The sequence below is a fragment of the Cellulosimicrobium cellulans genome (genome assembly GCF_007679345.1).
Taxonomy (GTDB): domain Bacteria; phylum Actinomycetota; class Actinomycetes; order Actinomycetales; family Cellulomonadaceae; genus Cellulomonas; species Cellulomonas cellulans_A.
This window is the reverse complement of sequence record NZ_VEGH01000004.1, coordinates 172654-286397: the sequence shown is the minus strand read 5'-3', so window position 1 is coordinate 286397 and position 113744 is coordinate 172654. Positions and strand designations below refer to the sequence as shown.

108 protein-coding genes and 1 other RNA gene (2 of these 109 only partly in view) are annotated in these 113744 nt (G+C 75.6%); 44 read left to right on the top strand and 65 right to left on the bottom strand.

The genetic code is table 11. From position 1 onward, the window contains the following. The 3 genes from FS882_RS07720 to FS882_RS07710 all read right to left on the bottom strand — a co-directional run. Positions 1–1053: the 5' portion of an ABC transporter substrate-binding protein gene (locus FS882_RS07720; RefSeq protein WP_154729590.1), read on the bottom strand. It extends 261 nt beyond the left edge of the window; only the first 1053 of its 1314 coding nucleotides appear in the window; it begins with the start codon at positions 1051–1053; its stop codon lies beyond the left edge, outside the window. A 77-nt stretch (positions 1054–1130) separates the two neighbouring features. Continuing rightward, positions 1131–2069: a carbohydrate ABC transporter permease gene (locus tag FS882_RS07715; protein WP_158372471.1), complete on the bottom strand. Its 939-nt coding sequence runs from the start codon at positions 2067–2069 to the stop codon at positions 1131–1133. A 5-nt stretch (positions 2070–2074) separates the two neighbouring features. Next, positions 2075–3004, bottom strand: a complete 930-nt coding sequence (locus tag FS882_RS07710; RefSeq protein WP_230323042.1) for a carbohydrate ABC transporter permease — start codon at positions 3002–3004, stop codon at positions 2075–2077. Positions 3005–3265: 261 nt separating this feature from the next. On the opposite strand from FS882_RS07710, the gene FS882_RS07705 reads away from it, so the two are divergent. Further along, positions 3266–4300 (top strand): LacI family DNA-binding transcriptional regulator, encoded by a 1035-nt coding sequence (locus FS882_RS07705; protein WP_158372470.1) that lies wholly within the window; start codon positions 3266–3268, stop codon positions 4298–4300. A gap of 27 nt (positions 4301–4327) precedes the next feature. Here the strand turns inward: FS882_RS07705 and FS882_RS07700 are convergent, their stop codons facing one another. The 3 genes from FS882_RS07700 to FS882_RS07690 form a co-directional block, all read right to left on the bottom strand. After that, positions 4328–5257 (bottom strand): universal stress protein, encoded by a 930-nt coding sequence (locus FS882_RS07700; protein ID WP_187365199.1) that lies wholly within the window; start codon positions 5255–5257, stop codon positions 4328–4330. Between the two features lie 115 nt (positions 5258–5372). Further along, positions 5373–6179 carry a M15 family metallopeptidase gene (locus tag FS882_RS07695; RefSeq protein ID WP_262348137.1) on the bottom strand — a complete coding sequence of 269 codons (807 nt, stop codon included), beginning with the start codon at positions 6177–6179 and terminating at the stop codon, positions 5373–5375. Further along, the gene (locus FS882_RS07690; protein ID WP_262348147.1) at positions 6176–6973 is read right to left on the bottom strand and encodes an endonuclease/exonuclease/phosphatase family protein; all 798 of its coding nucleotides are present in this window, start codon (positions 6971–6973) and stop codon (positions 6176–6178) included. Before FS882_RS07690 ends, FS882_RS07695 begins: the two co-directional genes overlap by 4 nt. Before the next feature lie 124 nt (positions 6974–7097). Between FS882_RS07690 and FS882_RS07685 the strand changes: the two genes are divergently transcribed. Further along, on the top strand, positions 7098–8720 hold the full coding sequence (locus FS882_RS07685) for an endo-1,4-beta-xylanase (protein WP_187365197.1): 1623 nt from the start codon (positions 7098–7100) through the stop codon (positions 8718–8720). A gap of 28 nt (positions 8721–8748) precedes the next feature. Here FS882_RS07685 and FS882_RS07680 read toward each other — a convergent pair whose 3' ends face one another. From FS882_RS07680 to FS882_RS07670, 3 genes are all read right to left on the bottom strand, one after another. Beyond that, positions 8749–10386, bottom strand: a complete 1638-nt coding sequence (locus FS882_RS07680) for a PP2C family protein-serine/threonine phosphatase (RefSeq protein ID WP_158372466.1) — start codon at positions 10384–10386, stop codon at positions 8749–8751. A 57-nt stretch (positions 10387–10443) separates the two neighbouring features. After that, positions 10444–10824, bottom strand: coding sequence for a VOC family protein (locus FS882_RS07675; RefSeq protein WP_158372465.1), 381 nt, complete (start codon positions 10822–10824; stop codon positions 10444–10446). 68 nt (positions 10825–10892) lie between these two features. Continuing rightward, the gene (locus FS882_RS07670) at positions 10893–11789 is read right to left on the bottom strand and encodes an LLM class F420-dependent oxidoreductase (RefSeq protein ID WP_158372464.1); all 897 of its coding nucleotides are present in this window, start codon (positions 11787–11789) and stop codon (positions 10893–10895) included. A 203-nt stretch (positions 11790–11992) separates the two neighbouring features. Here FS882_RS07670 and FS882_RS07665 point away from each other — a divergent pair, with 203 nt between their 5' ends. After that, positions 11993–12424, top strand: coding sequence for a helix-turn-helix domain-containing protein (locus FS882_RS07665; protein ID WP_158372463.1), 432 nt, complete (start codon positions 11993–11995; stop codon positions 12422–12424). An 86-nt stretch (positions 12425–12510) separates the two neighbouring features. Here the strand turns inward: FS882_RS07665 and FS882_RS07660 are convergent, their stop codons facing one another. The 13 genes from FS882_RS07660 to FS882_RS07600 form a co-directional block, all read right to left on the bottom strand. Then, positions 12511–13128 (bottom strand): ClpP family protease, encoded by a 618-nt coding sequence (locus FS882_RS07660; RefSeq protein WP_158372462.1) that lies wholly within the window; start codon positions 13126–13128, stop codon positions 12511–12513. Continuing rightward, on the bottom strand, positions 13128–13760 hold the full coding sequence (locus FS882_RS07655; protein WP_158372461.1) for a ClpP family protease: 633 nt from the start codon (positions 13758–13760) through the stop codon (positions 13128–13130). The genes FS882_RS07660 and FS882_RS07655 overlap by 1 nt, the downstream gene beginning before the upstream one ends. A gap of 110 nt (positions 13761–13870) precedes the next feature. Next, positions 13871–15874: a P-loop NTPase fold protein gene (locus FS882_RS07650; RefSeq protein WP_187365196.1), complete on the bottom strand. Its 2004-nt coding sequence runs from the start codon at positions 15872–15874 to the stop codon at positions 13871–13873. 196 nt (positions 15875–16070) lie between these two features. After that, entirely contained in the window at positions 16071–16880 is an 810-nt protein-coding gene (locus tag FS882_RS07645; protein WP_187365195.1) for a PP2C family protein-serine/threonine phosphatase, read from the bottom strand. A 126-nt stretch (positions 16881–17006) separates the two neighbouring features. Then, positions 17007–18200 (bottom strand): NAD(P)/FAD-dependent oxidoreductase, encoded by a 1194-nt coding sequence (locus FS882_RS07640; RefSeq protein ID WP_262348136.1) that lies wholly within the window; start codon positions 18198–18200, stop codon positions 17007–17009. 88 nt (positions 18201–18288) lie between these two features. Next, entirely contained in the window at positions 18289–19071 is a 783-nt protein-coding gene (locus FS882_RS07635; protein ID WP_158372458.1) for a hypothetical protein, read from the bottom strand. A 21-nt stretch (positions 19072–19092) separates the two neighbouring features. Continuing rightward, positions 19093–20301 carry an amidohydrolase family protein gene (locus FS882_RS07630; protein WP_158372457.1) on the bottom strand — a complete coding sequence of 403 codons (1209 nt, stop codon included), beginning with the start codon at positions 20299–20301 and terminating at the stop codon, positions 19093–19095. 74 nt (positions 20302–20375) lie between these two features. Then, a complete protein-coding gene (locus FS882_RS07625; RefSeq protein ID WP_158372456.1) occupies positions 20376–21587 on the bottom strand; it encodes an alanine racemase in 1212 nt (403 codons plus the stop codon). Then, entirely contained in the window at positions 21584–23212 is a 1629-nt protein-coding gene (locus FS882_RS07620) for an N-acyl-D-amino-acid deacylase family protein (RefSeq protein ID WP_222848162.1), read from the bottom strand. The genes FS882_RS07625 and FS882_RS07620 overlap by 4 nt, the downstream gene beginning before the upstream one ends. Continuing rightward, positions 23209–24000: an ABC transporter permease gene (locus tag FS882_RS07615; RefSeq protein WP_158372455.1), complete on the bottom strand. Its 792-nt coding sequence runs from the start codon at positions 23998–24000 to the stop codon at positions 23209–23211. Before FS882_RS07615 ends, FS882_RS07620 begins: the two co-directional genes overlap by 4 nt. Beyond that, on the bottom strand, positions 23997–24782 hold the full coding sequence (locus FS882_RS07610; protein ID WP_262348135.1) for an ABC transporter permease: 786 nt from the start codon (positions 24780–24782) through the stop codon (positions 23997–23999). The genes FS882_RS07615 and FS882_RS07610 overlap by 4 nt, the downstream gene beginning before the upstream one ends. Then, positions 24779–25573 (bottom strand): ABC transporter ATP-binding protein, encoded by a 795-nt coding sequence (locus FS882_RS07605; protein WP_158372454.1) that lies wholly within the window; start codon positions 25571–25573, stop codon positions 24779–24781. Before FS882_RS07605 ends, FS882_RS07610 begins: the two co-directional genes overlap by 4 nt. Further along, entirely contained in the window at positions 25570–26640 is a 1071-nt protein-coding gene (locus FS882_RS07600) for an ABC transporter substrate-binding protein (RefSeq protein WP_158372453.1), read from the bottom strand. Before FS882_RS07600 ends, FS882_RS07605 begins: the two co-directional genes overlap by 4 nt. A gap of 373 nt (positions 26641–27013) precedes the next feature. Between FS882_RS07600 and add the strand changes: the two genes are divergently transcribed. Beyond that, on the top strand, positions 27014–28033 hold the full coding sequence (gene add / locus FS882_RS07595; RefSeq protein WP_158372525.1) for an adenosine deaminase: 1020 nt from the start codon (positions 27014–27016) through the stop codon (positions 28031–28033). 2 nt (positions 28034–28035) lie between these two features. Then, positions 28036–28494, top strand: a complete 459-nt coding sequence (locus FS882_RS20905; protein WP_187365194.1) for a PPC domain-containing DNA-binding protein — start codon at positions 28036–28038, stop codon at positions 28492–28494. 1 nt (position 28495) lies between these two features. Here the strand turns inward: FS882_RS20905 and FS882_RS07585 are convergent, their stop codons facing one another. Further along, a complete protein-coding gene (locus tag FS882_RS07585; protein ID WP_158372451.1) occupies positions 28496–30049 on the bottom strand; it encodes a PucR family transcriptional regulator in 1554 nt (517 codons plus the stop codon). Positions 30050–30129: 80 nt separating this feature from the next. On the opposite strand from FS882_RS07585, the gene FS882_RS07580 reads away from it, so the two are divergent. Then, positions 30130–31512, top strand: a complete 1383-nt coding sequence (locus FS882_RS07580; RefSeq protein WP_158372450.1) for an NYN domain-containing protein — start codon at positions 30130–30132, stop codon at positions 31510–31512. A gap of 59 nt (positions 31513–31571) precedes the next feature. Here the strand turns inward: FS882_RS07580 and FS882_RS07575 are convergent, their stop codons facing one another. From FS882_RS07575 to FS882_RS07555, 5 genes are all read right to left on the bottom strand, one after another. Then, on the bottom strand, positions 31572–31841 hold the full coding sequence (locus FS882_RS07575) for a hypothetical protein (RefSeq protein ID WP_158372449.1): 270 nt from the start codon (positions 31839–31841) through the stop codon (positions 31572–31574). Continuing rightward, positions 31838–32140 carry a BrnT family toxin gene (locus tag FS882_RS07570; RefSeq protein WP_158372448.1) on the bottom strand — a complete coding sequence of 101 codons (303 nt, stop codon included), beginning with the start codon at positions 32138–32140 and terminating at the stop codon, positions 31838–31840. The genes FS882_RS07575 and FS882_RS07570 overlap by 4 nt, the downstream gene beginning before the upstream one ends. Before the next feature lie 164 nt (positions 32141–32304). Next, positions 32305–34068 (bottom strand): BTAD domain-containing putative transcriptional regulator, encoded by a 1764-nt coding sequence (locus FS882_RS07565; protein WP_222848161.1) that lies wholly within the window; start codon positions 34066–34068, stop codon positions 32305–32307. Positions 34069–34130: 62 nt separating this feature from the next. Continuing rightward, complete coding sequence (locus FS882_RS07560) at positions 34131–34553, bottom strand: VOC family protein (RefSeq protein WP_158372446.1); 423 nt, start codon at positions 34551–34553, stop codon at positions 34131–34133. Between the two features lie 68 nt (positions 34554–34621). Beyond that, a complete protein-coding gene (locus FS882_RS07555; RefSeq protein WP_316043626.1) occupies positions 34622–35494 on the bottom strand; it encodes a class I SAM-dependent methyltransferase in 873 nt (290 codons plus the stop codon). A gap of 172 nt (positions 35495–35666) precedes the next feature. Between FS882_RS07555 and FS882_RS07550 the strand changes: the two genes are divergently transcribed. Then, positions 35667–36032, top strand: a complete 366-nt coding sequence (locus tag FS882_RS07550) for a hypothetical protein (protein ID WP_158372444.1) — start codon at positions 35667–35669, stop codon at positions 36030–36032. 9 nt (positions 36033–36041) lie between these two features. On the opposite strand, the gene FS882_RS07545 is transcribed toward FS882_RS07550, so the two are convergent. Both FS882_RS07545 and FS882_RS07540 read right to left on the bottom strand, forming a co-directional pair. Further along, positions 36042–37289, bottom strand: coding sequence for an FAD-dependent oxidoreductase (locus FS882_RS07545; RefSeq protein WP_158372443.1), 1248 nt, complete (start codon positions 37287–37289; stop codon positions 36042–36044). A gap of 63 nt (positions 37290–37352) precedes the next feature. Beyond that, complete coding sequence (locus FS882_RS07540; RefSeq protein ID WP_158372442.1) at positions 37353–38255, bottom strand: LysR family transcriptional regulator; 903 nt, start codon at positions 38253–38255, stop codon at positions 37353–37355. Between the two features lie 154 nt (positions 38256–38409). Here FS882_RS07540 and FS882_RS07535 point away from each other — a divergent pair, with 154 nt between their 5' ends. Beyond that, the gene (locus tag FS882_RS07535) at positions 38410–38757 is read left to right on the top strand and encodes a CBU_0592 family membrane protein (protein ID WP_187365193.1); all 348 of its coding nucleotides are present in this window, start codon (positions 38410–38412) and stop codon (positions 38755–38757) included. Between the two features lie 24 nt (positions 38758–38781). On the opposite strand, the gene FS882_RS07530 is transcribed toward FS882_RS07535, so the two are convergent. The 5 genes from FS882_RS07530 to FS882_RS07510 all read right to left on the bottom strand — a co-directional run bounded on the left by FS882_RS07530 (position 38782) and on the right by FS882_RS07510 (position 41452). Next, entirely contained in the window at positions 38782–39084 is a 303-nt protein-coding gene (locus FS882_RS07530) for a DUF1905 domain-containing protein (RefSeq protein ID WP_158372441.1), read from the bottom strand. Positions 39085–39146: 62 nt separating this feature from the next. Further along, the gene (locus tag FS882_RS07525) at positions 39147–40082 is read right to left on the bottom strand and encodes an aldo/keto reductase family oxidoreductase (protein WP_158372440.1); all 936 of its coding nucleotides are present in this window, start codon (positions 40080–40082) and stop codon (positions 39147–39149) included. Between the two features lie 63 nt (positions 40083–40145). Next, positions 40146–40679, bottom strand: coding sequence for an HNH endonuclease signature motif containing protein (locus tag FS882_RS07520; RefSeq protein ID WP_158372439.1), 534 nt, complete (start codon positions 40677–40679; stop codon positions 40146–40148). 186 nt (positions 40680–40865) lie between these two features. Further along, a complete protein-coding gene (locus FS882_RS07515) occupies positions 40866–41141 on the bottom strand; it encodes a hypothetical protein (protein ID WP_158372438.1) in 276 nt (91 codons plus the stop codon). 20 nt (positions 41142–41161) lie between these two features. After that, on the bottom strand, positions 41162–41452 hold the full coding sequence (locus FS882_RS07510) for a DUF1905 domain-containing protein (RefSeq protein ID WP_158372437.1): 291 nt from the start codon (positions 41450–41452) through the stop codon (positions 41162–41164). Between the two features lie 144 nt (positions 41453–41596). On the opposite strand from FS882_RS07510, the gene FS882_RS07505 reads away from it, so the two are divergent. Further along, positions 41597–42970, top strand: a complete 1374-nt coding sequence (locus FS882_RS07505; protein WP_158372436.1) for an FAD-binding oxidoreductase — start codon at positions 41597–41599, stop codon at positions 42968–42970. Further along, positions 42967–44049 carry a winged helix DNA-binding domain-containing protein gene (locus tag FS882_RS07500; protein WP_158372435.1) on the top strand — a complete coding sequence of 361 codons (1083 nt, stop codon included), beginning with the start codon at positions 42967–42969 and terminating at the stop codon, positions 44047–44049. Before FS882_RS07505 ends, FS882_RS07500 begins: the two co-directional genes overlap by 4 nt. On the opposite strand, the gene FS882_RS07495 is transcribed toward FS882_RS07500, so the two are convergent. Beyond that, a complete protein-coding gene (locus tag FS882_RS07495) occupies positions 44039–44797 on the bottom strand; it encodes a DUF429 domain-containing protein (RefSeq protein WP_187365192.1) in 759 nt (252 codons plus the stop codon). The genes FS882_RS07500 and FS882_RS07495 overlap by 11 nt on opposite strands. Before the next feature lie 114 nt (positions 44798–44911). Between FS882_RS07495 and FS882_RS07490 the strand changes: the two genes are divergently transcribed. From FS882_RS07490 to FS882_RS07475, 4 genes are read left to right on the top strand one after another with little or no spacing between them, the layout of a single operon-like run. Then, complete coding sequence (locus tag FS882_RS07490; RefSeq protein ID WP_158372433.1) at positions 44912–45916, top strand: siderophore ABC transporter substrate-binding protein; 1005 nt, start codon at positions 44912–44914, stop codon at positions 45914–45916. After that, positions 45913–46905 (top strand): iron chelate uptake ABC transporter family permease subunit, encoded by a 993-nt coding sequence (locus FS882_RS07485; RefSeq protein ID WP_187365191.1) that lies wholly within the window; start codon positions 45913–45915, stop codon positions 46903–46905. The genes FS882_RS07490 and FS882_RS07485 overlap by 4 nt, the downstream gene beginning before the upstream one ends. After that, on the top strand, positions 46898–47974 hold the full coding sequence (locus tag FS882_RS07480) for an iron chelate uptake ABC transporter family permease subunit (protein WP_262348134.1): 1077 nt from the start codon (positions 46898–46900) through the stop codon (positions 47972–47974). The genes FS882_RS07485 and FS882_RS07480 overlap by 8 nt, the downstream gene beginning before the upstream one ends. Further along, positions 47971–48732: an ABC transporter ATP-binding protein gene (locus FS882_RS07475; protein ID WP_158372432.1), complete on the top strand. Its 762-nt coding sequence runs from the start codon at positions 47971–47973 to the stop codon at positions 48730–48732. The genes FS882_RS07480 and FS882_RS07475 overlap by 4 nt, the downstream gene beginning before the upstream one ends. Before the next feature lie 32 nt (positions 48733–48764). Here the strand turns inward: FS882_RS07475 and FS882_RS07470 are convergent, their stop codons facing one another. After that, a complete protein-coding gene (locus tag FS882_RS07470; protein WP_187365190.1) occupies positions 48765–51446 on the bottom strand; it encodes a right-handed parallel beta-helix repeat-containing protein in 2682 nt (893 codons plus the stop codon). A 170-nt stretch (positions 51447–51616) separates the two neighbouring features. On the opposite strand from FS882_RS07470, the gene FS882_RS20900 reads away from it, so the two are divergent. Both FS882_RS20900 and FS882_RS07460 read left to right on the top strand, forming a co-directional pair. Then, positions 51617–52048, top strand: a complete 432-nt coding sequence (locus FS882_RS20900) for a type II toxin-antitoxin system PemK/MazF family toxin (RefSeq protein ID WP_187365189.1) — start codon at positions 51617–51619, stop codon at positions 52046–52048. A gap of 78 nt (positions 52049–52126) precedes the next feature. After that, entirely contained in the window at positions 52127–53449 is a 1323-nt protein-coding gene (locus FS882_RS07460) for an ABC transporter substrate-binding protein (protein ID WP_158372429.1), read from the top strand. Between the two features lie 73 nt (positions 53450–53522). Here FS882_RS07460 and FS882_RS07455 read toward each other — a convergent pair whose 3' ends face one another. Continuing rightward, positions 53523–53894 (bottom strand): VOC family protein, encoded by a 372-nt coding sequence (locus FS882_RS07455; RefSeq protein ID WP_222848166.1) that lies wholly within the window; start codon positions 53892–53894, stop codon positions 53523–53525. A 58-nt stretch (positions 53895–53952) separates the two neighbouring features. On the opposite strand from FS882_RS07455, the gene FS882_RS07450 reads away from it, so the two are divergent. Beyond that, positions 53953–54399, top strand: a complete 447-nt coding sequence (locus tag FS882_RS07450; RefSeq protein ID WP_158372427.1) for a MarR family winged helix-turn-helix transcriptional regulator — start codon at positions 53953–53955, stop codon at positions 54397–54399. A gap of 42 nt (positions 54400–54441) precedes the next feature. Here the strand turns inward: FS882_RS07450 and ssrA are convergent. Further along, positions 54442–54809, bottom strand: a transfer-messenger RNA (tmRNA) gene (gene ssrA, locus FS882_RS07445). Positions 54810–55026: 217 nt separating this feature from the next. Here ssrA and FS882_RS07440 point away from each other — a divergent pair. Then, a complete protein-coding gene (locus FS882_RS07440) occupies positions 55027–55551 on the top strand; it encodes a DUF6328 family protein (protein WP_158372426.1) in 525 nt (174 codons plus the stop codon). 36 nt (positions 55552–55587) lie between these two features. On the opposite strand, the gene FS882_RS21355 is transcribed toward FS882_RS07440, so the two are convergent. Further along, positions 55588–56397: a TetR/AcrR family transcriptional regulator gene (locus tag FS882_RS21355; RefSeq protein WP_158372425.1), complete on the bottom strand. Its 810-nt coding sequence runs from the start codon at positions 56395–56397 to the stop codon at positions 55588–55590. A gap of 199 nt (positions 56398–56596) precedes the next feature. Between FS882_RS21355 and FS882_RS07430 the strand changes: the two genes are divergently transcribed. The 5 genes from FS882_RS07430 (at position 56597) to FS882_RS07410 (ending at position 61692) form a co-directional block, all read left to right on the top strand. Next, positions 56597–57571, top strand: a complete 975-nt coding sequence (locus FS882_RS07430; protein WP_187365188.1) for an ABC transporter ATP-binding protein — start codon at positions 56597–56599, stop codon at positions 57569–57571. Then, positions 57568–58302 carry an ABC transporter permease gene (locus FS882_RS07425; protein WP_158372423.1) on the top strand — a complete coding sequence of 245 codons (735 nt, stop codon included), beginning with the start codon at positions 57568–57570 and terminating at the stop codon, positions 58300–58302. Before FS882_RS07430 ends, FS882_RS07425 begins: the two co-directional genes overlap by 4 nt. 60 nt (positions 58303–58362) lie before the next feature. Beyond that, complete coding sequence (locus FS882_RS20890; protein WP_187365187.1) at positions 58363–59115, top strand: histidine phosphatase family protein; 753 nt, start codon at positions 58363–58365, stop codon at positions 59113–59115. Between the two features lie 47 nt (positions 59116–59162). Next, positions 59163–60242 (top strand): ATP-dependent DNA ligase, encoded by a 1080-nt coding sequence (locus FS882_RS07415; protein WP_158372422.1) that lies wholly within the window; start codon positions 59163–59165, stop codon positions 60240–60242. Positions 60243–60318: 76 nt separating this feature from the next. After that, entirely contained in the window at positions 60319–61692 is a 1374-nt protein-coding gene (locus FS882_RS07410) for an NAD(P)/FAD-dependent oxidoreductase (protein WP_158372421.1), read from the top strand. A 7-nt stretch (positions 61693–61699) separates the two neighbouring features. Here FS882_RS07410 and FS882_RS07405 read toward each other — a convergent pair whose 3' ends face one another. After that, positions 61700–62404 (bottom strand): esterase/lipase family protein, encoded by a 705-nt coding sequence (locus FS882_RS07405; protein WP_158372420.1) that lies wholly within the window; start codon positions 62402–62404, stop codon positions 61700–61702. Continuing rightward, positions 62398–63210 (bottom strand): alpha/beta fold hydrolase, encoded by an 813-nt coding sequence (locus FS882_RS07400; protein ID WP_187365186.1) that lies wholly within the window; start codon positions 63208–63210, stop codon positions 62398–62400. Before FS882_RS07400 ends, FS882_RS07405 begins: the two co-directional genes overlap by 7 nt. A 115-nt stretch (positions 63211–63325) precedes the next feature. On the opposite strand from FS882_RS07400, the gene FS882_RS07395 reads away from it, so the two are divergent. Continuing rightward, positions 63326–65467, top strand: a complete 2142-nt coding sequence (locus tag FS882_RS07395) for a thioredoxin domain-containing protein (protein ID WP_158372418.1) — start codon at positions 63326–63328, stop codon at positions 65465–65467. A 181-nt stretch (positions 65468–65648) separates the two neighbouring features. On the opposite strand, the gene smpB is transcribed toward FS882_RS07395, so the two are convergent. From smpB to prfB, 5 genes are all read right to left on the bottom strand, one after another. Further along, the gene (gene smpB, locus FS882_RS07390) at positions 65649–66119 is read right to left on the bottom strand and encodes an SsrA-binding protein SmpB (RefSeq protein WP_158372417.1); all 471 of its coding nucleotides are present in this window, start codon (positions 66117–66119) and stop codon (positions 65649–65651) included. A 93-nt stretch (positions 66120–66212) separates the two neighbouring features. Then, positions 66213–67550, bottom strand: a complete 1338-nt coding sequence (locus FS882_RS07385) for a M23 family metallopeptidase (protein ID WP_158372416.1) — start codon at positions 67548–67550, stop codon at positions 66213–66215. A gap of 10 nt (positions 67551–67560) precedes the next feature. Beyond that, positions 67561–68478: a permease-like cell division protein FtsX gene (ftsX, locus tag FS882_RS07380; protein WP_154728079.1), complete on the bottom strand. Its 918-nt coding sequence runs from the start codon at positions 68476–68478 to the stop codon at positions 67561–67563. A 13-nt stretch (positions 68479–68491) separates the two neighbouring features. Further along, positions 68492–69181, bottom strand: coding sequence for a cell division ATP-binding protein FtsE (gene ftsE, locus FS882_RS07375; RefSeq protein ID WP_158372415.1), 690 nt, complete (start codon positions 69179–69181; stop codon positions 68492–68494). A gap of 195 nt (positions 69182–69376) precedes the next feature. Continuing rightward, positions 69377–70495 (bottom strand): peptide chain release factor 2, encoded by a 1119-nt coding sequence (prfB, locus tag FS882_RS07370; protein WP_158372414.1) that lies wholly within the window; start codon positions 70493–70495, stop codon positions 69377–69379. 87 nt (positions 70496–70582) lie between these two features. On the opposite strand from prfB, the gene FS882_RS07365 reads away from it, so the two are divergent. After that, the gene (locus FS882_RS07365; RefSeq protein ID WP_158372413.1) at positions 70583–71506 is read left to right on the top strand and encodes an aldose 1-epimerase family protein; all 924 of its coding nucleotides are present in this window, start codon (positions 70583–70585) and stop codon (positions 71504–71506) included. A 214-nt stretch (positions 71507–71720) separates the two neighbouring features. On the opposite strand, the gene FS882_RS07360 is transcribed toward FS882_RS07365, so the two are convergent. From FS882_RS07360 to FS882_RS07350, 3 genes are all read right to left on the bottom strand, one after another. Beyond that, the gene (locus tag FS882_RS07360; protein ID WP_187365185.1) at positions 71721–72572 is read right to left on the bottom strand and encodes a M15 family metallopeptidase; all 852 of its coding nucleotides are present in this window, start codon (positions 72570–72572) and stop codon (positions 71721–71723) included. Between the two features lie 255 nt (positions 72573–72827). After that, a complete protein-coding gene (locus tag FS882_RS07355) occupies positions 72828–73886 on the bottom strand; it encodes a hemolysin family protein (protein ID WP_158372411.1) in 1059 nt (352 codons plus the stop codon). Continuing rightward, the gene (locus FS882_RS07350; RefSeq protein ID WP_222848160.1) at positions 73883–75211 is read right to left on the bottom strand and encodes a hemolysin family protein; all 1329 of its coding nucleotides are present in this window, start codon (positions 75209–75211) and stop codon (positions 73883–73885) included. Before FS882_RS07350 ends, FS882_RS07355 begins: the two co-directional genes overlap by 4 nt. 186 nt (positions 75212–75397) lie before the next feature. On the opposite strand from FS882_RS07350, the gene FS882_RS07345 reads away from it, so the two are divergent. The 4 genes from FS882_RS07345 (at position 75398) to FS882_RS07330 (ending at position 79188) form a co-directional block, all read left to right on the top strand. Beyond that, positions 75398–76195, top strand: coding sequence for a response regulator transcription factor (locus FS882_RS07345; RefSeq protein ID WP_158372410.1), 798 nt, complete (start codon positions 75398–75400; stop codon positions 76193–76195). A 2-nt stretch (positions 76196–76197) separates the two neighbouring features. Beyond that, positions 76198–77277: an ATP-binding protein gene (locus FS882_RS07340; RefSeq protein WP_262348133.1), complete on the top strand. Its 1080-nt coding sequence runs from the start codon at positions 76198–76200 to the stop codon at positions 77275–77277. Between the two features lie 121 nt (positions 77278–77398). Next, entirely contained in the window at positions 77399–78382 is a 984-nt protein-coding gene (locus tag FS882_RS07335; protein ID WP_158372408.1) for an ABC transporter ATP-binding protein, read from the top strand. Further along, positions 78379–79188 carry an ABC transporter permease gene (locus tag FS882_RS07330; protein ID WP_158372407.1) on the top strand — a complete coding sequence of 270 codons (810 nt, stop codon included), beginning with the start codon at positions 78379–78381 and terminating at the stop codon, positions 79186–79188. The genes FS882_RS07335 and FS882_RS07330 overlap by 4 nt, the downstream gene beginning before the upstream one ends. Positions 79189–79288: 100 nt before the next feature. On the opposite strand, the gene FS882_RS07325 is transcribed toward FS882_RS07330, so the two are convergent. Further along, positions 79289–79762, bottom strand: coding sequence for a MarR family winged helix-turn-helix transcriptional regulator (locus tag FS882_RS07325; protein WP_158372406.1), 474 nt, complete (start codon positions 79760–79762; stop codon positions 79289–79291). A gap of 107 nt (positions 79763–79869) precedes the next feature. Between FS882_RS07325 and FS882_RS07320 the strand changes: the two genes are divergently transcribed. Both FS882_RS07320 and FS882_RS07315 read left to right on the top strand, forming a co-directional pair. Beyond that, the gene (locus FS882_RS07320) at positions 79870–81198 is read left to right on the top strand and encodes a multidrug effflux MFS transporter (protein ID WP_158372405.1); all 1329 of its coding nucleotides are present in this window, start codon (positions 79870–79872) and stop codon (positions 81196–81198) included. 164 nt (positions 81199–81362) lie between these two features. After that, a complete protein-coding gene (locus FS882_RS07315; RefSeq protein ID WP_158372404.1) occupies positions 81363–85343 on the top strand; it encodes a multifunctional oxoglutarate decarboxylase/oxoglutarate dehydrogenase thiamine pyrophosphate-binding subunit/dihydrolipoyllysine-residue succinyltransferase subunit in 3981 nt (1326 codons plus the stop codon). Between the two features lie 210 nt (positions 85344–85553). Here the strand turns inward: FS882_RS07315 and FS882_RS07310 are convergent, their stop codons facing one another. Further along, positions 85554–86537 carry a GlxA family transcriptional regulator gene (locus FS882_RS07310; protein ID WP_158372403.1) on the bottom strand — a complete coding sequence of 328 codons (984 nt, stop codon included), beginning with the start codon at positions 86535–86537 and terminating at the stop codon, positions 85554–85556. A gap of 94 nt (positions 86538–86631) precedes the next feature. On the opposite strand from FS882_RS07310, the gene FS882_RS20885 reads away from it, so the two are divergent. Then, on the top strand, positions 86632–86787 hold the full coding sequence (locus tag FS882_RS20885) for a hypothetical protein (RefSeq protein WP_187365184.1): 156 nt from the start codon (positions 86632–86634) through the stop codon (positions 86785–86787). Between the two features lie 116 nt (positions 86788–86903). Beyond that, on the top strand, positions 86904–87503 hold the full coding sequence (locus FS882_RS07305) for a GDSL-type esterase/lipase family protein (protein ID WP_158372402.1): 600 nt from the start codon (positions 86904–86906) through the stop codon (positions 87501–87503). Positions 87504–87557: 54 nt separating this feature from the next. On the opposite strand, the gene FS882_RS07300 is transcribed toward FS882_RS07305, so the two are convergent. The 3 genes from FS882_RS07300 to FS882_RS07290 form a co-directional block, all read right to left on the bottom strand. Then, positions 87558–88301, bottom strand: a complete 744-nt coding sequence (locus tag FS882_RS07300) for a PadR family transcriptional regulator (protein ID WP_262348132.1) — start codon at positions 88299–88301, stop codon at positions 87558–87560. Beyond that, on the bottom strand, positions 88301–89143 hold the full coding sequence (locus FS882_RS07295) for a DUF4097 family beta strand repeat-containing protein (RefSeq protein ID WP_158372401.1): 843 nt from the start codon (positions 89141–89143) through the stop codon (positions 88301–88303). Before FS882_RS07295 ends, FS882_RS07300 begins: the two co-directional genes overlap by 1 nt. Before the next feature lie 132 nt (positions 89144–89275). Further along, a complete protein-coding gene (locus FS882_RS07290; RefSeq protein WP_158372400.1) occupies positions 89276–90364 on the bottom strand; it encodes a type IV pilus twitching motility protein PilT in 1089 nt (362 codons plus the stop codon). A 131-nt stretch (positions 90365–90495) separates the two neighbouring features. Between FS882_RS07290 and FS882_RS21820 the strand changes: the two genes are divergently transcribed. Continuing rightward, entirely contained in the window at positions 90496–90570 is a 75-nt protein-coding gene (locus FS882_RS21820; protein ID WP_370521008.1) for a 50S ribosomal protein bL37, read from the top strand. Positions 90571–90644: 74 nt separating this feature from the next. Here FS882_RS21820 and rsrA read toward each other — a convergent pair whose 3' ends face one another. Next, positions 90645–90947, bottom strand: coding sequence for a mycothiol system anti-sigma-R factor (gene rsrA / locus FS882_RS07285; RefSeq protein WP_158372399.1), 303 nt, complete (start codon positions 90945–90947; stop codon positions 90645–90647). Continuing rightward, the gene (locus FS882_RS07280) at positions 90944–91705 is read right to left on the bottom strand and encodes a sigma-70 family RNA polymerase sigma factor (RefSeq protein WP_158372398.1); all 762 of its coding nucleotides are present in this window, start codon (positions 91703–91705) and stop codon (positions 90944–90946) included. Before FS882_RS07280 ends, rsrA begins: the two co-directional genes overlap by 4 nt. Before the next feature lie 114 nt (positions 91706–91819). Between FS882_RS07280 and FS882_RS07275 the strand changes: the two genes are divergently transcribed. From FS882_RS07275 to FS882_RS07260, 4 genes are all read left to right on the top strand, one after another. Continuing rightward, entirely contained in the window at positions 91820–92398 is a 579-nt protein-coding gene (locus FS882_RS07275) for a DoxX family protein (RefSeq protein WP_158372397.1), read from the top strand. 77 nt (positions 92399–92475) lie between these two features. Then, positions 92476–93777 (top strand): 3-phosphoshikimate 1-carboxyvinyltransferase, encoded by a 1302-nt coding sequence (gene aroA / locus FS882_RS07270; RefSeq protein ID WP_158372396.1) that lies wholly within the window; start codon positions 92476–92478, stop codon positions 93775–93777. Between the two features lie 31 nt (positions 93778–93808). Beyond that, positions 93809–94855 carry a ribosome small subunit-dependent GTPase A gene (gene rsgA, locus FS882_RS07265; protein WP_158372395.1) on the top strand — a complete coding sequence of 349 codons (1047 nt, stop codon included), beginning with the start codon at positions 93809–93811 and terminating at the stop codon, positions 94853–94855. Positions 94856–94983: 128 nt separating this feature from the next. Then, the gene (locus tag FS882_RS07260; protein ID WP_158372394.1) at positions 94984–95778 is read left to right on the top strand and encodes an inositol monophosphatase family protein; all 795 of its coding nucleotides are present in this window, start codon (positions 94984–94986) and stop codon (positions 95776–95778) included. A gap of 57 nt (positions 95779–95835) precedes the next feature. On the opposite strand, the gene FS882_RS07255 is transcribed toward FS882_RS07260, so the two are convergent. Next, the gene (locus FS882_RS07255; protein ID WP_158372393.1) at positions 95836–96321 is read right to left on the bottom strand and encodes a DUF6912 family protein; all 486 of its coding nucleotides are present in this window, start codon (positions 96319–96321) and stop codon (positions 95836–95838) included. Between the two features lie 131 nt (positions 96322–96452). Here FS882_RS07255 and FS882_RS21350 point away from each other — a divergent pair, with 131 nt between their 5' ends. Continuing rightward, positions 96453–97409, top strand: coding sequence for an Rv3235 family protein (locus tag FS882_RS21350; RefSeq protein WP_316043625.1), 957 nt, complete (start codon positions 96453–96455; stop codon positions 97407–97409). 128 nt (positions 97410–97537) lie between these two features. On the opposite strand, the gene secA is transcribed toward FS882_RS21350, so the two are convergent. The 7 genes from secA to mtrA form a co-directional block, all read right to left on the bottom strand. Next, the gene (secA, locus tag FS882_RS07245; RefSeq protein ID WP_158372390.1) at positions 97538–100396 is read right to left on the bottom strand and encodes a preprotein translocase subunit SecA; all 2859 of its coding nucleotides are present in this window, start codon (positions 100394–100396) and stop codon (positions 97538–97540) included. A 142-nt stretch (positions 100397–100538) separates the two neighbouring features. Further along, on the bottom strand, positions 100539–101915 hold the full coding sequence (locus FS882_RS07240) for a winged helix-turn-helix domain-containing protein (RefSeq protein ID WP_158372388.1): 1377 nt from the start codon (positions 101913–101915) through the stop codon (positions 100539–100541). A 174-nt stretch (positions 101916–102089) separates the two neighbouring features. Continuing rightward, positions 102090–102773: a ribosome hibernation-promoting factor, HPF/YfiA family gene (gene hpf / locus FS882_RS07235; RefSeq protein WP_158372386.1), complete on the bottom strand. Its 684-nt coding sequence runs from the start codon at positions 102771–102773 to the stop codon at positions 102090–102092. Positions 102774–102939: 166 nt separating this feature from the next. Beyond that, positions 102940–103701: a ComF family protein gene (locus FS882_RS07230; protein ID WP_158372384.1), complete on the bottom strand. Its 762-nt coding sequence runs from the start codon at positions 103699–103701 to the stop codon at positions 102940–102942. A gap of 57 nt (positions 103702–103758) precedes the next feature. Continuing rightward, entirely contained in the window at positions 103759–105483 is a 1725-nt protein-coding gene (locus FS882_RS07225; protein ID WP_158372382.1) for an LpqB family beta-propeller domain-containing protein, read from the bottom strand. Beyond that, positions 105480–107357 carry an MtrAB system histidine kinase MtrB gene (mtrB, locus tag FS882_RS07220; RefSeq protein WP_410053266.1) on the bottom strand — a complete coding sequence of 626 codons (1878 nt, stop codon included), beginning with the start codon at positions 107355–107357 and terminating at the stop codon, positions 105480–105482. Before mtrB ends, FS882_RS07225 begins: the two co-directional genes overlap by 4 nt. Continuing rightward, the gene (gene mtrA, locus FS882_RS07215) at positions 107354–108037 is read right to left on the bottom strand and encodes an MtrAB system response regulator MtrA (protein WP_158372380.1); all 684 of its coding nucleotides are present in this window, start codon (positions 108035–108037) and stop codon (positions 107354–107356) included. The genes mtrB and mtrA overlap by 4 nt, the downstream gene beginning before the upstream one ends. Before the next feature lie 169 nt (positions 108038–108206). On the opposite strand from mtrA, the gene FS882_RS07210 reads away from it, so the two are divergent. From FS882_RS07210 to FS882_RS07190, 5 genes are all read left to right on the top strand, one after another. Then, entirely contained in the window at positions 108207–109613 is a 1407-nt protein-coding gene (locus FS882_RS07210) for a glycerophosphoryl diester phosphodiesterase membrane domain-containing protein (protein ID WP_158372378.1), read from the top strand. Beyond that, entirely contained in the window at positions 109610–110248 is a 639-nt protein-coding gene (locus FS882_RS07205) for a DUF4129 domain-containing protein (RefSeq protein ID WP_158372376.1), read from the top strand. The genes FS882_RS07210 and FS882_RS07205 overlap by 4 nt, the downstream gene beginning before the upstream one ends. Then, the gene (locus FS882_RS07200; protein WP_158372374.1) at positions 110245–111489 is read left to right on the top strand and encodes a DUF4350 domain-containing protein; all 1245 of its coding nucleotides are present in this window, start codon (positions 110245–110247) and stop codon (positions 111487–111489) included. Before FS882_RS07205 ends, FS882_RS07200 begins: the two co-directional genes overlap by 4 nt. A gap of 164 nt (positions 111490–111653) precedes the next feature. After that, positions 111654–112616 (top strand): AAA family ATPase, encoded by a 963-nt coding sequence (locus tag FS882_RS07195; RefSeq protein ID WP_154730099.1) that lies wholly within the window; start codon positions 111654–111656, stop codon positions 112614–112616. Between the two features lie 10 nt (positions 112617–112626). Beyond that, on the top strand, positions 112627–113744 hold the 5' portion of the coding sequence (locus FS882_RS07190) for a DUF58 domain-containing protein (protein WP_158372372.1). The gene runs 175 nt beyond the window's last position; 1118 of the gene's 1293 nt are visible here — the first part of the coding sequence; its start codon is at positions 112627–112629; its stop codon lies beyond the right edge, outside the window.

Here is a 113744-nt window from a genome sequence, read left to right as displayed (position 1 = left end):
CGTCGTGGCCGGGAAGCCGCCGGCGTCGATGCGGATCTTCGTGCCGTCACCGTTCGACAGGTAGGTGAGGAAGTCGTAGGCGAGCTCCTTGTTCGGGCTGGCCTCCGTGATCGACAGCGCCGACCCGCCGTTCTCCGACGACGCGGTCTGGCCCGCCTCCCACTGCGGGAGCGGCGCGACGCGCCACTGGCCCGCGGACTGGGTGACGCTGGCCTCGAGGTTGCCGGGCATCCAGGCGCCGATGGCGAGCGACGCGATCGTGCCGTTGCCCAGGCCCTGGTACCACTCGTCGCTCCACGAGGAGGTCGGGGCGACCAGGTCCTCGTCGAGCAGCTGCTGCCACATCTCGGCGAACTTCGTGGACCCCTCGTCCGTGAAGTCGATCGTCACGTCGGTGCCGTCGACCTGGTACGGGTGCCCGCCGGCCTGCCAGATCATCGACGTCGCGAAGCCCGCGTCGCCGGTGTCGTTGGTGATGTACACGTTCGGGTCGGCGGCGTGCAGCGCACGCGCGGCGGCGAGGTACTCGTCCCAGGTGGTCGGCACCTGCACGCCGTACTTCTCGAACACCGTGGTGTTGTAGAACAGCGCCATCGGGCCCGAGTCCATCGGGAGGCCGTAGATGCCGTCGCCCTGGTGCACCGCGCTCCACGGCCCGGGGCTGTAGGTGCCGTCGAGGTCGTCGGCACCGAGCTCGGTCAGGTCGGCCAGCGCCTCGCCGATCGCGAACTGCGGCACCGCGTAGTACTCGATCTGCGCGAGGTCCGGCACGCCGGAGCCCGCCGCGACCGCGTTCTGCAGCGCGGTGTACTCGTCGGTGTTGGTCCCCGCGTTCACCACGTCGATCGTGACGTCGGGGTGCTCGTCCATGTACGCGTCGGCGATGGGCTCGACCGTGTTGTCCCAGGCCCAGACGGTCAGGGAGCCGCCGTCGGCGGCGTCGGAGCCGGACCCGGAGCCGGAGTCGCCACCGGAGGAGCAGGCGGTCAGGGCCAGGGCGAGCGCGCCGGCGACGGCTGCGCCGCGCCAGAGCCGGGAGGGGGTGGTGGTCATGCGGGGTCCTCTCACTTCGTTGTCAGAACGGGACGGACGGGGACGGGCGCGGGCGCCCCGGCGCGGTCGGGCGCCGGTCACTCCTTGACGGAGCCGGCGGACAGGCCGGACTGCCAGAACCGCTGCAGCAGCAGGAACGCGGCGATCAGCGGGACGATCGTGAGCAGCGCGCCGGTGAGCACGAGGTTGAAGATCGCCTGGCCGCCGGCGGTGGCGGCCTGCGCGTTCCACGCGTTCAGCCCGAGCGTCAGCGGGTACCAGTCGGGGTTCTTGAGCATGATCAGCGGCAGGAAGTAGTTGTTCCAGGTCGCGACCATCGTGAACAGCAGCACCGTGACGATGCCGGGTCCGAGCAGGGGCAGGCAGATGCGGCCGAACGTCCGCAGCTCCCCCGCGCCGTCCATCCGCGCCGCCTCCAGCAGCTCCGTGGGGATGGCCTCGGCCGCGAACGTCCACATCAGGTACAGCCCGAACGGCGAGATCAGCGACGGGATGATCACCGACCACGGCGTGTTGGTCAGGCCCATCTGGCTGAACATCAGGAAGGTCGGCACAGCCAGCGCGGTGCCGGGCACGGCCACCGCGCCGATCACGATCGCGAACACCGCGCGCTTGCCGGGGAACGAGAACTTGGCGAGGCCGTAGCCGCCGAGCACCGCCAGGGCCGTGGCGCCGCCGGCACCGACGACCACGTACAGCAGCGTGTTGCCGAGCCAGCGCAGGAAGATCCCGTCGTCGTAGGTCAGCGTGTCCGCGATGTTGGAGAACAGGGCGAAGTCGCCGCTGAACCACAGGCCGAACGAGTCGAACAGGTCGGACTGCGTCTTGCTGGCGTTGATCACCAGCCACGCGAGCGGGATCAGCGCGTAGATCCCGACGACCGCGGTGAGCACGGTCAGCAGGACGCTGCGGCGCGGCTTGTCGGCACTGCGCCGGCGGCGGGGCGTGCGCAGCCGCGGGCCGGCGGGACGGGACGCCCTGGCCCGCGCGGGGGCCGGGGCGGAGGTGGTGGTCATCGGGCTCACGCCTCCTTGCGCATGCCGCGCAGCTGGACGACGTAGGCGACGATCATCGTGAGGACGCCCATGATGATCGCGACGGTCGCCGAGTAGTTGTACTGCTGGCCCGAGAAGGACAGCGAGTAGGCGTACAGGTTCGGGGTGAAGGACGTGGTGATCGCGTTCGGCGCGAGGCTCTGCAGGATGCTCGGCTCGTTGAACAGCTGGAAGCTGCCGATGATCGAGAAGATCGTCGCGATGACCAGGGCCCCGCGGATCGCCGGGATCTTGATGGCCCGGACGACCTGCCACTGGCTGGCGCCGTCGAGCTCCGCGGCCTCGTACAGCGAGGCCGGGACCACCCGGAGCGCCGAGTAGAAGATCAGCATGTTGTAGCCGACGAAGCTCCAGGTCACGATGTTGCCGATCGAGGCCAGCACCAGGTCCGGGGACAGCGGGTTCGGCAGCTGCACGCCGAGCAGGTCGTTGAGGTTGCCGACCAGGCCGAACCGGGTCCCGTACATGAAGCCCCACATCAGCGCGGCCACCACGGCGGGGACGGCGTAGGGCAGGAAGATCGAGATCCGGAAGAAGCTCTTGCCGTACAGCCGGCCGCTGTCGATCGCCAGGGCCACCAGCAGCGCCAGGCCGAGCATGATCGGCACCTGGACCACCAGGAACGCGCCGACGCGGCCCACCGCCGACCAGAACTGCGGGTCGGTGAACGCCCGCTGGTAGTTCTCCAGCCCGACGAACGAGTTGCCGCCCACCAGCTGCTTGCGGAACAGGCTGAGGTAGATCGAGTACGCGATCGGGGCGAGGAACACCAGGGCGAACACGGCCATGAACGGGCCGACGAAGCCCCAGCCGGCCCACCGGCCGCGTCGCGTGCGCCGGCGGCCGGCGGCGCGGGGCGTCGCCGTCGCAGGCACCGGGACGTTCTGGGTCGTCACTGCGAGCCACTCCTTCGGGGTCGGGGCGCCGGTGCGATGTTGACGTCAACATCTGACCGGCGGGCGCCACGCTGCCACGCGGCCGGGAACCGTGTCAACACCGGGTGCCCTCGGGATGGCGACGTCACCATCCGCACGACAACGCGGATCGACCGGACCACGGCCGCTCGGGCGACGCCGCCGCCCCGGGGCGGCGGCGTCGCCGGGGGACCTGCGGCGACGTCCCCGATGTTGACGTCACCATGCCGCTATCATCGCCGCATGACTGACACCGTCCCGGCCCCGGGCCGCGGCCGCGCCGGCCCGTCGATCGCCGACGTCGCCCAGCTGGCCGGCGTCTCGTCCCAGACGGTGTCCCGGGTGTCGACCGGTGCCGACAACGTGCGGCCCGCGACCCGCGACCGCGTCCTCGCCGCCATGGAGCAGCTGGGCTACTCCCCCAACCACGCCGCTCGGGCCCTGCGGTACGGCAGCTTCGGCACCATCGGCGTCATCGCCCACCGGCTCGCGCGCACCGGCGAGTCCCGCACGGTCGAGGCCGTCGTCGAGGCCGCCCGGGCCGAGGGCTACACCGTGAGCCTCGTCGACGTCCAGAGCCCGTCCTCGGACGACGTGACCGCCGCCGCGGCGCGGCTCTCGCACCAGTCGATCGACGGCCTGATCATCATCCGGGCCGAGACCGCCACCCCGGCGAGCCTGGCGGTGCCGCCGCGGATGCCCGTCGTCGTCTCGGACTCCCGGTTCGTCGGCCACCACCCCGCGGTCGCCGCGGACCAGGTGACCGGGACGCACCTCGCGGTGCAGCACCTGCTGGACCTCGGCCACCGCACCGTGCACCACCTCGCGGGGCCGGCGGACTCCGCGCCCGCGGAGATCCGCGTCGACACCTGGCGCGAGCACCTCGTGGGCTCCGCGCGGGAGGTCCCCCCCGTGGTGCGCGGCGACTGGAGCGCCCGGTCCGGCTACGAGCAGGGCCGCCTCCTCGCCGCCGACCCCGACGTCACGGCGGTGTTCTGCGCCAACGACGAGATGGCCGCCGGGCTCGTGCGGGCGCTCTACGAGCACGGCCGCCGGGTGCCGGACGACATCTCGGTCGTCGGGTTCGACGACATCCCGCTCACGGAGTTCCTCTGGCCCCCGCTGACCACCGTGCAGCAGGACTTCCACCTGATCGGCAGCCGCCTCGTCGACCTCCTGCTCCGGCAGATCCGGGACCACGAGACGCTGACCGACTCGCGGATCGTGGTGCCGACCCGGCTGGTGGTGCGCGCGAGCACCGCGCCGCCGCGGGGCTGAGCACCGCGGCGCCGGCGGGTCGCGGCGTCAGGCGGGCGCGGTCGCGCGCTCCGGCCGCGGCGGGTCCTGCTCCGGCACGGCCTCGGCGCTGCGGGTGACCAGCACCGGGCACTCGGCGCGTTGCACGACCGGGCGGCTGGTCGACCCGAGCACCAGGCTCGCGAGCCCGCCGCGGCCCCGGGTGCCGACCACCAGCAGGCTCGCGTGCCGCGAGCGCCGCACCAGCGCCTGCGCGGGCCGCCCCTCGGCCAGGTCGAACGTCACCTCCACGTCCCGCCGCGAGGCCGCCCAGGACCGGCCGCGCTCCAGCACGCGCTCGGCCTCCTCCAGCGCCACCTCCGCGGGCGAGCGCTGCGGGTAGGTCAGGGCCCAGTACGCGGGGCCCGCCGTGTCGACCGCGGCGGTCCACGCCGTCACGACGCTCACGCCGGTGCCGAGGTGGGACGCCTGGTCGCAGCCCGCCTCGAGCGCGCGGAACGACTCCGGCGACCCGTCGAACCCGACCAGCACCGGGTCCCGGCCCGCCCCCGCGCGCGCCGCCGCGGGCACCACGACGACCGGGCACCGCGCCCGGTGCAGCACGCCGGTCGCGGCCGAGCCCACCAGCGCGTTGACCAGGCCCGCGCCGCGGCGGCCGACCACCACCATCCGCGCGTCCGCGGCCTCGTCCACCAGGACGCGCGCCGGCGGCCCGTGCCGGACCACCGCGCGGACCTCGACGCCCGGTGCGACCTCGGCGGCGGTCCGCGCGCCCTCCTCCGCGACCTGGCGCACCTGCGCCTGGACCTCGCGGCCGAGCCAGGACTCCCCGGCACCGCCGCCCTCCTGGCCCGCGAAGCCCCAGACGTGCACCACGTCCAGCGCCCAGCCGCGGGTGGCGGCCTGGGTCGCGGCCCACCGGACCGCCGCCACGGACTCGGCCGACGTGTCGTAGCCGACGACCACCCTGTCGTCCATCTCCCGCACCTCCGTCCACGAAGGGGACACCTCCACCATGCGCCTCGCCGCCCCGCCCGCGCCAGGCCCTAGGTCCCCGGCCCACCTCCGCCCGGCCCGGTGGCCGGACGGGCGGTCACCGGCCGGTGGTGGAGAAGTGCTGGTAGTCCACGGGCGACGCCCACTCCCCGCCCCACCGCCAGCCGTGCGCGGCGAACGCGCGCACCACCGCGTCGCCCGCGTGCAGCACGCCGGGCGCGTCGGGCCGGGCCGCGAACGGCTCGCCCTCCGGCGGCAGGACCAGCGACCCGCGCACGTACGGGTTCTCGACCGGGTTCAGGTCGATGGCCCGGCCGTATGCGTGCTCGGACCACCCCGTGCCCCGGCTGATCGGCCGGCAGTTGAACGCCGACGTGTTGTCCGCGGCCATCGAGGCGTCGTCGCTGCCGCCGAAGTCGTCCACCGGCCGCATCGAGCGGATCGGGTAGCCCAGCGCGAACAGCTCGCCGAACACGGCGACGACGCTGTCGGCCACGTCGGCGTGCACCACGAGCTCGCCGGTGGCCGCACCCCCGCCGACGTCCCGGTAGGTCACCGTCACGTAGCGCAGGTCGGCCAGGGGGACCGGGCAGCCGGCGCGCCAGGAGGAGGACATCCGGGCGGCGAGCTCGGGGGTGATCGGCCCGACGGTGCCGGCGTAGCCGGGCGCGTAGGCGTCGGGGGCCACGGCGCCGTGGTCGGTCCAGGCGGCGTCGGGGGCGCGCACGGCCGCGGGGGCCGCAGAGGAGGTGGAGGTCGGGGTGGCCGCGGGCGCCGCCGGCCCCGCCGGGCTCCGGCCCGGCGACGGCGCCGGGTCCCCGCCCGGCATGCACGCCGCGGCCGCCGCGAGCAGGACCGCGGCCGGCAGCGCGGCCCTCCCCCGCAGCCGGGCACGGGTCGTCACGAGGTCAGCTCCACGTCCACCACCACCGCGAAGTGGTCCGACGGGTACCGCCCGCCCACCGGCTCCGTCCCGGCCAGCCGCGCGCCGTCCGCCCGCAGGGTGCCGCCCGCCCGGCCCGGGCGGGCGAGCACGTGGTCGATGCGCTGGTCGATCAGCTCGGCGGCCTCCAGCGGCGCCTCGGGCACGACCGAGCTCAGCGTCACCGCCTCCGGGGCGCCGCCGCCCAGCGGCCACAGGTCGGCGAGCTGCCGGGTCAGCGCCGCCAGCTGCGGCCCGTCCGGCCGGGCGTTGAGATCGCCCAGGACCAGCACCGGCAGATCGCCGTCGAGGGCCGCGTCGGCCGCCAGGTCCGCGAGCGCCCACGCCTGGGCCATCCGGTCCTCGGCGTACCGCGGCTCCCACTCGAGCGTCGCCACGATCACGTGCAGCGGCCCCGCCGGGTGGTCGAGGGTGGCGTGCAGGGCGTGCGCCGGCGGCCCGGGGCGCTGGTCCGCCGGGAGCGGGACGGTGCGGGTGGCGAGCGGCGGCCAGCGGGACACCAGGGCGATGCCCATCTCGACGCCCGCCAGGTCGGGGTCGGTCGAGGCCGGCACCGGCGGCAGCCCCGTCGGGACGAACACCGCCGACGGCAGCCCGAGGTGGTCCGCGACGAGGTCCGCCTGCGTGCCGCCGGCGTCCCGCCAGGTCTCGACGAGCGCGAGCACGTCGGGCCGGGCGTCGGCGAGCACGCCGAGCAGCGCGGGCTCCCGCTCCCGCCACGCGCCCCCGAAGCGCCACCACACGTTCCACGTCATGGCCCGCACGCCGCCAGCGTACGGACCCGCACCGCCCACCGCCCCCGGACCTGCGCGGCTGGCCTCCCGGGCTCGGGCGTGCCTACCGTGGTGCCTCCCCGACCCCCGGACGAGAGGCACCCGCGTGCGCCGACCCGCCCTGCTGATCGGCACCGGCGCCGTCGTCCTCGTGCTCGTGCTGCTCGCGGTGGTGCTGGTGACCCGCGGCGACGACCGGCACCCGGGCCCGACGCCGGGCGCCGCGGCGAGCACCCCGCCCGCCGAAGCCATGACGACCGTGCTGTCCAGCACCTTCGACGAGGGCGACGAGGGCTGGACCCCGCTCGGCGACGGCGTCCAGGTCTCCGCCGCGCAGGGCACGACGCACGACGGCGCGGGCAGCCTGCTGGTGTCCGGCCGGTCCGAGGCCTGGCACGGCGCCGCGGTCGACCTGTCGGGCTCCGTCGCCCGCGGCCAGGTGCACACCGTGTCGGCCTGGGTCCGGCTCGGCGAGGGCGCGGGCGACGCGGACGTCCAGCTCACGCTGGAGCGCGACCCCGGCAGCGACGACCCCCTGTACCTGCACGTGGCGCGCGGGACGGCGACGGCCGGCGACTGGGTCGAGCTGGTCGGCACGGCGCAGGTGCCCGAGGGCGGCGGCGAGTGGCGGCTCTACGTCGAGACCACCGAGTCGACCGCCGACCTGAGGCTGGACGACGTCACCGTCCAGCGCCCGACCCCGGAGGTGCAGACCGACGTGACCGCCCTCAAGGACGCGACCGAGGTGCCGCTCGGCGTCGCCGTCGGCCCCCAGGACCTCACCGGCCGCCCGGCCGAGCTGCTGCTGCGGCACTTCGACCAGATCACGCCCGAGAACGCCATGAAGCCCGTGACGGTGCAGCCGACCGAGGGCGCGTTCGACTTCGGCCCCATGGACGAGGTGCTCGACTTCGCCGCCGCCCACGGGCTGACGGTGCACGGCCACACGCTCGTCTGGCACCGGTCCACACCGGACTGGTTCTTCGAGGCCGCCGACGGGCGCCCGCTGACGGACAGCGCCGAGGACCGGGCGCTGCTGCTCGACCGCCTGCGGAGCCACACCCGGGCCATCGCCGACCACCTGGCCGAGCGGTACGGCGACGCGAGCCCCGTCACGTCCTGGGACGTCGTGAACGAGGCCCTCGACCCGCAGCAGCCCGACGGGCTGCGGCACAGCCGGTGGTACGAGGTGCTGGGCCCGGGCTACGTCGCGGAGGCGTTCCGGATCGCCCGCGAGGAGCTGGGCCCGGACGTCACCCTCTACCTGAACGACTACGACACCGACGCGCCCGACCGCCGCCGCGGCCTGGTGCGGCTCGTGCTGGACCTGCAGGCGGCGGGCGCCCCCGTCGACGCCGTCGGGCACCAGATGCACGTCGACCTGGACACGGACGTGGACCGGGTCGCCACCACGCTGGACGCCGTCGCGGGCCTCGGCCTGCGGCAGGCCGTCACCGAGCTCGACGTCGCCCTCTCCGGCCGCGACGAGCGGCTGGACCGCACGCCGCCGGACCGGCTGGAGGCGCAGCGCGGCCAGGTGCGGGACCTCGCCGCCGCGTTCACGCGGCGGGACCTGGCGTTCATCGGCGTCTGGGGGCTGTACGACACCCGGTCGTGGCTGCGCGCCTGGCCCCAGGAGCGGCCGTACGAGGCGCCGCTGCTGTTCGACGACGACCTGCAGGCGAAGCCGGCGTACGAGGGGTTCCTCGAGGGGCTGGGCGCCGGGTGACCCGGCGCGCCGGGCGCACGCCGAGGGGTCAGCGGCCGTCGTCCTCCGCGACCGCACCCGCCCGGTAGACGACCAGCGCCACGTCGTCCTGGCCGCCGCGCGGCGTGAGCGAGCGCAGCAGGCCGTCCGCGACCGAGGCGGTGGGAGCGCCGGCCGGCTGGGCGGCCACCTCGGCGACCAGCCGGTCCAGCCCGACCCGCAGCGACTCCTGCCGCCGCTCGATCAGCCCGTCCGTGCACACCACGAGCAGATCGCCGTCGCTCAGCCGCTCGACGGCCTCGGGCCGCGGGTCCCCGGAGATCCCGAGCGCGGCACCGCGGCCGCCGACCAGCAGCTCGGCCCCGCCGGCGGCCCGGCGCAGCACGGGCGGCAGGTGGCCGGCCGAGGAGTGCACCACGGTGTGCTCGACCTCGTCGACGACGGCGCAGAACACCGTGGTGCACTCCGCGCCGGGCAGGGTGCGCGCGAACCGGTCGAGGCCGTCCAGCACGTCGGCCGGGCTGCGGTCCTCCAGCAGCAGCGCGCGGGTGGCTGCGCGGAGCTGGCCCATCCGGGCGGCGGCGTCCAGCCCGTGGCCGACGCAGTCACCCACGACGAGCGCCCGCCGGCCGGGACCCAGCTCCACCACGTCGTACCAGTCGCCGCCGACGGCCAGGTCGCCCGCCGCGGGCCGGTAGCGGGCCACGACGCCGACCAGGCTGGACCCCTCGGGCAGGATCGCGGCCTGCAGGGTGTCGCTGACCGCGCGCAGGTGCTCGACCTCGGTCTGGTGGCGGACGGTCCGGCCGACGGCCGCGCCGACGATGCTCGCGACCAGGAGCAGGTACGACCGGTAGGCGTCGTCCCAAGGGCGCCGGCCGGCGCCGGTCAGCACCATGACGCCGGTCGGCGTCGCGTCGGACACGCCGGCGAGCGGGACCACCACGGTGCGACCCCGGTCCTCGGCCTCACCCGTGCGGGCGACCCGCTCGGCCACCTCGTCCGGCACCTCCGCGCCACGCGACGCGCCGGCGCTGCCCCGCAGGACCAGCGCGCCGTCGCGGTCCCAGACGTACAGCGCGGCGGCCAGCACGTCCTCCGCGTCCCCCAGCAGCCCGAGCGTCGCGGAGGCGAGCGCGTCCAGGTCGTCGCGGACGGTGGAGAGCGCGGCGGACAGGTCACCCAGCAGCCGCATCCGCCGCTGCTCCACGACCCGCTCCGTGGTCTCGGTGACGATGTCCAGCAGCCCGCCGATCTGGTCCGAGGCGTCGCGGATGGGCGAGTACGAGTAGGTGAAGTAGACGTCCTCGTCGTAGCCCGAGCGGTTCGTCACCAGGTGGCGGTCGACCTCCCACGTCGGCTCGCCGCGCACCATCACCGACTCGACCGACGGCACCAGGTCGTCCCAGATCTCCTTCCACACCTCCGCGAGCGGCGCGCCCATGGCCCCCGGGTGCTTCTCGGAGCCGAGGATCTCCCGGTAGCCGTCGTTGTAGATCATCGTGAGCTCGGGTCCCCAGGTGACCAGCACGGGGAACCGGGTGCTGAAGCACATCTCGACCGTCAGCCGCAGCGCGGTCGGCCAGGTGCTCGGCACGCCCAGCGGCGTCGCCGCCCAGTCCACCTCGCGCGCGAGCGCGCCGGTGGCGCTGCCGGCGGTGACGCGCAGGAACCAGGGAGATCGCACGGAGGTGACAGTACGCGCCGCGGTCGCCCCGCGCCGGGCGGTCGGGTCGTCCGGCGGTCAGCCGTCCCGGTAGAGACAGAACGGGTGGCCCGCCGGGTCCAGCAGCACCCGCCGCGACGGCTGCGGCTGGTGGGTCGCGAGCCGTGCCCCGAGCCGCAGCGCGCCCGCGACCGCCTCCTCCAGGTCCAGCACCTCGACGTCCAGGTGCACCTGCCGCTGCTGCCGCCCCGGCTCCGCGGGCCAGGTCGGCGGCTCGTGCTCGGGGCTGCGCTGGACCGCGAGGTAGGCGACGCCGGACGGGGCCGCGACGACGGCGTGGTCCGGCTCGTCGCCGACGACCTGCCAGCCCAGCACCTCGGCGTAGAACGCCGCGAGCGCGCCCGGCTCCGGTGCGTCCAGCACCACGCCCCACCAGCCGCCGTCGGCCCGCCCCTGCATGCGCCCATCGTGGGGTCGGGTGGGACCCCACCGCACCTCGGGGCCGGGCCGGGGTGCGGGCCCCGGCCTCAGCGGGCGCCGAGCTCCGCCACCCGCGGCACGGCCGGCGCCACGTGGTCCCGGACCCAGGTCGCCAGCGGCACGTCGGCCGGCGGGCGCAGGATGACCGTCTCCACGCCCAGGTCGGCGTACGGCCGCGCCGCCGCGACGAAGCCGTCGACGTCCCCGGAGAGCAGCTGGTCGCCGCCCATCAGCAGCGTGACCCGGATGTCCGCGTACTCCCGGCCGACGTCGTCGCAGTGGCCCCGCAGCACGTCCAGCTTGCGGCCGACCTCCTCCGGGCCCGTCTCGAACAGGTTGCACGCGTCCCCGTACTGCGCGACGAGCCGGAGCGTCTTGCGCTCCCCCGACCCGCCGACCAGGATCTCCGGCCCGCGGCCCGGGCGGCTCAGCGGGAGCGGGCGGCACAGCGTCTCGGCGAGCCGGTAGTGCTCGCCCTCGAACGGGCCCTCGTCCTCGGGGTCCCACATCTGCCGGCAGATCCGCAGCGTCTCCTCCAGCCGCTCGAACCGCTCCTTCAGCGGCGGGTACGGCACCCCCAGGGCGACGTGCTCCTTCTCGTACCAGGCGGCGCCGATGCCGAGCGTCGCCCGGCCCTGCGACAGCACGTCCAGGGTCGCGACGATCTTCGCCAGCAGCCCGGGGTGCCGGTACGTCACCCCGGTGACGAGCGCGCCGAGCTGCACCGTCTCCGTGCGGCCGGCCAGCATCCCGAGCGTCGTGTACGCCTCGAGCATCGGGTCGCTCGCCGGGAAGCCGGCGGGCTCCATCTGGAAGAAGTGGTCCATCACCGACAGCCAGGCCAGGCCGGCGTCCTCCGCCGCCTCGGCGGTGTCGGCGAGCTCGGGACCGAGCCGGGCGGGCTCGACCGCGTCGAACCGCATGAGGTGGGCGCCCAGGCGCATGGTGGCTCCTCCGGGGGGTCGTGCCGGCGCGCGGACCGCGCCGACCCTCCGGACGATGCCGCTTGGAGCGCGCTCGAAGTCAAGAGGGCCGGCCGCGGCGGGCGCGCGGGCCGCCGCCGCGGCGTCTGCTGAGGGCAGAACGGCGCGCCCGGCCGCGGCGGGGGTCGCGGCGTTAGCGTGGCGGGGACCGAGGAGGTCCGCCCATGCCGCACGTCGCCGCCGCCCCGCCCGCCGGGCCCGCCACGCCCGCCCGGCGCGTCGACCCCGCCGCCGCCCGCCCCGAGCCCCCGCTGCGCGTCCTCGTCGGCGCCGTGCTCCGCCGGCACCGCGAGCGCCAGGGCCGCACCCTGCGCGACGTCGCCGATGCCGCGCGCGTGTCGGTGCCGTACCTGTCCGAGGTCGAGCGCGGCCGCAAGGAGGCGTCCTCCGAGGTGCTGGGCGCCGTCTGCCGGGCGCTCGGGCTGCGGCTCGTCGACCTGGTGGGCGACGCGCACGCCGTGCTGGCCCGCGCCGAGGGCAGGGTCGTCGTCGACCTGGCGACCGCCCCGGTCGCCGGGCACGCCCCCCGCTCCCCCGTCACCCCCCTCCCCACCTCCCGCCCTCTCTCGCGCCCGGCGCTCCTGCTCGCGGCCTGACGCCGCCGAGGTCGAGGGTTTCCCGCCGACACGCGGCCGGAGACCCTCGACCTCGCCGGAAACGCTCGACCTCGCCGGCGCCGCGGTCAGGCGGGTGAGGGGTGCGGCGGGGGCTTGAGGGTGGTGATGACCGTGTCCGCGACGCCGTAGGCCACGGCCTGGTCCGCCGTCAGCACCAGGTCCCGGTCGGTGTCGGCCCGGAGCTGCTCGGGGCTGCGCCCGGTGTGGGCCGCCAGGATGTCGTCGACCTGGGACCGCAACCGGAGGATCTCGGCCGCCTGCAGCTCCAGGTCGGCCGCCGTGCCCTGCGCGCCGCCCGACGGCTGGTGCAGCAGCACCCGGGCGTGCTCGAGCACGTGCCGCTGCCCCGGGGCCCCGGCGGCGAGCAGCACCGCGGCCGCCGACGCCGCCTGCCCGAGGCAGAACGTCGCGACGTCGGGCCGGACGTAACGCATCGTGTCGTAGATCGCGAGCAGCGCCGTGACGGAGCCGCCGGGCGAGTTGAGGTACAGGTGGATCGGCTTGTCGGGGTCCTCCTGCTGCAGGTGCAGCAGCTGGGCGATCACGACGTTCGCCACCCCGTCGTCGATCTCGGTGCCGATGAACACGATCCGGTCGGACAGCAGCCGGGAGAACACGTCGGACGCGCGCTCGCCGTTCGGCCGCTGCTCGACCACGACCGGCACGGTGTAGGACCCGGCCATCACAGACCCGCCCGTCGCTGCGCGGCGTCCGGGCGGACGTCGTCCAGGTGCTCGACCACGCGGTCCACGAACCCGTAGGCCAGGGCCTCCTCGGCGGTGAACCAGCGGTCCCGGTCGGAGTCGCGCTCGATGGTCTCGACGGTCTGGCCGGTGTGCTCGGCGATCAGCGCCTGCATCGTCCGCTTGGTGTGCGCGAGGTTCTGCGCCTGGATCGCGATGTCCACCGCGGTGCCGCCGATGCCGCCGGACGGCTGGTGCATGAGCACCCGCGCGTGCCGCATGACGTTCCGCTTGCCCGGGGTGCCGGCGCTCAGCAGGAACTGCCCGGCGCTGGCCGCGAGGCCCATGGCGAGGGTGGCGACGTCGTTCGGGATGAGCCGCATGGTGTCGTACATCGCCATCGCGGCGGTCACCGAGCCGCCCGGCGAGTTGATGTAGAGCGCGATGTCGCGGCGCGGGTCCTCGGCGGACAGCAGGAGCAGCTGGGCGCAGACGCGGTTCGCGACCGCGTCGTCGACCTCCTGGCCGAGCATCACGATGCGCTGGTGCAGCAGCCGCGCGGCGAGGTCGTCGTCGAACGCGCGCGCCGGCGGCGCCTCGGACCGGGCGACGGGGACGGGGACGGGGATCATGCGGGGCCTCCTCGGGGTGGTGGTCCTCGCACGCTCGCACCGCGCCGGCCCCCCGGCTGGCCCCGGTCTGCCCACGGCAGACGCCGTCTGCCGGCAGCAGACGGGCCCCGTCAGCGCACCTCCGCGGCACTGGGACGGAGGCGCCCGGCCTCCGCTAGCGCCGAACGCCACACGTGCTCGTCGGACCGCACGGCGGCGACGAGCTTCGCCAGCACCTCGGCGGTAGGGAGCAGAGGATCCGGCCCGATAGCTGGCGCCGCGGCTGCCACGTGGGGTGCCAGGTGCCGCCGGATCAAGAGCAAGGCGAGAAAGAGCCGACCTGAATGCGGATGGACTGCGCCCGCACGCCGACTCGGCTCTGGCAGGCTGCCACGAGCCACCGCAACTGCCCATTCGTCGCCTAGACGGCGCTCGCGCGAACCCGGCGCCGAGGTCCTCTGCAAGCGCCGGCACTCCTCCATGGCGATGGCACCGATCGTTGCCTCCGCTGCACCAACGATCCGCTGCCGCTCGACAAGGCTCACTCCGAGTGCATCGCGATGACCGTCGCCACCATACGGATCCCAGGTCTCCTGAACGAGTGTGCTGCACGCGCGAAGCAGTTCCCGCGGGCGACCTCCGGAGATGGCGTGGCACAAGAACGTCACTCGTGCGGGGACAGCGACCACGCGCTCGTTCACCATCGACACCGACTCCTGCACAGACATCGACCGCATCTCGAACACGGTATCGAAACTCGAGTCGAACACATCAGTTCCCATCGTCCGTCGCCCGTGGAAAGCGTTCAGCACCTCATCAGAGACCGACACCACCACACGAACTCCGTCGATGTGGAAAAAGTCCTTGATCTCGTTCAACAAAACTTCGATCGTGTCGATGGGCAACCTGTCCAGCTCATCGATCAGCACCAGGATCGTTCGCCTCTTGGAGGTACCTCTGTAAGCACGCACCAGTCGTTCGAAATCCCGGACCACGTCGGCATGACTGGCAGGGAGCGCGCGCTTCGTGCGTGCGCCACTCACCGTCAGGCCGAGCACTGCGGCGACCCCGACGCCCGTCGTGCTGCTGGCCTCCACCTCACTCGTGTACTTCTCGATCACCTCTTTAGCGATGGGCGCAGAACGACCCTGCGCGGTCGTCGCGGACCTGATTCCGAGCACCAGGAATGCCGCCATCGCGAAGGTGACCGCCAGCGCGCCGAGCGATGCCAGGGCTGACCATACGCCGAGGTCGCGGGTAAAAAGCGGCCCAACCCACCGCCAAAAAGGGACGCCTGGCTGCGTGGACAGGAACGAGATCGCCAGCACCGAGGAAGTGAACGTCACCGCTCCGGCACCTCCCAGCAGAAGGACCCACGTGGGGGGCATGGCTCCACGTTCAGGCTCAAGTCGCCTTGCAAGCGCTAGCAGCACGATACGCGGAAGCTCCGCTGGCTCGCGCAGGCTCGGCGAAGTGATTCTGATCGACTCTCCATGCCCAAAATGGCGCCGCTGCAGACGCAACATCAGGGCTGTCTTCCCCATACCGCGAGCGCCGTGTAGGCCTATCGTGCAAGTATCGTTGCCCTCGACGAACTGCGTGACCTCACGGTGGCTCCTCGTCTCGATCAGCTCGCGCGGATCCATCTCGACGATCCGCGAACCCCTGCGCGGAAACGCACAGATCGAGCCACGACCGTCCGAACCATGTCGTTCAAGCTCGATGTTGACCGCCCGAATCACCGCCGCTTGAACCACCTTCCGCGCCACCCGCGTGGGCACGCGCGCATCCAGGCGGCCGCGAACGCGCGTATACCAGGCCAGAGAGCTCAATCCACGCCCTCGCGCAGCCAAACCCAGGAGATAGGCACCGGAAACTCCCAGCGCGATCGCCGCAGTCAGCAACCACCATCTCGCCGCTCCTGCGGCAGACCCACTGAGCAGAACCGCAGTGACAGCGCAGGCAGTCAGCGGTATCGACAACGCCCCGGCGCGCAACTCTCGAAGCGCGGCTACGTCCCGGCGCCCATCGGCGATGGCACCCGAACGGGTCGCAGCGACGGCCTTCCACGCCTCAGCCACGAGCACCTTTCGCTCGATGCGCACAGGCGATGCTCCGCCGTCGAGCGCTCTCATGACCTTCCGGACCTGGAGATGGCGGGCTGGCCATGTGTAGCCGCTCCGCAAAGACCGCGTTCCCAACATGCCCTCGAACTTAGCGCCCTGGGCCGACACAGACCCCTGACGATCGGCCGCGACGGACAAATGCCGCAATTCGTCGGTTGGCGTCACGCGCATGGGCCCTGCGCCTGCCGGAGAATGCCCCTACGTTTCAGGCGCGGGCGCCCAGAGCTCGGTCGTGGAGCTCCGCTGCGGAACCAGCGAACTTCACGCAGGCGTCTACCCGAGCTTGCGCCGCCACCACGTCCGCCACCACGACGGTCACGTTGTCCCAGGCGTCCGCGTCGAGCGCCTCGCCGACCAGCGCCTCGGCGACGGCCTCCGGGCCGCCGGGGGTGCCGAGCAGCGCGAGCACCCGCTCCTCCGGCACGTAGTCCGTCAGCCCGTCCGTCGACATCAGCCACCGGTCCCCCGGCCGGGCGTCGACCTCGAGCACGGTGACGTGCGCCGCGTCCTCGGCGTCGCCCGCCAGGCAGTGCAGGATGACGTTCCGCCGCGGGTGGTGCGCGGCCTCGGCCGGGTCGATGACCCCGGCCTCCACCAGCAGCTGCACGAGAGAGTCGTCCCGGGTCACCCGGCGGCCCTCGCCGTCCCGCCACAGGTACGCGCGCGAGTCCCCGATGTGCACGACGCGCACCGCCTCCTCGGCGCAGAACACGCCGGTGAACGTCGTCGCCATGCCCTCCAGCGACGGGTCGGACCGCACCCGCTCGGCCAGGTCGGCGTTCGCGGTCGCCACGGCCGCGCGCAGGTCCTCGGCGGTGAACCGGTCCGGGCCCGCCGCCGCGAGCGCGGACATCAGGCGGTGCGCGACGGTCCAGGAGGCGACGTCCCCGCCCGCGTGGCCGCCGACCCCGTCGGCGACGAAGGCGTACCCCGGCGCGCAGCCGGCGGAGTCCTCGTTGTGCGGCCGGTGCTCGCCCGCGACCGAACGCAGGGCGGTGTCGAGGGTCAGCGTCACTGCGGCACCTCCAGGGGGGTCGGGCACCTCGTGACCCCACGATGCCACGTCCGGGCGCACGCGCGCAGCGCGCACCGGGCGGGATAGCGCGCCACCCGGGTGCCAGCACCCGGGCGTCCCGCCCCGTCAGCGGATCAGCCCGCGCAGCGCCTCGGGCCGCACGTCGGTCTGCGTCGCGATCACCTCCCGCGCCCGGTCGGTCGCGTCCCAGACGTTCCACAGCAGCACCCCGGCGACCCGGCCGCCGTCGAGGTAGTACACGACCCCGGCGCCCAGGTCGTCGTCGTGCCAGTCCTCGACCGTCTCCAGCGACGCGTCCAGCCGCCCCACCGCCTCGTAGCCGAGCTCGAACAGGTCGGAGTAGAAGAACGGCGTGTGGTCGTACGGCTCGTCGGCGCCGGCGAGGTTGCGGCCCGCCTGCCGGCCCATCGTGGTGGCGTTGTCGACGTGCTCCACGCGGCGGCTGCCCAGCAGCCCGTCCGGGTACTGCGCGACGTCGCCGGCGGCCCACACGCGGGGGTCGGAGGTCCGCAGCCGGTCGTCGACCAGCACGCCGTCGTCGACCTCCAGGCCCGCGGACCGCGCCAGGTCGGTCTCGATCTGCAGACCCGCGCCCACCACGACGCCGTCCGCCGCGACCGTCCGCCCGTCCTCCAGGGTCACCGTCACGCCGTCCGGGCCCGACTCCGCGGCCGCCACCGTCGTGCCCCGGAGCAGGGTCACGCCCGCCTCCGCGTACCGGCGCTCGACGCGCCGGGCCAGCGCGTCCGGGAACGTCGACCCGGTGAGCACGTCCTGGGGGAACACGAGCGTGACCCGGGTGTCGTTCTGCACGAGCGCCGCGGCGAGCTCGGTGCCGATGTAGCCGCCGCCGACCACGACGACGTGCCGGCCGTCGCCCGCGAGGTCGCGCAGCCGCTCGTAGTCGCGGACGGTGCGGAAGTAGATGACCCGCCCGGAGTCCTCCACGCCCGGCAGCCGGCGCGGGTGGCCGCTGGTCGCGAGCAGCAGCGCGCCGTAGCCGACCGTGACGTCCGCGTCGGTGGTGACCGTCCGCGCGGCGGTGTCGACGCCGATGACGGACTCCCCGAGCAGCAGCTCGGCGCCGGTCTCCTCGGCGGTGCGGAGCCACACCTGGTCGAACGCGAACTCCGGGTCCGTCCAGAGCTTCTTGGTCAGGGCCGGCCGGGTCACCGGGGCGGTCGGCTCGCGCCCGACCACCAGGATCGTGCCCGCCGGGTCGACCTCGCGGATGCCGTGCGCGGCGGCGTCGCCCGCCATCCCGGCCCCGACGATCACGTAGTCGTAGCTGTCCCGCACCGTGCCTCCTCAGGTCGCGTCCCTCGCGGGCCAGCCTGGCGCGGCGGGTCGCAGGACGCCACCCTCCGGCCGGCCGCGCCTCCGAGGCTCACGGCAGCGGGGTGACCGTCCAGGTGCCGTTGGTGCTCAGGGCCACGACCCCGGGCAGCGCCACGTCCGCCGTCTCGCTCAGCGCCTCGTCGCCGCCGAGCACGAGCGACGCCGGTCCCGTGGCCGGGTCCACGTCCACCGCCGACACCACCCGCGCCAGCAGCGAGTCGCCCGGGCCGGCCGGGGTGTAGTCGATGCGCGCGCCGCTCGCCGTGTCGCCGAGCAGCAGCACCGCCGCCCCGGAGCCCTGCTGCGGGCCGGTCAGCACGGGCAGCTCGTTCCAGCTGGAGAACGTGAGCGTCCACGGGCCGACCGCGTCCAGCAGGAAGCCCTGCTTGGCGTCCGTGCCCTCGAGCACGTCGACCAGGTAGGTCCCGGTGAGCGGCGCCGGGCCCGCTCCCCAGGGCGACCCCCGCCCCTCGGAGGTGAGGACGACGTCGCCCGTGCAGGCGGCGCAGTCGAGCTGTGCCACGACGCCGAAGTCGCCGTCCCGGACGACGGCGATCCGCGCGGGGCCCTCGCCGGACACGGTGGCCGGCGCGCCCTCGGCGACGGCGCCGGCGTTCAGCAGCGGCCGCTCGGGCTCCGCGACCGGGGCGGCGGTCGGCGTCGAGCTCGGGGTCGGCGACGCGCTCGGCGCCGGCGCGGCCGCGGTGGACCGCGGCGCGGGCTCGGCGGGACCCGACGGACCGCACCCGGCGAGCACGAGGGCCGCCGCGGCCGCGAGGACGGTCGCGCCGACGGGGACGGCGCGAGTACGGGCGGGGGCGCGCGTCGGCATGCCGGCCATCCTGCCCGCCGGTCAGGCCGGCAGCGCGCCGGCGACGACCCGGCCGCGCGACACCACGGCCACGATGTTCTCCACGCGCAGCGCGCCGACGTCCTCCCACGGCCGGCCGCGCAGCACGACGAAGTCGCTGCCGAGCCCGGCGCGCAGCCGGCCCGTGACCGACCCCATCCGGATCGCGTCGGCCGCGTCCGACGTCGCCGCGGCCAGGGTCCGCTCCGGCGTCCAGCCGAACATCGCCGCCATCGCGCGGACCTCCTCCATCTGGTCGCCGAACCCGACGAACTGCCCGGAGGCGTCGGTGCCGAGCACGAACCGCACGCCCGCCTCCGCCGCGCGGGCGAACCCGGCGTCCCGGAGCGCGACGACGTCGCGGGCCTTGGCCTGCGCCTCCGCGGAGACCGGGCGGCGGGCCTCGGCGATGATGTCGTTGATCAGCAGCGTGGGGGCGACGGGCAGGTCCCGCTCCACCAGCGCGGCGAGGTGCTGCTCGGCGATGGCGGTGCCGTGCTCGATCGAGTCGACGCCCTCGGCGAGCGCGATGTCGAGCCCCTCGACGGAGTGGGTGTGCGCGGCGACCAGCATGCCGAGGGCGTGCGCCTCGTCGACGGTGGTGCGGATCTCCTCGGTGGTCTGGTTCCGCCAGCCGACCTTGTCGCCCATCGAGAGCACGCCGCCGGAGGTGTAGATCTTCACCCCCGCGGCGCCGGACCGGGCCCAGACGCGGACCAGCTTGCGGCACTCGTCGGGGCTGTCGGCGGTCGGCGGGCGGTGCGGGTAGTGCGGCGGGACGAACAGGTCGCCGTGCCCGGCGGTCATGCCGACCTGGCCGTGCGACAGCAGGCGCGGGCCGACGAGCACGCCGGCGTCGAACGCGCGGCCCACGGCGAGCTGGATCGAGTCGGCGGCCAGGTCGCGCAGCGTGGTGACGCCGGCGCGGGCGCAGCGCAGCGCGTTGGCGGCGACGTGCAGCGACCGCTCCTCCGGCGGGGTCAGGATCGGCCACGCCGAGGGATCCGCGGCGGGCGCCCCGGCCGGGTAGCCGAGGTGCACGTGGGTGTCGACCAGGCCCGGGACGACGCTCAGGTCCGCGTGCCGCGTCGGCGCCTCCTCGACCGCGAGGATCCGGTCGCCGGACCAGGTCAGCCGGGCGGGGCCGACCTCGCGCTCGCCGTCCCAGAGCGGGAGGCCGTCGAGGACGTGCTCGGGGGTGCTGTCGGTCATGAAGGGGTCCTTCGCGGGTGGTGCGGGCCGGGTCCGGTCGGGCCCCGGCGGTGGGCGGGGGGCGCAGCGGCGCCCTAGAGGCGGGGCGTGATCTCGCCGACGACGCGGTCCTCGGCGTCCACCAGCGGGAGGTGCCGCCACCGGTCGAACGCGCCGCAGGGGTGGCTGATCCCCAGCCGGAGCACGGTACCCGGGGCGACGCGGGTGCCCGGCGGGACGCGGAGGAAGGCGTGGTGGTCGTTGACGCCGGTCACCTCCCAGCGGCGCACGTCGGGCGCGTCCGCGGCGTCGGGCGCGTCGCCCGCGACCCCGAGCACGACCGGCAGCCGGTCGTCGGTCGGCGCCTCGCGGCGGCCGAACCCGGCGACCACCAGCCCGTCCTCCGGCGCCGAGAGCACCGACGCGCGCAGCTCGAACGCCGGGCGCAGCGCCGCGGTCCCCCGGTCGGCGCCCAGGGGCGAGGTGCGGCGGTAGACGCCGTGGTCGTGCGTGACGTAGCAGCCGGAGCGCAGCACGGTCGTGACCGGGCGGTCCCACATCGCGGGGCCGAGCTCGCGCGCGACCAGGTCGAAGTACGAGGAGCCGCCGGCCGTGACCACGGGCACGCCCGCGACGAGGCCGGCCTCGGTGATCGCGGTGACCAGCGCCCGGACCCTCGCCAGCAGGTCTACGGCCCCGGGCGGGGCGCCGGGGTCGTCGCCCACCGGCATCAGGCCCTCGAACGCGGAGACGCCCGCGAGCCGGACGCGCTCCGCGCCCGCCACCCGGCCGGCCAGCGCCAGCGCGGCGACGTCGTCCCGCACGCCCGTGCGCCCGCCGCGGAACCCGAGCTCCAGCAGCAGCGGCAACGGCCGGTCGGGGCGGAGCCGGTCGAGCTCGGTGAGCAGCAGGTCGAGACCGGCGTCGCTGTCGACGTAGCAGAGGTACTCGGTGCCGGAGCCGGCGGCGAGCAGGTGCTCGGCGACCCAGGCGATCGACCCGCGGTCGACCAGGACGTTCGCGTGCAGCACCCGGCCGACGCCCCAGCCGGCGAGGGTGCGGACCTGCGCGGGGGTCGCGGCCGTGAAGCCCCAGGCCCCCGCGGCCGTCTGCCGGCGGATCAGGTCCCGGGACATGTGCGTCTTGGCGTGCGGGGCGAGCTGGACGCCCGCGGCGCGGCACCAGTCGGCCATCGTCCGGACGTTGTGCGCGATCGCGTCGTCCCGCAGCAGCATCGCGGGCAGCTCGAGGTCCGCGGCCGCCACGGCGGCGCCCGCCCCGGCCAGGGCGGCGTGCTGGCCGGTCACCCGCCGACCCCCGCCGCGCCCGCGCGGCCGGCCGGCTCCGGCCGACCCGCGCGCAGCACCCGGCCGGCGCGCACGCCGGTGAACTCCCCGCAGTCCACGACGACGGTGCCGGCGAGCACCGTGCACACGACGCCGGTCGGCCGCTCCCACGGCCGCTGCGGCGTCCCGGGGTGCCCGACCGTCGCCGGGTCGAACACGGCCACGTCCGCGATCGCGCCCGGCACGAGCCGGCCGCGGTCGGGCAGCCCGAGCGCGTCGGCGGTCAGCGAGGTCATCTTCCGGACCGCCTCCGCGAGGTCGAGGACGCCGAGGTCCCGGACGTACCGGCCGAGCACCGTCGGGAAGCAGCCCCAGCCGCGCTGGTGCGCGTTGCCGACCGGCACGGAGTTGTCCGAGCCGATCGCGATGAGCGGGTCGGCGAGGATCGCCCGCACGTCGTCCTCGGCCATCAGCTCGTAGACCATCATCGCGCCGGGGTCGGCGAGCACCAGGTCGCACAGGGCGTCCCAGGGCCCGACCTCGCGCGAGGCCGCCACGTCGGCGACGCTCCGGCCGAGCAGGCCCGCGTCGGTGTGCATGCTGAGCAGCACGCCGCCGGGCGTCGTCTGGGTCCACGACCCGGCGCCCCGGCCGCCGGCGAGGGCCCGGGCCTCCAACGCGGCGCGCGTCGCCGGGTCGGACAGCCGGCGCACCAGCTCCGCCCGGCCGCCCACCTGCGCCTCGGCCGGCAGCAGCGCGGTGAGGAAGCTCTCCCCCGTCGTGTACGGGTACGCGTCGCCGTGCACGTCGACCCCGTCCGCGCGCGCGGCGCGCAGCGCGGCCAGCAGCTCGCCCGACCGGCCGTGGTTGCGCCGGCCCGCGGCCTTGCAGTGCGAGACCTGCACCCGGACCCCGGTCCGACGCGCGACGTCGAACGTCTCGGCCAGCGAGTCCGCCAGACCGTCGCCCTCGTCCCGCATGTGCGTGGCGTAGGGCCGGCCCCAGCGCGCGGCGACGGCGGCGAGCGCGGCGACCTCGTCGGTGTCCGCGTACACACCGGGGGCGTAGATCAGGCCGGTCGAGAACCCGAACGCGCCGTCGGCGAACGCCGCGTCCGCGAGCGCGACCATCCGGTCGAGCGCGCCCGGCGCCAGCCGCTCGGCCATGCCGTTCGCGCTGATCCGCAGCGTGTGGTGCCCGACCAGCGAGGCGACGTGCGTCGTCGGGCCGTGCTCCTCGACGGCGTCCAGGTACCCGGCGAACGTGCGCGGCCAGGAGGACACCCCGGCGGCGGCGGTCGACGAGATCGGCCGGTGCAGGTCCACCGCGCGCTCGTCCACCAGCGGGGCCGCGGAGTTGCCGCAGTTGCCCACCACCTCGGTCGTGACGCCCTGCAGCACCTTGAACGGCTGCGGCTCGGCCATGAACGGCACGACGTCGGAGTGGGTGTGCGCGTCGATGAACCCCGGCGCGACGACCAGCCCGGCGGCGTCGACCACGCGCGCCGCGGCCGGGGCCGTGGCGGCGAGGCCCGGGCCGACGGCCGCGACCCGGTCGCCGGCGACGAGGACGTCGGCGACGACCGGCGCGGCGCCGGTGCCGTCGACGACGGTCCCGCCGCGCAGCACCAGCGTCACGTCGGTCACGACAGCTGCCCGATCCGCTCCTGCACCAGGGTGTCCACGACGCTCAGCACCGCGTACGCGAGCATCGTCACCGCCGCGACGGTGATCGCCGACGCCCACATCGCGTCGTAGCCGAACGAGCCGGCGGCCTTCGAGATCGCCCCGCCCAGGCCCTCGCCGGTCGACAGCCACTCGGCGATCATCGCGCCCGTGACGGCCGACGGGACGGCGATCCGCGCCGAGGCGAGCGTGGACGGCACGGCCGCCGGCAGGGCCACCTTGCGCAGCACGGTCCACGACGAGCCGCCGTAGGCGAGCACCAGGTCCCGGTGCTCGCCGGAGACGCTGCGCAGGCCGTACAGGATGTTCGCCAGCGCGGGCAGGAACACCACGAGGATCACGATCGCCGTGACGCCCGCCTGGCCGATGCCGAAGATCAGCGTGATCAGCGGCGTGAGCACGACGAGCGGGATCGACCGCAGCACCATCGCCGTCGGCATGACGATCCGCTCCAGCACGGGCGACACGCAGAACACGACCGCGAGGCCGAAGGCCGCGGCCAGGCCGACGACGTACCCGATGCCGGCGTCGCGGACCGTGACCGCGAGGTCGGCGGCGATGGTCGCGCGGTGGTCGGCGGCGCCCTCCGCGGTGACGACGTAGTCGAACACGTCCCACGGGCGCTTGCCGATGAGCGGGCTGACGTCGAACACCTCGAGCACGGCGACCCACACCGCGAGCGCGACGACGACCGCCAGCGCCAGCGTCCAGACCCGGCGGGCGACGAACCGCCCCGTCCCGCCGCTCATCCGCGCGTCTCCTTCGCCCAGGGGGTGAGGACCCGCCCGACCAGGCCGACGAGCGCGTAGCCGCCGAGCGCGATCAGACCGGCCAGGATGCTCAGCGCCCACACGCGGTCGGGCTGGATCTGGCGCTGCGCCGCGTTGAGCGCCACGCCGATGCCCGCGTCGATGCCGCCGAGGTACTCCCCGACGACGGCGCCGAGCAGCGCTGCCGGGACCGCCACCTGCAGGGCGGTGACGATCGCCGGCAGCGCCGACATGAGCTGGACCTTGCGGATCTGCGTCCACCGGCCGCCGCCGTACGCGGCGACGAGGTCCAGCGAGCTGCGGCTCGCGGAGCGCATCCCGAGGATGGCGCCGACGAGCGTGGTGAAGAAGACGAGCAGGGCGCCCAGGAAGATCGCCGAGGCGCGGCCGCCGAAGATGACCATGACGATCGGGCCGATCGCGGTGACCGGCAGGCACGCGGAGATCACGCCGAGCTGTGTGATCACGTCCTCCAGCCGCGGCACGACCAGCACGACCGCCGCCAGCGCGAGGCCGGCCAGGTTGCCCCACAGGTAGCCCTGGGCGGCGCGGGTCAGGGTCGGGACGACGTTGGCCTCGTAGAACGGCCAGCCGTCCGCGACGGCCGAGCGGGCCACGTCGACCGGGGACGGGAACGAGGTGCTGTTCTCCAGGCCGGCGGTCATCGCCCACCACAGCGCGATCAGCAGCACGATGCCGACGGTGCCGCCGACCCACGGGCGGGCCAGGGCGCCGCGGAACCGCGCGAGGGCGACGCTCACTCGACGCCCTTGCCCGCGGACCCCGGGGCGAACAGCAGGCCGGACAGGTGGTCGACCACCTCGTGGAACTCCGGGGTCCGCATCATCTCGGGCGTGCGCGGGCGCTCGAACGGGATCTCGACGACCTCGACGATCCGGCCCGGGCGCGCGGACATCACGGCCACGTAGTCCGACAGCAGGGCCGCCTCGGCGATGCCGTGCGTGACCATCAGCGTCGTCGCGGACCGCTCGGTCCAGATCCGCTGCAGCTCGAAGTTCAGCCGCTGCCGGGTCATGTCGTCGAGGGCGCCGAACGGCTCGTCCAGCAGCAGGAAGTCCGGCCGCACCGCGAGCGCCCGGGCGATCGACGCGCGCTGCCGCATGCCGCCCGAGAGGTGCGCGGGGCGCGCCTTCTCGAAGCCGGTCAGGCCGACGAGCTCGATCAGCTCGTCGACGATCCCGTCGTCCGCCCGCTTCTGGATCTCCAGCGGCAGCCGGATGTTCTTCTGCACCGAGCGCCACGGCAGCAGGGCGGGGTCCTGGAACGCGATGCCCATGCCGTCGGCGCGCTTGCCGGTCGCGACGGGCGTGCCGTTGACGGCGACCGTGCCCGACGTCGGCGTCTCGAGCCCGGCGAGGATGCGCAGGATCGTCGACTTGCCGCAGCCGGACGGGCCGAGCAGCGACAGGAAGGACCCGCGCGGGGTGGACAGGGTGACGTCCTCCAGCGCGGTCACCGAGCGGCGGCCGGAGCGGAACTCCTTGCCGAGGCCGGTGATCTCGATGCCGGGCGTGGTCTGGGGGTCGGTCACGACAGCAGGTCCGGGTTCTCGGCGTACACCTCGTCCAGCAGCGACAGGTCGAACAGCTCGTCGGCCGTGATGTCCACCCCGGCGTAGCCGAGCGAGGCGATGGTGCCCTCCTGCAGCTCGTCGCTGATCGTGAGCAGGCCGTTCGCGGCGGTCTCGTCGGACTCGATCAGCGTCGCCTGGCGGTCGAAGGACAGCGCGATCGCGTCGGCGTCGTACTGCTGCTCCTTGCCGTAGGTGTTCACGGTCAGGTCCACCGCGCGCTCCGGGTCGTCCAGCGCGGCGCGCCAGCCCTCGGCCGTGGCGAGCAGGAACGCCTTGACCTCCTCGGGACGCTCGTCGATGGCCTCCTGGGAGGTGACCAGCACCTCGCCCACCATCGGCAGGCCGTTCTCGGCGAGCAGGAACTCGGTGGCCTCGAAGCCGGCCGCGGCCAGCGCGGCGGCCCCGGTCGTGGTGTAGCCGATGAAACCGTCCACCTGGCCGGTGGTCAGCATGGAGGTGTCCGACAGCGGGACCGTGGTGACCTCGGACGCGTCGATGTCGTTCGCCGCGAGGAACGCGTTCCACACCAGCGTGTTCGAGTCGGAGACCGCGATGGTCGTGCCGGCCAGGTCGTCCGGGCCCTCGATCGGGGCGGACGCGGCCGACACGAGCGCGAACGGGTTCTGCTGGTACGTCGCGCCGACGATCTTCAGCGCGGCACCGCTCTGGATCGCCGGGGCCGTGATCAGCGGGGACGACAGACCGACGAACGCCTGGCCGGAGGCGACGGCCGCCTCGGCGCTGGTGGCCGAGGAGCCGCCCGCGGTCAGCGTCACGTCCGCGAAGCCGGCGTCGGTGTACAGGCCGTCCTCCACCGCGAGGTACTCACCGGCGAACTGCTGGTTCTTCAGCCAGGACAGCTGGACGCTCACGGCGTCGAACGACTCGGCGGCGCCCGACGCGTCGCCGGCCGAGCCGGCGGTGTCGTCCGAGGAGCAGGCCGAGAGCAGCAGGCCGGCGGCGGCCACGGCGGCGGCGAGGCCGGCGATCCGGCGCCCGGGGCGCGCGGTGAAGGAGCGGGTCACGTCAACCTCGTTCACGTCGTGCGGCGCCCGCAGCTTCGGGCGGCCGCGGTGCCAGGGGGAGGGTCGCACCGGGGCGACCCGGCGACTGCCCCCATTCGACAGGCCCGGCCTCCGCCGTCGCCATGTGGGATCCTCCGAACTCCCGCCGCCCCGGCGGTGCGGTCCGTTGTACGACCCACCGAGCGCGTCACCTGCGCGTCACACGGCGGGGGCCGGCGGCGGCGCGCCCGGCGGATCGCCCAGCACCGGGCGCCGGGGCGCGGCCCGGTCGTTGGTGGATCGCACGAGGCCCCAGGCCACGGGCCTGTGGTTGGCTTCCCGGCAAGCGTGGACCACCTGTCCGCGACGACCGACGAACGACCGGGAGCAGGACGTGTGGCCGACGGCTGAACTGCACGTGCACATCGAGGGCACGCTCGACGCCGACCTCATCCGCGTGCTGGCGGACCGCAACGGACTGCCCGTCCCCGCCGGCGCCGGCCGGGGCGCGCCGTTCCGCGACCTGCAGGACTTCCTCGACGTGTACTACGCGAACCTCGACGTGCTGCGCACCCGGCGGGACTTCCACGACCTCGGCGCGCGGTACCTCGGCCGCGCCGCCGCGGCCGGGGTCCGGCACGCCGAGATCTTCGTCGACCCGCAGTCGCACACCGGGCGCGGCGTCCCGGTCGAGGACGTGCTGCTCGGGCTGTCCGCGGCGCTCGCCGACGCCCGCGCCGCGCACGGCATGTCCGGCGGCCTGATCGTCTGCTTCCTGCGGCACCTCGGCCCGGACGCCGCGATGGCCGCCCTGGAGGCCGTGCTCCCGCACCGCGAGCACCTGATCGCCGTCGGCCTGGACTCCAGCGAGGTCGGCTTCCCGCCGGCGCTGTTCCGCGACGTGTTCGAGCGCGCCGCCGCCGAGGGCCTGCGCCGCGTCGCGCACGCCGGCGAGGAGGGCGGGCCGGACTACGTCTGGGAGGCGCTGGACATCCTGGGCGCGGAGCGGATCGACCACGGCAACCGCGCGCTGGAGGACGTCGAGCTGGTCGCGCACCTGCGCGCCACCCGCACGCCGCTGACCGTGTGCCCGCTGTCCAACCTCGCGCTGCGGACCGCCGGGCCCGACCTGGCGGACCACCCGATCGCGGTGATGCTCGACGAGGGTCTGCGCGCCTCCGTGCACTCCGACGACCCGGCGTACTTCGGCGGGTACCTGGACGACAACGTGCGCGCGCTGGTCGCCGCCGGCACCGTCACCGAGGACCAGGTGGGCGTGCTCGCCGCCAACGCGGTGGCGTCGTCCTTCCTGCCGGACGCCGGCAAGGCCGCGCTGCTCGCCGAGATCCGCGCCCATGCCGAGCGGGTCGGCGCCGCGGTGCCCGCCCTCGCCCTCGACCCCGCGGAGGTCTGAGCGTGCGGAGCACGGAGGTGACCACCGGCCGGCGGGTGGCGGTCGTGCTGGAACCCGGCGACGAGGTGCTGGCGGCGTTGACGGAGGCGTGCCGGGCGCACGGCATCCGGCAGGGCTTCGTCCCGGTGTTCTCGGGGGCGTTCCGCACCGCGCGGTTCATCGCGGCCGACGTGCCGGTCGCCGACCAGGAGCCGCCGCTCCCCCACGAGGTCACCGTGACCTACACCGAGGGCATCGGCAGCGGCACGATCCTGTGGGACGCCGAGACCGGGATCCCCACGCCGCACCTGCACCTGGCCGTCGGGGTGAAGAACGCCGCCGCGGCGGGGTTCGCCGGGCACGTGCTGAGCGCCGAGACGCACTACACGGTCGAGGTGCTCGTCGAGGAGGTCGTCGCGCCGGCGCTGCTGCGCGTGCCGGACCCGCAGGCGTACGGCATCCCCACGATGCACTTCGCCTGAATCAGCCCGTCTCGTCCAGGCAGGTCATCGCGAGGAACAGGTCGACCCGGTCCGACATCGTGCTCATGTCGCGGTTGGTCAGCTCCTCGATGCGGGCGATCCGGTAGCGCAGCGTGTTCGTGTGCAGGTGCAGCTGCCGGGCCGTCTCCTGCCACGCCCCGCCGCCGTCGAGGAACGCCCGCAGCGTGCCCACCAGGTCCGCGTTGTGCCGCTCGTCGTACGACAGCAGCGGCGCCAGCACCTCGCGGGCGTAGCCGGACCGGGTGCTCTCCCCCAGCATCCGCAGCAGCGCGCGGTGCGTCTGCACGTGCAGCGACGTCGACACCACCACCGGCTCGGGGCCCGAGGCGTTCTGCACGCGCTCGACGGCCGTGGCGATCGCCGAGTTCAGCCGGCTGACGCCGCTGACCGGGTCGCTCATGCCGACCCGCAGCTGCCGCCCGTCGAGCAGCAGCAGGTACTCCTCGGCCAGGTGCTCGGCGAGCGGCCGCTCGTCGTCACCGGCGCCGTTGACCAGCAGGATCGCCTGGTCGTCGAACCGGCAGCCGAGCACCCGGTGGCCCCGGGCGGTGAGCGTGCGCTGCAGCATCTCGAGCACGGCGGCGCGCGGGAACCGGGGGTCGTCCACCCGGGCCGCGACGATCGTCGTCTCGTCCGACGGCGCCATGCCCTCCAGGCGCATCCGGGCCGAGATCGCGCCGGGCGACGCCTCGGCGTCGCGGATCGCCGTGATCAGCGCGGCGACCTGGGCGTCCCGGGTCTCGCGCCAGCGCGCGGCCAGCTCCATCTCGACCCGCAGCGCGCCGACGACCGCGTCCAGCGCGAGCGCCACCTCGTCCGAGAACGACCGGTGGTCGCCCCAGCAGCCGAAGAACCCGGACCGGTCGCGGGCACCCGTGCGGACGATCGTGGCCGGCCCGTGCTCCGTCCCCTCCCCGGGCAGGATCACGCGCTTGTCGTGCTCGCGGGCGACGACGGCGTTCCACTGCTCGGCGACCTGGGCCCGGTCCGGTGCCGCGCCCGCGGTGGCGAGCAGCATCCCGGTCTCGTCGATGACCCAGCAGCCGACCGCGAACTCCGTGGTGAACTGCGCCAGCAGCTCGGCGACGCCCCCGCCGCGGGACACCGTGTCGGCGATCCGGCGGCTGAACCGCATCGTGCGGTTCGCCAGCCCGGCGGCGGAGCCCGGCTGGCGGGCGGCGATCTCGTCGGCGATCCGGCGGAACGACACGCCGGGCGACACGGTGAGCAGGGTCAGCCCGCGGGCCCGGCAGATCGCGATGACCTCGTCGGGGATCACGCCGATCTCGATCAGCCCGAGGACGACCGCCGCCACGTTCTGCTGGGCCAGGGCGCCGAGGAAGGTCGCCGCCCCGTCCGGCCGGTCGAGCCACAGGCCGCTCGTGAGCACCACGTCGCCGGTCGACAGGAACCGCGACGGGTCCGGCAGGTCGGTGATGTAGGCCGCGGTCACCGGGCGGTCGAGCGCGTCCGGCTCGGCGGCGACGACGCTCAGCCCGAGGTCGGGTGCCGCCAGGAGGTCACGGACGTCCACTGCTCACCACCTGGTCCCGCTCGGCACCGGGACAGTGTACGAGCGCAGCGGCCGGGCGGGTTTCGCGGCAGGATGGCCGCGTGACGTCAGCCCTGGACCCCAGCCGCCTCGACACGCCGCGCCGCCTGCGCACGGCCATGTTCGTGGACTTCGACAACGTCTACATCGGCCTGCGCCGCCTGGACCCGGACGCCGCGGAGGCGTTCGCCACCGACCCGGGGCACTGGCTGTCCGAGCTGGAGAGCGGGAGCGACGCGGACGGCGACTTCACCCGCCGGTTCCTCGTGCGTGCCTGCTACCTCAACCCGTCCGTGTTCAGCCGGTTCCGGCCCAACTTCACGCGGGCCGGGTTCCAGGTCGTCGACTGCCCGTCGCTGACCCAGCAGGGCAAGAGCAGCGCGGACATCAACCTCGTGCTCGACGCCGTCGACGCGCTGGACGCGGACACCCGGTACGACGAGTTCGTCATCGTGTCCGCCGACGCCGACTTCACGCCGCTCGTGCAGCGCTGCCGCGCCGCCGACCGGCGGGTCACGATCATCACCGCGAGCCCGGCCGCGAGCGCGTACCGGGCCGTCGCGGACACCGTCATCACGGCCGACGACCTGGCGGAGCTCGTGACCGCCGGGCAGGGTGCCGCCGAGGCCACGGAGGTCGCGCCGGCGCCCGAGCAGCCCGCCGCCGCGGCCGAGCCGGAGCCCGCGGCGGCGTCCGCGGCGGCCGCGCCCGAGCCCGCCGCTGCGGGCTCCGGGTCCCGCGGCGGCGCGCGCCGCGACGAGCCGAACCCCGCGACGGGCTCCCCCGGCTCCCTCGCGGCGCGCCGGGCCGTGCTGCAGCGCGTCCGGTCCGCCGACCGCCCCGTGCCGACCGGCGCCGTCGCGCAGGCCGCGCAGAAGGCCGACCCGACGCTGCCCAGCACCCGCTGGGCCGGGACCGGTGGCTTCCTGCCCTGGCTGGGCGAGGCCGTGCCCGAGCTGGGCGTGGCCGCGCGGCCGTCGCCGGGGTACGTCTGGGACCCGAAGCGGTTCGGCGAGGCCGACCTGCCCGGCGCCGCGGCGGAGGGCCCCGCGGGCACCGACGCGTCGGCGCTGCAGCGCCAGGTCGTCTCGGTCACCGACACCCCCGGGCTGAGCCGCGACAACTACCGCGTCCTGCTCACCGCCCTCGCCGACGACGTGCGGGCGCACCCGTTCGAGCGCACCGCCACCGCCCGCCGGGTCCGCGACGCCTGCCAGGCGGCGGGCGCCGCGGTGGGCCGGTCGACCGTGAACACCGTCATCTCGGGGGTGCTCTACGTCGGCCTCGAGCTGGACGAGACGGTCACCGCCGTGGACGTGGCGGAGGCGTGGGCGGACAACGTCGTCGGGCTGTGCCGCGGCGCGCGGATGGAGCTCACCGAGGCCGACGAGATCGCCATCGACGACTGGGTCGGCGGCGGCCTCCTGGACGACCTGGACGACTGAGCCCCACCGGCGCCGGCTGGTCCGCGCTCAGCCGGGGCTCCGTCGCCCCGCGCGCGCGATCAGCCGGCGCAGGTCGGCCACCGCCACGACCGACGCGTCGTCCACCCGCTCGGCGAGCCGCTGCTCCACCCACTCGCGCAGGAGCGCGGTGACCTTGACCCCTCCTCGTCGGCCACCGCGCGCGCCGCGTCGAGCGTGGACTGCGGGAGCCGGATGGTGATGCCGACCATCCGGTTCTCGCCGGGCTCGACGAGCTCCGCGGTCGCGAGCTCGGCGCTCGTGTCGGCGCGGTCGTAGTGCCGGCGCAGGCGCCGCAGGTTCTCGGTCATCGTCCTGCCTCCCTCCGTCGCAGCGTGCGACGCTCCCCAGGGGTGAGGTCGCGCGCGGTCACGACGCCGGCCGCGCCGCCCCGCCCGGGGGCGAGCACGACGAGCAGCGACCGGCCGCCGCGGTTCCGCCCGTACACGAGCGTGGTGCCGGAGCGGCCACGGGCGCGCCAGTGCCGACCGCCCAGCACGTCCTCGACGTCGCGCGGCTCGACGCCGTGCCGGGCGATGTGGTCCTCGGCCTCCCGGGTCCACGCCAGCTCCACGATGGTCCACCGAATGTAACGCACATTGTCGTCCATCGACACCCCCCGATCCGGAGGTGGCGACGCTAGATGGGCGGACGCCCGGCCGGCCCCGCCGAGGCGCGCGACCTGGGGACGCGACACGCCCGGACGGCCTGTGGTCGTCGCGGTGGGGCGTCGTCGCCCGGGCTCAGGACGCGCTCCCGGACCCGACCCGGCCGTCACGCCCGGGTCGGCGCCCCGTCCGCCAGGGCCGGGTTGTCGATCGCCGCGGCCAGGGCCGCCGCGTGCTCCGCCGCCCCCGGCTGACCCAGCCCCGCGCGGTGGCGCCCCGCCCGGGCGACGAGCTCGCGCATCCCCCGGCGCGCCGCGAACGCCTCCAGGTCCTCGACCCAGCCCGCCGCGCCGGGCAGGGCCCGCGGCACCGCGAAGCCGCACAGCGCGTCCAGGCAGTGCGCCTCGACCCAGTCGTGCGCGTCGCGCTGCCGGCGGCACGCCCCCGGCGCGGCCAGCAGCAGGTCCAGGGCGGCGGCGTCGTCGCCCCGGGCGACCGCGAGCAGCCCCCGGCCGCGCAGGGCGTAGCCCTCCCAGCACGGGTCCCCGACCTGGCAGGCGAGGGCGTACGCGCCCTCGAAGCCGTCCTCCGCACCGGCCAGGTCGCCCGCCCGGAGCAGCACCTCGGCCCGCTGCGACCGGGGGAACGGGAGGAACGACGTCCAGCCGAGGTCCCGCGCGACGGCGCACGCGCGGTCCAGGGCCGCGAGCGCCGGGCCGGGCTCGTCGCGCAGCACGTGGAGCCTGCCGAGCGCGGTGAGCGCGTACGCCTCGGCCCGCACGTCGCCGGCCGACCGGGCGTCCTCGGCGGCCGCACCGAGGACCGCCGCGGCGCCCGCGTAGTCGGCCTGGTCGCAGCGCCCGATGCCGTCGAACACCCCCACCCAGGCGCGCAGCCGCGCGTCGTCGCCGCCGAGGTCCCGCGCCCGTCCCCACCACACGGCCGCCCGCGGGTACCGCCCGCGCAGCGTCTCCACGTGCCCGAGCTCCAGCGCCGCCCGGGCCGCGACGTCGGCGGCGCCGCACCGGCGGGCCGCGACCAGCGCCTCGTGCAGCACCGCCACCGCCTCCTCGTCGCTGCCGCGCACCCCGTGCACCAGGACCCGGCCCAGCGCGCCGAGGGCCACCGCGAGCCGCGCGTCGTCGCCGAGGCCGCGCGCGCCGTCCACGGCGTCGCGCAGCAGGTCGATCGCGCGCTCGTACGCCCCGACGTGCGCGGCACCCTCACCGCCCTCGACCGCGGCGTCGACGGCGGCGGCCGACACCGCCGGCCGGGCGCCCGCGACGCCGCCGGCCACCACCTGCCGGCCCCGCAGCGCCGCCGCCACGCTCGGCGAGGGCTCCACACCGAGCTCCCGTCGGAACAGCGCCCGGCACTCCGCCGCCCGGCGCCGGGCCTGGACCGGGTGCCCGGCGGCGACCAGCGCCCGCACCCACAGCTCGTGCCCGCGCTCCGCCAGCGGCTCGGCCGCGACGAGCCGGCCCGCGAGCGTGACCGCCCCGTCCGCGTCCCCCCGCGCGAGCCGGGCGTGCGCGGCCTCGTGCAGGATGGCGGCGGTCAGGCCGGCGACCCGCTCGCGCTCGGCCGCGAGCCACAGCTCGAGCGCGGCACTCCCCCGCGGGGTGACCCCCTCGAGGAGGGCGCCGCCGAAGCCGGGCAGCGCGAGCGCCTGCGCCCACGCCCCGGACGCCAGCACGCGGACGTCCACGACCGTGCCGGGCCGCAGGTCCAGCACCAGCGGGTCGCCGGCCAGGTCCGCGACGCCGTCGAGCGCCCGGCGGAGCTGGGACAGGTTCCACCGCAGCGCGGCGCCCGGGTCGTCCGCGTCGTCCACGAGCAGGCCGGTGAGCCGGCTGCGCGGCACGCCCCGGCCGGCCAGCACCAGGTACGCGAGCAGCAGCCAGGCCTTGCTGCCGCGCGGGGCGGGCACAGGGTCGCCCCGCCCGTCCCGCCGGATCGCCGGCGGGCCGAGCAGGGCGACGGCCGCCGGCGTCAGCCCGCGTTCCCCGCGATGTTCACGAGCCACATCGTGCCGAACTTGTCGGTCACCATCCCGAACGAGTCGCCCCACGGCGCCGTGGCGAGGGGTTCGACGACGTTCCCGCCGTCGGACAGCTTCTCCCAGTACCCCCGGAGCTCGGCCTCCGCGTCGGGCCCCCCGCTGAGCGACACCGAGAAGTTGTCGCCGGGGGTGTACGGCATGGCGTTCGGGGTGTCGGCCGCCATGAGCACGAGCCCGCCCGGGGTCTCGAGCTGGGAGTGCATGACCTTGTCCTTCTCGGCGGGGTCGTCGCTCGCCTGGAAGTCGCCGAACGTGCTGACGGTGAGCTCGCCGCCGAAGACGGACCGGTAGAACTCCATCGCCTCCCGCGCCGTGTCACGGAAGCCGAGGTACGGGTTGAGGCGCGTGGGCATCGGCGGTCACCTGCTCCAGGACGATCTGATGTGACCTGGCTCACACTGCCGCCGCTGCCCCGCCGCCGTCAAGACACGCCGTCACCCGTGCGCCGCGCGGTCAGCAGCAGGTACTCCCAGTCCATCACCACGCGGCCGCCGGTGCCCGGGCGGACGGACCGCCGGGCCAGCTCGACCAGGTCCGCGTCGAGGGCGGCCGTGCGGTCCGGGTCGTCGGCCACGGCCCGGTACGCGGCGATGGTCGGCCCGTACCGGGCCGCGAAGTAGTCGCGGAACGCCTCCGGCCCCGCGAACGCGTCGACGGTCAGCACCCGCCGCTCGACCCGCACGCCGGTCACGCCGTCGCCGAGCAGACCCCGCACGTGCGCCTCGTCGCCCCACAGCGGCGGCGGCTGGACCCCGGGCGGCGGTGCCGGCAGGTACGGCTTCATCGTCGCGAACAGCCGGCCGATGAACCCGGCCGGCGTCCACGAGAGCAGCCCGACCCGCCCGCCGGGGCGGCAGACCCGGAGCAGCTCCGCGGCGGCGACCGCGTGCCGCGGCGCGAACATCACGCCGATGCACGACGTCACCACGTCGAACGACCCGGCCGCGAAGGGCAGCGCCTCCGCGTCCGCCTCCCGCCAGTCCAGCGCGACCCCGCTCGCCTCGGCCGCCCGGCGGCCGGCGTCGAGCAGCGCCGGCGTCAGGTCCGCGGCCACCACCCGCCCGCCGGCCAGCGCGGCGGGCACCGCCGCGTTGCCCGTGCCGGCGGCCACGTCGAGCACCCGGTCCCCCGCGTGCACGCCGACCGCGTCGACCAGCACCGGACCGAGGTCACCCACGACCTCGGCCGCCACCGCCGGGTAGTCGCCCAGCGCCCACATCGCCCGGTGCCGCTGCTTCAGGGACGCCACGGCCGGGTCCTCCGTCGCGCGCGCTCCCCCGATGATCGTCATCATCTCGTCCACCTGCTCCTCGCCCTGGGGCGCCGGTCCTGTCCCGGCGCCCGGATGCGGACCACGGAACCCCGGGGGCGTGTGCGCGGGCGTGTGACCCCGCGCGCGTCGCCTCACACGCCCCGCACAGCGCCCGCACCGGGCCGTCCTGAGCGGGCTCCGTAGACCTGTGCGCATGACCCGGAACCCCCGCACCCGACCCGGCGGCGCACCCGCCGACCGACCGCGCCGGCGGCGCCTGCGCCGCAGTCTGCTCGTCTCGACCCTGGTCCTGCTGCTCGCCGTCGGCGGCGGCTCCGCCTGGGCCCTCGACCGGTTCGCCCTGCTGCTCTCGGCGCTCACGGGCCTCGGCGTCGGCCTGCTGCTGGCGAAGGTCGCGACCGAGGTCGTGCTGTACCTGGCGAGCTTCCAGGTGCAGCGCCGGTTCGTGTTCGTGTCCCCGCACCCGCGCGTGCCGGCCCGCTCCGCCCCGGATCCCCACCCGATCGTCGCGCCGCACCCCGACCGGTCCGGTGGCGACGCGACGATCGGGTGGCGATGAGGTCGCGCGTCACGCGCCGAGCAGCCGCCGCGCCACCGCCCGCGCCGCCCGCCGGCCCGACGCGATCGCGCCCTGCTGCGAGGGCGTGTCCCGGTGGTCGCCGCACACGTACAGCCCGTCCCCCAGGTCGACCGGCTGCCGCACCCGCAGCGGCGGCGGCGCCGCGGGGAGCGCGTGCGCGATCTCGTGCGTCGCGAGCTCGCGCCAGCCCCGCGGGTCGACGCCGAGCATCTCCCCCGCCTGGCGCCGCACCTCCACGGGATCGGGGCGGGCGGCGGCCTCCCACGGGCCCGACGGCAGCACCGACGTCGCCTGGACCAGCTGCGCGCCCGCCGGGGCGTACGACGGAGCGGCCGCGGAGATCAGCGCCGCGTCCACCACCGGCCCGCGCCGCCGGCCGTCGACCACGACCGCGTCCACCCGCGGGATGCCCTCGGCCGCCCACCAGGTCGTCGTGAGCCCGCGCATCGGCGGCGCGTCGACCCCGGCGAGCGCGGCCGCCGTGACCGGGTCCGCGGCGACGACCACGGCCCGCGCCCGCACCCGGCTGCCCTCGACCAGCACCGCCCGGCCGCCGTCGACCCGCTCGACCGCGCCGACCCGCGCGCCGGTCGCCACGTGCGGCAGGCCGTCCGCGAGCAGCGCGGGGAGCGCGCCCGCGCCCCCGACCGGCAGGCCCGGCGTCCCCCGCAGCATCGACCGCACCACCAGCCGGGCGAACGTCGCGGACGTCGCGCCCGACTCGTCGGCCAGCACCCCCGCGAGGAACGGCTCCAGCACCTCGTGCCGCAGCGGGCCGTCGACCCCCGCCGCGGTCAGCGACTCCGCGAGCGTGGCGTCCGGCCCGGTCTCCAGCGCGCGCACCGACCCCAGCGCCGGCGCCGCCCAGCGCGCGAGCGCCGCGAGCTCCCCCACCCGGACGTAGCCGCTGCCGAGCGTCTCGCGCAGCCGCGCCGGCGCTCGCCGCGGGTCCGCCAGCACCGCCAGGCCGTCGTCCCGCCGCACGGCGACACCGGGCAGGAACGGCTGCAGCCGGAGGGCGGCCACGTCCACGACGTCGCGCAGCGCCGGGTAGGCCGGGTTGATCACCTGGAACCCGCGGTCGAGCGTGAACCCGTCGACCTGCTCGCTGCGCACCCGCCCGCCCACGGCCGCACCCGCCTCGAGCACGCGGACGTCCAGCCCGCGCGCGTGCAGGGTCCGTGCGCAGGTCAGCCCGGCCAGCCCGGCCCCGACCACCACGACGTCGCAGTCCATGCGCCGGAGCCTAGGTGGCCGGTGGGCGGGGCGCCCGGCGGGCGGGACGGGCCCCGCGGCTCGTCAGACCGGGTCGATGCCCGACGCCACCGCGAGCAGCTCGTCGATGACCGCCACCACCGCCGGGCCGGGCTCGCGCCGCGTCGCGCGGTGCCGGGCGACGAGCCGCCGCGACCCGAGGCCCGGCACCGTCGCCACCGTGACCCCGTCCGGCAGCTCGCCCTGCAGCGCCAGCGCCGGCAGCAGCGCGACGCCCTGCCCCGCGGCCACGAGCGCGAGCGCGACGTCGAAGTCGTAGTACAGGTGCCGCGAGATCACCGGCCCGAGCGCCGCGGTGACCCGGCCCATCGCCCGCGCCGCGGCGGTCTGCGGCTCCGCCGCGAGCCAGGTCACGCCCGCCAGGTCGGACAGCTGCGTCGGCGTCGCGACCGCCCCCGGCAGCACCAGCCGCCACGGCTCCTCCAGCAGCACCACGTCGCGCTGCCCGCGCGGCACGTGCGTGTCCGCGTCCTCGTCCCGCTCCAGCAGCACGATGTCCGCGTCGCCCTCGCGCAGCCGGCGCATCGACTCCCCCTGCTCGCGCTCCTCGATCAGCAGCTCGATGCCGGGGTGGTGCTCCGCCACGACGGCGAACGCCGGGGCGATCACGGCGCGGATGGCGGTCTGGAACGCCGCGACCGTCACCCGGCCGGACAGCTCGCCACCGAGCTCCGCGAGCGACTTGCGCGCCTCGACGAGCTCGGACTCGATGCGCTCCGCGGCCTCCGCGAGGATCCGGCCGGCGGCCGTCAGGGTCGCGCCGCGGGGGTTGCGGTCGAGCACCGCGACCCCCTCCTCCGACTCGAGCCGGGCGATCTGCTGGGACACTGCGGACGGGGTCACGTGCAGCAGGTCGGCGGCGGCGAGCACCCCGCCGGCACGGTGCACGGCGAGCAGGACGGCGAGGCGGCGCGGGTCGGTCGGCACCGTTTCATCCTAATTCAGTTCTGCTGCACCCCTGTCGCAACATCATTCGATTGTGCTGAACCCGATCAGGCCGCATGATTCTGCTGCCGGCGAACCGCGGGACCCCGCGCTGCCGGCCCTCCACCCACCCCTCTGCCTTGCCAGGAGTACGCCCGTGTCCGCTCTCGTCACCGCGCTCGGCTGGGTCGGCGCGGTCACGTGCCTCGTCGCCTACGTCCTCGTCACCCGCGGGAAGTGGGCGCCCACGTCCGGGCGCTACCAGCTCGCCAACGTCGTGTCGGGGCTCTTCATGGGCCTGGTCGCCGCGAGCAGCGGGGTGTGGCCGTCGGTGGTCACCAACGCCGTGTGGGCCGTCGTCGGCGCGCACGCCGTCTCCGTGGTGCTGAAGGCCCGGCGGCAGCGGCAGCGCGAGGCCGCGGAGCGCGCCGCGGCCCAGGTCGCCGAGGTGCCGGCCGTCGCGGTCGAGCCGGTGCCGGCGCGGGTGGTCGACCTCGCGGCCTGACGCCCTGCAGCGGGGCCTGCGCACTCAGACGTCGAGCACCCGCAGCCGGACCCGCACCGACTCGCCGACCTCCAGGCCCTCCGCGGCGCGCACGGCCTTCTTGATCGGCAGCGAGTAGGCCCGCTTCCCGCCGTCCGGGAAGATCGACGTCCGCCAGGTCGTGCCACCGACGGTGACCTCGACGCGCAGCGACCCGAACCCGCGCGCGAACGCGCCCGCCCGTTCGAGGATCTCGTCGGAGGCGTCCTCCGGGACGCTGACGAAGGTCCAGCGCTCGGCGCGGCGGGCCTCCCACAGCCAGAGCGGGGCCTCGAAGTCGAAGGTCATGCCCCGATGCTGCCGCACCCCGCCGACACGCGACGGTGGTGCGGCAGCACCGGGCCCGTGGGTCACGGCACCGTGTGGCCCGCCGCGCGGTACAGCTCGTACCACTCCGCCCGCGTGAGCGGCACCTCCGACCCCGCCGCCGACTCGGTCACCCGGGACGGCGTCGTCGTCCCGAGCACGACCTGCATCTGCGCCGGGTGCCGGGTGATCCAGGCGACCGCGATACCGGTCGGGGTCACGCCGTACTTCTCGGCGAGCCGGTCGAGCACGTCGTTCAGCTCCGGGTAGGTCTCCCGGTCGCCGAGGAACACCCCGTCGAAGAACCCCTTCTGGAACGGCGACCACGCCTGCACGGTGATGTCGTGCAGCCGGCAGTAGTCGAGCAGGCCGTTGTCCCGGGAGATCGACTGGTCGAGCGCCGCCATGTTCGCGGCGACGCCCTGGGCGACCAGCGGCGCGTGCGTGATGCTCAGCTGCAGCTGGTTGACCACCAGCGGCTGCTGGACCGACCGCTTGAGCAGCTCGATCTGCTGCGGCGTGTGGTTCGAGACGCCGAACGCGCGCACCTTGCCGGCGGCGGACAGCTCGTCGAACGCCCGCGCGACCTCGTCCGGCTCGACCAGGGCGTCCGGGCGGTGCAGCAGCAGGATGTCGACGTGGTCGGTGCGCAGGGCACGCAGGGAGCCCTCGACCGAGGACACGATCTCCTCGTACGAGAAGTCGAAGTACGGGCCGTCCTTGATGATCCCGGCCTTCGTCTGGATGACGAACTCGTCGCGCTGGGAAGGCGTCAGGTCGAGCGCCTCGGCGAACCGGGCCTCGCAGCCGTGCTTCTCGTCGCCGTAGACGGCGGCGTGGTCGACGAACGCGATCCCCGCGTCCCGCGCGGTGCGGACGAGCTCGCGGACCTCGTCGTCGGACTTCTGCTGGATGCGCATCAGGCCGAGGATCACGTTCGGCGCGACGATGTCGGTTCCGGGCAGGGTGAACGTCTTCATGCTGGTCCCTCGGGTCGGCGGTGACGACGAGGCCCGGCCGGAGCCGCGGCGCTCGGATCGAGCCTAGAACGGCGGCGGGTCGTCGTGCGCGTCGGCGGTCGCGTCGTGGGTCCGCCCGGTGCCGGGGCGCACCAGGTACCGGTGCCCGGTCGGGGTGATCCACTCGAACAGCCCGGGCCGGATCTGACGCAGCCGGAAGCCGCCGTCGGTCTTGAGGCGGTGGTGGCGGTGACAGGCGGGTCCGAGGTTGTCCGCGTCGGTGCGGCCCAGGGGTGCGTCCGGGGGCGCGCCGGGCGGCGGGTGGTACTCGACGGTGTGGTCCAGGTCGGCGCGGCGGGCCGGGACGGTGCACCCGGGGAACGAGCAGGCGCGGTCGCGGGTCAGGTCCAGCCCCCGCAGCCACGCGTCCAGCTCCGGCCCCGGCGGGCAGGACGCGATCGCCTCCGCCTCCCGCAGGTCACCCGTCCGCGGGGACCCACCGGCCGCCACCACGGGGTCCGGTCCGAAGTCGGTCAGGCACGTCCCGTCGGGCCCGTAGACCGGCAGGACGACGGCGGCGACCACGTCGCCGTCGGTGCATCGCTGCAAGTCAGCCATAAGAAGACCCTACCGACGGCCACCGACACGGCCCGGCCCGCGAGACCGGCCCCGGGGACGACGCACGCCCCCGGCGCCTGTGGTCGGTTCCGTGCCGCGCGGCGGCCGGGCCGCCCGTCCGGGCGCGACTCCGCAGCACCCGCGAGCCGGTCCGCGCCCGGCGGCCTCACGACCCGCGCGGCGATCTCACGCCCCCCGGCGGCCCGTCGCCCGTCGCGCCAGCAGGTGCCCCAGCGTCCCGCCCCAGGCCGCGCACCCGGCGCCGAGCGCGACGATCCCGGCCCACGAGGGTCGCGGCGGGGCGTAGGTCGCGTCGCTCAGCGGCGCGTACGCGAACCAACCGGCCTGCGGGCGGGTCAGCAGCCACACGCCGAGGACGGTCAGCACGACGCCCGCCCCCGCGACGAGCCACGGCCAGGGCACCCGGCGGGAGCGGGACGGGGGCGGCGCGGGAACGGTCACCACGCGATCCTCCCCGACGTTCACCGCACCGCGACGGAGACGCGCAGGTCCACCTCGTCCCCCAGGTCGACGGCCTCGGCCCGCCGCACCGCGTCCTTGATCGGCACGAGGTACCCGCCGTCCTTCGGGAACAGCGACGTCGTCCACCGGGTCCCGCCGAGCGTCACCGCGACCGGGATCACGCCCCAGCCGTAGGAGACCAGGGACGACGCGGCGCGGAGCTCGTCGGCCTCCGGCTCGGGCACGGCGACGTAGTGGTACGGCGCGGGCCCCCGCCAGTGGATGATCTCGCCCCGGAACCGCAGGTCCATCGCGCCAGCGTACGGACGCCCTCCCCCGCACGGCAGACCCCGGCCCCGATCCATCTCGGCAAACCCCTTGCTGCCGCCCCACCACCGGAGAACGCTGGGAGGCGTCCCACCGCCGCACCAGCCGCAGCGCGAAGGAGCGCCCGCATGACCGCATCGGTGAGCACCCAGGACGTCGACGGCCTGCGCGCCCGGTTCTCGGGCCGCGTCGTGGTGCCGGGCGACCCGGACTACGACGCCCTCCGGGTGGTCGTCCTCGGCGGCGTCGACCCGCGCCCCGCCGTGATCGCCCGCCCGCACGACGACGCGGACGTGGTCGCGGCGGTCGCGTTCGCCCGGGACACCGGCCTGCCGCTCGCGGTGCGCAGCGGCGGGCACAGCGGCGCCGGCCACGGCACGGTGGACGACGGCCTGGTGATCGACCTGCGCGACATGCGCGCGGTCGAGGTGGACGCCGCGGACCGCACCGCGTGGGTCCAGGCCGGCGCGACCGCCGGCGAGACGACGGCCGCCACGGCGGCGCACGGGCTCGCGGTCGGGTTCGGCGACACGGGCTCCGTCGGCGTCTCGGGCATCACGCTGGGCGGCGGGGTCGGCTTCCTGTCCCGCTCGCACGGCCTCACGGTCGACAACCTGCTGGCCGCCGACGTGGTGCTGGCGGACGGCCGGGTGGTGCGCGCGGACGCCGACCAGCACCCGGACCTGTTCTGGGCGCTGCGCGGAGGTGGCGGGAACTTCGGGGTCGTGACCCGGCTGCGGTTCCGGCTGCACCCGCTCGACGGCGTGACCGGCGGGATGCTGCTGCTCCCCGCGACGCCGGCGGTGCTCGCCGGGTTCGTCGCGGCCCTGCGGGACGGGCCGGACGAGCTCACCGCGATCCTGAACGTGATGCCGTGCCCGCCGCTGCCGTTCGTCCCCGCGGAGCGGCACGGCGTGCTGTCGGTGATGGCGCTGGTCTGCTGGTCCGGGCCGGCGGAAGCCGCCGACGCCGCGCTCGCGCCGGTCCGCGCGCTCGCCGAGCCGGTCGCCGACCTGGTCCGGCCGGTCGCCTACCCCGAGCTGTTCCCGCCCGGCGACCCGGAGTACCACCCGACCGCGGTCGCCCGCACGCTCCTGCTGGACGACGTCGACCTGCCGCTGGCGGAGGCCGTCGTCGAGAGGCTCGGGCAGCTCGACGGGATGCGGGTCGTCCAGCTGCGCGCCCTCGGCGGGGCGATCGGGCGGGTGCCGGCGGACGCCACCGCGTTCGCGCACCGGTCGAGCCGCCTGATGGGGAACGTCGCCGCGTTCGTCACCGGCCCCGAGGACCGGGCCGCCCGCACCGCGTGGGTCGACGGCACGGTCGCCCTGCTCGACCAGGGCGACGCGGGCGCGTACGTGAACTTCCTCGGCGACGAGGGGCCCGATCGCGTGCGGGCGGCGTACCCCGGCGCGACCTGGGACCGGCTGGCGGCGGTCAAGGCGGTCTACGACCCCGCGAACCTCTTCCGCCGGAACCAGAACGTGCCGCCGGCCGGGTGAGCGCGCTCTCGCTGCGGGCGCTGAACCGCACCCTGCTGCGCCGCCAGCTGCTCGATGCGCGCGCCGACGTCCCCGTCGCCGACGCGGTCGCGCGGCTGCTGGCGGTGCAGGCGCAGGAGCCGAACTGGGTGTTCGCCGCGCTGTGGTCGCGGGTCGCCGGCCTCACCCGCGCCGACGTCGAGGCCGCGGTCGAGGCGCGGGCTCTGGTGCGCGGCCCGCTGCTGCGCGGGACCCAGCACCTGGTGACGGCCGACGACTACCGGTGGCTGCGCCCGACCGTCGCGCCGGTCCTCGACCGCCTGTCCCGGGCGCCGTACTACCGCGACCAGACCGGCGGGATCGACCCGGCGGAGCTGGTCGCGCTCGCCCGGGACGTCCTGGGCGACGACCTCGTGCCGCGGCGCGACCTCGGGGCCGCGCTCGCCGCCCGCTGGCCCGGTCGGCGGGCCGCGGTGCTCGCGGCGGCGGTCGAGTCGCTGACGCCCGTGGTGCACGGCCCGGCGACCTCGGCGTTCGGGTCCTGGTGGAGCCGGCGGTCGATCCGGGTCGCCGACGCGGCGGCGTGGCTCGGCGCGCCGATGCGGGACCCGGATCTGCCCGCGCTCGTGCGCCGGTACCTCGCGGCGTTCGGCCCGGCGTCCGTCATGGACCTGCAGGCGTTCACCGGCCTGACCCGGCTGCGGCCGGTGGTCGAGGACCTGCGCGACGGGCTCCGGACCTACCGCGGCCCGGACGGCGCCGAGCTGCTCGACGTCGTCGACGGCGCGCTGGTCGACGAGGACGCGCCGGTGCCCGTGCGGCTGCTCGGGGCGTTCGACGACGCCGTCCTCGGCCACCGCGACCGCACCCGGGTGCTGCCCGAGCCGTTCCGGACGACGGTGATGCCGGGCTACTCGATGGTGCACGCGACGGTGCTGGTCGACGGCTTCGTCGCCGCGACGTGGACGGTCGACGACGGCGCGCTCGCCGTGCACCCCCTCGCGCCCCTGCCGCCCGGGGCCGAGGACGACGTGCTGGCGGAGGCGGCGCGGATGGCGGCGTTCCTCGACCTCGACCCCGCGGTGACGATCACCCGATGAGAGGGCGGGGCGGGCGCACCGCCGGGTGCGCGGGCGGCGGCGGCGCGACGACGTACCCGGCGTCCGCGGACCCGTAGACCACGAGCACGCCGGGGCGGTGGTGCCACAGCCACGCGAGGTGCGCGCACAGCACCGCGTCGAGCTCGTCCTCCACCCGGTCGAGGTCGCCCGGCCCCGGGTCCGCGACGACCGCGCGCAGGCGCGCCCACCGCGGGCTCTCCCCCACCCGCAGCTCCGGCACCGACTCCAGGTGCCCGACGAGCGCGGCGAACCCGGCCCGCCGCCGCTCCCGCGGGCCCTTCTTGTAGTCCAGCCGGTACGGCAGCCCGAACAGGGCGACCAGCGCGGGGTGCGGGTACACCTCGAGGCAGACCGTGCGGCCCGCGCCCACCGGCGTCGCCGGGTCGACCGCCCAGCCGAACCGCTCGGCCAGCCGCCACGCGCGCGGGTCCGCTCCGCCGAAGGTGCTCCGGTTGGCCGTGTGGGCCGAGGCACCGTACGCGCCGAACGCGCGCCCGATCGCCCGCTCGGCCTCCCGCTGCCCCGTCGCGTTCGGCACGACGAGCGGGGCGTCGACGCCGACCACCGCGACCGGGCCGTCGAGGCGGCCCAGCCAGGCCGCGATCTCGTCGTCGGTGCGGCACGACCCCGAGCCGAGCAGGCGGCCGGCGTCGTCGACGACCGCCAGACCGGTGACGCCCGTGGACCACGCGAGGTCGAGGCCGACGTGCAGCGCGGAGGTCGTCACGCGCGCCAGTCTGCCCCTCGGACCGAGGTTGACGTGACAGGCACGAGTAAGGATAGGTTCACCTTACTTCGGCCGCAGCTTCCCGTTCACCGACTCCATCGAGGAGCCACACCCATGCCCACGCGCACCCGCCGGTTCGCCGCCCTCCTCACGGCGGCCCCGCTCGCCCTCGCCCTCGCCGCCTGCGGCGGGACCGCCGACGCGGACTCACCGGCCGCCGACGCGGACACCACCGCGGCCGCGAGCACCGTCACGATCGAGGACAACCACGGCAGCGTCGAGGTCCCCGTCCGCCCGGAGCGCGTCGTCGCACTGGACAACCACGTCTTCGAGACGCTGTCGGCCTGGGACGTCCCGCTCGTCGCCGCGCCGAAGGGGCTCATGGGCGACGACCTGTGGCCGGAGTACACCGAGGACGGGTCCGTCCTGGACGTCGGCACGCACCGCGAGCCGAACCTGGAGTCGATCGTCGCCGCCGAGCCCGACCTGGTCATCGGCGGCTACCGGTTCTCGGACAGCTACGACGACATCGTGGCCCAGAACCCCGACGCGGTCGTGGTCGAGCTGCACCCGCGCGAGGGCGAGGACCAGTCCGACGAGCTCGTCCGCCAGGTCGAGGCCCTGGGCCAGATCTTCGACCGCGAGGACGAGGCCGCGCAGATCGTCGCGGACTACGAGCAGGCCGTCGCCGACGCGGCCGCCGCGTACGACGGCGAGAGCACCGTCGTCGGCCTGATCACCTCCGGCGGCGAGATCTCCTACAGCGCGCCGGTCACCGGCCGCAGCATCGGCACGCTGTTCCCGACGCTCGGCCTGCAGCCCGCCATCGAGCAGGCGGCCGAGGACACCTCGCACGGCGACGACATCAGCGTCGAGGCGATCGCCGCGGCGAACCCGGACTGGATCGTCGTGCTCGACCGCGACGGCGCGGGCGTCGGCGAGGGCGAGTACCGCCCGGCGGCCGAGCTCATCGGCGGCTCCGAGGCGCTGCAGGGCGTCACCGCCGTCGCGCAGGACCAGGTGATCTACCTCGACCCGGACTTCTACCTGACCGAGGACATCCAGGCCTACACCGCGCTGTACGAGCAGGTGGCGCAGGCGTTCGCCGGCGCCGCGTGACGCTCGCACCCCCCGCGGCGGACGCCGCCCCGGGCACCCGCCCGGGGCGGCGCTCCCCCGCGCCGCTGCTCGTCGCGGGCGGGATCACGCTCGCCCTCGTGGTGCTCTCCCTGTTCGTCGGCGTGTACGACCTGCGCGCCGACGGCGGCGCCGAGATGTTCCTGATCACCCGCGTCCCCCGCACGCTCGCGCTGGTGCTGGCCGGCAGCGCGATGGCGGTCAGCGGCCTGGTGCTGCAGCAGCTCACCCAGAACCGGTTCGTCGAGCCCACCACCAGCGGTACGAGCGAGTGGGCGGCGCTCGGCCTGCTCCTCTCGGTGATCCTGCTGCCCGGTGCGGGCATCGCGACCCGGATGGCGCTCGCGAGCCTCGCGGCCTTCGCCGGGACGATGGTCTTCCTGGCCGTGCTGCGCCGGGTGCAGGTGCGCTCGACGCTCGTCGTGCCGGTAGTCGGGATCATGCTCGGCGCCGTCGTCAGCTCGCTCACCACCCTGATCGCGATCTCGACGAACTACCTGCAGCTGCTCGGCACCTGGTTCATGGGCAGCTTCACCAGCGTGGTCCGCGGGCAGTACGAGGTGCTGTGGGTGGTCGCCGCCGTGTGCGTCGCCATCTTCGTCCTCGCCGACCGGCTCACCGTCGCCGGACTCGGCCGGGACGTCGCGACCGGCCTGGGGCTCCGCTACGACCGGCTGATCCTGGTCGGGACCGCGCTGGTCGCCGTGGCCGCCGGCGTCACGACCGTCGTCGTCGGCTTCCTGCCGTTCCTCGGGCTCGTCGTGCCGAACGTGGTGTCCCTGCTGCGCGGTGACGACCTGCGGTCGAACCTCCCGTGGGTGTGCCTGGGCGGGGTCGCGCTCGTCACCGCGTGCGACATCGCGGGCCGGACCGTGCGGATGCCGTTCGAGGTGCCGGTCGCGATGATCCTCGGCCTGGTGGGCGCGGCCGCGTTCGTCGCCCTGGTCCTGCGGGTGCGGCGCCGTGGCTGAGGCGGCGACGACGTCGCCGTCGAGCGCTCCGGCCGGGGTGTCCGCGCCGCCGGGCGGGTCCGGGTCCCGGGGGCGCACCGCGGCCGCGCGGGCCCGCGCCGTGACCGGCTCGTACGGCTTCCGGCTCGCCGTCGTCGCGATGACGGCCCTCGCCGCCGCCGTCGCGATCCTCACGTACGGCAACCCCGCCGCGCCCGGCTCGTCGGGGTTCTGGGTCATCGTGCGCAGCCGGTTCGCCTCCGTCGGGACGATCCTCGTGGTCGCGTTCTGCCAGGGCGTCGCGACGGTCGTGTTCCACACGGTGACGAACAACCGCATCCTCACGCCGTCGATCCTCGGGTTCGACGCGATGTACCGGGTCATCCAGACCGGGCTGGTGTTCCTGTTCGGCGCCGGCACGCTCGCGGCCACCGACGGCCTCGGCAAGATCGCGCTGCAGAGCCTCGTCATGGTCGGGGTCGCGTCGCTGCTCTACGGCTGGCTGTTCACCGGGACGAAGGCGGACCTGCACCTGCTGCTGCTCGTGGGCGTCGTCCTCGGCATGGGCTTCGGGTCGCTCTCGACGTTCATGCAGCGGCTGCTCACCCCGAGCGAGTTCGACATCCTGTCCGCGCGGCTGTTCGGGAACATCAGCGTCTCGGACGCCTCCTACCTGCCCTGGGGCGCGCTGGTCTGCGTCGCGGTCGGCACGGTGCTGTGGCGGCGGCGGCACGTGCTCGACGTCGTGGCCCTCGGCCGCGAGACGGCCACCAGCCTCGGCGTCCGGCACCAGCGCGAGGTTCTGCTGACGCTGGTCCTGGTCGCCGTGCTCATCTCGGTGTCCACGTCGATGGTCGGCCCCATGACGTTCTTCGGCTTCGTCGTCGCGATGCTCACCTACCAGGTCGTCGGCACCAGCAGGCACGCGCAGACCCTGCCGATGGTCGTCGCCGTCGCGTGCGCCACCCTGCTGCTCGCCTACGTCGTGCTGCGGCACGTGTTCTACGCGGCCGGGCTGGTCTCGGTCATCATCGAGCTCGGCGGCGGGCTCGTGTTCCTCGTCCACCTGCTCCGGAAGGGCCTGCGGTGATCACCCTCGACGGCGTCGCCAAGACCTACGGGGACGTCCACGCCCTCGGGCCGGTCGACCTCGAGATCCCCACGGGCGGGGTCACCGCCCTCGTCGGCCCGAACGGCGCGGGCAAGTCGACCATGCTGACGATCGTCGGGCGCCTGCTCGGCGCCGACACCGGCCGGGTGACCGTCGGGGGCCTCGACGTCGTCACCGCCCGGCCCCGCGACCTCGCGAGGCGGCTCGCGATCCTCCGGCAGGAGAACCACTTCGTCGCCCGGCTCACCGTGCGTCAGCTCGTGCGGCTGGGCCGGTTCCCGCACTCGCAGGGCCGGCTCACCACCGACGACGAGGCGGCGGTCGACACCGCGCTGGACTTCCTCGACCTCACCGACCTGCAGCAGCGGTACCTCGACGAGCTGTCCGGCGGCCAGCGGCAGCGCGCCTACGTGGCGATGGTGCTCGCCCAGGACACCGAGTACGTGCTGCTGGACGAGCCGCTCAACAACCTCGACATGCAGCACGCCGTCGCGATGATGGCCCGCCTCCGCCGCGCCGCCGACGAGCTCGGCAAGACCGTGGTGCTGGTCGTGCACGACATCAACTTCGCCTCGGCGTACGCGGACCGGGTGGTGGCGATGACCGAGGGGCGGGTGCGGTACGTCGGGACCCCGCGGGAGGTGATGACGGACGCGGTGCTGTCGGACGTGTTCGCGACGCCGGTGACCGTCGTCGAGGGACCGGGGTACCCGCTGGCGGTGTACTACCGGGCGTGACGCCGCGGGCCGGCCCGGCGGGTCCTCCGGTCCTACGCCGCGGGACGCCGGCGCCCGACCAGGACGGCACCGCCGCCCCCGAGCGCGAGCAGCACCGCGAGCACCGCCACCGCGCCGGGTCGCGCCCCGGTCGTCGCGAGCGGCCCGGAGCTCGCGGTCCGGGGGGCCGGGTCGGCGCCCCCGGGGACCTGGGTCCCGCCGGCACCGGGCGGTGGCGCCGGCTCTCCGGGCTCGGCCCCGCCGCCCGGCGCGCCGGGCTCCGCCTCCCCGCCCGGCGCCCCCGGCCCCGGCTCCGCGCCCGACCCCGGCTCCGGCTCCGGGCCGAGGACGATCTCGGTCGGGTCCGGGTTCGGCGCGAGCCGCGCGCCGGTGCCCGCCGGGGCCGCCGACGTGAGCTCCAGCAGCCCGTGCATGTCGATGCTGCCGTCGGCCGCGACGGTCGGCGCCACCGACGTGTCCAGGCTGACGAACCAGTCGTCCTGCACCGGCACCCCGAGCGCGTTGGTGCCGTCCAGGTAGTTGCTCGGGTCCGTCCGGATCGTGTCCGCCTGGTCGCGGAGGCTGATCTGGTCGGCGCCGCGCGGTCCGGCCGAGAGGAACCCGGTGACCCGGTAGTCGGTCACGGGGTGCGTGGTCGTGGACAGCGTCAGGTTGTTCTGCTCGTTGGCGTACGTCGTGACCCCGCGCACGGTGCTGTCGGGGCTGGAGTTGCTCGACACCCCCTGGGTGACGTTCCCGTAGGCCACGGAGTTCGTCAGCACGTTGCCCAGCGGGATCGACTCGCCGCCGAGCTTGAAGCCCTTGCCGCTCTGGCCCGAGACCTCCGCCGGGTCGTCGGTCAGGTAGCCGTTCCGGTAGGCGACCGAGTGCTCGATCGCCACCGGCCCGTGCGGCCCGAGGGTGGACTTGGCGTACAGGTCGAACCCGTCGTCCACGTTGTGGTGCGCGATGCAGTACCGGAACACGTTGCCCTCGCCGACGGTGAGCTTGGCGGCGAACCCGTCGGCGTCGTTGCGCTCCGGGTCGGCGTTGTGGTGCGACACGCTGGACAGCACGAGGTTCCGCGCCGGCCACATCGACCGCGGCTCGGTGTCGTCGCCGGAGATCTGCAGCCCGGTGTTGCCGTTGTGGTGGGTGTGCAGCCGCTCGACGACGTTGTCGTGGCCCATGACCGAGAACGCCTTCTGCCGGCCCCGCGCGCCCGTCACCTCGAGGTCGTGGACGTGCCAGAAGTCGCCGCGGAGCACGAACCCGCCGTCGGGCGAGCCCGACAGGTCGACCACCACGTGCTCGCCCGGCGCCGAGGTGAGCAGGATGCGCGCGTCGGCGGTCCCGTCGCGCCCGCGGGGGATCACCACCGCGCGCTCGGGGCGGTACGTGCCGCCGCGCAGCACGACCTGCTGCCCGGGCTGGGCGAACGCGAGGGCGGTGGCGAGGTCGAGCGGGGCCGCCCGGGTGCCCGTGCCGTCGGGCGAGCCGGCGACCCCGCCGTCCGCGACGTCCGCGGGCACCGTGGGCGCGACGTGCAGCGCGTCGCCGGGCACCCCGTAGCGCCGGACCTCGAACGTGACGTCCAGCGGCACCGGGTCGGCCGACGCCAGCCGGACGTGCTCGTCGAGCTCCTGCTCGGCCTCCGGCGCGGGCTGGAGCACGGCGGTGAGGGCGGACCTCCCGTCCGGCAGGTGCAGGGGCACGCGGGCGGGGACGCCCGGGGCGACCGGCACCGGACCGCCCAGCACGGCGCCGGCCGCGTCCCGCACGTGCACCGCGCCACGGACGTTCGACGTGAACCCCGGCGCGTAGTCCCGCGACGGGGTCGTGGTGGCCGAGTCGAGCGCCAGGGCGGGCTCCAGCAGCGTGACCGGGCGGGGCACCGCCGGGTCGTCGTCGTCCGGGTGCACGGTCGTCAGGCTCAGGTCCGTGACGGTCACCTGGATCTTGCGCCCCGCGAAGACCCCGACCGTCATCGCGTCGTCGGTCTGCTGCAGCAGCATCGCCGGGTCGTACGCGATCACCTGGCGGTCGACCCCGTCGCCCAGCCAGGCGTGGAAGCCGGTGTTCGAGCGCCGCAGCGTGAGCGTGAAGGTGTCCCCGGTCAGGATCTTGGGCGGGTTGGCGTTCTGCTCGGTGACGAGGTCGGAGCGGAATCCCCAGTCGAACGCGGCGGAGTCCCGCACAGAACGGGCGGTGGACGCGACGTCGGGCGCCTCGGTGTAGCCGGAGACGAACCGGCCACCGGCCGTGCCGTACCGGAACTGCCCGGTCTCCGGGTCGGTCTGCCGGGCGAACGCGGCCGCGGCCGAGTTGAAGTACCGCGCACCCTTGCTGCCCGGCACGAACGTGTCGAGGGCGATCACGCCGTAGCCGCTCTGGTTGTCCACCGCGGAGGCGTCGTCGACGTGGAACGTCGCGGTGAGCGTGAAGTTCTCCGTCGCCGGGTCGATCTCGGTGTAGTGGTAGACGAACCCGTCCTCGGACTCGGCGATCTTGCCGTCGACCGAGGTCAGGCGCACCGCCCCGTCGTCGAGGACCTCGATCGACCCGGCGTCGGCGCCCGAGCCCGAGACGTTGCCGACGAAGGCGGAGCGCCATGCGCGTGGTTCCGGGTCGTCGGGCGGAGGTGCGGCGGCGGCGGCCGGCGCGCACGCGAGCACCGCGGCGAGCACGGCGGCCCCGAGGGCGGGCGGGGTGGGACGGGGACGGGCGGCGCGCACGCGTGCTCCTTCGACGACGTCGTCGTGGACCCGGTGTGCGGCTGTGCCCCGTCCGGGACGGGAAACCGGTTCCTGAGAACCTAGCGAGGCGCCCCGGCGGCCGTCAACGCCGGGCTGCTCGCCGCACCGCTGCGCGAGACCGGGGGCATCGGCCTGCGACACTCCCCTGCATGACCGACCAGCTCGTCCCCGGCGTTCTCGCCGACCTCGTCGCCGACCGCCCGTGGCTGCTGGTCCTGGTCGTCGGCGCGGCGGTCCTCGCGCTGCGGCTGCTCGGCCGCGCCGGCGCACCGCGGGCGCGCCGCGGCGACGTGTGGTTCGCGATGGTGCCGTTCCGGGACGGGACCGGGGCGAAGGACCGGCCGGTCGTGGTGCTGTCGACCCGCGGCCGGCGGTGCACGGTGGTCCGGCTGACCTCGCGGGACCAGGACGGGCGCGACGGCTACGCCCGGTCGCCGCAGACGCTGCCGGGGCTGGACCGGCGCGGCTGGGTGGACCGGCGGCCGATGGAGCTGCGGCGGACCGCGCTGCGCCGGCGCACCGGGGACGCCGGAGCGGCGTGGCTGCGCTGGTACGAGGACGCGGCGCGCGGCCGGGGGTGAGCCGGGGTGCCGCGCGACCGCCGCGCGTAGCCTGCGGGGCGTCGGGACCCGTGGGCGGACCCGGCGCGGGAGGCGACGATGACCCTGCGCCGCGCGGCCGCCCTGGCGGCGGCGCTGCTGGTGGCGTCCGCCGCGGCGTGCACCGGGCCGACAGGACCCGGCCCGACCTCGCAGCCGCCGGCCACGTCGGCGACCCCGGGCCTCGACCGTGCCGTCGTGTCGGTCCTCGGCCTGTGGAGCGGTCCCGAGCGCGAGGCGTTCGGCACCGTCGCCGCGGCGTGGGAGCGCGCCACGGGTGCGGCCGTCGCCTGGACCGGGTCCCGGGACCTCGCGGGCGACCTCGCCGCCGCGCTCGCCGGCGGGGCGCCGCCCGACGTGGCCGTGCTGCCGAACCCGGGGCTGCTGCGCGACCTCGCCGGCGACGGCGCGCTGGTCCCGCTCGACGACGTCCTCGACCCGACGACCGTCGCCCGCGACTACCCGGCGGCGTGGACGGCGCTCGGCAGCGTCGACGGCACGCTGTACGCGCTCCCCGTCAAGGCCACCGACCGGTCGACCGTCTGGTACTCCCCGGCGGCGTTCGCGGCGGCGGGGTACGCCGTGCCCGCGACCTGGGACGACCTCGTCGCGCTGGCCGACCGGGTGGTGGCGGACGGCAGCACGCCGCTGTCCGTCGTCGCACCCCGCGGCCCGGCCAGCGGCTGGGCGCTGACCGACGGGGTCGCCTCGCTCGTGCTGGGCTCCTGCGGGCCGGCGGTCTACGACGGCTGGGTCGCCGGCGAGGTGCCGTGGACCGAGGCGTGCGTCCGCGGCGCGTTCGACCGGTACCTGGACCTGGTCACCGCGCCGGGCCGGGTGGCCGGCGGGACCCGCGGCATCCTCACCACGGGCGACGCCGAGGGCGTGCTGCCGCTGCTCGCCGACCCGCCGGGGGCGTACGCGTACCCGATGGCGTCGTTCGCGCAGGCGTTCCTGGCCGAGGCGGCCCCCGACCTGGTCCCCGGCGAGGGGTACGACTGGTTCCCGTTCCCCCCGGTCGACCCCGCGCTCGCGGACGCGGTCACGGTGGGTGCGGACCTCGTCGTCGTCCTGCGCGACACCCCGGCGTCGCGGTCGTTCGTGGGCTACCTGACCGGCCCGGACGCGCAGGCGAGGTGGGCCGGGCTCGGCGGGTACACCGCGGTGAACACCGCCGTGCCGGCCACGGCCTACCCGGACGACGTGGCGCGGTCGGTCGCGCAGCACCTGGCCCGTGCCACCGTCGTGCGGTTCGGGGCCGGGGACGCGATGCCCGTGCCGGTGCAGGCGGCGTGGACCGCGGCGATGGGCGCGCTGGTGCAGGACCCGCGGACGCTCGACCAGGTGCTGGCGTCGCTGTCCGAGGTGGCCGCGGGCGCGTGAGGAGGGCTGGCCGGGCACGCCGTGGACGTGCCGGGTCGACCCTTCACCGGAGGGGCGCGGCGCCGGCGCGCGGTCAGGCCCGCGAGTGGATCGTCACCACGTAGCCGTCGGGGTCGCGGAACGCGAACGTCGTCCCGAACGGGGTCTCGGACGGCGGCTGCACGACCACCACGCCGGCCTCGACGAGCCGGTCGTGCAGCGCCGCCGCGTCCGGGTGGTGGAACCACACCCCCACGCCCGCGCCGAGCGCGCCGACCGCGTCGAGGTCGACGCCGGGGAACGGCACCCGCACCGCGAAGGAGGCGGCGCCGTCGGAGAAGACGACGGCCTGCGGGTTCGGCGCCGGGAGCCGGGTGAGCCCGACGAGCCGTTCGTAGAAGTCGGCGGAGGCGGCGAGGTCGCGCACCTGGAAGGAGACGAAGTCGGGTCCGGACGTGCCGGGGATCGAGGAGTTCATGTCAACATCCTGACACTGACCTGGCGAGCTGTGTCAAGATGTTGACATGAATGACGCCGCCGACGCCGCGCTCGCCCAGGAGCTCGGCATCCTGCTCAAGGCCACCCAGGCCGCGCTGAACCAGCGGATGGACGAGGTGCTGCGGCCGCTCGGGCTGACGGTGTCGCAGTACGCCTGCCTGAGCACCCTGCACGCGCAGCCCGGCGTCACCGGCTCCGAGCTCGCCCGGAGGACGTTCGTCTCCCGGCAGTCGATGAACGTGCTGGTGCAGGGACTGGAGCGGCACGGGCTCGTCGAACGGGCGGACGAGCCCGGACCGCGCCGGGAGCGGGCCACCGTGCTGACGGCGGCCGGAACCGACGCGCTCGCCGCGGCCCAGGACCGCGTCGCCGGTGTCACCGCCCGGATGCTCGCCGGGCTCGACCCCGCGCAGCGCACGGCGCTGCGGGACGCGCTGCTCGCGAGCCGGGACGCGCTGCTCGCCGACGCATGACGCGCGAGAGGCCCGCCCCCAGGACGGGGACGGGCCTCTCGGTGGTGGAGGTGGCGGGAATCGAACCCGCGTCCGATGACGTGGAACCAGGGCTTCTCCGGGCGCAGTCTGCAGCTGCTTTTCTCAGCCCCCGCGATCACGCAGACGAGTCGCGGACGGGCTCAGTCACCTGAAAGTCCCCGCAGCCCCGGTGACGAGGACTGCGAGCAGTGGCTCCCTAGATGACGCCAGGATCTGAGTCGGAAGCTAGCTCAGGCTGACGGACTTCGAGGCTCGCTCAGGCGGCGAGGGCGAAGTCGGTGCGCTTGTTATCGGCACCTATGGGTTTACACGGAGCGTTAGCGAGATAACCGTGTGTCCTCGGCCCGCTTCTCCTGGCTCGACGATCACCGTCGAAACCGATCACCCCCATGTGGAGTTGTCAATCGCCGCCGCCGCCGTCCGCTCACCCCGTGGGGCTCCCGGCCGCCGACCGCAGCAGGTCCAGCATACGTGTCCAACACGGGGGGCCGCACCGTGATTCCCGACGCCGCACCCGCTCGACCTGCGGGGTGCGACCGGTCGCGGCACCATCGGCCCAGACGCCGCGGAGCACCCGCGCGGAGCGCACGACGTGAAGGACCGACCATGCCGCAGCACGCCGACACCACCCGCCCCGAGGACCGCGACGCCGACCCGCGCGACGGCCGCCACGAGACCCCGACGGAGCGGATGGACCGGAACTGGAACGAGCTGCTCCAGGAGCTGCGCGTCGCGCAGACGGGCGTGCAGATCCTCACCGGCTTCCTGCTGACGGTGCCGTTCCAGCAGCGCTTCCTGGACCTCGACGACTACCAGAAGGCCGTCTACCTGGTCCTGGTGGTGCTGGCGGTCACGGCGACCGGGTTCATCGTGGCGCCCGTCTCGCTGCACCGGATCCTGTTCCGCCGGCACCTGAAGCGGGAGCTGGTCGACTCCGCGGACCGGATGGCGCAGACCGGGCTGGCCGCGCTCGCGCTGGTGCTCGCCGGCTCGGCGCTGCTGCTGTTCGACGTGGTCGTGGGCAGGACCGCCGGCTGGGTCGCGGGGTGCGCCACCCTCGCCGGCCTGGCGGTCGTGTGGCTGGTGCTGCCGCTGCGCCTGTCGCACCGCGCGCGGCACGAGGGCGACTGAGCCGCGCCCCCGGCGACGCCGGCGACCGCCCGGGGCTCAACCCCGCAGCAGCCGCGCGATCACCCGGGAACCCGCCGCGGGCGAGGCGTGCGGGGAGCCGGTCACCGCGCCCAGGAGCAGCGCGATGTTCGACACGCTGACGACCGCGAGCGCGGTGTCCCAGTCGGCCTCGTCCGGCGCCGGGGCCGCCGGGTGCCGCGCGCGCCCGACCTGCTCGGCGAGCTCGGCGAACCCCTCCTCGTAGAACGCGCCGATCTCCGCGCGCGCCTCCGGGTGCCGGACGGCGAACGACAGGATCTCGAGCGAGAGCAGCAGGTCGTCCTCGTCGACCATGCCGTGCAGCGCCGCCGACAGCTCCGCCTCCAGGCCGGCGGACCCCAGGTCGGGCAGGCAGGGCTGGACGGGCGCGGCGGCGATCTGCCGGCGCGCCACCTCCAGGAACAGCTCGTGCTTGGAGCCGAAGTGCGCGTACACGGCACCCTTGGTGTACCCGGCGTCGGCGGCGATGTCGCCGAGCGCCGCACCCTCGTAGCCGTGGCGGGCGAACGCGCGCGCGGCGGCGTCGAGGAGCTCCTCGCGGGTGCGGTTCGCGCGCTCGGTGCGGCGCTCCTCCGCGCGGCCGCCGGACCGCCGGCCGACGCTCTCGGAGGCGTCCGCGAGCCCGCGGGACGCCTCGCGCAGGCTCGCCGCGACCGCGTCCGACACCTCGGGGACGACGGACTGCACCTGCCGGCCGATCAGGCGGGTGAGCGCGGCGGTGGCGTCGGCGAGCGCGCGGGTCGCGGCACCGATCGAGTCGTCCGCGGTCCCGCCGTCGGGGGTCTCGTCGTCCTGCCTGCGCGCCATGCCACCCATCGTAGCCCCGAGACGTACCGACCGGTATGCCGAGCGACCATCACCGCCGTCGCGAATCGCCTCTACCTGCAGCGATACCTAGCAGCTGGTTCGAAATACCATCTGGTATCTCACGTGGCATCCTGCTACGTTCCAGCATGTACCGATCGGTATGCGAACGGTCGGGTCCGACGAGCGAGGGAGTGCGGAGATGGGTGCAGCGACTGTGCTGACCGTCCGCGGGCTGCGGAAGCGGTACCGGGGGCGCGCCGGCGTGCAGGCGAACGACGGGATCGACCTGGACGTCGCGGCCGGCCAGGTCGTCGGTCTGCTGGGCCACAACGGCGCGGGCAAGACGACGCTGGTGAACCAGGTGGTCGGGCTGGTCCGCCCGGACGAGGGCACGATCCACCTCGACGGCGTGGACGCGGTGGCGCAGCCGGCGGAGGCCCGGCGCCGGACCTGCATCCAGGCGCAGGCGAACGTCCCGATCACCGGCCTGACGCCGCGCCGGGCGATCGAGCTGGTCGGACGCATCCGCGGCGGCGAGCGCACCGCGGTGCACGCCCGGACGGACGAGCTGCTCGACGCGCTCGACCTGCGCCCGTGGGCCGACACCCCGGCGGAGAAGGTGTCCGGCGGCATCGCGCGGCTCACCGCGTTCGCGATGACCGTGGTCACGCCGGGCCGCCTCGTGGTGCTGGACGAGCCGACCAACGACGTCGACCCCGTGCGCCGCCGGCTGCTCTGGGGCCAGATCCGCGCGCTCGCCGACGAGGGCCGGGCCGTGCTGCTGGTGACCCACAACGTGCGCGAGGCGGAGCGGGTCGTCGACCGGCTGGTGGTGCTGGACCGGGGCCGGGTGCTCGCCGACGACACCCCCGCCGGGCTCACCGCGCACCTTCAGGGCACGCTGACCGTCGAGGCGGACCTCTCCCCCGGCGCGGCCGAGGCGGGCTGGCGGTGGCACCCGGCGGTGCGCGCGGTGTCCGGCGCGCGGGGCCGCGAGGTGGGGACCGTGGGCGCGGGCGACGCCGCGGAGGTCGTCCGGTGGGCCCAGGCCGAGGTCGCGGCGCACCGCCTCGAGCGGTACGCGCTCACGCCCGCCTCGCTGGAGGACGTGTACGTCGACCTCGTCGGCCACGAGCACGCCCCGCAGGGCGAGGCCGCGGGGGTGGCGGCGTGAGCACCGTCCAGCAGACCCTGCTGCTCACCCAGTGGCAGTTCCGCCGCCAGGCGACGATGCTGCCGCTGCTCGTCGTGGTGCAGGTGTTCCTCGCGATCGCGACGATCCTCGGCTTCGGGCTCGTGATCGGCGACCCGCCGCCCGATCAGGCGCTCTACCTCGCGACCGGCGCACCGACCATCACGCTGGTCATGGTCGGGCTGGTGATGACCCCGCAGATGCTGTCGCAGTCCCGCACGGAGGGCAGCCTCGACTGGATGCGCACGCTGCCCGTCCCGCGCGGGTCGTTCCTGGTCAGCGACCTGCTGGTGTGGACGCTCATCGCCCTGCCCGGCATGGTGCTCGGCATCGTCACCGGCGTGCTCCGGTTCGACGTCGACCTGTCGCCCGCGCCCTGGCTGGTGCCGGCGGCGCTGCTGGTGTCGCTGACGGCCGCCGCCGTCGGGTACGGCATGGCGTCGCTGCTCAAGCCCACCCTGGCGATGCTCATGACCCAGGTGCTCGTGTTCGTGATCCTGCTGTTCACGCCCGTCAGCTTCCCGGCCGACCGGATGCCCGGGTGGTTGCAGACGGCGCACGAGTGGTTCCCGTTCGAGCCGATGGCGCAGCTGATCCGCTCGGGGCTCGCGCACGACACGTTCTCGATGCCGGGCCGGTCGCTCGTCGTGCTGCTCGCCTGGTGCGCCGCGTCCGTGGCGGGCGCGACCTGGGCGCTGCGCCGCCGCGCGTAGCGGGGGCGCACGGTCCCGCTGGCCCCCGGGGCCGGCGGGACCGTGCCTAGGATCGCGGGCATGCCCTTCCTCGCGACGTCCGCCGGCGCGGCGCAGCACGGCCCGGCCACCCGCCTCGACGACGAGGCGGCGCCGGACGGCACCACCACGCTCTACCTGGTGCGGCACGGCCGCACCCAGTTCAACACCGCCCGGCTGCTGCAGGGCTGGACGGACTCCCCGCTGACCGAGGACGGCCTCGCGGGGGTGCGCGCGACGGCACGGGTACTGGCGGGCCGGACGTTCACCGCGGCGTACGCCAGCCCGGCGGGCCGCACGGTCGCGACGGCGCGCGAGCTGCTCGCCCCGCATCCCGGCGTGGGGCTCACCACCGACCCCGGCCTGCGCGAGATGCACTTCGGGGACCTGGAGGCCCGGCCGGAGGCGGAGCTGCTGGCGCTCGGCGACCCCGTCGAGCTGTTCGGCGGCATCCTGACAGGCACGTACGCGGGCCTGCCCGGCGCGGAGCGCACCACCGACTACCTCGAGCGGGTCGCCGACGCGTTCGGCCGCATCGAGCGGGAGCACGCGGGCGGCGGCGACGTCCTGGTGGTCAGCCACGGCGTGACCCTGCTGGCGTACCTCGCGATGGCCGGGACCGTGCCGATGGACCCGCTGGCGAACGCGAGCGTGTCGACGGTCCGGATCGGGCCGGACGGCGAGCGGGAGGTGCGCACGTTCGGGTTCGACCCCGCGGCGCAGGGCGCGCCGGGGCTGCCGGTGCCGGGCACGGAGCAGCCGGTGCGGTCGCCGGAGCGGCCGGACGCGGGCTGACGCGCCACCCCTGGCCCGGCGCGCCCCGGCCCAGCAGGATGGGCGCCATGGACCTGCCCGTGATGCCGCCCGTGTCCCCGATGCTGGCCAAGGCCGTGCCCGAGATCCCGGACCTCGGCCACGCCGAGCCCAAGTGGGACGGGTTCCGCACCATCGTGTTCCGCGACGGCGACGAGGTGGTCCTCGGCAGCCGGAACGAGAAGCCGATGACCCGGTACTTCCCCGAGCTGGTCGAGTCGATCCGCGCCTCGACCCCGGAGCGCTGCGTGCTCGACGGCGAGATCGTGATCGTCCGGGGCGACCGGCTCGACTTCGACGCCCTGCAGCAGCGGATCCACCCGGCGGAGAGCCGGGTCCGGCTGCTGGCGGGCGAGACGCCGGCGTCGTTCGTGGCGTTCGACCTGCTGGCGCTCGGCGACGAGGACCTGATGCGCACCCCGTTCGGCGACCGGCGGGCGCGGCTGGTGGACGCGCTCGGCGCGACGATCACCGGCGACGACCCCCGCGTGCACGTCACGCCGGCGACCGGCGACCTCGCGGTGGCGCAGCAGTGGTTCACGCAGTTCGAGGGCGCCGGGCTCGACGGCGTCGTCGCCAAGCCGCTGGACGGCACGTACCAGCCGGACAAGCGCACGATGTTCAAGGTCAAGCACGCCCGCACCGCGGACTGCGTCGTCGCGGGCTTCCGCTGGCACAAGTCCGGCGACGTGCTCGGCTCGTTGCTGCTCGGTCTGTGGACCGACGACGGCCGGCTCCAGCACGTCGGCGTCGCGGCGTCGTTCCCGATGGCCCGCCGCAAGGCGCTCGTCGAGGAGCTCGCCCCGCTGCGCGCCGACGACCTGTCCGGCCACCCGTGGGGCGACTGGGCCGACCAGTCGGCGCACGAGGGCCGGCGGATGCCCGGCGCGGTCAGCCGGTGGAACGCGAGCAAGGACCTGTCGTTCGTCCCGCTGCGCCCGGAGCTCGTGGTCGAGGTGGCCTACGACCACATGGAGGGCGACCGGTTCCGGCACACCGCGCAGTTCAAGCGGTGGCGCCCCGACCGCGACCCCGCCACCTGCACCTACGCCCAGCTGGAGGAGCCGGTGGGCTTCCGGCTGTCGGAGATCCTCGCGCCCCCGGCCTGATCGCTCGCCGCGCGCGCCGACCGGGCCGCTCGTAGGGTCGGACGGGTCCGGAGAACCGACGCGGAAGGACCTCCCGATGAGCACTGGCGTCCCCTCGCGCGCCCCGGGCAAGCCGCACGACGTCGTCGTGATCGGGTCGGGCTTCGGCGGCCTGTTCGCGACGAAGGCCCTGGCCGGCGCGCCGGTCCGGGTCACCGTGATCGACGGCACCGCCACGCACCTGTTCCAGCCGCTGCTCTACCAGGTCGCCACCGGGGTGCTGTCGGTCGGCGAGATCTCCCCCGCCACCCGCGACGTCCTCAAGAGCCAGCGGAACGCCCGGGCGCTCCTGGGCGTCGTCACCGACATCGACCTCGACGAGCGGGTCGTCGTGTCGTCCTCGCCGCTCGGCGAGACGCGCACCCGGTACGACAGCCTGGTGGTCGCGGCCGGGTCGGGGCAGTCGTACTTCGGCAACGACCAGTTCGCCGACTTCGCACCGGGCCTGAAGAGCATCGACGACGCGCTGGAGATCCGCGGCCGGGTGTTCGGGGCGTTCGAGCTGGCCGAGCTCGCGACCGACCCGGCCGAGCGCGCGCGGCTGACCACGTTCGTCGTCGTCGGCGCCGGCCCCACGGGCGTCGAGATGGCGGGGCAGCTGGCCGAGCTCGCGCACCGGTCGCTGCGCGGATCGTTCCGCAGCCTCGACCCGACCCAGGCGCGGATCCTCCTGGTCGACCCCGTGCCGAAGGTGCTCCCGGGCAACCCGGAGGAGCTCCAGGACGCGGCGGCGCGGGTGCTGGAGGGTCTGGGCGTCGAGCTGCTGATGGGGCACAAGGTCGTCGACGTCGACGACGAGTCCGTCACCGTCGAGGACGGCGACGGCCACCGCACCACCATCGAGGCGCAGACCAAGGTGTGGGCCGCCGGCGTGCAGGCCTCGCCGCTCGGCCGGCAGCTCGGCGAGAAGACCGGCGCCGAGGTCGACCGCGCCGGCCGGGTGCGGGTGGAGCCGAACGGCTCGCTCCCGGGCCACCCGGAGGTGTTCGTCGTCGGCGACATGGCCCTGCGCCCCGGGGTGCCGGGCGTCGCGCCCGCCGCCATGCAGACCGGGCGGTACGCCGCGCAGGAGATCGTCCGCCGCGTGCAGGGCGAACCCAGCGCCGGACCGTTCCGGTACAAGGACAAGGGGTCGCTGGCGACCGTGTCCCGGTTCCAGGCCGTCGCGAAGATCGGGCCGGTCAAGACCGCCGGGTTCGGCGCCTGGCTGCTGTGGCTCGGCGTGCACCTGTTCTACCTGGTCGGGTTCAAGAACCGGGTCACGACGCTGCTGCACTGGGCGGTGAGCTTCATCGGCCGCGGCCGGTCCGAGCGCACGGCGACCTGGCAGCAGGTGGTCGGCCGCGGCGCCCTGCGGACCCGGGGGGTCGACAAGCCGACCGTCCCGACCCGCGAGGTGCTGGGCGACTGAGCGCCCGTCAGGCCTGCGCCGCGAGGCGGTCCAGCTCGCGCTCCAGCAGCGGGAGCAGCGCCGGGTCGGTCAGCGAGCGGAAGTGCCCCGGGGTCGCCAGCCGCACGTTCCGGGCACCCGGCAGCTCGCTGCCGGTCGGGATGTGCGGGTCGAAGCAGGTCGCGACGGACACGATCCGGCCGTGGTCGGCGCGCTGCGCCGCGAGCGCCGTCAGCACCTCGTCGTCGGGCAGGAACGCCCGGATGGACCGCACCGGCAGCAGCCGCGCGTAGGGGGAGCCCGAGAACGGCGTGTTGATCGCGACCATGCCGAGCACCCGGTCCCCCACGTCGGTGCGCCCCATGACGCTCTTGCCGATCAGCCCGCCCTTGGAGTGCGCGACGAGGACGACCCCGCGCAGGTCGGCGTCCCGCAGCTGCGCCGCCGCGAGGTCCGCCATGTCCGGGACGCTGCCCCGGTTGAGGCCGAACGGCGCGACGACGTGCACGGGGTGGCCGCCCGCGAACAGCCCGCGGGCCAGCGGCTCCAGGAACCGCCACGTCTCCCAGACGCCGGGCAGCAGCAGCACCGGCGGACGCCTCGGGTGCGCGGGGCGGGTGTACGAGTCGGGCGAGGTGCGGGACAGCAGCCCGCGCGCCTGCCGCCAGCCCGCGTAGGCGTAGTCCTGCCCCCACCAGACAGCACGCCGTGCGCCCTCCACGGCCGTCAGCACGGGTCCTCCCGCACCCAGCGGGCGATCAGCGGCGCGTGCGACGCCATGGCGACGTGCCCGGCGCCGGGGACCTCCCGCACGTCCGCCCGCGGCGCGAGCGCCCCGAGCCGGCGCGCCCACCCCCGCGACGACACCGGGTCGTGCTCGCCCCGCACGACCAGCGCCGGCCCCGGCAGCCGGGACACCGCGTCGGCCGTGTCGTAGGCGAACATGTGCGGCAGCACCGCCGAGTACCAGGACGGGCCGGTGCGCAGGTAGTCGCTCGCGACGACCGCGTTGACCCGCAGCGGCTCGTGCAGGCCGTCCTCGGCCAGCCGCAGCGCCTGGCGCAGCACCGAGGGCGCCCGGGGGTCCACGACCGCGCCGATCAGCAGCACGCGCTCCACGACGTCGGGCGCCCGCAGCATCGCCTCCGCGACGACCTGGGCGCCCATGGAGTGACCCACCAGCGTCGCCCGCTCGATCCCGCGGTGCCGGAGCACGGCCAGCACGACGTCGGCCAGGTCGCCGACCGCCGGGACGCGGGAGGGGCGGGGGCTGCGACCGAACCCCGGCAGGTCCGGGACCAGCACCCGCCGGTCGGACGCGAGCTCACTCGCCAGGCCCCGGTAGTACCGCTCGGACACGCCGATCCCGTGCACCAGCACCACCGCCGGGTCGTCCGCGCGGCCGAGGTCCGTGACGACCACGCCCGCGGCCGGGTCGAGCCCGGGCGCAGGGGCACCGCCCACCGTCCGGGCGAGCAGCCGCCCGGGGAGCCGCCTGCCCTCGTCGCGGGTGGGGGCGTCGGGGGACGACGACGGCACGGACGGTCTCCTTCGGTTCGGGGCAGGGGTCCGACTCTGGCGGACTCCGCGCGCCCCGGCCACCGGGGCGACCGCCGGGGTCGCGGCCGCCGCACCCCGGCGCGAGAGTGGGGACATGCCCAACCGCCTCGCCCGCAGCACCAGCCCGTACCTGCGCCAGCACGCCGGGAACCCGGTCGACTGGTACGAGTGGGGCGAGGAGGCGTTCGCCGAGGCCCGCCGCCGGGACGTGCCGCTGCTGGTCTCCGTGGGCTACGCCGCCTGCCACTGGTGCCACGTGATGGCGCACGAGTCGTTCGAGGACGAGGGCGTCGCCGCGGTGATGAACAGCCGGTTCGTCAACGTGAAGGTCGACCGCGAGGAGCGCCCCGACCTGGACGCGGCGTACATGGCGGCGACCCAGGCGATGACCGGCCAGGGCGGCTGGCCGATGACGGTGTTCGCGACGCCGGAGGGCGACCCGTTCTTCTGCGGCACCTACTTCCCGCCCGTGCCCGTGGCCGGGCGGCCGTCGTTCGGGCAGGTGCTCGAGGCGCTGTCCCGCGCGTGGCGGGAGCGGCGCGACGAGGTGCGGGCCGGGGCGGCGGAGCTGCTGGCGCACCTCGGCGGCGGGGCGCCGGCCGGGGACGCCGACGACGCGGCGGACGCCGGGCGCAGGGAGGCCGAGGGCGCCGGAGGTCCCGCGGGCGGTCCGGGCACCGACGACCCCCACGGCCCCGTCCTCGACCTGGCCGCCGTCGCCCAGGTGTCGGACCTGGCGGTCGACGCCCTCGCCGCGTCGTACGACGCCGACCACGGCGGGTTCGGCGGCGCCCCGAAGTTCCCGCCGTCGACCACGCTCGAGTGGCTGCTCCGGCGGCACGCCCGCACCGGCGACGAGCGCGCCCTGGCGATGGCGACCGGCACCCTCGAGGCGATGGCGCGCGGCGGCATGGCGGACCAGGTCGGCGGCGGGTTCGCGCGGTACGCGGTCGACACCACCTGGACCGTGCCGCACTTCGAGAAGATGCTCGAGGACAACGCCATGCTGCTGCGCATCGGCGTGCACTGGTGGCGCAGCACCGGGTCCGACCTGGCGCGCCGGGTGGTCGAGGGCACCGCGGACTGGCTCCTGCGCGAGCTGCGCACGCCGGAGGGCGCGTTCGCCTCGTCGCTCGACGCCGACACCGACGGCGTCGAGGGCGCGACGTACGTCTGGACCCGCGCGACGCTGGACGAGGCGCTCGGCGCGGAGGACGGCGCGTGGGCCGCGGCCCTGTTCGGCGTCACCGAGGAGGGCACGTTCGAGGCGGGCACGTCCGTGCTGCAGCTGCGCGCGGACCCCGCCCCGGAGGACGAGGTGCGGTTCGCCCGGGTGCGCCGGGCGCTGCTGCGCACGCGGTCGGCCCGGCCGCAGCCGGCGCGGGACGACAAGGTGGTGGCCGCGTGGAACGGGCTCGCGGTCGCCGCGCTCGCCGAGGCCGGGGCCGCCCTGGAGCGGCGGGAGTGGGTCGCCGCGGCGGCCGACGCGGCCCGGCTGCTCGACACGGTGCACACGCTCGACGGCGGCGACGGGCTGCTCCGCCTCGCGCGCACCTCCCGGGACGGCGCCGTCGGCACGGCACCCGGCGTGCTCACCGACTACGCGGCCGTGGCCGACGGCTTCCTCGTGCTCAGCGGCGTGACCGGCGACCCGCACTGGGCGGCGCGCGCGTCGGCGCTGCTGGACACCGTGCTCGCACGGTTCCGGGCCCCGGGCCACGGGTTCCGGGACACCGCGGACGACCAGACCGACCCCGTCGTGGCCCGCCTGGCGACCCGGCCGGACGTCGCGGACGGGCCCTCGGCCGCGGGGCAGTCCGCCGCGGCGGCCGCGCTGCTCGCCCGGGCGGCCCTGTCGGGGTCCGCGACGGACCGCCGCGCCGCGGAGCTGGCGCTCGCCGGCCCGCTGTCGATCGCGCACCAGCACCCGCGGGCGGTCGCGTGGGCCCTGGCGACCGCCGAGGCGGTGCTGGACGGCCCGCGGGAAGTCGCCGTGCTCGGCCGGGCGGACGACCCCGGCCGCGTCGCGCTGGTCCGCGCGGCGGTGCGCTCCCCCACGCCCGGCCTGGTGCTCGCGCAGGGCGACCCGGACGAGGTGGCCGCGACCCCGTCCGCCGTGGCCCTGCTGCGGGACCGCCCGCTGGTCGGCGGCCGCGCGGCGGCGTACGTCTGCCGGGGCTTCGTCTGCGACCGCCCGACGACCGACCCGGGGACGCTCCGCGCGTCCCTTACCTGACCCGCGCGCCCCGCGCCGCTCGCCCGCGCCGCGCCGCGCGCGCCCCGCGCCCCGCGCCGCGCCCCGCGCGCTCGCCGACTCTCCAGTTCTCGCCTCTGCACCCCCGCCCGCACGCAGACGCGTTCCGCAGACTCGGCGAGCTCGGCGGACGTGGGGGCGGGGCAGCATGCGTCAGCGCGCGTCAGCGGTCGCGCTTCTCCCGCATGGCGCGCTGCGCCTCGAGGTTGTCCTGGCGCTCGCGGAGGGCCTGGCGCTTGTCGAACTCCCGCTTGCCGCGCGCCAGGGCGATCTCGACCTTCGCCCGCCCGTCGAGGAAGTAGAGGCTGAGCGGCACGATCGTCTGGCCCTTCTCGCGGGTCTTCGCCTCGAGCCGGTCGATCTCGTCGCGGTGCAGCAGCAGCTTCCGCTTGCGCCGCGGGGCGTGGTTCGTCCAGGTGCCCTGCGAGTACTCCGGGATGTGCACGCCCTCGAGCCAGGCCTCGCCCGACTCGATCGTGCACCAGCCGTCGACCAGCGACGCACGCCCGGCGCGGAGCGCCTTGACCTCGGTGCCGCTGAGCACGACGCCGGCCTCGAACACGTCCTCGATGAGGTAGTCGTGGCGCGCCTTGCGGTTGGACGCGACGAGCGACCGACCGCTCTGCTTGGCCATGACTCTCCTCCTGGGGTCGTGCGTGAGCCCGACGGGACCGAGGGGCGACGCAGCAGCCTAACCGGCGGCGCCCCGCGCGTCGCCCGGATTCCGCTACAGGCCGAGCAGCGGCCGCGGGTTCACCGTCGCGCCGTTGACGTACACCTCGAAGTGCAGGTGGCACGCCGCCGACGTCCCGGTGTTGCCGGAGTACCCGACCAGCTGGCCCTGGGACACGTGCTGCCCGCCGCCGACCACGAAGCTCGTCATGTGGTTGTACGACGTCATCAGCGAGCTGCCGTTGTACAGGCCGTGGTCGATCATCACCTGGTTGCCGAACCCGTTGCGCCAGCGCGCCCACTGCACGGTCCCCTCGCGGGCCGCGTAGATCGGGGTGCCGCAGTAGGTGCGCAGGTCGATGCCCGCGTGCAGCCGGTAGTACCCGAGGATCGGGTGCAGCCGCATGCCGTACTCGCTGGTGACGTGGATCGGGTTGATCGACGTCGGGTTCCCGAACAGCGCGCCGGACACCGGTCCGGCGGCCGGCGCGGGCTGGCCGGCGGCGGCCGCCGCGGCGGCGGCGCGGGCGCGCTGCTCGTTCGCGACCTTGGTCAGCTCGGACTCGATCGACGCCTTCTCCGCGTCGATCGACGCGATCTCGGCCTCGGCGGCGGCCTTCTGCGACGCCAGCTGCTGCTGCTTCGCGGTCTGCTCCGCGATCAGGCGCTCGACCTCGGCCTTGCGGTCGGCGGCCTCCTGGCGCGCCTTCTCGGCCTCCGCGACCTTGGCGTCCGCCTCGGCCTTCAGCTCGGTGATCCGCTCGCGCACGGCCGTCAGCCGCGCCTGGCTGTTCTTGTTGGCCGCCTCGATGTCGGCGAGCTCGTCGAGCACCTCGTTCTGGGTGCGCTGCGCCGCGGTCGCGAGGCCGTACTGCTCGGTGAACTCCTCGACGGTCTGCGCGCCCACCATGATGCTGAGGCCGGACAAGCTCGGCCCGCCCTGGTACGCCTGCCGCGCCATCTGGCTGATCTGGCTGCGGATCTGGTCGGACCGCTCGGTGTCGGTGGCGATCGTCGCGCTGATCGACGTCTCCTGGTCCTCGGCGTCCTGCAGCCGCGCGGCGATCAGCTCCGCCTCGCGCTCGTAGCCGGCGAGGGCCTCCTGCGCGGCGGTCAGCGCGGCCTGCGCCGGGGCGAGCTGCTGCTGGACCGCCAGCAGGTCCTGCGCGGTCTGCTGGTACTGCGCGCTCAGCCCCTCGAGCGCCGCCTCGGCGTCGGCCCGCTGCTGGTCGTTCTGCGCCTGCTGCCGCTGCAGCGCGGACTGCCGGTCGTCGAGGTCGTCGCCGACCGCGGGGCCGGCCGCGGTCAGGCCGACCAGCACGGCGAGCGCGCCCGCCAGCGAGCCGGCGACGGCGCGGACGCCGCGCGCGCGGCGGGGGGTGCGGGTGCGCATGCTCGCCATCTCAGACCTTCGTGTAGCGGCTCAGGGTGACCAGGGACGAGATCGCGGCGAGCAGGATCGCGGCCGCCACCAGGAACGGCGCCACCTGCCACACCTCGTTCGTGGTGACGTACGGGATCCACGCGACCTGGCCGCCCAGCCAGTCCGTCACCAGGTAGCGGACGCCGGCCCACAGCCCGACGACCGAGAGCACGGCGCCGACCGTGGCGGCGATGGCCCCCTCGAGCATGAACGGCAGCTGGATGAACAGGTTGGAGGCGCCGACCATCCGCATGATGCCGGTCTCGCGCCGGCGGCTCATCGCCGACAGCCGGATCGTCGTGGTGATCAGCAGCACCGCGGCCAGCAGCATGACGCCCGCCAGACCCAGCGAGAGCAGCGTCGCCGAGTTCAGCACCTTGAACAGCGTGTTGTAGAGGTCGCGCTGGTCCTGCACCGTCTCGACGCCCTGCCGGCCCTGGAGCACGTCGGCCACGACCTCGAACTTCTCCGGGTCGGTGAGCTTGATGCGCAGGGACTCGTTCATGTCGTCGACCGTGGTGACCTGCGCCCAGAACTGGCCCTCGAACTGGCGCTGGAACGTCTCGAACGCCTGCTCCTTGGACTCCTCGGTGACGCTCTCCACGTAGGGGGCCACGTCGGGGGCGTCGAGGGCGTCGAGGATCGCCTGCTTCTGGTCGTCGGTGACCTCGCCGCCCGCGCAGGTGGGCTCGGACGAGGTGCCGGCCGGGCAGAGGTACACGGCGACCTCGACCTTGCCGTAGAAGTCGTCCTGCATCTTCGTGATCTGCATCTGGAGCAGGGCGGCCGCGCCGACGAAGGTCAGCGACACGAAGGTGACGAGGATGACCGAGATGGTCATGGAGAGGTTCCGGCGCAGGCCGATGCCGATCTCCGAGAGGATGAACTGCAGTCGCACGTCGATCCTCCCCTCAGCGGTCCGAGCCGTAGACGCCGCGCGACTGGTCGCGCACCATCTCGCCGCCGGACAGCTCGACCACGCGCTTGCGCATCTGGTCGACGATCTCGTCGTCGTGCGTCGCCATGACCACCGTGGTGCCCGTGCGGTTGATCCGGTCGAGCAGGCGCATGATCCCCAGGGAGGTCGTCGGGTCGAGGTTGCCGGTGGGCTCGTCCGCCAGCAGGATCGCCGGCCGGTTCACGAACGCGCGGGCGATGGCGACGCGCTGCTGCTCGCCGCCGGACAGCTCGTGCGGGCGGCGCTTCTCCTTGCCGGCCAGCCCGACCATCTCGAGCACGTCGGGCACCGTGGTGAGGATGTGGTGCCGCGGCTTGCCGATCACCTGGAGCGCGAACGCCACGTTCTCGAACACGGTCTTGTTGTGCAGCAGCCGGAAGTCCTGGAACACCGCGCCGATCTGGCGGCGCAGGTGCGGGACCTTCCACGACGACAGGGTCGTCAGGTCCTTGCCCGCGACGAAGACCTTGCCGGCCGAGGGGCGCTCCTCGCGCAGCGCGAGGCGCAGGAAGGTCGACTTCCCGGAGCCGGACGCGCCGACGAGGAACACGAACTCGCCGCGCTCGACCTCGAGGTTGATGTGGTCCAGCGCGGGGCGCGCGCCGCGCGCGTAGACCTTGGTGACGTTCTCGAATCTGATCACGGGGCTTGGTCGGCCGGTCGGTCGGGGACTGAGGGCGTGCGGAGGGTGGTGCGACCGGGCCGCGTCGAGCGTAGGCAGCGGCCCGTCGTGACCCGTCCGTGACACGCCGCGCGGAACCTGTGAGTCGCCCCACCGGCCCCCGCGCCGGGCGTTATGCCCGATTCACACCCCTCGCCCGCCCGGATCGGGCGGAGATCAGGCCTCGACGGACGCCTGCCGGCGCCAGCGGATGCCCGCCTCGATGAACCCGTCGATGTCGCCGTCGAACACCGCGGAGGTGTTGCCGACCTCGTGCTCGGTGCGCAGGTCCTTGACCATCTGGTACGGGTGCAGCACGTACGAGCGCATCTGGTCGCCCCAGGACGCCTTGATGTCGCCCGCGAGCTCCTTCTTCTTCGCGTCCTCCTCGGCCTTGCGGACCAGGAGCAGGCGCGACTGGAGCACGCGCAGCGCGGCGGCGCGGTTCTGGATCTGGGACTTCTCGTTCTGCATCGACACGACGATGCCGGTCGGGAGGTGGGTCATGCGGACCGCGGAGTCGGTCGTGTTGACCGACTGGCCGCCGGGGCCGGACGACCGGAACACGTCGACCTTGATCTCCGACTCGGGGATCTCGATGTTGTCGTCGCTCTGCTCGATGAGCGGGATGACCTCGACCGCGGCGAACGACGTCTGCCGCCGGCCCTGGTTGTCGAACGGCGAGATGCGCACCAGACGGTGCGTGCCGGCCTCGACCGAGAGGTGGCCGAACGCGTACGGCGCCTTCACCTCGAACGTCGCCGACTTCAGGCCGGCCTCCTCCGCGTACGACGTGTCGAGCACCGTCGTCGGGTAGCCGTGCCGCTCGGCCCAGCGCAGGTACATCCGCATGAGCATCTCGGCGAAGTCCGCCGCGTCGACGCCGCCGGCGCCCGCGCGGATCGTCACGACCGCCTCGCGCTGGTCGTACTCGCCGTTCAGCAGCGTGCGGACCTCGAGCTCGCCCAGGTCCTTGCGGATCGCGACCAGCTCCGCCTCCGCCTCGGCGAGGGTCTCGGCGTCGCCGCCGTCCTCCGTCGCCATCTCGACGAGGGTCTCGAGGTCGTCGATCCGCCCGCCCAGCTTGTCGACCCGGTCCAGCTCGGACTGCGCGGCGCTCAGCGCGCTGGTGACCTTCTGGGCGGACTCGGGGTCGTCCCACAGGTCGGGGGCGGACGCCTGCTCGGAGAGGTCGGCGATCTTCGCGCGGAGGGCCGTGGGGTCGGACACCGCCTGGATCGACTGCAGGGTGCTGCGCAGGTCGCGGATCTCGGCGGGGAAGTCGGTGGCTGCCACGACGGTCCAGGCTACCGGCTGCCGGGCGGTGCGGGGTCACCGGGGCCGTTCCCCCGACCCGGGACCCCCGGCCGCTACGGTGTGAGCGTGAACACGCCCGCACCCTCCGGACAGCAGCACCCCCTCACCCACGGCGCGCACCGCGCCGTGATCGCCGAGGTCGGGGCCAGCGTCCGCTCCTACAGCGTCGGCGGCCGCGACGTCGTGCTGCCGTTCGACGAGTCCGACCTGGCCCCGGCCTTCTCCGGCGCCGTCCTCGCCCCGTGGCCCAACCGGCTGCGGGACGGGCAGTACAGTTGGGACGGCACCGACTACCAGGTCCCCGTCACCGAGCCCGACCGGATGACCGCCCTGCACGGCCTGGTGGCCCAGGTCCGGTACGCGAAGGTCGCCTCGGAGCCCGGCCCCGACGGCGACACCTCCGTCACCCTGCGGCACGACCTGGTCCCGACGCCGGGCTACCCGTGGTCGCTGCGCGTCGACGTCACCTACTCGCTGTCCGACGCCGGGCTGCGGGTGCACGTCGCCACGACCAACCTGGACGCGACGGCAGCGCCGTACGGCATCGGCTTCCACCCGTGGCTCTCCCCCGGCGACGCCGCCGTGGACGACTGCACGCTCCGCGTGGACGCCGCGTCGCAGGTGACCGTCGACGAGCGCCTGCTGCCGACCGGCACCCGCCCGCTGTCCGGCGCCGAGGACCGCCGGACGCCGCAGCCCCTCGCCGGCGTGGCGCTGGACGACGCGTTCGTCGACGTGACCCGGGACGCCGACGGGCTGTCCTGGATCGTGCTCGGGTCGCCGGACGGCCACGGCGCGGCGATGTGGATGGACTCCTCGATGGACACGTGGCAGGTGTGCACCGGCAACGGCATCCCGAAGATCGACCGCCGGGGCGTCGCCGCCGAGCCGATGAGCTGCATCGCCGACGCGTTCCGCACCGGCGAGCGCCTGGTCCGCCTGGAGCCGGGCGCGACTCACGAGGTCACCTGGGGCATGACCCTGTCCTGACGGGCCCGCCCCGCCGAGCCCCGAGCCTCGCGCCGAGATAGGACCCCGCGGCCGAGGTAGGACCGCAGACGGTCCTACCTCGGCGCGGCGGTCCTACCTCGGCGCAGGATCCGCCCGGCGCCGGGTCCGCGCGCCGTGCCCGGACCCCCGGGCACGCGAACGGCCCCGCCTCCCGGAGGAGGCGGGGCCGTTGTGCGTCGCGGGGCGCCCCGCCTCAGCCGTAGTACTCGCCGTCGGCCATGACGCCCTTGGTGTACTCCCAGTGCCAGCGCTCGTACGGGCCCGAGCCGCCCGGGCGCGCCCAGTCGGGGTTCTCCCAGCCGAACACCGGCGCGTTCTCGTTCAGCCACTCCCACTGCGCGCCGGTGGTCTGCGAGGTGCACAGGTCGACCGCGAGGCCCCAGCCGTGGTTGCTGCGGCCGGCCGGAGCGGCCAGCGAGCCCTTGGCCGCCTTGACGGCGCGCTGCTCGGCGAGGGTGCGGTAGCCGCTGGACAGGCACAGGTCGGTGCCCCACCGGGTCACCCACATGGCGTTGAGCTCGGCGAGCGCCTCGGCGGCGTCGGCCCGGAGCTGCGTCTTGCCGTCCCACAGGTGGCAGAGGTCGGACTGGGGCAGCTGGCCGTTCGCGTTGGCCGTGCCGGCCTCCCCGTCGCAACCGGGCAGGACCTCGCGGTCCTCGCTGCGGCTGACGTCGACCGGCGCGCGCAGCGCGGTCGCGTCGCTCGACACCAGCGAGGCCGGCGGGAGCACGGCGGTGGCGGAGGAGGTGAGCGCCTCGACCGTGCTCGGCAGCGTCGCGTCGGCCTGGGCGTCGGTGAAGCCGTCCTCGCTGCGGGCGGCGCCCTGGGACAGCGGGATGGCGACCGTGACGGCGGCCAGCGTGACGAGCACGCCGGCGCGGGTGCCCCAGCGGGCCAGCGGGCTGGTGCGGCGGCGCTCCGCGGGCCCGGCCCCGGGCGCCGGGACGGCGGCAGCGGCCGCGGGCCGCGTCCGGGCCGCCTCGCGGAGCTGGCGGCGGGTGGGGGCGCCGGCGTCGGCGGCGGGCTGCACGCGGTGCGACGCCACGGGACCTCCGAGCACGGGCAGGCGACGAGTCGCCGATGGACGAGGGGCGCCACCCGGGCAGGGCGGCGCGCTGGGAGCGCGACCGCCGGGGGGGATCCGGGTGAGCGATCACGAAACCATAACGGCAGCGCCCCGCCGGTTCCAACCCCCTGTCCGGGGGGTAGTTGACGGATCATCGGCGTGTCGCGCCCGTTCACCCACCGGGACCACTCGGTCGTGTGACGAAGGTCCCACGAACGGCGCAGCGAGGGCCGCTCAGGCCCCCGTCCGGTGCCGGAACGCGCCGCGCTGCATCGCGTCGCGGACCTCGCCCACGAGCTCCTCCAGGATGTCCTCCAGGAAGACCACGCCGACCACCCGGCCGCCGTCCTCGACGCGCGCGAGGTGCACGCCGGAGCGCTGCATGGCGGCCAGTGCCTCCTCGACCTCGTCGCCCGGCCCCACGGCCGCGAGCGCGCGGACGCGCCAGGTCGGCACCGGGAGCCGGCGCGAGCCGTCGTCCGCGTACAGCACGTCCTTGACGTGCAGGTAGCCGCTGGGCGCACCGTTGCGGTCGAGCACCGGGAAGCGGCTGTACCCGGTGCGGGCGACGAGCCGCTCCACCTCGTCGGGCGTCACGTCGACCGGCACGGTGACGAGGTCGGCGACCGGGACCATCACGTCGGCCGCGGTGCGGTCGGAGAACTCCAGGGCGCCCGAGAGCAGGCCCTGCTCGTCGTCCAGCAGCCCTTCCGCCTGCGACTGCTCGACGATCGACTGCACCTCCTGGGCGGTGAACGCCGAGGCCACCTCGTCGCGCGGGTCCACCCGGAACAGCCGCAGCACGTGGTTGGCGATCCAGTTCAGCGCCGCGATCACCGGGCGCACGACCCGACCGAGCCAGACCAGCGGCGGGCCGAAGACGAGCACCGCGCGGTCCGGGCCCGACACCGCGAGGTTCTTCGGCACCATCTCGCCGAGCACCACGTGCAGGTAGACGACGACCAGCAGCGCGACGACGAACGCGATGGGGTGCGCCAGGCTCGTGCTGACCCCGACGGCGTGCAGCGGGTCCTCGATCAGGTGGGCGATCGCCGGCTCGGCGACCAGGCCGAGGCTGGTGGAGCAGACGGTGACGCCGAGCTGCGCGCACGCCAGCATGAGCGACACGTGCTCCATCGCCCACAGCACGGTGGTCGCCCGCCGGTCGCCCGCCGCGGCCAGCGGCTCGATCGCCGAGCGGCGCGCGGAGATGATCGCGAACTCGGCCGCGACGAAGAACGCGTTGCCGGCGAGCAGCGCGACCGCGAGCGCCAGGGCGACCGCCGGGCTCACCGGGCGCTCCCCTCGGCACCGGCGGGCGCGTGCGCCGGGCGCACGAGCACGCGCTCGACGCGCCGGCGGGCCATCGTCTCGACCCGGAGCAGCACGTCGCCGGCCAGGACCTCGTCGCCGGCCTCCGGCACGCGGCCGAGCGCGGCCATCACCAGGCCGCCGAGCGTCTCGTACGGGCCGTCCTCCGGGACGACGAGCCCGGTGGTCTCGGTGAGCTCGTCGGGCCGGAGCAGCCCCGAGACGACCCACGCGCCGTCCGCGCGCCGCGAGGCCGCGGTGCGCCGGCGGTCGTGCTCGTCCGCGACGTCGCCGACCAGCTCCTCGACGACGTCCTCGAGCGTCACGACGCCCGACGTGCCGCCGTACTCGTCCACGACGACGGCCATCTGCAGCCCGTGCTCGCGCAGCTCGACCAGCAGCGGGCCGAGGTGCACGGTCTCCGGGACCCGGGGCGCGTCGACCATGAGCGCGGCGGCGGGCACCTCGTCCCGGCGCTCGTACGGCACCGCGATCGCCCGGCGCAGGTGCACCAGCCCGACGATGTCGTCGGAGTCGTCGCCGATCACCGGGAAACGCGAGTGCCCCGTCTCCCGGGACAGCCGCACGACGTCGGTCGCCGTGTCGCCGCGGCGGAGCACGACGACCCGCTGGCGGTCGGTCATCACGTCCACGGCGGTGAGGTCGGTGAACTCGATGGAGTTGGTCAGCAGGGTCGCGGTCGACTCGTCCAGGGTGCCCTGCTGGGCGGAGCGCTTGACCAGCGCGGCGAGCTCCTGCGGCGACCGGCCGCCCGAGAGCTCCTCCCGCGGCTCGACGCCGAGGCGCCGCAGCAGCGCGTTGGCGCTCGAGTTGAACAGCGTGATGAGCGGGCGCAGCGCCGAGGTGAAGCCGGCCTGGAGCGGCGCGACCCACCGCGCGGTGCCCAGCGGGCGGCTGATCGCGAAGTTCTTGGGCACGAGCTCGCCGAACAGCATGGAGAACCCGTTGACCAGGACGAGCGTGACGACCAGCGCCACGCCGCCGCCGATCGCCGGGCCGAGGAACGACCCGCGCAACGGCTCGGCGAGCAGCGCGTTCACGGCGGGCTGGGTGGTGTAGCCGAGCAGCACGGTGGTGACGGTGATGCCCACCTGGGCGCCGGACAGCTCCGTGGACAGCCGGCGCAGCGCCTTGAGCACGCTCTGCCCGCGGCGGTCGTCGGGCCGGGTCTGGCCCTCGACGACGCCCGGGTCGAGCGTGACGAGGGAGAACTCGCTCGCGACGAACACGGCGGTGCCGGCGGTGAGCACGACGCCGAGGGCCACGAGCAGCCAGTCGGTCAGCACGGGTCACCCCCGCCGTCGCGCGGGTGCGGCGGTGCCGGGACGCGCTCGGGGTGGGTCAGGAGGCAGGAAGGGCCGGCATGGTCTCCCCCGGGCACGTCGGCCCGGGAGGGACGCCGGCAGCGACTTGAGCTGCTCATGGTGGCGCAATCATACGAAACCTCCACACGTGCGCTCTACGCTGGCGGGATGACGTTCGCATCCCGCCCCGGTGCCGCCGCCGGAACCCCCGCGGGCGCCCCGGGCGCCGCGTCCACCTCGGTCCTCGTCGTCGAGGACGAGCCCGCCATCGCCACGGCCGTCGCGCGCCGGCTCTCCGCCGAGGGCTGGCAGGTCGAGACGGTCGGCGACGGCCTGCAGGCGGTCGACGCCGCGGCCCGCCTGGCACCGGACGTGGTGGTGCTCGACGTGATGCTGCCCGGCATCGACGGCCTGGAGGTCTGCCGCCGGATCCAGGCCGACCGTCCCGTGCCCGTGCTGATGCTGACGGCCCGGGACGACGAGACGGACATGCTGATCGGCCTCGGCGTCGGCGCGGACGACTACATGACCAAGCCGTTCTCCATGCGGGAGCTCGTCGCGCGGGTCAAGGCGCTGCTGCGCCGCCAGCAGCGCGCCGCGCTGGCCGCCGAGCTCGCCGCGGCGGGCTCCGAGGCGGCCGAGCCGCCGGTCGCCGTCGGCGACGTGGTCATCGACCGCGCGCAGCGCCGCGTGCACCGTGGCGGCGAGGAGGTGCACCTCACGCCGACCGAGTTCGACCTGCTGCTCGCGCTCGCCGCGAGCCCGCGGACCGTGCTCACCCGGGAGCGCCTGCTGGCCGAGGTCTGGGACTGGGTGGACGCGTCCGGGACCCGCACCGTCGACTCGCATGTGAAGGCCCTGCGCAGGAAGCTCGGCGCCGACCTCATCCGGACCGTGCACGGCGTGGGCTACGCCCTCGAGCCGGCCGCGGCGCCCGGCGCGACCCCGGGAGGCGGCACGGCGTGACGGTGCCGACCCCTCCCCGGCACCAGCGGCCGCGGCTGCCCGACGTCCGCCCGCTCGACCGGCTGCGGTCGATCAAGATCAAGCTGGGCGTCCTGGTCGCCGCGGCGGTGTTCGTCGCGGCGCTGCTCACCTGGATCGGGCTGAACAACGCGCTCGGCCCGACGCGGACCTTCCCGATCGTCATCGTCCTCGCGCTGGTGATGACCCAGGTGCTCGCGCGGGGCATGACGTCGCCGCTGCGGGAGATGACCTCGGCGGCGCGCGCCATGGCGGCCGGCGACTACAGCCGCCGGGTGCGGGCGACCAGCCGGGACGAGGTCGGGGAGCTGGCGACCGCGTTCAACCGGATGGCCGACGACCTGGAGCAGGCGGACTCCCTGCGCCGGGAGATGGTCGCGAACGTGTCGCACGAGCTGCGCACGCCGGTGACCGCGCTGCAGGCGCAGCTCGAGAACATCGTCGACGGGGTCGAGGACCCCGACCCCGAGGCGATGCGCGCCGCGCTCGCGCAGACCCAGCGGCTGAGCCGGCTGGTGGCGACGCTGCTCGACCTGTCGCGCCTCGAGGCCGGCGCCGTGGACCTGCAGGTGACCGACGTGCCCGTCCAGCAGTTCCTCGAGGAGGCGGCGCAGGAGGGCCGGCTGGTGGGGGCGTCCAAGGACCTGACGTTCCCCGTGCACGTCGACCCGCCCGACCTCACCCTCCCGGCGGACCGCGAGCGGCTGCACCAGGTCGTCGCCAACCTCGTCCAGAACGCCGTCCGGCACTCCCCCCGTGGCGCGCCGGTCCGGCTGGAGGCGCACCGCGCCGGCGGGTTCGTCCAGCTCGACGTCATCGACCAGGGCCCCGGCATCGCCGCCGACCAGCGCCAGCGGGTCTTCGAGCGGTTCGCGCGCGGCAACACCCCCGCGATCACCGGGCAGATCTCGACCGGCGGCACCGGCCTGGGCCTGTCGATCGTGCGGTGGGCGGTGACCCTGCACGGCGGGACCGTCGAGGTGGCGGACAGCGATTCCGGCTGCACGATGCGGGTGATGCTGCCGTCGCGCCGCACCTCCCGGCCGACGACCGCGGCGTTCTGAGGCGGCCCGTCCCCCGCGCCCGGGCCCGACCGGGCTCCGTCGGGCGGCGGAGGCGCCGGTGCCCGGCGGTTCCACCTCGCGGCTGATCCGCCGGAGCGTGCCGGGTCCCTAGGGTCGAGGCATGCCACCCGACGCGACGCACGCCATCGAGGTCTCCCACCTCACGAAGACGTTCGGCCAGGTCCGGGCCGTGGACGACCTGAGCTTCACGGTCCGCCCGGGGCGGGTCACCGGGTTCCTCGGGCCGAACGGCGCCGGCAAGACGACCACCCTGCGGATGCTGCTCGGCCTCGTGCAGCCCACCGCGGGGACGGCCACCATCGGTGGCCGCCGGTACACCGCGCTCGACCGCCCGATGCGCACCGTCGGCGCCGCGCTGGAGGCCGCCGACTTCCACCCCGGCCGCACGGCCCTGGACCACCTGCGGGTGTACGCGCCCCAGGCGGGCGTGCCGGACCGCCGGGCGCACGAGGTGCTCGACCTCGTCGGCCTCACCGCGGCCGCGAAGCGCCGGGTCGGCGGGTTCTCGCTCGGCATGCGCCAGCGGCTCGCGCTGGCGACGACGCTGCTCGGCGACCCGCCCGTGCTGCTGCTCGACGAGCCGGCCAACGGCCTCGATCCCGAGGGCATCCGGTGGCTGCGCGACCTGCTGCGGGCGCTCGCCGCCCAGGGGCGCACCGTGCTGGTGTCCTCGCACGTGCTGTCCGAGGTCCAGCAGACCGTGGACGACGTGGTGATCATCGCCGGCGGCCGGCTGGTGCACGCCTCCACGCTCGCCGAGCTGAGCGGGCTCGCCGAGCCGCGGGTGCGGGTCGCGTCCCCCGACGCCGCCGCGCTGGACGCGCTCGTCGCGGGCGCCGGCTGGCAGCGCGCCGCGGACGGGGCGCCGGCCGCCGGCGTCGCCGAGCTGGTCGGCACGGACGTCGCGACCGTCGGCCACGCCGCGTTCGCCGCCGGCGTCGAGCTGCACGAGCTCGCCACGCACGGCGTCGGCCTGGAGGACGTGTTCCTCCGCCTCACCGCCCCCGCCCCGGCAGGGGGCGCGCACGCCGCGCCCGCCCCGGCCCCCGCCCCGACCGACGCCCCCGCCGGAGGTGCGCGATGAAGGACTCCCTCGTCTCCGAGTACCGGAAGATCGTCACCACCCGCACCTGGTGGGTGCTGCTCGTCGTCATGGTCGGGTACATGGCGTTCCTGGGCGCCGCGATGGCGTTCGCGTTCACCTTCGACGGCGCGGACGTGTCCGGCGCGGACGGCGCGCCCGTCGTCCTGGACGCGAAGGCCGTCGTCACCGCGGTGTACACGCTGCCCGCCTCGCTCGGCTATGCGCTGCCGCTGCTGGTGGGCCTGCTGTCGGTGACCGCCGAGTTCCGGCACCGGACGCTCACCCCGACGCTGCTCGCGCAGCCGGACCGCAACCGGTTCGTGGTGGCGAAGCTGGCGGCGAGCATCCCGATGGGCGTGCTGTACGGCGTGCTGGGGACGCTGGCCACCGTCGGCGCGGGCGCGCTGGCGTTCGCGTTCACCGACGCGCCGAACCTGCTCGGCGAGGGCGAGGTCTGGGGCATCATCGCCCGGACCGCGCTGGCCCTGACCGTGTGGTGCGTCGTCGGCGTCGGGCTCGGGTTCGCGATGCCGAACCAGGTGGTCGCGATCGTCGTCGTGCTGGCGTTCACGCAGTTCGTCGAGCCGATCGCCCGGCTGGTGCTCGGCCTGAACGACGCGACCGCGCCGATCGGGAAGTTCCTGCCCGGCGCGGCCGGCGAGGCGATCAGCGGCGGGTCGTTCTACTCGGCCACCGGCGCGGGCTCGCTGCTCGGACCGGCCGCGGGGGCCGCGGTGCTCGTCGCGTACGCGCTCGCGCTGGCGGCGCTGGGGCGGTTCACGACCCTGAAGCGCGACATCACCTGAGGGTCCACCGTCGTCGGGTGGAGCGTCCCGCCGGACACGCCGATGCGTGTCGGGCAGGACGCTCCACCCGTCGCCGCACCCGGGAGGCGTGCGACCGCGGTCAGTCCCCCGCCCGCGTGCGCGCCGCGAGCCGCGCCAGCGGGCCCGCCGCCCGCCGCACCGCCGCCGCGTCCGCCGCGGGCAGCCCCGCGAGCGCCGCACCCAGCGTGCGCGCCCACCCCTCCTCGACGGGCTCCCGCCGTGCGCGCGCCAGCGGGGTCGGGTGCAGCCGGGTCACCCTCCGGTCCCCGTCGTCGGTCGCGCGCTCGACCAAACCGCGCCCGACCAGCCCGCGCACCGCGGCGCTGACGTTGCTCTGCCGCAGGTCGAGGGCCGCGGCCGCGCCGCCGACGCTGGTCCCGGGGTGCGCGTCCACGTACCGCATCACCTCGAACTCCGTCGGCGGCAGCGGCGCCGGACCGGCCGCCTGCGCGCCCTGCGCCTGGCGGACGGCCCGGGACAGGTCGTGCAGCGCGACGGCCAGCACCCGCAGGTCGTCGGTCCCGGCGTCGTCGGCGGGGGTGGCTCCGGTCACGCCGGGAGGGTAGCAGCGCGGGTATGCCTCGACATATATGAGTTCATAGGTAATATGCTCCGGTCCGCGGCCCCGCCGCCCTCCTCCGCGCTGGAGCACCTCCCCCAATGACCGCCGCCCCGGGCACCGCCGTGCCCGCCGCCACGCCGCCCGCACCCACCTCGACCACCTCCGGTCCCGACGTCGCCGCCGGCCCCCCGCACCGCGCGCTGCCGCTCGCCACCACCGTCGTGCTCGCGCTCCTCACCGCGATCGCCCCGCTCGCCACCGACATGTACCTGCCGGCCTTCCCGCGGATGGCGGTCGACCTCGGCACCAGCGCGACCGCGGTGCAGCTCTCGCTCACCACCTTCATGGTCGGCCTGGCGCTCGGGCAGCTCGTGATCGGCCCGCTGTCCGACCAGCGCGGCCGGCGCGGCCTGCTGGTCGCGGGCAGCGCGCTGTGCGCCGTCGCCGGCCTCGCGTGCGCCCTCGCGCCGTCGATCGCGTTCCTCGTCGTCGCGCGGTTCGTCCAGGGGTTCGCCGGCGCGGCGGGCGTGGTGCTCAGCCGCGCCGTCGTCGCCGACCGGGCGCGGGGCACCGCCGCGGCGAAGCTGTTCGGGCTCATGATGCTGATCCAGGGCGTCGCCCCGGTCCTCGCGCCGCTGCTCGGCGGCACGCTGGTCACCGCCGTCGGCTGGCGCGGGGTGTTCGGCATCCTCGCCGGTGTCAGCGCGGTGATGCTCGTCGGCGTCCTCGTCCTGGTCCCGGAGACGCGGCCGCGCGAGGCGCGCACCCGGGGCGGTCTCACCGCCACGCTGCGCGACGCGCGCACGGTGCTCGGCAACCGCCGGTACGTCGGCTGGACCGGCGCGCTGGTGCTCGGCTTCGCGACGATGTTCGCGTACATCTCGGCCTCGCCGTTCGTGCTCCAGAACGTGCTGGGCCTGTCGGTCGGCGCGTACTCGGTGGCCTTCGCCGCCAACGCGCTGGGGCTCGGCGTCGTCGCGGGGCTGGGCACGACGCTCGTCGACCGGTTCCCGCCCCGGCGCCTGCTCGCCGTCGGGGTGACGGCCGTCGCGGTGCTGACGGTCCTGCTCCTGCTCGACGTCGTGCTGCTCGACCTGCCCCGGTGGCCGACCCTGGTGCTGCTCTTCCTGACCGTGAGCTCGCTCGGCCTCGTGTTCGGCAACGCCACCACGCTCGCCACCGACGAGGTCGCGCACGCCGCCGGCACCGGGTCGGCGGTCATGGGCGCGCTGCAGTTCGGCGTGGGGGCCGCCGTGTCGCCGCTGGTCGGCCTCGCCGGCGAGCGCACCGCGGTGCCGATGGCGGTGACGATGCTGGTGCTGGCGGTCGGCGCGGTGCTCGCGGCGCGGTTCGCGGCGACCGCCCCGGCGGCGCCCGTGCCGGGCGTCGCGGCGGGAGTCGCAGCCGAGGTCGCAGCCGATGCATGACCGAGTTGGCACGTCCTCGACCCGGCGCAGACCCGCAGATGGGGAGCCTGGTACCCCCGCCGGACCCGCCGTGTGACGAGCGTGTGAACCGTCCGCGCGCCGGGCTCTCCGAGGGGAGATGACGCCCGGTCAGGACGTAGGGTGGGCCACGAACTGATCCGGCGATGACGCGGTCCGTGACCGCGGAGGAAGTGGGCGATCCTCGCGTGTCCCAGCATGCGGAGCCAGACGTGAACCGTGCCGATTTCGGCGCGAACACGTGGCTGGTGGACGAGCTGTACGAGCAGTACCTCCAGGACAAGACCGCGGTCGACCCGGCGTGGTGGGACTTCTTCGAGGGCTACAAGCCCTCGGCGCCCGCCTCGACGACGTCCGGCGCGGTCGCGGATGGTGGCGGCGGCGCGGGGAGCACCGGGGGGAACGGCGTGGTCGAAGCCGCGCCCGCCGGCACCGCGGGCGCCCCGGCCACCGCGACCCCGGAGGCCGCCCCCACGCCGCGCGAGGCCGCCGACCGGCCCGCCCCCGGCGCGCCGGGGGGCGAGCGGCCGGGCACGGTGGCCGCACCCGTCGCCGAGCGCCCCGCGCACACCGGCGACGGCGCCGCGGTCCCGCCGGCACCGGCGCCCGCCGCGACGCGCCCGCAGGAGCAGCCCGCGCCGCGGGACCCCGAGCCCGCGCCCGCCACCTCCCCGGTGGCGACGGCCCAGCCGGCGACCGCCCCCTACGCCCCCGCTGCCAAGGCGGCCCGCGAGGCCGAGCAGGAGGTCCCCGAGGCCTCCGACGAGACGCAGCGCCTGCGCGGCCCCGCCGCCCGGGTGGTCACCAACATGGAGGCCAGCCTGGAGGTGCCCACCGCGACGTCGGTGCGCGCCATCCCGGCCAAGCTCCTGGTGGACAACCGCATCGTCATCAACAACCACCTCGCCCGCGGCCGCGGCGGCAAGGTCTCGTTCACGCACCTCATCGGCTTCGCGCTGGTCGAGGCCGTCGGCGAGATGCCGGCGATGAACAGCTCCTACACGCTCGTCGACGGCAAGCCCGGCGTGCTGACGCCCGCGCACGTCAACCTGGGCCTCGCGATCGACCTGGCCAAGCCGGACGGCACCCGCCAGCTGCTCGTGCCCAGCATCAAGCAGGCCGAGACGCTGGACTTCGCGCAGTTCTGGAACGCGTACGAGGACGTCGTGCGGCGCGCCCGCGGCGGCAAGCTCGGCGTCGACGACTTCGCCGGCACCACGCTGTCGCTGACCAACCCCGGCACGATCGGCACCGTGCACTCGGTGCCGCGCCTCATGCAGGGCCAGGGCACGATCATCGGCGTCGGCGCGATGGACTACCCCGCCGAGTTCCAGGGCACGTCCGACGAGCAGCTCAACAAGATGGGCGTGTCGAAGGTGCTGACGGTGACGTCCACCTACGACCACCGGATCATCCAGGGCGCCCAGTCCGGCGACTTCCTGCGCATCCTGCACCGCAAGCTGCTCGGCGAGGACGGCTTCTACGACCGGGTGTTCGCGTCGCTGCGCGTCCCCTACGAGCCGATCCGCTGGGTCAAGGAGGCCGCCGACCCCGACGCCGAGGCCATCAAGCCCGCGCGGATCGCCGAGCTCATCCACGCGTACCGGTCCCGCGGCCACCTCATGGCCGACACCGACCCGCTGGCCTACCGGCTGCGCAAGCACCCGGACCTGGACGTGCAGACGCACGGCCTGTCGCTGTGGGACCTGGACCGCACGTTCCCGACCGGCGGGTTCACCGGCAAGCCGCGGGCGACGCTGCGCCAGGTCCTCGGCCTGCTGCGCGACTCGTACTGCCGGACCACCGGCTTCGAGTACATGCACCTGCAGGACCCGCGGCAGCGCCGCTGGCTCCAGGAGCGGCTGGAGGCCGGCTACGCCCCCACCCCGCGCGAGGACCAGCTGCGCATCCTGCGCCGCCTGAACGCCGCCGAGGCGTTCGAGACGTTCCTGCAGACCAAGTACGTCGGGCAGAAGCGGTTCTCCCTGGAGGGCGGCGAGTCCGTCATCCCGCTGCTCGACGCCGTGCTGTCCCGCGCCGCCGAGTCCGGGCTGGACGAGGTCGCCATCGGCATGGCGCACCGCGGACGGCTCAACGTGCTCGCGAACATCGCCGGCAAGTCCTACGGGCAGATCTTCAGCGAGTTCGAGGGCAACCAGGACCCGAAGTCCGTGCAGGGCTCCGGCGACGTCAAGTACCACCTGGGCACCGAGGGCGTGTTCCACGCCGAGTCCGGGGCGTCGACCCGCGTCTACCTGGCCGCGAACCCGTCCCACCTCGAGGCGGTCGACCCGGTGCTCGAGGGCATCGTGCGCGCCAAGCAGGACCGGATCGACCTCGGCGGCGACGGGTTCTCCGTGCTGCCGATCCTCATCCACGGCGACGCGGCGTTCGCCGGGCAGGGCGTGGTCTTCGAGACGCTCAACCTGGCCCAGCTGCGCGGCTACCGCACCGGCGGCACGATCCACGTCGTCATCAACAACCAGGTCGGCTTCACCACCGGCCCGTCGTCCTCGCGCTCCTCGCAGTACGCCACCGACGTGGCCAAGGGCCTGCAGGTCCCGATCTTCCACGTCAACGGCGACGACCCCGAGGCGTGCGTCCGGGTCGCCGAGCTCGCGTTCGAGTACCGCGAGCAGTTCGACCGCGACGTCATCATCGACATGGTCTGCTACCGCCGCCGCGGCCACAACGAGGGCGACGACCCCTCGATGACCCAGCCGCTGATGTACAACCTCATCGAGGCCAAGCGCTCGGTGCGCAAGCTCTACACCGAGGCCCTGGTGTCCCGCGGGGACATCACGCTCGAGGAGGCCGAGCACGTGCTGCGCGACTACCAGGCGCAGCTCGAGCGGGTGTTCGCGGAGACCCGCGAGGAGGGCTGGACCCCGCCGTCGCCCGACGCCGAGCCGGTGGCCGGCCTGGAGCGCCCGGAGTCCCAGCGCGAGGACGCCGGCGTCATCATCGGCTGGCAGACCGCCGCGCCCGCCAAGGTGCTGGAGCGGATCGGCGCCGCGCACGTCCGGGCGCCCGAGGGGTTCACCATCCACCCGAAGCTCGCGCAGCTGCTCGCCAAGCGGGAGCAGATGTCCCGCGAGGGCGGCATCGACTGGGGCTTCGGCGAGATCCTGGCGTTTGGGTCGCTGCTCATCGAGGGCACCCCGGTGCGCCTCGCCGGGCAGGACTCCCGCCGCGGCACCTTCGTGCAGCGGCACGCCGTCCTGCACGACCGGGAGACCGGCGCCGAGTGGACCCCGCTGCTCTACCTGTCGGCGGACCAGGCCAAGTTCTGGGTCTACGACTCGTCGCTGTCGGAGTACGCGGCGCTCGGGTTCGAGTACGGCTACTCGGTCGAGCGCCCGGACGCCCTGGTGCTCTGGGAGGCGCAGTTCGGCGACTTCGTCAACGGCGCGCAGACCGTCATCGACGAGTTCATCTCCTCCGCCGAGCAGAAGTGGGGCCAGCACTCGTCCGTCGTGCTGCTCCTCCCGCACGGCTACGAGGGCCAGGGGCCGGACCACTCGTCGGCGCGCATCGAGCGGTTCCTGCAGATGTCCGCCGAGGGCAACATGACGGTCGCCCAGCCCACCACGCCGGCGTCGTACTTCCACCTGCTGCGCCGGCAGGCCTACGCCCGGCCGCGCCGCCCGCTCATCGTCTTCACCCCGAAGTCGATGCTGCGGCTCAAGGCCGGCGCGTCGCAGGTCGAGGACTTCACGTCCGGCACGTTCCGCCCGGTCATCGGCGACGACCGCGCCGCGGCGTCCGCCGCCCGGGTCGACCGCGTGCTGCTGTGCTCCGGCAAGCTCTACTGGGACCTCGTCGCCCAGCGGGAGAAGCTGAACGACGAGCGCACCGCGATCGTCCGGATGGAGCAGCTGTACCCGCTCGACCACGACGGGATCCGCTCGGCGCTCGCGCCGTTCGACGGGGCCGAGCTGGTCTGGGTCCAGGACGAGCCCCGGAACCAGGGCCCGTGGACGTACGTCTCGCACGCGCTGCCGCAGGTCGTGGGCGCGCCGGTCCGGGCCGTGTCCCGCCCGGCGTCCGCGTCCACGGCGGCCGGCTCGGCGAAGGCGCACCAGGCCGAGCAGGCGGAGATCCTCCGGGCGGCGTTCGAGCGCTGACCCGCGGGCACGACACGGAGGCCGGCCGCCCCTCGGGGGCGGCCGGCCTCCCCCGTGTCCGGGAGGTGCGCGCGGGGGCGCCCATCGATCGCCGAGATGGGACCCGCGGGCCGACGTAGGACCGTCCAGGGTCCTACCTCGGCGCGCAGGCCCTATCTCGGCGCGTGGGTCGGAGCGGGTACGGCGGGGGCGCGGGCGGGGGTGAGCGCGTCAGGCGACGGACATGCGGTCCGCGGCCGCCTCCGCCTCGTCCGTGCACGCGAACTGGCGCCGGTACGCCTGCGGGCTCGTGCCCAGGACCCGCGCGAAGTGGTGCCGCAGGATGGCCGCGCTGCCGAACCCGCTGGTGCGTGCGACCTCGTCGACCCCGGCGGACGTCCGCTCGAGCATCTCCTGCGCCCGCACCAGCCGCTGCCGGGTGACCCACGCGGCGGGTGTCGTGCCGGTCTCCGCGCGGAACCGGCGGGCGAACGTGCGCTCGGACATCAGCGCGCGCGCCGCGAGCTCGGGGACGGTGAGCTCGGCGTCGAGGTGCTCGCCCATCCACGAGAGCAGCGGCGCGAGCGTGTCGGCGTCGCAGGGCAGCGGGGTGTCGACGTACTGCGCCTGGCCGCCGTCGCGGTGCGGCGGCACGACCATCCGGCGGGCGACCAGCGCCGCCTGCTGCGCACCGAGCTCGCGGCGGAGCAGGTGCAGGCACGCGTCGATGCCCGCGGCCGTGCCGGCGCTGCTGATCACGCGCCGGTCCTCGACGTAGAGCACCGCGGGGTCGACCTGTGCCGTGGGGTACCGGCGCTGCAGGTCGTCGGCGTACATCCAGTGCGTCGTGCACCGGCGGCCGTCGAGCAGCCCGGCCTCCCCCAGCGCGAACGTCCCGGAGCAGATGCTCATCACCCACGCACCGCGGTCGTGGGCCGCGCGCAGCGCGTCGCGGGCGACAGCCGGCAGGCCGTAGGGCGCCTTGTACGGCAGCGCGACGACGAGGTCGGCCTCGGCGGCCACGTCCATCCCCGCGGTCACCTCGACGGCGAGACCCGGCTCCATCGGCACGAGACCGGGCTCCGGGGTGCACAGCGTGAACTCGAACGTCGGGCCGCCGGTGTCCGAGCGGTCGATGCCGAACACCTCGAGCACGAGCCCGAGCTCGAACGCGGACACCCCGGGTACCGCGATCGCGGCGACTCGCTGCAGCATGCCGCCGAGCCTGCCACGGAACTGGCGGTAAGTCGATGGGGGACGGCAGTCCTGCCACTCGTGGCGGAATCTCGCGCCCGGCAGGCTTTCTGCCATGACCGCACTCATCCTGACCCTGGCCCTGCTCACGCTCACCGCCTGGCTCGGCGCCCGGCTGTACGACTGGCTCCGCACCGACGGCCTCGGTCGCCGCGAGCCCCCGGCCTCCCACCACGACTGGACCGACGACGCCGACCGCTACCTGCACTGACCCGCGCTCTCGCGCGCCCTCCCGCCGCGCGTCGGCGGGCGTCCCGGGCGGTCCGGCTGCGAGACTGGCCCCGCCCCCGCGACCGCGGGTGGGCACGGCGAGCGGGAGGACGGGACGTGGGCGAGCTGCCGCTGCGCCTGGTGGTGATCGGGGACGAGCTGGCCGCGGGTGCCGGCGACCCGCGGGCGCTGGGCTGGGTCGGCCGGGTGGCCGCGCGGACCACCACGCCGGTGCCGCCGACGGTGCTGACCCTGGCGGTCCCCGGCGAGACCACCTCCGGCCTGTCCGCCCGCTGGGAGGAGGAGGTCGGCCGCCGCGCCTCCGCCGAGGCCGACACCCGGCTGGTCGTCTCCCTCGGGCGCGCCGACGCGCTGGCCGGGCTGTCGCTCGCGCGCAGCCGGCTCAACCTCGCGAACATCCTGGACGCCGCCGAGCAGCGCCGGATGCCCGCGTTCGTCGTCGGACCCCCGCCGGGCGCCGGCGTCGACCCGACGACGCTCGCCGACCTGTCGGCCGCGTTCGCCGACGTCACCACCCGCCGCCGCGTGCCCTACGTCGACACGTTCACGCCGCTCGCCGGCCACGAGCAGTGGCTCGCCGACCTGGCGGCCGGGGACGGCGCGCTGCCCGGCCAGGCCGGCTACGGGCTGATGGCGTGGCTGGTGCTGCACTCGCACTGGAACGCCTGGCTCGGCCTCCCGGAGGACGTGGTCTGACCCGCGGGCCGCGACGGTCGCCCGGGGCACGGCCCCGGCCGCGCCGCCCGGTGCTCAGCCCCGCGGCAGCGTCGCGGTGATCGCCGACCGGGCGCTGGCCAGGACCGTCCGCACGGTGTCGGCCGTGAGGGCCGACGGCCCGCCGTCCACCTCCGCGCGGCGCACGGCGTCCCGCACCTCCGCGCGGAACGCCGCGAGGTCCGCCTCGATCTGCGTCCGCCGCGCCCGCGCGGCCCGGCGCTCCTCGGCCGCGGCGCGCCGCTCCCGGGCGGCCGCCCGGCGCTCATGGTCGGCGCCGGCACCGCGCTCCGGCCCGTCGACCGGCGCGCCCGGCCGTGGCACCCACCCGCCCGGGAACGGCCCCGGACCAGCCGGCGCCCCGGGCCGCGGGTCCCGGGTCCGCAGCGCCGCCGCCCGCGCCTGCTGCGCCGCGGCGGCCATCTCGGCCCGCATCCCCGCCATCGACCCGGCGACCTCGGCCCGCACCTGCGCGGCGAGCTCCCGGACCACGTCGGCGAGCTCGTGCTCCAGGGCGGCGAGCTCGGCGCGGTGCTCGTCGACCTCCTGGCGCCCGCGGTCGGTGAGCGTGTACAGCGACTTGCGGCCCGCCTCCGTCCGCTCGACCAGCCCCTCCTCCTCCAGCCGCGCGAGCCGGGGGTACACCGTCCCGGCGCTCGGCCGGTAGGTGCCCCCGAACCGGTCGGACAGCGCGCGGATGAGCTCGTACCCGTGCCGCGGGCCGGCTTCCAGGAGGGAGAGCAGGTACAGCCGGAGCTGCCCGTGCCCGAACACGGCCATCAGGCGTCGCCCGCGTCCACCACCGGCTCGGCGAGCGGCGCGCCGTGCAGCACCGTGAGGTGGCCGGACACGGTCTGGGAGTAGACGTAGCAGGTGGCGCGGTCGTCGCGCAGGTCCACCGTGGTGCGCCCGGGCCGGCGGTCGCCGCGGTCGACGCCGTCCACGACCACCCGGCCGGACACGCTGCGCGCCTCGATGCCGACGCCGTGGCCGGCGGGCAGGCGCACCGCGACGTCGCCGGAGACGGTCCGGACGTGGCACACCGAGGTCGGCGCCAGGCAGTCGAGCGTGACCTCTCCCGAGACGGTCGTGACGGAGACCCGGTGCAGCGCGCCGGACGCCGTCGCCGCGCCGGAGACGGTGCCGATCGACAGGTCGCCCAGGTGGTCCCGGACCACCACGTCGGACGAGACGCTCTTGGCCGAGAGCGCACCGCGGGTGCCGTCCACGACCACCCCGCCCCCGACCGTCGACACGGTGGCGTCCTGCTGGACCCCGGCCAGGAGCAGGTCCGCGTTCACGGAGGCCAGCGACGCGACGACCGCCTGCGGCACCGCGAGGTGCACCTCCACCCGGTCCCGCTGGCCGGGCCCGCGGAGCCGCTCGAGGAAGCCGTCGATCCCCGTCACGGACCGCACGCCCGCCCAGAGCGCGCCGTCGGCGTACGTCACCTCGAGCGGCGAGCCGTCGACCCGGTGCACCTCGAGGCGCGCCCCGGTCAGCGTCGGGTCGTCGTGCGCGACGACGTCGACCCGCCCGCCGCTGACCTGGACGCGCAGCGAGCGCACGTCCTCCACCTCGATGATCTGCGGGCCGATGACGACCCAGGACTCCGTGGCCATGTCGCTGCTCCTCCACATCGAGATATATCGCGTTGAGACACGCTATATCGCGTCTGCGGGGCCGGCAAGGGGTCGGCAGCGCCCGGGCGGCGCCGGGCGCGGCCCGTGTGCGCCGGGCGCCGAGGGGCCCCGTCAGGCGATCAGGCCGACCGAGCGGAGCTCGACGGTGAGGTCCTGCGGGTTGGTCGCCACGCCGAGGGCCTCGTCGTACGTCACCGTGCCGTCCGCGACCAGGCGCACCAGGTGCTGGTCGAAGGTCTGCATCTTGTAGTAGTCACCCTGCTTGATCAGGTCGATCAGCGGCTCGCTGCTCGCGGGGTCGACGATCGCCTCGGCGGTGCGGCCGGTGTTGACGAGCACCTCGACCACGGCCGTCCGGCCCCCGCCGTCCGCCTTGCGCACCAGTCGCTGCGAGACGATGCCGCGCAGCGCCTGGGCCAGCGCGACGCGGATCTGCTGCTGCTCGTGCGGCGGGAAGAAGTCGACGATGCGGTTGACGGACTCGGCGGCGTCGATGGTGTGCAGCGTCGACAGCACCAGGTGGCCGGTCTCGGCCGCCGAGAGCGCCGCGCGGACCGTCTCCACGTCACGCATCTCGCCGACGAAGATCACGTCGGGGTCCTGCCGCATGGCGGCGCGCAGCGCGACGGTGAAGTCGGCGGTGTCCTGCCGGATCTCGCGCTGCGAGACGATGCCGCGCTTGTCCGGGTGCAGCACCTCGATGGGGTCCTCGATGGTCACGATGTTGGCCTCGCGCACCGTGTTGATCAGGTCGATCATCGACGCCAGCGTCGTCGTCTTGCCCGAGCCGGTGGGGCCGGTGACGAGCACGAGACCGCGCGGCTCGAGCGCGAGCTCCCCCAGCACGTCGGGCAGGCCCAGCTCGGACAGCGACTGCGCGCCCATCGCGACGAGGCGGAACACCAGGCCGTACGTGCCGCGCGCCTGGTACGCGTTGACCCGGAACCGCCCGACGCCCGACAGCGAGAACGCGAAGTCCGCCTCGTGCGTGCGGACGAACGTCTCGGTGAGGTCGTCCGGCAGCACCTCGCCGAGCATGTGCTCGGTGTCCCGGGGCTTGAGCACGGGGACCTGCAGCCGGCGCAGCCGGCCGTCGACCCGGACCCGGGGCTCGGACCCGACCTTGACGTGCAGGTCGGAGCCGCCGGCCTGGGCCAGGGCGTGCAGGAGGGGGACGACGGACTGCGGCTGCTCGCTCACACGGGTCTGATCGGCCGGTACGCCCCGCTCCTTGAACCATCGGTGCGGACGAGCAGCACGGATGTGGGACCATGGAGGGTCCCCGGGCGGCTGTACCGCCGTGCCGGTCAGTCTCACCAGGGAGAAGTTCCATGAGCAAGCGTGGCCGCAAGCGCCGTTCCCGCGCCGGGAACGGCGCCAACCACGGCAAGCGCCCCAACGCCTGAGCGTCGGGCGGCGCAGCCGCACAGCACGAGGGCCCGGTGCGTCGCACCGGGCCCTTCGTCGTGCACGGGGCGGATCAGAGCGTCCGCGTCACCCGCAGGGTCGTCAGCTGCGCGTGGATCTTCACGCGCAGGTCCGCCGGGGCCTTGTCCTGGCAGCACCGCTTCACGAGCTCCTTGAGCATCGTCTCGACGGCGATCTCGTCCAGGCACGGCCGGCAGTCCTCGATGTGCTGCCGCACCTGCTCGGCGTCCCCCGGCTCCAGCTCGCGGTCCACGTAGGCGAACAGCCGCCCGAGCGCCTGCTCGCACTCCGGGCCGCAGCCCCCCGCGTCCCCTGCTGCCGGCGTCGACGTCCCCGCGGCGTCCCAGCCCGTCATCGTGCCCTCCTCGACGATCCCGTGCCGTCCCCGCCCTCGGCGGTCGCGGCGCCCCCTGCCGGGACGAGTCCCCGGTCGCGCGCGTAGTCGGTCAGCATGTCGCGCAGCTGACCCCGCCCGCGGTGCAGCCGGGACATCACCGTCCCGATCGGGGTGCCCATGATCTCGGCGATCTCCTTGTAGGCGAACCCCTCGACGTCCGCCAGGTACACGGCGATCCGGAAGTCCTCCGGCAGCCGCGCGAGCGCGTCCTTCACGTCCGAGTCCGGCAGGTGGTCGAGCGCCTCGGCCTCGGCGGAGCGCAGCCCCGTCGAGGAGTGCGACTCGGCGCGCGCGATCTGCCAGTCCTCGATCTCGTCGGCCTGGGACTGCTGCGGCTCGCGCTGCTTCTTGCGGTACGTGTTGATGAACGTGTTGGTGAGGATCCGGTACAGCCACGCCTTGAGGTTCGTGCCCGGCCGGTACTGGTGGAAGGCGGCGAACGCCTTCGCGAACGTCTCCTGGACCAGGTCCTCGGCGTCCGACGGGTTCCGGGTCATGCGCAGGGCGGCGCCGTACAGCTGGTCCAGGTAGACCAGCGCCTCGGCCTCGAACCGCTCGCTGCGCGCCGCGTCGTCCTCGGACTCGGGGGCGCGTGTGGTGTCCTCGCTCATCACCACCGAGCCTAGTGCGCGCACGGGCACCGGGCCGCCCGGGCGGGGCAGCACGGCGACGCCGCCGGTCACGGCGGTCGGCCGGTCGAGGGTGGAACAGCTCATGGACGGCACAACGTGAGGGGGCACCCGGGACATTCCCGGGGGCGTGGGGCTGGTCGCGCCGCTAGGTTGGAGGGCAGGCGTCCGTGCGTCGCGGACGGCCCGGAGGAGGACGTCATGCTGCTGCGCCGCATCGCCCGACCGCTGTTCGCGTCGTGGTTCCTGAGCGAGGGGGTCGACGCGCTGCGCCGGCCGGCCGCGCACGTCGCGGTCGCCCGGGGTGCGGTCGACCGGCTGACCGCCACGGTGCCGCGCGGCGCCCTGGGCGGCGCGCTGGACGCGTACCGGCACCCCTCGGACGCGCAGCTCACCACGGTGGTGCGGGTGCACGGCGGCGCGACGGCGCTCGCCGCCCTGCTGCTGGCGACCGGGCGGGCCCCGCGGGCGTCCGCCCTCACCCTCGCGGCGCTGACCCTGCCGCTCGCCGCCGCCGACGCGCCGGCGTCCCGCAAGGAGCGCGGCCAGCTGTCCGAGCAGGAGAAGAAGGACCGCAAGGCCCGGTTCCTGCGCGGCCTGTCGCTCACCGGCGCCGCGCTGATCGCCGCCGCCGACACGGCGGGCCGGCCGTCCGTGCGCTGGCGCGTCGAGCACGCCCGGGCCACCCGGGCCGCGAGCGCCAAGGCCGCAGCCGCCGCGGCGACCGCCGCGGCGGCGAAGAAGGCCGCGTCGAAGAAGATCGCGGACGCGGTGCACTGACACCCGGCACGCGCGCCGAGCCCCGCGGGCCGGACGCCCGGCCCGGGGTGCGGCGCGCCCCCGATAGCCTGACGACCATGAGCTCCGAGGTCCTCCCCGCCACCGCGCCCGACTGGCCCGCCCCGACGGCGACCGGCCCCCTGGACGCGACGGTCGAGGTCCCCGGGTCCAAGTCGCTCACCAACCGCTACCTGGTGCTCGCCGCCCTCGCCGACGGCCCGGGGCGGCTGCGCGGCGCGCTGCGGTCGCGGGACACCCTGCTGATGGCGCAGGCGCTGCGCGACCTGGGCACGACCATCGAGGACGACCCGGCGGCCCCCGGGGACTGGCTGGTGACCCCCGGCGCGTTCCGCGGGCCGCGGACGATCGACTGCGGTCTCGCCGGCACGGTCATGCGGTTCCTGCCCGCCGTGGCCGCCCTGGCGGACGGCGACGTGCGGTTCGACGGCGACGCCGGCGCGCGCGTGCGCCCCATGGGGCCGGTGCTCGCGGCGCTGCGGGCGCTCGGGGTCGGCGTCACCGAGCACGGCGAGCCGGGCCACCTGCCGTTCACCGTCACCGGCACCGGGTCCGTCGAGGGCGGGGTCGTCGACGTCGACGCGTCGGGCTCCTCGCAGTTCGTCTCCGGCCTGCTGCTCACCGCGCCGCGGTTCGCCCGCGGTCTGACGATCCGGCACACCGGCCCCACGCTGCCGAGCCTGCCGCACATCGAGATGACGGTCGCCGCGATGCGGGCCGCGGGGGTGGTCGTCGACGACTCCGTGCCGACGGTGTGGCAGGTCGAGCCGGGCCCGGTCGCGGCGCGGGACGTGCGCGTCGAGCCCGACCTGTCCAACGCCGCGCCGTTCCTGTGCGCCGCGCTGGTCGCCGGCGGCACCGTGCGGGTGCCCGGCTGGCCCGCGGCCACCACGCAGCCCGGCGGCCTGCTGCCCGACATCCTGGAGCAGATGGGCGCCACGACCCGGCTCGACGGCGACGTCCTGTCGGTGACCGGCACCGGGGCCGTCCGGGGCGTCGACCTCGACCTGCACGCGGCGGGCGAGATCGCGCCCACGATCGCCGCGATCGCGGCGCTCGGCGACTCCCCCACCCGGCTGCGCGGCATCGCGCACCTGCGCGGGCACGAGACGGACCGGCTCGCCGCCCTGTCCGCCGAGATCACCCGCCTCGGCGGGCAGGCCGAGCAGACCGCCGACGGCCTGGTGATCACGCCGCGCCCGCTGCACGCCGGCACGGTCCGCACCTACGCGGACCACCGGATGGCGACCTTCGGCGCGCTGCTCGGCCTGGCCGTGCCCGGCGTGCTGGTCGAGGACGTCGCCACGACCGCGAAGACGATCCCGGACTTCGTCGGGCTGTGGGACGGGATGCTCGCGTGACCGGGACCGCGACGAGCGGGGGCCGCTGACCGTGGCCCGCCGCGCGCTCGACGAGTCGGACGTCCGGGTCCGGCCGAACCGCCGGGGCACCCGCCCCCGGACCAAGACCCGCCCGGAGCACGCCGACGCGGACCGCGCGCTGGTCACCGGGGTCGACCGCGGGCGGTACACCGTCCTGGTCGACCCCGACGGGCCGGACGAGCGCGTCGCCGTCGCGATGAAGGCGCGCGAGCTGGGCCGCGAGCGGGTCGTGCCCGGCGACCGGGTCGACCTGGTCGGCGACACGTCCGGCGCGGAGGGCTCGCTCGCGCGGATCGTGCGGATCGTCGAGCGCAGCACCGTGCTGCGCCGCACCGCCGACGACACCGACCCGGTCGAGCGGGTCATCGTCGCCAACGCCGACCAGCTCGTCGTCGTCACCGCGCTCGCCGACCCCGAGCCGCGGACCCGGATGATCGACCGGTGCGTGGTCGCCGCCTACGACGCGGGCATGGACGTGCTGCTCGCGCTCACCAAGGCCGACCTCGCGGACCCGGCCACGCTGCGCGCCCTGTACGAGCCCATCGGCGTCCGGGTGGTCGTGAGCTCGCGGACCGACGAGGCGGCGATCGAGGGGCTGGACGAGGTGCGCGCCGCGCTCGCGGGGCGGATGTCCGTGCTGGTCGGGCACTCGGGCGTCGGGAAGTCGACCCTGGTGAACGCGCTGGTGCCGGACGCCCTGCGGGCGGTCGGCGTGGTGAACGACGTCACCGGGCGCGGGCGGCACACCTCCACGTCGGCCGTCGCGCTGCGCGTGCCCGGGGAGCCGGGCACCTGGGTCATCGACACCCCGGGCGTGCGGTCGTTCGGGCTGGCCCACGTCGACCCCGACCACCTGCTCGGCGCGTTCGCCGACCTGGCCGAGGTCGCCGCGGACTGCCCGCGCGGCTGCACGCACGCCGCCGACGCGCCGGACTGCGCCCTCGACGAGTGGGTCGAGGCCGCGCCCGACGACGAGACCCGCGGGGCGCGGACCACGCGCGTGGACTCGTTCCGCCGCCTGCTCGTCAGCCGCACCGCGGCGCCCGACGCGGGCTGACCCCTCGCCCCGCCCGGCCCTCCGGCCAGCGGGCCCGGCGAGCCTGCGGGAGCCGCGGGGTTCGCGCGCCGGCAACCACGCGGGTGCGGCGACCTCGGCGGACGTCCCGGGCCGGATAGGTTGGGCCCATGACCCGGTACGACGACGACCTGCGCCTCGCCCACGTGATCGCCGACCAGGTGGACGGTCTCACCATGTCGCGGTTCAAGGCGCAGGACCTCCGGGTCGAGACGAAGCCCGACCTGACCCCCGTCTCCGACGCCGACCGCACCGCCGAGGAGCTCATCCGCGCGCAGCTGTCCCGGGCGCGCCCGCGCGACGCCGTGCACGGCGAGGAGATGGCCGACACCGGCCACGGCCCCCGGCGCTGGGTGGTGGACCCGATCGACGGCACCAAGAACTTCGTCCGCGGCGTGCCCGTGTGGGCGACCCTGATCGCGCTGCTCGACGGCGACGAGGTCGTGGTCGGCCTGGTGAGCGCGCCCGCGCTGGGCCGCCGGTGGTGGGCGGCCGTCGGGTCCGGCGCCTGGACGGGCCGCTCCCTCGCGGCCGCGACCCGGCTCCAGGTCTCCGAGGTCGGCCGGCTCCAGGACGCGTCGCTGTCCTACTCCAGCCTGAGCGGCTGGGAGGAGCAGGGGCGGCTGGAGCACTTCCTCGACCTGACCCGCCGCGTGTGGCGCACCCGGGGGTACGGCGACTTCTGGTCGCACGTGCTCGTCGCCGAGGGCGCGGTCGACGTGTCCGCCGAGCCCGAGCTCGCGCTGCACGACATGGCCGCGCTGGTGCCGATCGTCACCGAGGCCGGGGGGCGGTTCACGTCCGTCCAGGGGGTCGACGGGCCGTTCGGGGCCAGCGCGCTGGTGAGCAACGGGCGCCTGCACGGGGCCGCGCTGCAGGTGCTGGACCCGCTGATCGAGCACTGACCGGCCCGGGCGGGGCACCGGCCCCGCCCGCGGCGGGTCCGTGCCCCGGGGGTCCCGTCAGCGCGGGATGCTCGCGAGCTCCGTCGCGTCGTACCAGAGCAGGTCGCGCTCGGCGAGGGCGTCCAGCGCGACGTCGTCGCCGTCCAGCGCGCGGGCGACCTCCTCCTTCGCGGCGGGCTCGTCCACGTGCGCGCACACCACCTCCGCCAGCGTCGCCGGCGCGGTGAGCGTCACCAGGCTCGCGGCCCCGTCGTCCACGCCCTCGCCCTCGTCCGGGGCCCCGTCGCGCACCGCGTCGTCCGGCACCTCGACGGTCACGACGAGGCGCAGGCCGGGCGCGTCCGGGCGGGACGCCAGGAGCACGAGCGCGTCGTCGGCGGCCATCAGCTGCGCGGCGAACTCCACGCCCTCCTCGTCCTCGTCGGGCAGCAGCGCGGTCAGCGCCGGCGTGACGGCGTGCGCGCGGCGCGGTGCCGCGAGCGGGCCGCGGCCGCCCAGCAGGTCGTCGAGCTCGTCCAGGGTGGCAGGCAGGTAGAGACGCACGGGACCAGTGTGCCGCCCGCGGCCGCTGACCGCGCACATCGCCGACGAACCCGGGCGAGTCCGGCGCGTCGGGCGCGACCCGCCGGTGGTTGTCCCCAGGTGACGCAGACCTCGGTAGCGCAGGAGCACCGGTGAGCGGTACATCTGGGCGCGGCGGGGGCCGAGCGACGAAGGAGGTCACCCATGAGAAGGCACGGCACCAGCACGACCACGACCGGCATCCCGTGAGCACGGCGGTCGGGGTGCGCCTCGTGCCCGCTCCCTCGCCGATCCCGGCGGAGGTGCAGGACGGGCCCCTCGTGCCTCCGCCCCGCGCCGTCGCCGGCGTGGCCGACGACGGCCCGCCGGGCGGGGCTGCCGCGGCGCGGGTCGACGGGGCCGGAACGGGTGGACCGTCCGCGGACGGAACGCTGCCCGGCCCGGGCGGGCCGCCCCTCGAGGCGACCGGGACGTCGCCGGGGGCGGCGGCACCGCGGCCGGGGGTCCGGGCGTCGCCGCGAGCGGCACCACGGGCAGCGACCCGCGCCGCGACGACGGAGGCGACCCGGGCGGGTCCGCCGTCGACCGTCCGCGCCGCACCGCCGGCACCGGCCCGGTCGAGGACGCCGGCGGCGACCTGGGCGGCGACGCGACCCGCCCCGGCCGGGCCGAGGCGCAGCTCACCGACCCGGAGGACCGGCGACGTCGGCGGCGGGGCGCCCGAGCTCGACCCCCGGCAGGCCTGCTGCATGGTCGCGCTGGCGGCCGTGGAGGTCCTGGCGGGCAACCGGCCCCTCGCCCAGCTCGCGCGCTGGCTCACGCCGGAGGTCTACGACGGCCTGGCCCGCCGCGCCGTGCTCACGGCGCCCGGGACCCGGGTCCTCGACGCGGCCGCGGGCGCGCGCGACCTCGCCGCCGATCCGACGGACCCCGTGCCCGCAGGGGCGGCACGGCGCCCGTCGGTCCGGCGGGTGCGCGTGCACCGGGTGGACGAGCACACCGTCGAGGCCTCGGTGGTGGTCGCGCACGCCGACCGGGTCCGCGCGGTCGCGGTCCGGCTGACCCGGTCGACCGGGCGCTGGCGGGCGGCGGCCCTCGTGGTGGGCTGACCCCCGGCGGGCGGTGCGTCCCGGCCGCCCGCCCGCGGGCGCAGCGACGCCGCCCGCCCCTCCCCCGATCGGGGAGGGACGGGCGGCGTGGCGGGTGGCGTCGGCGTGCGGGCGCTCGGCCCGGACGGTCAGCCCCGGCGGCGCTGCTGCTTCGCGGCCTTGCGGCGCGCCTCGCGGTTCCCGGCGTCCTCGCCGGCGCCGGTCGCGCCGTCCGCCCCGGTGGCGCCGTCGGACGCCGCGGCACCCGCGGGCGCGGACGTGGCGGGGCCGGCCGCTCGCCGGCCCCGGCTGACGGTGGTGCTGCTGTCGCCGTCGACGCTGGGCGCCGAGTACTGCAGCGGCACCTGGCGGTCCGGGCCGTCGATGCCCTTGGCCACCAGCACGGGCGGCGCACCCACGGCGGCCGCGGCGCCGACGGCACCGGCGATCCCCGCCTCGCCCGCGGCCGGCGCCGCGGCGCCCTCGGCGCCGGTGCCCGGGGCGGGCTCGGCGACCTTGACCTCGAGGTTGAAGAGGTACCCGACCGCCTCCTCCTTGATGGCGTCCGTCATCGCCTGGAACAGCTGGTAGCCCTCGCGCTGGTACTCGATCAGCGGGTCGCGCTGGGCCATGGCACGCAGGCCGATGCCCTCCTTGAGGTAGTCCATCTCGTAGAGGTGCTCGCGCCACTTGCGGTCGAGCACCGAGAGGACGACGCGCCGCTCGAGCTGGCGCATGTTCGGCTCGCCGAGCGACGTCTCCCGCTCCTCGTACGCGATCCGGGCGTCGGACAGCAGCTCGGCCTTCAGCAGCTCGGGCGTGACCCGGCCGAGGCCGCCGGCCTGCTCCACGACCTCCTCGACCGTGATGGACACGGGGTACACGGTCTTGAGCGTGGTCCAGAGCTGGTCCAGGTCCCAGTCCTCGGGGTGGCCCTCGGCGGTCGCGGCGGTCACGTAGTCGTCGAGCACGTCCTCGAGGAAGTGCTGGACCTGCTCCTGCATGTTCTCGCCCTCGAGCACGCGGCGGCGCTGCTCGTAGATGACCTCGCGCTGCCGGGACAGCACGTCGTCGTACTTGAGGACGTTCTTGCGGATCTCGAAGTTGCGCGCCTCGACCTGGGACTGCGCGGACCGGATGCCGCGGGTCACGATCTTGGACTCCAGCGGCAGGTCGTCCGGGAAGCCCGCGCGGGTCATCATCGACTCGGCCATGCCGGAGTTGAACAGCCGCATCAGGTCGTCCTGGAGCGACAGGTAGAACCGGGACTCGCCCGGGTCGCCCTGCCGGCCGGAGCGGCCGCGGAGCTGGTTGTCGATGCGGCGGGACTCGTGCCGCTCGGTGCCGAGCACGTACAGGCCGCCGAGCTCCACGACCTCGTCGTGCTCCGCGGCGACCGCGGCCTTGGACTTCTCCAGGGCTGCGGGCCAGGCGGCCTCGTACTCCTCCGGGCTCTCGTTGGGGTCGAGCCCGCGGGACGCCAGCTCGGCGACGGCCATGAACTCGGCGTTGCCGCCGAGCATGATGTCGGTGCCACGGCCGGCCATGTTGGTGGCGACGGTGACGGCGCCCTTGCGGCCGGCCTGCGCGACGATCGACGCCTCGCGGGCGTGCTGCTTCGCGTTGAGCACCTCGTGCGGGACGCCCGCCTTGCGCAGCTTGCGCGACAGCAGCTCGGACTTCTCGACGCTCGTGGTGCCGACCAGGACGGGCTGGCCCTTCGCGTGCCGCTCGACGATGTCCGCGACGACCGCGTCGTACTTGCCCTCCTCGGCCTTGTAGACGAGGTCGGGCTGGTCGATGCGCTGCATCCCGCGGTTGGTCGGGATCGGGACGACGCCGAGCTTGTAGGTGCCCTGGAACTCGGCCGCCTCGGTCTCGGCGGTACCGGTCATGCCGGCGAGCTTGTCGTACAGGCGGAAGTAGTTCTGCAGGGTGATCGTGGCGAGGGTCTGGTTCTCGGCCTTGATGACCACCCCCTCCTTCGCCTCGATGGCCTGGTGCATGCCCTCGTTGTAGCGGCGGCCGGGCAGGACGCGGCCGGTGTGCTCGTCGACGATGAGCACCTCGCCCTTGTCGACGATGTAGTCCTTGTCCCGCTTGAACAGCTCCTTGGCCTTGATGGCGTTGTTGAGGAAGCCGATCAGCGGGGTGTTCAGCGACTCGTAGAGGTTCTCGATGCCGAGGTAGTCCTCGACGCGCTCGATGCCGGGCTCGAGGACGCCGACGGTGCGCTTCTTCTCGTCGACCTCGTAGTCGCGCTCGGGCTGCAGGCGGCGCACCACCTTGGCGAACTCGGCGTACCAGCGGTTCGCGTCGCCGGAGGCCGGGCCGGAGATGATGAGCGGGGTGCGGGCCTCGTCGATGAGGATGGAGTCGACCTCGTCGACGATGGCGAAGTGGTGGCCGCGCTGCACGAGCTCCTCGGTGCTCCACGCCATGTTGTCGCGGAGGAAGTCGAAGCCGAACTCGTTGTTCGTGCCGTAGGTGATGTCCGCGGCGTACTGCACCCGGCGCTCGGCGGGAGTCTGGCCGGACAGGATCACGCCGGTGGTCAGCCCGAGGAACCGGTAGACGCGGCCCATGAGGTCGGCCTGGTAGCTCGCCAGGTAGTCGTTGACCGTGACGACGTGCACGCCCTTGCCGGTCAGCGCGTTGAGGTACGCCGGTGCGGTGGCGACGAGCGTCTTGCCCTCACCGGTCTTCATCTCGGCGATGTTGCCCCAGTGCAGCGCGGCGCCGCCCTGCAGCTGGACGTCGAAGTGCCGCTGCCCGAGGGTGCGGCGCGCGGCCTCGCGGACCGCGGCGAACGCCTCGGCCATCAGGTCGTCGAGCGACTCGCCGTCGGCGAGCCGGGCCTTGAACCGGTCGGTCTCCTCGCGCAGCTCGGCGTCCGACAGGGACGTGAAGCTGTCCTCCAGCGCGTTCACCTGCTGGGCGACGCCCGACAGCTTCTTGAGGATCCGTCCCTCGCCCAGGCGGAGGACCTTCTCGAGGATCGCAGGCACGTGCACTCCCGACTCGCTGCGCCGCACGTGGCCACGTGCGGCGTCCCGGCGTCCCGACCGCACAGCCGGGCCCCGACCATCGTAGGTGAGGCGGAGTCACGACCAGCAACCCGGCACCGCGTCCGGTGGCGCCCTCAGCGCGTCAGCCGGCGGAGAGCGCGCTCGCCAGCACCGGGGCCAGCGTCCCGCGCGGTGTGCCGTCCCGGTCCCCCACCACGACGTCGTCCAGGCCGAGCCAGCCCGCGAGCAGCCGCAGCTCGGCCGCGAGGTCCGCCGCGACCGCGCCCGGCGAGGTGCCGGGGACCGCGCCGGGCACCGCACGGGCCGGCTCGGCGGGGTGCGCGGCGTGCACCCGGAGCAGCCCGGCGCGACGGTCCGCCTTGAGGTCCACCAGCGCGGCCAGGTGCTCGCCGCGCAGGAACGGCAGCACGTAGTAGCCGTGCACCCGCTGCGCCTCCGGCACGTAGATCTCGATGCGGTAGCGCAGCCCGAACAGCTCCTCGAGCCGGCGGCGCTCGAACACGAGCGGGTCGAACGGGCTGAGCAGCGCCCGCCCGGTCGCCCGGCGCGGCAGGTCGGCGTCGGCGTGCAGGTAGGTGGGCCGGGCCCAGCCCTCGACCCGCACCGGCACCAGCGTGCCCTCCTCGACCAGGTCGGCGACCGCGGCCCGGGCGCGCGGGCCCTTGAGGCGGAAGTAGTCGAGCAGGCACCGCTCGGAGGCGACGCCGTGGGCGCGCGCGGCGATCCGCAGCAGCTCGCGCACGGCGTCGTCCTCGTCCGGCTCCGGCGCGGCGAGCACGGCCGGCGGGAGCACGCGCTCGGTCAGGTCGTAGCAGCGCTCGAACTGCGGGTTCCGGCGGGCCGAGGCGACCTGCCCGGTGAAGAACAGGTACTCCAGGACCCGCTTGGCCGCGGTCCAGTTCCAGCCCCACTCCGTCCGGTCCCGCGGCACGGGCCCCTCGACGCGGGCGTGCACCTCGCTGGCGGTGAGCGGGCCGTCCTCGGCGATCATCGCCAGCACGTCGTCGACGAGCGGCGAGTGGGTCAGCGGCACCTCGCGGATCGAGCCCCAGGCGTACTCGCGGTAGGCGCGGCGCCGCCAGCCGAGCAGGGCGTAGGTCTCCGGGGGCACGTACGAGGCCTCGTGGGCCCAGGTCTCGACCAGCCGCCGGGGCGCGCGGCCGGCGGCGCGGTCCAGCAGCGCCGGGTCGTACGGGCCGATGCGGGAGAACGTGGGCACGAGGTGGGCCCGGGCGACGACGTTGACCGAGTCGATCTGCAGCAGGCCGAGCCGGTCGACGACCTGCTGCAGCTGGCGCATCGTGGCGGGCCCGGTGCGCTCGGCCCGCGGGCGGTCGAGCCCCTGGGCCCGCAGGGCGACCCGCCGGGCCTGGGACAGCGACAGGGTGGCGGAGGGCCGGTGCGCGCTCCCGGTCGCGGCACGACGCGCGGCGACCAGGCGTCGCCCGGGCGCAGCGGTCGCGGCGGGGTCGGTCGCGGCGTCGGTGCTGGTGGCCATCACCCCATCGTGCCGCCCGCCACCGACACCCGCCGCGCCGAACCTCCGCTCCGTGCCTCTGAGGAGGCGCTCGGTCGCAGTCCGGAAGTGGAGACTCGGCGAGATCGCACGACCGCGCCCGCCGACCGGAGGGTCGTCGGCGGGCGCGGTGCGGTGGGCGGGCGGGCGGCGCGGTCAGCGCTGGGCGACCGCCCCCGCCGGGGTGGCGACGCCACCGGTCTGCGGCGCGGCGTCGCCGGAGCCCATGCTGGTCACGGCGGCGTCGAGCTTGATGACCCCGTAGCTCCAGCCCCGCCGGCGGTACGCGACGGACGGCTGCGCGGTCTCGGCGTCGACGAACAGGAAGAAGTCGTGCCCGACGAGCTCCATCTCGTAGAGCGCGTCGTCGATCGTCATCGGCTGCGCGGCGTGCACCTTCTCCCGGATGACCACGGGCGAGTCGCCGAGCGTGGTCTCCACGACCCCGTCCTCGGCGGGCTCGGCCGTCGGGGCCGCGGCCTCCAGCTCCTCGAGCGGCGGCAGCGGGTCGCTGACCGGCGTGGGGACCTTGCCGCGGTGGCTCTTGCGCCGGTCGCGTGCCCGGCGCAGGCGCTCCGCGAGCTTGTCGATCGCCAGGTCGAAGGCCCCGTACCGGTCGTCCGCGCAGGCCTCGGCGCGGATCACCGGTCCCTTGCCCACCACGGTCAGCTCGACCCGTTCGGCGGCCGCGGCCTGCCGGGGGTTGGACTCGTGGGTCACCTCGACGTCGATGCGCTGCGCCCGGGGGGCGAGCTGCTCGAGCTTGGCGAGCTTGTCCGTCACGTGCTGACGGAAACGCTCGGGGACGTCGGTGTGACGGCCGGCGACGACGATCTCCATGGGGTTCCTCCTGGAGGTCCGGGGGCGGGGTGCGACCCGCCCGGCAGCGTGCTCGAACGCGCCCTCGCGGGGCGCTGGTCTGCGGCACCACCTCCTCGTGCGGGGCGTGCCCGTCGAGTCCCGGTACCGGGCGACGTCCCTGCCACCCGGTGCTGTGGGGTCCACGCTAGCCCGGCTCCGGCGCGGCGACCAACCAGCCGGTCGGGGAGCCGGGCGGACGGGTGACGGCGAGCACCAGCGCGCCCGCGACCTGCGCACCCGCCGCCTCCAGGGCCGCCCGGCACGCGGCCAGCGTCGCGCCGGTCGTCAGGACGTCGTCGACGAGCAGGACCCGCGCGCCGGCCAGTGCGGCCCGCGCCCGCGGGCGGACCCGGACCCGGCCCGCCAGGTTCGCCGCGCGGCCCCGGACCCCGAGCCCGACCTGGTCCCGGCCGCCGCCGGCCAGGCGCAGGGCGGGCAGGGCGTGCGTGCCGAGCCCCGCGGCGGCGGACCGGGCCAGGGCGCCGACCAGGTCCTCCCCGCGCCGGGCCCGTCCCCGGGGCGACGCCGGCGCGGGCACCACGGCCAGCCGCCCCGGGGCCGCGCCCGGCACCTCGTCGCCCAGCGCCGGCGACGCCCGCGCCAGCACGGCCGCGAACCAGGGCGTCACGTCGGCCCGGCCACGGTCCTTCCACGCGACGACGGCGCGGCGCACCGGGCCGTCGTTCTCCGCGAGCGCCCACACCGGGACCGTCGTGCCGTCCATCCGGTCCAGCCGCCCCGCTGCGCGCTCGCACCGCCGGGGCGGCCCCGAGAACCGGTGCAGGCAGCCCGGGCACAGCGCGGCTCCGGGCCGCCCGCAGCCGGCGCAGGTCACGGGCAGCACGAGGTCGAGGAGCTCGCGGGCGAGGTCGCCGAGGGCGCGGCCCCGCGGGGCGGTCGCGGTCACCGCCCCAGGATGCCTGCGCGCGGCGGTGGGCGGCCGCGCGTCCCCAGGCTCCGTCGGTCAGCCCGCGAAGCCCGGGTCCCGCACGTCCGTCCCGACCGACGCCCAGCTGGACCCGGCCCGGGCGAACAGCTCGCCCTCGGCGGTCGCCAGGTACAGCGCGCTGTCGCCCTTGCCGCCGGCGATGTCGACCGCGTCCGCGAGCGCCGGACGGGTCTGCACCTCCCCGGAGAGCGGCACCAGGTGGTAGACCGCGGTGGTGGTGCTGCCCGACCGGCCGAGCACGCCGAGCGTCGACTCGTCGACCCAGACCACCCGGGTGGCGTCGGTGAGGGTCACCCCGGTCCGCCAGGCCTCGCCGAGCACCTGCGGCGTCCCCGAGTCGTCGCGCACCACCGAGGCGACGTCGACCCGCACGCCGTCCGATCCGGACGAGACCACGGCGACCCGTGTCGCGTCGCGGGCGATCCGCACCGAGCGCACCGTCCGGTCCTGCAGCCACTCGGCCGCCACGTCGACGACCGTGCCGCGGTCGTCGACGGCCAGCAGCTGGCCGCCCCGCTGCGCCGACGCGGTCCACACCCAGCCGAGGCGGTCGACCGACGGCGCGACGAGCGCGGGCGCGTCGAGCAGGGTGACGGAGGCGGTGCTGGTCGTCGGGACGGTGACGAGCCGGTCGGGCCCCGACAGCATGACGCGCAGGTCGCCGGACCCGTCGCGCGCGGGGTCCCGGGCGTCGAGGCCGGCGAGGGACGCGATGCCGTCCACCGGCTCGAGCTCGCCCGCGGCCATCTGCACGAGCGTCCCGTCCTGCAGCGCCTCCAGCGCGCCGCCCCAGTCCTGGCCGCGCTCGAGCTCGGCGGCCGCCGCGTCCATCGCGACGCCGCCGGCGCTGACCTCCACCGTGCGGACCCGCGCGATCCGCAGCGACGCCTCGAGCTGCGCCTGCATCCGGGCGCGCTCCTCCGGCTCGGTGGGCAGCCCGCCCGCCGCGAGGCTGACCGTCGCCACCCCGTCCTCGTCCACGGAGACGGCGTCCGGCTGCAGCACCGCGCCCTCGGGCACCGCGCTGCGCACGGCGTCCCGCAGCCAGCCCGACGGCCCCGCGATGATCGCGCGGACGATCGAGGTGGCGAGGTTGCGCAGCGGGAACCACCGCGTCTCCGGGACCAGGAACTGCTCGTCCTGCGACAGGAAGTACAGGGTCGCCGACCGGTAGATCGCGTCGAAGTTCGGCTGGGACAGCACGACGCCGTCCTCCAGCCCGGCGATCCGCCACTGGCCGTCGCTGTCCTGCACGAGGTCGAAGGTCAGGGACTCCTTGGCGTCCGGGCCGGCCTGCGCGTACCGGCCCTCGTCGTCGATCCGCGCCGCCACCCGCACGTCGACCCTCACCTGCGACTCGCCCACCAGCTCGATGTCGGGGCTGGAGGCCGTGGCGTACACGACGACCCGCTCGCGCGGGTTCCAGGACCGGCGGGTCTCGCCGGACAGGTACTCGCGGGCGTTGCGGAAGTCGTCGGCGGCGTCGACCGAGGCGGACCCCCGGCTGAAGCCCGCGGCGCTGGCGCCGAGGAACCCGCGGACGATGTCCTCGGGCGTGCCGTCCTGCGGGGGCGGGTCGCCCAGCGGCTCGACGACGCCCTGGTCGGTGACGCCCTCGACGCCGACGCCGACGGGCCCCGACGTCGGGATGCCCACGCAGGCCGACAGGGCCGCGAGCACGACGGCGAGCAGGGCGGCGAGGCCGCCGCGGCGGGCGGCGGTGCGGGTCGGCGCGGTCATCGGGTCTCCCCCGGTCCGTCGGGGCCCCCGTGGCGGGCGGGCTCGGGGTCGTGCGCGGCGGCCGTGCCCGGCACCGGCGCCGGGCGGTCGTCGCCGCGCTCCTGCTCGCGTCGGCGGGCCACCGCGCGCTGCGCCTCCCGCGCCCGTTCCACGACGTCGAACGACCCCGTGGTGGGGGGCAGGTCGGGCAGCGCGGCCGGGTCGGGGCGGTCGGCGTCCCGGTCGCGCGGCGCGGGCCGCTCGGGCTCGGCCGGTGGCTCGAGCGGCAACGGCGAGGACTCCAGGGTGATGCCGGCCCGCCGCGGCAGCGTGAGCCGGAAGCAGGCACCCTGCCGCGGGCGGCCCCACGCCTCGAGCCAGCCGCCGTGCAGGTGGGCGTCCTCGAGCGAGATCGCCAGGCCGAGGCCCGTGCCGCCTGTGGTGCGGGCGCGCGCGGGGTCGGCGCGCCAGAACCGGTCGAAGACGTGGGCGGCCTCGTCCCGGGTCATGCCGACGCCGCGGTCGCGGACGGTGACCGCGACCGCGCGGTCGTCCGCGCCCACGGTCACCTCGACGTCGCTGCCGTCGGCGTGCTCGATCGCGTTCACCAGCAGGTTCCGCAGCACCCGCTCCACGCGCCGCGGGTCGACGTCGGCGACGCACGGGCCCTCCGGCTGCGTGACGGACAGCCAGGAGCCCTTCGCCCCGGCGAGCGGCACGGCCTGGTCGACGGCCGCGCCGACGACGTCGCGCAGGTCGCGCGCCTCGGCGTCCAGCACGGCGGCGCCCGCGTCGAACCGGCTGATCTCCAGCAGGTCGCCCAGCAGGTCCTCGAACCGGTCGAGCTGCTGCTGCAGCAGCTCGGCGGACCGGCGCACCACGGGGTCGAAGTCGTCGCGCGACTCGTAGATCATCTCGCCCGCCATCCGGACGGTGGTCAGCGGCGTGCGCAGCTCGTGCGACACGTCGGACACGAACCGCCGCTGCATGGCCGACAGGTGCTCCATGCGGTCGATCTGGTCCTGCAGGCTCTCGGCCATCTCGTTGAACGACCGCCCCAGCCGGGCCATCTCGTCCTCGCCCCGCACCGGCATCCGCTCGGTGAGGCTGCCGTCCGCGATCCGTTCCGCGACGTGCGCGGCCTGCCGCACCGGGCGGACGACCTGCCGGGTCACCAGCCACGTCATGGACACCAGCAGCACCACCAGCGCGACGGCGCCGATGCCGAGCACGCTCTGCAGGAACTCGAGCCGGTCCTGCTCGGACTGCAGCGAGTACAGGAAGTACAGCTCGTAGGACCCCGCGGCGGGCACGGTGACCACCTGGCCGACCATGACCCCGGGCTCGACCCGCCCCGAGTCGGTCGCGGACCCGGGCCAGGCGACGGACTCCCAGCGCTGGCCCTCGTTCGCGGCGGTCGCGGCGCGCAGGTCGTCGGAGACGAGGCCGACCAGCGTCGAGTCCGTGGACTGGCCGGTGACCAGGATCGGCTGCTGCTGGCCGCGGGAGCGCAGCAGGAACACCTCGCGCTCGCCCGAACCGCCCGAGCGCAGCGCGCCGACCATGTCGTTGAGCAGCAGCTGCACCTCGGGCCCCGTCGTCGCGGTCGAGGCGTCGAACGTCTCCTGCGCCTGGGCGGCGCTGCGCGCCGACTCGGCGAGAACCTGGTCGACCCGCTGCGTGAACAGCCCGTCCCGGACGCTCACCGACAGGTAGCCGCCCAGCACCGCGAGCGCGAGGAGGCCCACCACGAGGGTGAGCGTGAGGACGCGCGCCTGGAGCGAGCCGCGCCAGGCGCGCACCAGCCGGCGCGTGCGGGCGCCGGCGCGCACCGTGGCGAGCCGCCACGCCCGCGCCGCCCGCGCGGTGACGCCGCCGCGGGAGGTCCCGGTCACGGGGGCGTCGCGCCCGCCTTGTAGCCGACGCCGCGCACCGTCACGACGATCTCGGGACGCTCGGGGTCGGCCTCGATCTTGGACCGCAGGCGCTGCACGTGGACGTTCACCAGGCGGGTGTCGGCGGCGTGCCGGTAACCCCACACCCGCTCCAGCAGGACCTCCCGGGTGAACACCTGCCACGGCTTGCGCGCCAGGGCGACGAGCAGGTCGAACTCCAGCGGGGTGAGGGAGATGACCGCGCCGTCGCGCGTGACCCGGTGGCCGGTGACGTCGATGGACAGGTCCCCGATCCGCAGGTGCTCGGGTGCCGGCTCGTCGCTGCGCCGCAGGCGGGCGCGCACGCGCGCGATCAGCTCCTTGGGCTTGAACGGCTTCGCGATGTAGTCGTCGGCGCCGGACTCCAGCCCGAGCACCACGTCGACCGTGTCGGCCTTGGCGGTGAGCATGACGATCGGCACGCCCGACTCCGCCCGGATGAGCCGGCACACCTCGGTCCCGTCCTTGCCCGGGAGCATCAGGTCGAGCAGCACGAGGTCCGGCTGCGTGGACCGGAAGGTCTCCAGGGCCTCGTCCCCGTCCGCGCAGAAGACCGGCTCGAAGCCCTCCGAGCGCAGGACGATGCCGATCATCTCGGACAGGGCGGTGTCGTCGTCGACCACGAGAACGCGTCCCTTCATCTGCCCATGATCGCATCACGGCGCCCTGGACCGGGCCCCGACGTGCGCGCGACGTCCGGACGGAGCAGCGGCCCGCGCGCGGACCTGACGTGGCACGATGGCCGTCAGCCGCGCAGGGTGCCCTCGACAGGCACCCTCGGCGCACCACGAACGCCACCCAGGGAGTCCGATGAGCACGCCGCACGACGAGGGCCGCCCCGAGGACGCGCCGCGGCACGACGAGGACCCGCGCCCCGCGCCCCGGTACGGGCAGTACGCCCCCGCGGGCTGGCAGCCGCCCGCGGACCCGGCCGCGGGCGGGCAGCCCGCGAACCCCTGGGGCGACCCGGGCACCCACCCGGGTGGCGGCCGTCCGGGTGACGCGCAGGGTCGGCCGGCGACCGGCCCGGCCGGTCCGGTCCCGCCGGGGTACGGGCAGCAGCCCGGGTACGGGCAGCCGCCGGGCTACCCGGGCGCGCAGGGGCAGCCGCCGGCCCCGGGTCACGGGCAGCGGCCGGGATACCCGACCGCCCCCGGCCAGCCGACCGCGCCGGGCTACGGCCAGCAGGGCTACGGCCAGCAGGGCTACGGCCAGCAGCCCGGGGCGACCCCGTACGGCTGGGGCGCGAGCCCGTACCAGCCGCCCGCCGCGCAGCCCGGGATCATCCCGCTGCGGCCCCTGAGCATCTGGGAGATCTTCGACGGCGCGTTCCGCGCGATCCGGCACAACCCGGGGACGATGTTCGGGCTCACCGCCGTCGTCGTCGCCGTCGCCACCGCGATCGGCGCCCTGATCCAGTGGTACGTCGCCGGGTTCTTCGCCGGCGCGGTCAACGACCTGTTCACCGACAGCGCGGGGCTCACCACGGCCGACACCCAGCTGCTGGGCGACAGCTTCGGCACGTCGCTCGCGGGCGTGGCCACGATCCCGCTGACGGCCCTCGCCACCACGGTCCTCACCGGCCTGCTGATCCTGTCGGTCAGCCGCTCGGTCATCGGCCAGCGGGTCTCCGCCCGCGACGTCGTGCGCGGCCAGGGCAAGCGGATCGTCTGGGTCATCGGGTTCAGCCTGCTGCTCGGCCTGGTCACCGCGGTCGGGATGGCGGCCGTCGTCGGCCTGGTGGTCCTGGTGGGCGCCACCTCCGACAGCGTCGGTCTGACCGTGCTGGTCGGTCTCCTCGGCGTGGCCGCCGCGCTGGTCGGCGGCTTCTGGCTGACGATCCGGACGCTGCTCGCGCCCGCCGCGATCATGCTGGAGGGTGGCGGCTTCTGGGCGTCCGTGGCCCGCGCGTGGCGGCTGACCCGCGGGTCCTTCTGGCGGCTGCTCGGCCTGTACCTCTTGGTGACGATCCTCGTCGGGATCATCTCGCAGATCGTCGTCGTGCCGGTCTCGCTGATCTCCCAGCTGGTGCTCAACGACCCGCTCATGACCAGCGGGCCCGCCATCGCGCTGACCGCCGTGGGCACCGCGATCGCCTCGACGATCACGACGGTGTTCATGGCCGGCGTCGTCGCGCTCGCCTACATCGACGTGCGGATGCGCCGCGAGGGGCTGGACGTCGAGCTGGCCCGGGCCGCGGAGGGCGCCGGCCGGTGACCGTGCCCGTCGTCCCGGACGCCGAGCAGGCGCGCCGCTGGCTCGAGCAGGAGCTCGCCGACCCGGTCTACCACCAGCAGCCGAGCCTGCTGCAGCGGTTCCTCGACTGGCTCGGCCGGCTGTTCGAGGGTGCCGACGGCCTGCCGATCGGCAACGTCGGCACGCTCCTGGCGATCCTCGCCGGTCTGGCCGTCCTCGTGACCGTGGCGTTCCTCGTCACGGGGCCCGTGCGCCGCAGCCGGCGGGTCGCGGGGGCGCGCGGCGTGCTGGACGCGGACGACCGGCGCACCGCCGCCGAGCTGCGGGCAGCCGCGGACGCGGCCGCGGCGCGCGGCGACTGGGCCGCGGCGGTCGCCGACCGGTTCCGGGCCGTGGTCCGGGCGCTCGAGGAGCGCGCCGTGCTGGAGGAGCAGCCGGGCCGCACGGCGCACGAGGCCGTCGAGGCCGCCGGGCTGCGCCTGCCCGCGCACGCGGTCGACCTGCGCGCCGCCGGGCGGCTCTTCGACGACGTCGTCTACGGCGAGCGCACCCCGCGCGCGGAGGACGACGCGGCGCTGCGCGAGCTGGACGCGCGCGTGGCGGCGACGCGTCCGACGCTGCCCGCCGGGGTGGCCGCCGCGGGGGTGGGCGCGTGACCGCGCCGACGACCACCCGGCCGCCGGGCGCCGCGACCGCCGGGCCCGACGGCGTCGTCCTCGGGGACGGCACCACCGCGCGCAGCCGCGCGGGCGCCCGGTGGCGCCGGGTGCGCTGGCTGGTCGGCGTGGCGGTCGTGCTCGGCATCGGCGTGCTGGCGGCGCTGCTGCCCGCGCCCACCCGCTCGGCCACCGCGCTCGCCCCGGACAACCCCCGGGACAACGGCGCGATGGCGCTCGCCGAGGTGCTGCGCGACCAGGGCGTCCGGATCGACTACGTGCGCTCCGTGGGCGCCGCGACCGACGCCGCGGAGGCCGGCCGCACGCTGCTCGTGACCTCCGACTGGCTGCTCTCCGACGCCCAGACGTCGGCGCTCGCCGGCACGGACGCCGACCTGGTGCTGCTCGACCCGTCCTTCCTGCTCGACCGGGTGGTCCCGGGCCTGACCACCGGCTGGTCGGGCGGCACCCGGCCCGCCCCGGTCGCCGCGTCCTGCCCCGACCCCGACGCCACCGCCGCCGGGACCGTCTCGGCGACCGGCGCGGGAGTCGTCCCCACCGGCGAGGCCGCCCCCGACGGCACCACGCTCTGCTTCCCGGTCCCGGGCACGTCCCCGCAGGCGTCCCTGTACTCCGTCTCGGAGGTCGACGGCCGCCGGGTCACCGTGCTGGGCGACGCCGGCCTGATCACGAACGCCCGGATCACCGACGAGGGCAACGCGGCGCTCGCGCTGCGCGCTCTCGGCCGGAACGCCGACCTGGTCTGGTACGTGCCGTCCGCCGACGACCTCGGCACCGACGGGACGAGCACCGGCCCCGGCCTCGGCGACCTGCTGCCGCCCGTCGCCCGGGTGCTGCTGATCCAGGCGCTCGTCGTGGTGGTCGCGCTCGGCCTGTGGCGCGGCCGCCGGCTCGGCCGGGTCGTCGCCGAGCGGCTGCCGGTCGTGGTCCGCCCCGCCGAGACCACCCGCGGCCGGGCGCGGCTCTACCGGACCTCCCGGTCGTACGGGCACGCGGCGGCCTCGCTGCGGGCCGGGACCGCGGCGCGGCTCGCGCGCCGGCTGGGCGTCCCCCGGTCGGCGGCGGCGCCCGACGTGGTCGTCGCGGTCGCCCGGGCGGCCGGCCGGGACGAGGTCGACGTCCGCGACCTGCTGTACGGACCACCCCCCACGTCAGACGCGGGCCTGGAGCACCTGGCCCGCCGGCTCGACCAGCTCGAGAGCGAGGTTCACCCCACGTGACCGACCACCCCGCCCCGAACCCGTGGCCGCAGGGCGGCGCGCCCGCCGGGTACCCCGCGCCCCAGCCGACCGGACCGGCACCCCAGCCGACCCAGGCGGCGCCGCAGCCCGGTTGGACCCAGCAGCCGGCGCCGGCCGCTCCCCCGGCGCCCGCGGCACCCGCCGTGCCCGAGCCGTCCCCCGAGCTGCGCGAGGCGCTCGGCGCGGTCCGCGCCGAGGTCGGCCGCGCCGTCGTCGGCCAGGACGCCGCCGTGACCGGCCTGGTCATCGCCCTGCTCTGCCGCGGCCACGTGCTGCTCGAGGGCGTGCCCGGCGTCGCGAAGACCCTGCTGGTCCGGACGCTGTCCGCAGCGCTCGACCTGGACACCAAGCGGGTGCAGTTCACGCCGGACCTCATGCCCGGCGACGTCACCGGCTCCCTGGTCTACGACGCGCGCACCGCCGAGTTCTCGTTCCGCGAGGGCCCGGTGTTCACGAACCTCATGCTCGCCGACGAGATCAACCGCACGCCGCCCAAGACCCAGGCGTCGCTGCTGGAGGCGATGGAGGAGCGGCAGGTGTCGGTCGACGGCACCCCGCGCCCGCTGCCCTCGCCGTTCGTCGTCATCGCCACGCAGAACCCCGTCGAGTACGAGGGCACCTACCCGCTGCCCGAGGCTCAGCTCGACCGGTTCCTGCTCAAGCTCACCCTCCCGCTGCCGGAGCGGCACGAGGAGATCGAGGTGCTCGCCCGGCACGCCGCCGGCTTCGACCCCCGCGACCTCGCCCGCGCGGGCGTGCGCGCCGTCGCCGGCAAGGACGTGCTGGAGCGCGCCCGCGAGGAGGTCGCCCGGGTGCAGGTCGCGCCCGAGGTGCTCGGCTACGTGGTCGACGTCGTGCGCGGCACCCGGCAGTCGCCGTCCCTGTCCCTGGGCGTGTCCCCCCGCGGCGCCACCGCGCTGCTGGCGACCGCGCGGGCCTGGGCCTGGCTGCAGGGCCGGTCGTACGTGACCCCGGACGACGTGAAGGCGCTCGCGCACCCGACGCTGCGGCACCGCGTGCAGCTGCGCGCGGAGGCCGAGCTCGAGGGCGTGACGGCGGAGTCGGTGCTCGACACCGTGCTGGCGTCCGTCCCGGTCCCCCGCTGAGGCGCCCGGCGTGGCGATCACCTGGCGCGCGGTCGCGCTGACCGCGGTCGGCGCGCTGCCGGTGCTGCTCTGGCCCGTGCCCGGCACGGTGCTGGCCTGGGCGGTGCTCGTCGTCCTGCTGTGCGCGCTCGACGTCGCCCTGGCCGCGTCCCCGCGCGCCGTCGCGATCCGCCGCGAGGTCACCGGGGCGGTCCGGCTGCACGAGCCCGCCCGGTCCCGGCTGACCCTCACGCACACCGGCGCCCGGCGGCTGCGGGCGCTCGTCCGGGACGCGTGGCAGCCCTCGGCCGGCGCCCAGCAGAACCGGCACCGGGTCGACCTGCCGCCCGGGGAGTCGCGCCGGGTCGACACCGCCCTGCGCCCGAGCCGCCGCGGCGACCTGCGCGCCGACCGCGTGACCATCCGGGCCGCCGGCCCCCTCGGCCTCGCCGCCCGGCAGGTGTCCCTCGAGGTCCCCGGCACCCAGCGCGTGCTGCCGGAGTTCGCGTCCCGCCGCCACCTGCCCAGCCGGCTCGCCCGCCTCCGGGAGATGGACGGCCGCGCGGCGGTCCAGGTCCGCGGGCAGGGCACCGAGTTCGACTCGCTGCGCGAGTACGTGATCGGCGACGACGTGCGGTCGATCGACTGGCGGGCCAGCGCCCGGCGCAACGACGTCGTGGTCCGCACCTGGCGACCCGAGCGGGACCGCCGGGTGCTGATCGTCCTCGACACCTCGCGCACCAGCGCCGCGCGCACCGGCGAGGAGCCGCGCCTGGAGCCGTCGGTCGAGGCGGCGCTGCTGCTCGCGGCCCTGGCGTCCCGCGCCGGCGACCGCGTCGAGCTGCTGGCCTACGACCGCACCGTGCGGGCACGGGTCGCCGGCGCGTCGGGTCCCCGGCTGATGCCCGCGATCGCGGACGCGCTGGCCGACGTGGAGCCGTCGCTCGTCGAGGCGGACTGGCCGGGGATCGTCGCGCAGGTCCAGGAGCGGCTGTCCCAGCGGGCGCTCGTCGTGCTGCTGTCCGCGCTCGAGCCGGCGGCCGTCGAGAACGGCCTGCTGCGGGTGGTCGACCAGCTCGCGTCCCGGCACCAGGTGGTGCTCGCGTCGGTGCGGGACCCCGAGGTCGAGCGGCTGCGCACCGGCCGGGA

Bases quoted from the DNA above. Each gene is read 5' to 3' on its own strand.
- FS882_RS07715 (WP_158372471.1), bottom strand. From the start codon at position 2,069: ATGACCACCACCTCCGCCCCGGCCCCCGCGCGGGCCAGGGCGTCCCGT.
- FS882_RS07705 (WP_158372470.1), top strand. From the start codon at position 3,266: ATGACTGACACCGTCCCGGCCCCGGGCCGCGGCCGCGCCGGCCCGTCG.
- FS882_RS07700 (WP_187365199.1), bottom strand. From the start codon at position 5,257: ATGGACGACAGGGTGGTCGTCGGCTACGACACGTCGGCCGAGTCCGTG.
- FS882_RS07690 (WP_262348147.1), bottom strand. From the start codon at position 6,973: ATGACGTGGAACGTGTGGTGGCGCTTCGGGGGCGCGTGGCGGGAGCGG.
- FS882_RS07675 (WP_158372465.1), bottom strand. From the start codon at position 10,824: ATGCAGGGGCGGGCCGACGGCGGCTGGTGGGGCGTGGTGCTGGACGCA.
- FS882_RS07670 (WP_158372464.1), bottom strand. From the start codon at position 11,789: ATGCGCCTGGGCGCCCACCTCATGCGGTTCGACGCGGTCGAGCCCGCC.
- FS882_RS07665 (WP_158372463.1), top strand. From the start codon at position 11,993: ATGCCGCACGTCGCCGCCGCCCCGCCCGCCGGGCCCGCCACGCCCGCC.
- FS882_RS07660 (WP_158372462.1), bottom strand. From the start codon at position 13,128: ATGGCCGGGTCCTACACCGTGCCGGTCGTGGTCGAGCAGCGGCCGAAC.
- FS882_RS07655 (WP_158372461.1), bottom strand. From the start codon at position 13,760: ATGATCCCCGTCCCCGTCCCCGTCGCCCGGTCCGAGGCGCCGCCGGCG.
- FS882_RS07650 (WP_187365196.1), bottom strand. From the start codon at position 15,874: ATGAGAGCGCTCGACGGCGGAGCATCGCCTGTGCGCATCGAGCGAAAG.
- FS882_RS07635 (WP_158372458.1), bottom strand. From the start codon at position 19,071: ATGCCGACGCGCGCCCCCGCCCGTACTCGCGCCGTCCCCGTCGGCGCG.
- FS882_RS07630 (WP_158372457.1), bottom strand. From the start codon at position 20,301: ATGACCGACAGCACCCCCGAGCACGTCCTCGACGGCCTCCCGCTCTGG.
- FS882_RS07615 (WP_158372455.1), bottom strand. From the start codon at position 24,000: ATGAGCGGCGGGACGGGGCGGTTCGTCGCCCGCCGGGTCTGGACGCTG.
- FS882_RS07575 (WP_158372449.1), bottom strand. From the start codon at position 31,841: ATGACCGAGAACCTGCGGCGCCTGCGCCGGCACTACGACCGCGCCGAC.
- FS882_RS07570 (WP_158372448.1), bottom strand. From the start codon at position 32,140: ATGGACGACAATGTGCGTTACATTCGGTGGACCATCGTGGAGCTGGCG.
- FS882_RS07560 (WP_158372446.1), bottom strand. From the start codon at position 34,553: ATGCCCACGCGCCTCAACCCGTACCTCGGCTTCCGTGACACGGCGCGG.
- FS882_RS07555 (WP_316043626.1), bottom strand. From the start codon at position 35,494: ATGATGACGATCATCGGGGGAGCGCGCGCGACGGAGGACCCGGCCGTG.
- FS882_RS07550 (WP_158372444.1), top strand. From the start codon at position 35,667: ATGACCCGGAACCCCCGCACCCGACCCGGCGGCGCACCCGCCGACCGA.
- FS882_RS07545 (WP_158372443.1), bottom strand. From the start codon at position 37,289: ATGGACTGCGACGTCGTGGTGGTCGGGGCCGGGCTGGCCGGGCTGACC.
- FS882_RS07530 (WP_158372441.1), bottom strand. From the start codon at position 39,084: ATGACCTTCGACTTCGAGGCCCCGCTCTGGCTGTGGGAGGCCCGCCGC.
- FS882_RS07525 (WP_158372440.1), bottom strand. From the start codon at position 40,082: ATGAAGACGTTCACCCTGCCCGGAACCGACATCGTCGCGCCGAACGTG.
- FS882_RS07520 (WP_158372439.1), bottom strand. From the start codon at position 40,679: ATGGCTGACTTGCAGCGATGCACCGACGGCGACGTGGTCGCCGCCGTC.
- FS882_RS07510 (WP_158372437.1), bottom strand. From the start codon at position 41,452: ATGGACCTGCGGTTCCGGGGCGAGATCATCCACTGGCGGGGGCCCGCG.
- FS882_RS07505 (WP_158372436.1), top strand. From the start codon at position 41,597: ATGACCGCATCGGTGAGCACCCAGGACGTCGACGGCCTGCGCGCCCGG.
- FS882_RS07490 (WP_158372433.1), top strand. From the start codon at position 44,912: ATGCCCACGCGCACCCGCCGGTTCGCCGCCCTCCTCACGGCGGCCCCG.
- FS882_RS20900 (WP_187365189.1), top strand. From the start codon at position 51,617: ATGACCGACCAGCTCGTCCCCGGCGTTCTCGCCGACCTCGTCGCCGAC.
- FS882_RS07460 (WP_158372429.1), top strand. From the start codon at position 52,127: ATGACCCTGCGCCGCGCGGCCGCCCTGGCGGCGGCGCTGCTGGTGGCG.
- FS882_RS07450 (WP_158372427.1), top strand. From the start codon at position 53,953: ATGAATGACGCCGCCGACGCCGCGCTCGCCCAGGAGCTCGGCATCCTG.
- FS882_RS07440 (WP_158372426.1), top strand. From the start codon at position 55,027: ATGCCGCAGCACGCCGACACCACCCGCCCCGAGGACCGCGACGCCGAC.
- FS882_RS21355 (WP_158372425.1), bottom strand. From the start codon at position 56,397: ATGGCGCGCAGGCAGGACGACGAGACCCCCGACGGCGGGACCGCGGAC.
- FS882_RS07430 (WP_187365188.1), top strand. From the start codon at position 56,597: ATGGGTGCAGCGACTGTGCTGACCGTCCGCGGGCTGCGGAAGCGGTAC.
- FS882_RS20890 (WP_187365187.1), top strand. From the start codon at position 58,363: ATGCCCTTCCTCGCGACGTCCGCCGGCGCGGCGCAGCACGGCCCGGCC.
- FS882_RS07415 (WP_158372422.1), top strand. From the start codon at position 59,163: ATGGACCTGCCCGTGATGCCGCCCGTGTCCCCGATGCTGGCCAAGGCC.
- FS882_RS07410 (WP_158372421.1), top strand. From the start codon at position 60,319: ATGAGCACTGGCGTCCCCTCGCGCGCCCCGGGCAAGCCGCACGACGTC.
- FS882_RS07395 (WP_158372418.1), top strand. From the start codon at position 63,326: ATGCCCAACCGCCTCGCCCGCAGCACCAGCCCGTACCTGCGCCAGCAC.
- smpB (WP_158372417.1), bottom strand. From the start codon at position 66,119: ATGGCCAAGCAGAGCGGTCGGTCGCTCGTCGCGTCCAACCGCAAGGCG.
- FS882_RS07385 (WP_158372416.1), bottom strand. From the start codon at position 67,550: ATGCGCACCCGCACCCCCCGCCGCGCGCGCGGCGTCCGCGCCGTCGCC.
- FS882_RS07345 (WP_158372410.1), top strand. From the start codon at position 75,398: ATGACGTTCGCATCCCGCCCCGGTGCCGCCGCCGGAACCCCCGCGGGC.
- FS882_RS07335 (WP_158372408.1), top strand. From the start codon at position 77,399: ATGCCACCCGACGCGACGCACGCCATCGAGGTCTCCCACCTCACGAAG.
- FS882_RS07330 (WP_158372407.1), top strand. From the start codon at position 78,379: ATGAAGGACTCCCTCGTCTCCGAGTACCGGAAGATCGTCACCACCCGC.
- FS882_RS07320 (WP_158372405.1), top strand. From the start codon at position 79,870: ATGACCGCCGCCCCGGGCACCGCCGTGCCCGCCGCCACGCCGCCCGCA.
- FS882_RS07315 (WP_158372404.1), top strand. From the start codon at position 81,363: ATGACGCGGTCCGTGACCGCGGAGGAAGTGGGCGATCCTCGCGTGTCC.
- FS882_RS07310 (WP_158372403.1), bottom strand. From the start codon at position 86,537: ATGCTGCAGCGAGTCGCCGCGATCGCGGTACCCGGGGTGTCCGCGTTC.
- FS882_RS20885 (WP_187365184.1), top strand. From the start codon at position 86,632: ATGACCGCACTCATCCTGACCCTGGCCCTGCTCACGCTCACCGCCTGG.
- FS882_RS07300 (WP_262348132.1), bottom strand. From the start codon at position 88,301: ATGGCCGTGTTCGGGCACGGGCAGCTCCGGCTGTACCTGCTCTCCCTC.
- FS882_RS07295 (WP_158372401.1), bottom strand. From the start codon at position 89,143: ATGGCCACGGAGTCCTGGGTCGTCATCGGCCCGCAGATCATCGAGGTG.
- rsrA (WP_158372399.1), bottom strand. From the start codon at position 90,947: ATGACGGGCTGGGACGCCGCGGGGACGTCGACGCCGGCAGCAGGGGAC.
- FS882_RS07280 (WP_158372398.1), bottom strand. From the start codon at position 91,705: ATGAGCTGTTCCACCCTCGACCGGCCGACCGCCGTGACCGGCGGCGTC.
- FS882_RS07275 (WP_158372397.1), top strand. From the start codon at position 91,820: ATGCTGCTGCGCCGCATCGCCCGACCGCTGTTCGCGTCGTGGTTCCTG.
- aroA (WP_158372396.1), top strand. From the start codon at position 92,476: ATGAGCTCCGAGGTCCTCCCCGCCACCGCGCCCGACTGGCCCGCCCCG.
- FS882_RS07260 (WP_158372394.1), top strand. From the start codon at position 94,984: ATGACCCGGTACGACGACGACCTGCGCCTCGCCCACGTGATCGCCGAC.
- FS882_RS07240 (WP_158372388.1), bottom strand. From the start codon at position 101,915: ATGGCCACCAGCACCGACGCCGCGACCGACCCCGCCGCGACCGCTGCG.
- hpf (WP_158372386.1), bottom strand. From the start codon at position 102,773: ATGGAGATCGTCGTCGCCGGCCGTCACACCGACGTCCCCGAGCGTTTC.
- FS882_RS07225 (WP_158372382.1), bottom strand. From the start codon at position 105,483: ATGACCGCGCCGACCCGCACCGCCGCCCGCCGCGGCGGCCTCGCCGCC.
- mtrA (WP_158372380.1), bottom strand. From the start codon at position 108,037: ATGAAGGGACGCGTTCTCGTGGTCGACGACGACACCGCCCTGTCCGAG.
- FS882_RS07210 (WP_158372378.1), top strand. From the start codon at position 108,207: ATGAGCACGCCGCACGACGAGGGCCGCCCCGAGGACGCGCCGCGGCAC.